General features: G+C 51.9%; 113 protein-coding genes, 1 tRNA gene, 1 other RNA gene and 2 riboswitches (1 of these 117 running past the window's edge). Of the genes, 92 read left to right on the top strand and 23 right to left on the bottom strand.

Annotated elements, in window-relative coordinates; translation table 11 throughout:
• The 4 genes from ftsX to KNP06_RS00560 all read left to right on the top strand — a co-directional run.
• Positions 1-299, top strand: partial view of a permease-like cell division protein FtsX gene (gene ftsX / locus KNP06_RS00575; protein WP_214711550.1) — the 3' portion only. The gene continues 604 nt to the left of window position 1, outside the view; the window shows 299 of its 903 coding nt (coding positions 605-903); its start codon lies beyond the left edge, outside the window; the stop codon is at positions 297-299.
• Positions 300-329: 30 nt separating this feature from the next.
• Positions 330-1,703 (top strand): murein hydrolase activator EnvC family protein, encoded by a 1,374-nt coding sequence (locus tag KNP06_RS00570; protein WP_214711547.1) that lies wholly within the window; start codon positions 330-332, stop codon positions 1,701-1,703.
• Positions 1,704-1,801: 98 nt separating this feature from the next.
• On the top strand, positions 1,802-3,205 hold the full coding sequence (locus KNP06_RS00565; protein WP_214711545.1) for a S41 family peptidase: 1,404 nt from the start codon (positions 1,802-1,804) through the stop codon (positions 3,203-3,205).
• A gap of 40 nt (positions 3,206-3,245) precedes the next feature.
• Positions 3,246-4,382, top strand: coding sequence for a PDZ domain-containing protein (locus tag KNP06_RS00560; protein WP_214711543.1), 1,137 nt, complete (start codon positions 3,246-3,248; stop codon positions 4,380-4,382).
• A gap of 41 nt (positions 4,383-4,423) precedes the next feature.
• On the opposite strand, the gene glpK is transcribed toward KNP06_RS00560, so the two are convergent.
• The 3 genes from glpK to KNP06_RS00545 form a co-directional block, all read right to left on the bottom strand.
• Positions 4,424-5,941: a glycerol kinase GlpK gene (glpK, locus tag KNP06_RS00555; protein WP_214711541.1), complete on the bottom strand. Its 1,518-nt coding sequence runs from the start codon at positions 5,939-5,941 to the stop codon at positions 4,424-4,426.
• Positions 5,942-5,971: 30 nt separating this feature from the next.
• On the bottom strand, positions 5,972-6,679 hold the full coding sequence (locus KNP06_RS00550) for an MIP/aquaporin family protein (RefSeq protein ID WP_034778546.1): 708 nt from the start codon (positions 6,677-6,679) through the stop codon (positions 5,972-5,974).
• A gap of 101 nt (positions 6,680-6,780) precedes the next feature.
• Positions 6,781-7,635: a sulfite exporter TauE/SafE family protein gene (locus tag KNP06_RS00545; protein ID WP_214711539.1), complete on the bottom strand. Its 855-nt coding sequence runs from the start codon at positions 7,633-7,635 to the stop codon at positions 6,781-6,783.
• Positions 7,636-7,779: 144 nt separating this feature from the next.
• On the opposite strand from KNP06_RS00545, the gene uvrB reads away from it, so the two are divergent.
• The 4 genes from uvrB (at position 7,780) to KNP06_RS00525 (ending at position 14,298) form a co-directional block, all read left to right on the top strand.
• Complete coding sequence (uvrB, locus tag KNP06_RS00540; RefSeq protein WP_251129708.1) at positions 7,780-9,756, top strand: excinuclease ABC subunit UvrB; 1,977 nt, start codon at positions 7,780-7,782, stop codon at positions 9,754-9,756.
• On the top strand, positions 9,757-12,630 hold the full coding sequence (uvrA, locus tag KNP06_RS00535; protein WP_214711537.1) for an excinuclease ABC subunit UvrA: 2,874 nt from the start codon (positions 9,757-9,759) through the stop codon (positions 12,628-12,630). It abuts the gene before it with no gap.
• Positions 12,631-12,696: 66 nt separating this feature from the next.
• Complete coding sequence (locus KNP06_RS00530; protein ID WP_029595044.1) at positions 12,697-13,875, top strand: DUF4097 family beta strand repeat-containing protein; 1,179 nt, start codon at positions 12,697-12,699, stop codon at positions 13,873-13,875.
• Between the two features lie 63 nt (positions 13,876-13,938).
• Positions 13,939-14,298 carry a hypothetical protein gene (locus tag KNP06_RS00525; RefSeq protein ID WP_214711535.1) on the top strand — a complete coding sequence of 120 codons (360 nt, stop codon included), beginning with the start codon at positions 13,939-13,941 and terminating at the stop codon, positions 14,296-14,298.
• 49 nt (positions 14,299-14,347) lie between these two features.
• On the opposite strand, the gene KNP06_RS00520 is transcribed toward KNP06_RS00525, so the two are convergent.
• Entirely contained in the window at positions 14,348-14,704 is a 357-nt protein-coding gene (locus tag KNP06_RS00520; RefSeq protein WP_214707263.1) for a hypothetical protein, read from the bottom strand.
• 151 nt (positions 14,705-14,855) lie between these two features.
• Here KNP06_RS00520 and hprK point away from each other — a divergent pair, with 151 nt between their 5' ends.
• From hprK to KNP06_RS00455, 13 genes are all read left to right on the top strand, one after another.
• The gene (hprK, locus tag KNP06_RS00515) at positions 14,856-15,794 is read left to right on the top strand and encodes an HPr(Ser) kinase/phosphatase (protein WP_214707265.1); all 939 of its coding nucleotides are present in this window, start codon (positions 14,856-14,858) and stop codon (positions 15,792-15,794) included.
• The gene (lgt, locus tag KNP06_RS00510; RefSeq protein ID WP_214707267.1) at positions 15,794-16,612 is read left to right on the top strand and encodes a prolipoprotein diacylglyceryl transferase; all 819 of its coding nucleotides are present in this window, start codon (positions 15,794-15,796) and stop codon (positions 16,610-16,612) included. The genes hprK and lgt overlap by 1 nt, the downstream gene beginning before the upstream one ends.
• On the top strand, positions 16,612-17,262 hold the full coding sequence (gene ppaX, locus KNP06_RS00505) for a pyrophosphatase PpaX (RefSeq protein ID WP_034778540.1): 651 nt from the start codon (positions 16,612-16,614) through the stop codon (positions 17,260-17,262). Before lgt ends, ppaX begins: the two co-directional genes overlap by 1 nt.
• A complete protein-coding gene (locus KNP06_RS00500) occupies positions 17,255-17,737 on the top strand; it encodes an acyltransferase (RefSeq protein ID WP_214711533.1) in 483 nt (160 codons plus the stop codon). The genes ppaX and KNP06_RS00500 overlap by 8 nt, the downstream gene beginning before the upstream one ends.
• A gap of 295 nt (positions 17,738-18,032) precedes the next feature.
• Positions 18,033-19,505, top strand: a complete 1,473-nt coding sequence (locus tag KNP06_RS00495; RefSeq protein ID WP_251129707.1) for a tetratricopeptide repeat protein — start codon at positions 18,033-18,035, stop codon at positions 19,503-19,505.
• 68 nt (positions 19,506-19,573) lie between these two features.
• Positions 19,574-20,527 carry a thioredoxin-disulfide reductase gene (trxB, locus tag KNP06_RS00490; protein ID WP_214711531.1) on the top strand — a complete coding sequence of 318 codons (954 nt, stop codon included), beginning with the start codon at positions 19,574-19,576 and terminating at the stop codon, positions 20,525-20,527.
• Positions 20,528-20,652: 125 nt separating this feature from the next.
• Positions 20,653-21,525 (top strand): RNase adapter RapZ, encoded by an 873-nt coding sequence (gene rapZ / locus KNP06_RS00485; protein WP_029595053.1) that lies wholly within the window; start codon positions 20,653-20,655, stop codon positions 21,523-21,525.
• 1 nt (position 21,526) lies between these two features.
• Positions 21,527-22,522: a gluconeogenesis factor YvcK family protein gene (locus KNP06_RS00480; protein WP_034778537.1), complete on the top strand. Its 996-nt coding sequence runs from the start codon at positions 21,527-21,529 to the stop codon at positions 22,520-22,522.
• A 31-nt stretch (positions 22,523-22,553) separates the two neighbouring features.
• Positions 22,554-23,507, top strand: coding sequence for a DNA-binding protein WhiA (whiA, locus tag KNP06_RS00475; protein ID WP_214787663.1), 954 nt, complete (start codon positions 22,554-22,556; stop codon positions 23,505-23,507).
• 86 nt (positions 23,508-23,593) lie between these two features.
• Positions 23,594-23,830, top strand: a complete 237-nt coding sequence (locus KNP06_RS00470; protein WP_021065439.1) for a hypothetical protein — start codon at positions 23,594-23,596, stop codon at positions 23,828-23,830.
• Between the two features lie 95 nt (positions 23,831-23,925).
• Positions 23,926-24,441 carry a DUF2179 domain-containing protein gene (locus KNP06_RS00465; protein ID WP_021065440.1) on the top strand — a complete coding sequence of 172 codons (516 nt, stop codon included), beginning with the start codon at positions 23,926-23,928 and terminating at the stop codon, positions 24,439-24,441.
• Between the two features lie 62 nt (positions 24,442-24,503).
• Positions 24,504-24,944 (top strand): hypothetical protein, encoded by a 441-nt coding sequence (locus KNP06_RS00460; RefSeq protein ID WP_214787660.1) that lies wholly within the window; start codon positions 24,504-24,506, stop codon positions 24,942-24,944.
• 57 nt (positions 24,945-25,001) lie between these two features.
• Positions 25,002-25,697, top strand: a complete 696-nt coding sequence (locus tag KNP06_RS00455; protein WP_214787657.1) for a MerR family transcriptional regulator — start codon at positions 25,002-25,004, stop codon at positions 25,695-25,697.
• Positions 25,698-25,738: 41 nt separating this feature from the next.
• Here KNP06_RS00455 and clpP read toward each other — a convergent pair whose 3' ends face one another.
• Complete coding sequence (gene clpP / locus KNP06_RS00450) at positions 25,739-26,314, bottom strand: ATP-dependent Clp endopeptidase proteolytic subunit ClpP (protein WP_138859072.1); 576 nt, start codon at positions 26,312-26,314, stop codon at positions 25,739-25,741.
• A 151-nt stretch (positions 26,315-26,465) separates the two neighbouring features.
• A tRNA-Arg gene (locus tag KNP06_RS00445) sits at positions 26,466-26,538 on the bottom strand.
• Between the two features lie 123 nt (positions 26,539-26,661).
• Between KNP06_RS00445 and KNP06_RS00440 the strand changes: the two genes are divergently transcribed.
• The 21 genes from KNP06_RS00440 (at position 26,662) to KNP06_RS00340 (ending at position 48,488) form a co-directional block, all read left to right on the top strand.
• A complete protein-coding gene (locus KNP06_RS00440) occupies positions 26,662-27,807 on the top strand; it encodes an RNA polymerase factor sigma-54 (protein ID WP_214787654.1) in 1,146 nt (381 codons plus the stop codon).
• 1 nt (position 27,808) lies between these two features.
• On the top strand, positions 27,809-28,066 hold the full coding sequence (locus tag KNP06_RS00435) for a glutaredoxin family protein (RefSeq protein WP_034778531.1): 258 nt from the start codon (positions 27,809-27,811) through the stop codon (positions 28,064-28,066).
• 112 nt (positions 28,067-28,178) lie between these two features.
• Positions 28,179-29,204, top strand: a complete 1,026-nt coding sequence (locus tag KNP06_RS00430) for a sugar-binding transcriptional regulator (protein WP_034780023.1) — start codon at positions 28,179-28,181, stop codon at positions 29,202-29,204.
• A gap of 59 nt (positions 29,205-29,263) precedes the next feature.
• The gene (gene gap, locus KNP06_RS00425; RefSeq protein ID WP_214711521.1) at positions 29,264-30,271 is read left to right on the top strand and encodes a type I glyceraldehyde-3-phosphate dehydrogenase; all 1,008 of its coding nucleotides are present in this window, start codon (positions 29,264-29,266) and stop codon (positions 30,269-30,271) included.
• 98 nt (positions 30,272-30,369) lie between these two features.
• Entirely contained in the window at positions 30,370-31,554 is a 1,185-nt protein-coding gene (locus KNP06_RS00420) for a phosphoglycerate kinase (RefSeq protein WP_214787651.1), read from the top strand.
• A gap of 18 nt (positions 31,555-31,572) precedes the next feature.
• The gene (tpiA, locus tag KNP06_RS00415; protein ID WP_034778525.1) at positions 31,573-32,325 is read left to right on the top strand and encodes a triose-phosphate isomerase; all 753 of its coding nucleotides are present in this window, start codon (positions 31,573-31,575) and stop codon (positions 32,323-32,325) included.
• Positions 32,326-33,864, top strand: coding sequence for a 2,3-bisphosphoglycerate-independent phosphoglycerate mutase (gene gpmI, locus KNP06_RS00410; protein ID WP_214787648.1), 1,539 nt, complete (start codon positions 32,326-32,328; stop codon positions 33,862-33,864).
• A gap of 37 nt (positions 33,865-33,901) precedes the next feature.
• Positions 33,902-35,194 carry a phosphopyruvate hydratase gene (gene eno / locus KNP06_RS00405; RefSeq protein WP_114166805.1) on the top strand — a complete coding sequence of 431 codons (1,293 nt, stop codon included), beginning with the start codon at positions 33,902-33,904 and terminating at the stop codon, positions 35,192-35,194.
• Between the two features lie 269 nt (positions 35,195-35,463).
• Positions 35,464-36,261 (top strand): phosphotransferase, encoded by a 798-nt coding sequence (locus tag KNP06_RS00400; protein ID WP_214711515.1) that lies wholly within the window; start codon positions 35,464-35,466, stop codon positions 36,259-36,261.
• Between the two features lie 256 nt (positions 36,262-36,517).
• The gene (gene galU / locus KNP06_RS00395; protein WP_214711513.1) at positions 36,518-37,399 is read left to right on the top strand and encodes a UTP--glucose-1-phosphate uridylyltransferase GalU; all 882 of its coding nucleotides are present in this window, start codon (positions 36,518-36,520) and stop codon (positions 37,397-37,399) included.
• 21 nt (positions 37,400-37,420) lie between these two features.
• Entirely contained in the window at positions 37,421-38,629 is a 1,209-nt protein-coding gene (locus tag KNP06_RS00390) for a glycosyltransferase family 4 protein (RefSeq protein WP_251129713.1), read from the top strand.
• Positions 38,626-39,966, top strand: a complete 1,341-nt coding sequence (locus tag KNP06_RS00385) for a glycosyltransferase (RefSeq protein ID WP_214711508.1) — start codon at positions 38,626-38,628, stop codon at positions 39,964-39,966. The genes KNP06_RS00390 and KNP06_RS00385 overlap by 4 nt, the downstream gene beginning before the upstream one ends.
• A gap of 55 nt (positions 39,967-40,021) precedes the next feature.
• Positions 40,022-40,909, top strand: a complete 888-nt coding sequence (locus KNP06_RS00380) for a YitT family protein (protein WP_251129706.1) — start codon at positions 40,022-40,024, stop codon at positions 40,907-40,909.
• A gap of 73 nt (positions 40,910-40,982) precedes the next feature.
• Positions 40,983-41,207, top strand: a complete 225-nt coding sequence (secG, locus tag KNP06_RS00375; RefSeq protein ID WP_012726902.1) for a preprotein translocase subunit SecG — start codon at positions 40,983-40,985, stop codon at positions 41,205-41,207.
• 102 nt (positions 41,208-41,309) lie between these two features.
• On the top strand, positions 41,310-42,050 hold the full coding sequence (locus KNP06_RS00370) for an alpha/beta hydrolase (protein WP_214711503.1): 741 nt from the start codon (positions 41,310-41,312) through the stop codon (positions 42,048-42,050).
• Positions 42,051-42,065: 15 nt separating this feature from the next.
• Positions 42,066-44,468: a ribonuclease R gene (gene rnr / locus KNP06_RS00365; RefSeq protein WP_214787645.1), complete on the top strand. Its 2,403-nt coding sequence runs from the start codon at positions 42,066-42,068 to the stop codon at positions 44,466-44,468.
• 49 nt (positions 44,469-44,517) lie between these two features.
• Positions 44,518-44,988 (top strand): SsrA-binding protein SmpB, encoded by a 471-nt coding sequence (gene smpB / locus KNP06_RS00360; protein WP_029595066.1) that lies wholly within the window; start codon positions 44,518-44,520, stop codon positions 44,986-44,988.
• 49 nt (positions 44,989-45,037) lie between these two features.
• Positions 45,038-45,393: a transfer-messenger RNA gene (gene ssrA, locus KNP06_RS00355) on the top strand.
• Positions 45,394-45,485: 92 nt separating this feature from the next.
• Positions 45,486-46,583: an AAA family ATPase gene (locus KNP06_RS00350; protein WP_214711498.1), complete on the top strand. Its 1,098-nt coding sequence runs from the start codon at positions 45,486-45,488 to the stop codon at positions 46,581-46,583.
• A complete protein-coding gene (locus KNP06_RS00345; protein ID WP_214711495.1) occupies positions 46,580-47,239 on the top strand; it encodes a DUF4276 family protein in 660 nt (219 codons plus the stop codon). The genes KNP06_RS00350 and KNP06_RS00345 overlap by 4 nt, the downstream gene beginning before the upstream one ends.
• Before the next feature lie 661 nt (positions 47,240-47,900).
• On the top strand, positions 47,901-48,488 hold the full coding sequence (locus KNP06_RS00340) for a hypothetical protein (RefSeq protein ID WP_214711493.1): 588 nt from the start codon (positions 47,901-47,903) through the stop codon (positions 48,486-48,488).
• 48 nt (positions 48,489-48,536) lie between these two features.
• Here KNP06_RS00340 and KNP06_RS00335 read toward each other — a convergent pair whose 3' ends face one another.
• Positions 48,537-48,683, bottom strand: a complete 147-nt coding sequence (locus tag KNP06_RS00335) for a hypothetical protein (RefSeq protein ID WP_214711491.1) — start codon at positions 48,681-48,683, stop codon at positions 48,537-48,539.
• 336 nt (positions 48,684-49,019) lie between these two features.
• Between KNP06_RS00335 and KNP06_RS00330 the strand changes: the two genes are divergently transcribed.
• The 7 genes from KNP06_RS00330 (at position 49,020) to KNP06_RS00300 (ending at position 56,065) form a co-directional block, all read left to right on the top strand.
• Positions 49,020-49,208 carry a hypothetical protein gene (locus tag KNP06_RS00330; protein WP_214711489.1) on the top strand — a complete coding sequence of 63 codons (189 nt, stop codon included), beginning with the start codon at positions 49,020-49,022 and terminating at the stop codon, positions 49,206-49,208.
• A gap of 76 nt (positions 49,209-49,284) precedes the next feature.
• A complete protein-coding gene (locus KNP06_RS00325; RefSeq protein WP_214711486.1) occupies positions 49,285-49,713 on the top strand; it encodes a JAB domain-containing protein in 429 nt (142 codons plus the stop codon).
• A gap of 22 nt (positions 49,714-49,735) precedes the next feature.
• Positions 49,736-50,830, top strand: coding sequence for a HesA/MoeB/ThiF family protein (locus tag KNP06_RS00320; protein WP_214711484.1), 1,095 nt, complete (start codon positions 49,736-49,738; stop codon positions 50,828-50,830).
• A complete protein-coding gene (locus KNP06_RS00315) occupies positions 50,827-51,903 on the top strand; it encodes a HesA/MoeB/ThiF family protein (RefSeq protein WP_214711482.1) in 1,077 nt (358 codons plus the stop codon). The genes KNP06_RS00320 and KNP06_RS00315 overlap by 4 nt, the downstream gene beginning before the upstream one ends.
• Positions 51,904-54,225 carry an ATP-binding cassette domain-containing protein gene (locus tag KNP06_RS00310; protein WP_214711480.1) on the top strand — a complete coding sequence of 774 codons (2,322 nt, stop codon included), beginning with the start codon at positions 51,904-51,906 and terminating at the stop codon, positions 54,223-54,225. It abuts the gene before it with no gap.
• A gap of 344 nt (positions 54,226-54,569) precedes the next feature.
• The gene (locus tag KNP06_RS00305; protein WP_214711478.1) at positions 54,570-55,559 is read left to right on the top strand and encodes an ISL3 family transposase; all 990 of its coding nucleotides are present in this window, start codon (positions 54,570-54,572) and stop codon (positions 55,557-55,559) included.
• A 224-nt stretch (positions 55,560-55,783) separates the two neighbouring features.
• On the top strand, positions 55,784-56,065 hold the full coding sequence (locus KNP06_RS00300; RefSeq protein WP_214711688.1) for a transposase: 282 nt from the start codon (positions 55,784-55,786) through the stop codon (positions 56,063-56,065).
• Between the two features lie 229 nt (positions 56,066-56,294).
• On the opposite strand, the gene KNP06_RS00295 is transcribed toward KNP06_RS00300, so the two are convergent.
• The gene (locus KNP06_RS00295) at positions 56,295-56,555 is read right to left on the bottom strand and encodes a hypothetical protein (RefSeq protein WP_214711476.1); all 261 of its coding nucleotides are present in this window, start codon (positions 56,553-56,555) and stop codon (positions 56,295-56,297) included.
• Positions 56,556-56,977: 422 nt separating this feature from the next.
• Entirely contained in the window at positions 56,978-57,169 is a 192-nt protein-coding gene (locus KNP06_RS00290) for a hypothetical protein (RefSeq protein ID WP_214712810.1), read from the bottom strand.
• A gap of 139 nt (positions 57,170-57,308) precedes the next feature.
• On the opposite strand from KNP06_RS00290, the gene KNP06_RS00285 reads away from it, so the two are divergent.
• On the top strand, positions 57,309-58,721 hold the full coding sequence (locus KNP06_RS00285) for an NAD-dependent epimerase/dehydratase family protein (RefSeq protein WP_214712811.1): 1,413 nt from the start codon (positions 57,309-57,311) through the stop codon (positions 58,719-58,721).
• 132 nt (positions 58,722-58,853) lie between these two features.
• Positions 58,854-60,410 carry a SulP family inorganic anion transporter gene (locus KNP06_RS00280; protein ID WP_214712812.1) on the top strand — a complete coding sequence of 519 codons (1,557 nt, stop codon included), beginning with the start codon at positions 58,854-58,856 and terminating at the stop codon, positions 60,408-60,410.
• On the opposite strand, the gene KNP06_RS00275 is transcribed toward KNP06_RS00280, so the two are convergent.
• Together KNP06_RS00275 and KNP06_RS00270 are read right to left on the bottom strand one after the other, a co-directional pair.
• Positions 60,407-60,736: a YolD-like family protein gene (locus KNP06_RS00275; RefSeq protein ID WP_131437869.1), complete on the bottom strand. Its 330-nt coding sequence runs from the start codon at positions 60,734-60,736 to the stop codon at positions 60,407-60,409. The two genes, KNP06_RS00280 and KNP06_RS00275, sit on opposite strands and share 4 nt — an antisense overlap.
• Positions 60,733-62,028 (bottom strand): Y-family DNA polymerase, encoded by a 1,296-nt coding sequence (locus KNP06_RS00270; RefSeq protein ID WP_214712814.1) that lies wholly within the window; start codon positions 62,026-62,028, stop codon positions 60,733-60,735. The genes KNP06_RS00275 and KNP06_RS00270 overlap by 4 nt, the downstream gene beginning before the upstream one ends.
• 194 nt (positions 62,029-62,222) lie before the next feature.
• On the opposite strand from KNP06_RS00270, the gene KNP06_RS00265 reads away from it, so the two are divergent.
• The 4 genes from KNP06_RS00265 to KNP06_RS00250 all read left to right on the top strand — a co-directional run bounded on the left by KNP06_RS00265 (position 62,223) and on the right by KNP06_RS00250 (position 67,973).
• A complete protein-coding gene (locus KNP06_RS00265; RefSeq protein WP_214712816.1) occupies positions 62,223-64,496 on the top strand; it encodes a bifunctional 2',3'-cyclic-nucleotide 2'-phosphodiesterase/3'-nucleotidase in 2,274 nt (757 codons plus the stop codon).
• A gap of 191 nt (positions 64,497-64,687) precedes the next feature.
• Positions 64,688-66,130 carry a carbon starvation CstA family protein gene (locus tag KNP06_RS00260; protein ID WP_214712818.1) on the top strand — a complete coding sequence of 481 codons (1,443 nt, stop codon included), beginning with the start codon at positions 64,688-64,690 and terminating at the stop codon, positions 66,128-66,130.
• A 95-nt stretch (positions 66,131-66,225) separates the two neighbouring features.
• Positions 66,226-66,897, top strand: coding sequence for a PAQR family membrane homeostasis protein TrhA (gene trhA / locus KNP06_RS00255; RefSeq protein ID WP_214712820.1), 672 nt, complete (start codon positions 66,226-66,228; stop codon positions 66,895-66,897).
• A gap of 158 nt (positions 66,898-67,055) precedes the next feature.
• Complete coding sequence (locus KNP06_RS00250; RefSeq protein WP_138859096.1) at positions 67,056-67,973, top strand: proline dehydrogenase family protein; 918 nt, start codon at positions 67,056-67,058, stop codon at positions 67,971-67,973.
• Positions 67,974-68,096: 123 nt separating this feature from the next.
• On the opposite strand, the gene KNP06_RS00245 is transcribed toward KNP06_RS00250, so the two are convergent.
• Both KNP06_RS00245 and KNP06_RS00240 read right to left on the bottom strand, forming a co-directional pair.
• Positions 68,097-68,426 carry a hypothetical protein gene (locus KNP06_RS00245; RefSeq protein WP_251129777.1) on the bottom strand — a complete coding sequence of 110 codons (330 nt, stop codon included), beginning with the start codon at positions 68,424-68,426 and terminating at the stop codon, positions 68,097-68,099.
• A 242-nt stretch (positions 68,427-68,668) separates the two neighbouring features.
• Complete coding sequence (locus KNP06_RS00240; RefSeq protein WP_251129778.1) at positions 68,669-69,571, bottom strand: SDR family oxidoreductase; 903 nt, start codon at positions 69,569-69,571, stop codon at positions 68,669-68,671.
• A gap of 214 nt (positions 69,572-69,785) precedes the next feature.
• Here KNP06_RS00240 and KNP06_RS00235 point away from each other — a divergent pair, with 214 nt between their 5' ends.
• The 6 genes from KNP06_RS00235 (at position 69,786) to gcvH (ending at position 76,836) form a co-directional block, all read left to right on the top strand.
• Positions 69,786-72,197 carry a 3-hydroxyacyl-CoA dehydrogenase/enoyl-CoA hydratase family protein gene (locus KNP06_RS00235; RefSeq protein ID WP_214712822.1) on the top strand — a complete coding sequence of 804 codons (2,412 nt, stop codon included), beginning with the start codon at positions 69,786-69,788 and terminating at the stop codon, positions 72,195-72,197.
• A gap of 19 nt (positions 72,198-72,216) precedes the next feature.
• Complete coding sequence (locus KNP06_RS00230) at positions 72,217-73,389, top strand: acetyl-CoA C-acetyltransferase (RefSeq protein WP_214712823.1); 1,173 nt, start codon at positions 72,217-72,219, stop codon at positions 73,387-73,389.
• 14 nt (positions 73,390-73,403) lie between these two features.
• On the top strand, positions 73,404-75,188 hold the full coding sequence (locus KNP06_RS00225) for an acyl-CoA dehydrogenase family protein (RefSeq protein ID WP_214712824.1): 1,785 nt from the start codon (positions 73,404-73,406) through the stop codon (positions 75,186-75,188).
• A gap of 88 nt (positions 75,189-75,276) precedes the next feature.
• Positions 75,277-76,005, top strand: coding sequence for a hypothetical protein (locus tag KNP06_RS00220; protein WP_251129779.1), 729 nt, complete (start codon positions 75,277-75,279; stop codon positions 76,003-76,005).
• 45 nt (positions 76,006-76,050) lie between these two features.
• Positions 76,051-76,413 carry an arsenate reductase family protein gene (locus tag KNP06_RS00215; RefSeq protein WP_214712825.1) on the top strand — a complete coding sequence of 121 codons (363 nt, stop codon included), beginning with the start codon at positions 76,051-76,053 and terminating at the stop codon, positions 76,411-76,413.
• A gap of 39 nt (positions 76,414-76,452) precedes the next feature.
• Complete coding sequence (gcvH, locus tag KNP06_RS00210) at positions 76,453-76,836, top strand: glycine cleavage system protein GcvH (RefSeq protein ID WP_021065488.1); 384 nt, start codon at positions 76,453-76,455, stop codon at positions 76,834-76,836.
• Positions 76,837-76,878: 42 nt separating this feature from the next.
• Here the strand turns inward: gcvH and KNP06_RS00205 are convergent, their stop codons facing one another.
• On the bottom strand, positions 76,879-77,931 hold the full coding sequence (locus tag KNP06_RS00205) for a PTS sugar transporter subunit IIC (RefSeq protein WP_214712826.1): 1,053 nt from the start codon (positions 77,929-77,931) through the stop codon (positions 76,879-76,881).
• A gap of 187 nt (positions 77,932-78,118) precedes the next feature.
• On the opposite strand from KNP06_RS00205, the gene KNP06_RS00200 reads away from it, so the two are divergent.
• From KNP06_RS00200 to KNP06_RS00150, 11 genes are all read left to right on the top strand, one after another.
• Positions 78,119-78,376 carry a thioredoxin family protein gene (locus tag KNP06_RS00200; protein WP_214712827.1) on the top strand — a complete coding sequence of 86 codons (258 nt, stop codon included), beginning with the start codon at positions 78,119-78,121 and terminating at the stop codon, positions 78,374-78,376.
• 453 nt (positions 78,377-78,829) lie between these two features.
• A riboswitch (SAM riboswitch) is annotated at positions 78,830-78,935 on the top strand.
• Between the two features lie 76 nt (positions 78,936-79,011).
• Complete coding sequence (locus tag KNP06_RS00195) at positions 79,012-80,040, top strand: methionine ABC transporter ATP-binding protein (RefSeq protein WP_214712829.1); 1,029 nt, start codon at positions 79,012-79,014, stop codon at positions 80,038-80,040.
• A complete protein-coding gene (locus tag KNP06_RS00190; protein WP_021065492.1) occupies positions 80,030-80,692 on the top strand; it encodes a methionine ABC transporter permease in 663 nt (220 codons plus the stop codon). Before KNP06_RS00195 ends, KNP06_RS00190 begins: the two co-directional genes overlap by 11 nt.
• Before the next feature lie 29 nt (positions 80,693-80,721).
• The gene (locus tag KNP06_RS00185; protein ID WP_214712831.1) at positions 80,722-81,555 is read left to right on the top strand and encodes a MetQ/NlpA family ABC transporter substrate-binding protein; all 834 of its coding nucleotides are present in this window, start codon (positions 80,722-80,724) and stop codon (positions 81,553-81,555) included.
• Positions 81,556-81,656: 101 nt separating this feature from the next.
• On the top strand, positions 81,657-82,871 hold the full coding sequence (locus KNP06_RS00180) for an MDR family MFS transporter (protein WP_214787642.1): 1,215 nt from the start codon (positions 81,657-81,659) through the stop codon (positions 82,869-82,871).
• 172 nt (positions 82,872-83,043) lie between these two features.
• On the top strand, positions 83,044-83,805 hold the full coding sequence (gene sufC / locus KNP06_RS00175; RefSeq protein WP_114166887.1) for a Fe-S cluster assembly ATPase SufC: 762 nt from the start codon (positions 83,044-83,046) through the stop codon (positions 83,803-83,805).
• 12 nt (positions 83,806-83,817) lie between these two features.
• Complete coding sequence (gene sufD / locus KNP06_RS00170) at positions 83,818-85,086, top strand: Fe-S cluster assembly protein SufD (protein ID WP_214712835.1); 1,269 nt, start codon at positions 83,818-83,820, stop codon at positions 85,084-85,086.
• A gap of 1 nt (position 85,087) precedes the next feature.
• Positions 85,088-86,308 carry a cysteine desulfurase gene (locus tag KNP06_RS00165; RefSeq protein ID WP_214712845.1) on the top strand — a complete coding sequence of 407 codons (1,221 nt, stop codon included), beginning with the start codon at positions 85,088-85,090 and terminating at the stop codon, positions 86,306-86,308.
• Complete coding sequence (gene sufU, locus KNP06_RS00160; RefSeq protein WP_029595098.1) at positions 86,298-86,732, top strand: Fe-S cluster assembly sulfur transfer protein SufU; 435 nt, start codon at positions 86,298-86,300, stop codon at positions 86,730-86,732. Before KNP06_RS00165 ends, sufU begins: the two co-directional genes overlap by 11 nt.
• Before the next feature lie 19 nt (positions 86,733-86,751).
• Positions 86,752-88,149, top strand: a complete 1,398-nt coding sequence (gene sufB, locus KNP06_RS00155) for a Fe-S cluster assembly protein SufB (protein WP_214712837.1) — start codon at positions 86,752-86,754, stop codon at positions 88,147-88,149.
• A gap of 106 nt (positions 88,150-88,255) precedes the next feature.
• Positions 88,256-89,221, top strand: a complete 966-nt coding sequence (locus KNP06_RS00150) for an L-lactate dehydrogenase (RefSeq protein WP_214712890.1) — start codon at positions 88,256-88,258, stop codon at positions 89,219-89,221.
• A 36-nt stretch (positions 89,222-89,257) separates the two neighbouring features.
• Here KNP06_RS00150 and KNP06_RS00145 read toward each other — a convergent pair whose 3' ends face one another.
• On the bottom strand, positions 89,258-90,658 hold the full coding sequence (locus tag KNP06_RS00145) for an alanine/glycine:cation symporter family protein (protein WP_251126417.1): 1,401 nt from the start codon (positions 90,656-90,658) through the stop codon (positions 89,258-89,260).
• Between the two features lie 75 nt (positions 90,659-90,733).
• Between KNP06_RS00145 and KNP06_RS00140 the strand changes: the two genes are divergently transcribed.
• From KNP06_RS00140 to KNP06_RS00105, 8 genes are all read left to right on the top strand, one after another.
• Positions 90,734-91,006: an acylphosphatase gene (locus tag KNP06_RS00140; protein ID WP_034778432.1), complete on the top strand. Its 273-nt coding sequence runs from the start codon at positions 90,734-90,736 to the stop codon at positions 91,004-91,006.
• Positions 91,007-91,247: 241 nt separating this feature from the next.
• Positions 91,248-92,567, top strand: coding sequence for a branched-chain amino acid transport system II carrier protein (brnQ, locus tag KNP06_RS00135; protein ID WP_138859115.1), 1,320 nt, complete (start codon positions 91,248-91,250; stop codon positions 92,565-92,567).
• 114 nt (positions 92,568-92,681) lie between these two features.
• A complete protein-coding gene (locus KNP06_RS00130; protein ID WP_214712895.1) occupies positions 92,682-93,863 on the top strand; it encodes an MFS transporter in 1,182 nt (393 codons plus the stop codon).
• Between the two features lie 17 nt (positions 93,864-93,880).
• Entirely contained in the window at positions 93,881-94,726 is an 846-nt protein-coding gene (locus KNP06_RS00125; RefSeq protein ID WP_138859117.1) for a DUF72 domain-containing protein, read from the top strand.
• Between the two features lie 14 nt (positions 94,727-94,740).
• A complete protein-coding gene (locus tag KNP06_RS00120) occupies positions 94,741-96,081 on the top strand; it encodes a bifunctional metallophosphatase/5'-nucleotidase (protein WP_251131531.1) in 1,341 nt (446 codons plus the stop codon).
• Positions 96,082-96,129: 48 nt separating this feature from the next.
• Positions 96,130-96,510: a YutD family protein gene (locus KNP06_RS00115; RefSeq protein ID WP_214706624.1), complete on the top strand. Its 381-nt coding sequence runs from the start codon at positions 96,130-96,132 to the stop codon at positions 96,508-96,510.
• Positions 96,511-96,665: 155 nt separating this feature from the next.
• Complete coding sequence (locus KNP06_RS00110; protein WP_138859119.1) at positions 96,666-96,971, top strand: hypothetical protein; 306 nt, start codon at positions 96,666-96,668, stop codon at positions 96,969-96,971.
• A 104-nt stretch (positions 96,972-97,075) separates the two neighbouring features.
• Positions 97,076-97,750 (top strand): DUF975 family protein, encoded by a 675-nt coding sequence (locus tag KNP06_RS00105; RefSeq protein WP_034778418.1) that lies wholly within the window; start codon positions 97,076-97,078, stop codon positions 97,748-97,750.
• Positions 97,751-97,786: 36 nt separating this feature from the next.
• On the opposite strand, the gene glpX is transcribed toward KNP06_RS00105, so the two are convergent.
• Entirely contained in the window at positions 97,787-98,767 is a 981-nt protein-coding gene (glpX, locus tag KNP06_RS00100) for a class II fructose-bisphosphatase (protein ID WP_214787639.1), read from the bottom strand.
• A gap of 158 nt (positions 98,768-98,925) precedes the next feature.
• Between glpX and KNP06_RS00095 the strand changes: the two genes are divergently transcribed.
• On the top strand, positions 98,926-99,369 hold the full coding sequence (locus tag KNP06_RS00095; RefSeq protein WP_214787636.1) for a DUF86 domain-containing protein: 444 nt from the start codon (positions 98,926-98,928) through the stop codon (positions 99,367-99,369).
• A 4-nt stretch (positions 99,370-99,373) separates the two neighbouring features.
• Entirely contained in the window at positions 99,374-100,144 is a 771-nt protein-coding gene (locus KNP06_RS00090) for a TIGR01457 family HAD-type hydrolase (protein ID WP_214706604.1), read from the top strand.
• A gap of 32 nt (positions 100,145-100,176) precedes the next feature.
• Here the strand turns inward: KNP06_RS00090 and KNP06_RS00085 are convergent, their stop codons facing one another.
• Positions 100,177-100,434 carry a NifU family protein gene (locus KNP06_RS00085; RefSeq protein WP_232819607.1) on the bottom strand — a complete coding sequence of 86 codons (258 nt, stop codon included), beginning with the start codon at positions 100,432-100,434 and terminating at the stop codon, positions 100,177-100,179.
• Between the two features lie 96 nt (positions 100,435-100,530).
• On the opposite strand from KNP06_RS00085, the gene KNP06_RS00080 reads away from it, so the two are divergent.
• Complete coding sequence (locus tag KNP06_RS00080; protein WP_138859124.1) at positions 100,531-100,824, top strand: DUF1462 family protein; 294 nt, start codon at positions 100,531-100,533, stop codon at positions 100,822-100,824.
• A 38-nt stretch (positions 100,825-100,862) separates the two neighbouring features.
• On the opposite strand, the gene KNP06_RS00075 is transcribed toward KNP06_RS00080, so the two are convergent.
• Both KNP06_RS00075 and KNP06_RS00070 read right to left on the bottom strand, forming a co-directional pair.
• Positions 100,863-102,293, bottom strand: a complete 1,431-nt coding sequence (locus KNP06_RS00075) for a S8 family serine peptidase (RefSeq protein ID WP_214787633.1) — start codon at positions 102,291-102,293, stop codon at positions 100,863-100,865.
• Positions 102,294-102,532: 239 nt separating this feature from the next.
• A complete protein-coding gene (locus tag KNP06_RS00070; protein WP_034778394.1) occupies positions 102,533-103,588 on the bottom strand; it encodes an NAD(P)/FAD-dependent oxidoreductase in 1,056 nt (351 codons plus the stop codon).
• A gap of 97 nt (positions 103,589-103,685) precedes the next feature.
• On the opposite strand from KNP06_RS00070, the gene KNP06_RS00065 reads away from it, so the two are divergent.
• The 3 genes from KNP06_RS00065 (at position 103,686) to KNP06_RS00055 (ending at position 105,954) form a co-directional block, all read left to right on the top strand.
• Entirely contained in the window at positions 103,686-103,922 is a 237-nt protein-coding gene (locus KNP06_RS00065) for a YuzB family protein (protein ID WP_021065517.1), read from the top strand.
• Positions 103,923-104,133: 211 nt separating this feature from the next.
• Positions 104,134-105,345, top strand: coding sequence for a NupC/NupG family nucleoside CNT transporter (locus KNP06_RS00060; RefSeq protein WP_138859126.1), 1,212 nt, complete (start codon positions 104,134-104,136; stop codon positions 105,343-105,345).
• A gap of 63 nt (positions 105,346-105,408) precedes the next feature.
• A complete protein-coding gene (locus KNP06_RS00055) occupies positions 105,409-105,954 on the top strand; it encodes a 2'-5' RNA ligase family protein (protein ID WP_138859127.1) in 546 nt (181 codons plus the stop codon).
• A 91-nt stretch (positions 105,955-106,045) separates the two neighbouring features.
• Here KNP06_RS00055 and KNP06_RS00050 read toward each other — a convergent pair whose 3' ends face one another.
• Both KNP06_RS00050 and KNP06_RS00045 read right to left on the bottom strand, forming a co-directional pair.
• The gene (locus KNP06_RS00050) at positions 106,046-106,573 is read right to left on the bottom strand and encodes a nucleotidyltransferase family protein (RefSeq protein WP_138860280.1); all 528 of its coding nucleotides are present in this window, start codon (positions 106,571-106,573) and stop codon (positions 106,046-106,048) included.
• A 129-nt stretch (positions 106,574-106,702) separates the two neighbouring features.
• Complete coding sequence (locus KNP06_RS00045; protein ID WP_029595118.1) at positions 106,703-107,290, bottom strand: ECF transporter S component; 588 nt, start codon at positions 107,288-107,290, stop codon at positions 106,703-106,705.
• A 159-nt stretch (positions 107,291-107,449) separates the two neighbouring features.
• Positions 107,450-107,591, bottom strand: a riboswitch (FMN riboswitch).
• A gap of 97 nt (positions 107,592-107,688) precedes the next feature.
• On the opposite strand from KNP06_RS00045, the gene KNP06_RS00040 reads away from it, so the two are divergent.
• A complete protein-coding gene (locus KNP06_RS00040; protein WP_138859128.1) occupies positions 107,689-108,045 on the top strand; it encodes a HesB/IscA family protein in 357 nt (118 codons plus the stop codon).
• A 41-nt stretch (positions 108,046-108,086) separates the two neighbouring features.
• Here KNP06_RS00040 and KNP06_RS00035 read toward each other — a convergent pair whose 3' ends face one another.
• Entirely contained in the window at positions 108,087-108,329 is a 243-nt protein-coding gene (locus KNP06_RS00035) for a hypothetical protein (RefSeq protein ID WP_029595120.1), read from the bottom strand.
• Positions 108,330-108,456: 127 nt separating this feature from the next.
• Between KNP06_RS00035 and KNP06_RS00030 the strand changes: the two genes are divergently transcribed.
• A complete protein-coding gene (locus KNP06_RS00030; protein WP_214787631.1) occupies positions 108,457-109,311 on the top strand; it encodes a Rossmann-fold NAD(P)-binding domain-containing protein in 855 nt (284 codons plus the stop codon).
• A 36-nt stretch (positions 109,312-109,347) separates the two neighbouring features.
• Here KNP06_RS00030 and KNP06_RS00025 read toward each other — a convergent pair whose 3' ends face one another.
• The gene (locus KNP06_RS00025; RefSeq protein ID WP_029595122.1) at positions 109,348-110,325 is read right to left on the bottom strand and encodes an NAD(P)/FAD-dependent oxidoreductase; all 978 of its coding nucleotides are present in this window, start codon (positions 110,323-110,325) and stop codon (positions 109,348-109,350) included.
• Positions 110,326-110,591: 266 nt separating this feature from the next.
• Between KNP06_RS00025 and KNP06_RS00020 the strand changes: the two genes are divergently transcribed.
• From KNP06_RS00020 to ptsG, 4 genes are all read left to right on the top strand, one after another.
• Positions 110,592-111,803 (top strand): NAD(P)/FAD-dependent oxidoreductase, encoded by a 1,212-nt coding sequence (locus tag KNP06_RS00020; protein ID WP_214712921.1) that lies wholly within the window; start codon positions 110,592-110,594, stop codon positions 111,801-111,803.
• Between the two features lie 124 nt (positions 111,804-111,927).
• Entirely contained in the window at positions 111,928-112,245 is a 318-nt protein-coding gene (locus KNP06_RS00015) for a YuiB family protein (RefSeq protein WP_214712922.1), read from the top strand.
• Positions 112,246-112,350: 105 nt separating this feature from the next.
• Positions 112,351-113,196, top strand: a complete 846-nt coding sequence (gene glcT / locus KNP06_RS00010) for a glucose PTS transporter transcription antiterminator GlcT (protein ID WP_214706654.1) — start codon at positions 112,351-112,353, stop codon at positions 113,194-113,196.
• Positions 113,197-113,413: 217 nt separating this feature from the next.
• The gene (gene ptsG, locus KNP06_RS00005) at positions 113,414-114,940 is read left to right on the top strand and encodes a glucose-specific PTS transporter subunit IIBC (RefSeq protein WP_214712924.1); all 1,527 of its coding nucleotides are present in this window, start codon (positions 113,414-113,416) and stop codon (positions 114,938-114,940) included.
• Positions 114,941-115,343: the final 403 nt, after the last annotated feature.

Genomic DNA, 115,343 nt, shown 5'->3' with positions numbered 1-115,343 from the left:
AAATCGAAATCATGCGTCTCGTCGGAGCGAAAAACAGCTTTATCCGCTGGCCGTTCTTCATCGAAGGGCTTCTCCTTGGAGTATTCGGTGCGCTCATCCCAATCGCCGTCATCTACTTCGGTTATGACGTCGCATATAGTGCTTTACAACCATCGCTAGATCAACTGAATAGTGATATATTTAAATTGATTGATCCATCGATTTTGACGACGCAAGTGTCACTCGTCCTCTTAGCGCTCGGTGCCTTCATCGGGATCTGGGGTTCGACGACATCGCTCGGTCGATTCTTGAAAGTCTAATCTAATTTAAATATGAGGAGGAGTTGGCGGATGAAACGTTCGCTTGCGCTTGGATTAAGTTTGACGCTACTTGCCTCGCCTGTATGGGCGACGGAGAAAGACACGCTGAAAGCACGACAAGATCGGTTATCCAATCAATTGGAGGAATCCAAGAAAGCGCAAGACGAGACGGACGCCGAGCTCGAAGTCACCGAGGCGGAACGCGACGCGGTATCGACAGAAATCCGTGCCGTCAATGAACGTCTCGAAGGCTTAAGTGAACAGATCGCCGTCCAGCAGGAAGAAGCGGACGCGGCGCGCACCGAGCTCGAGGTCACCCGTGATCAACTCACTGCTCAAGGGCAGTACCTCGAAAGCCAGAAGTCGCTCCTTAGTGAGCGCCTTCGTGTGCTTCAAATACACGAGGACCGGTCCTATCTCCAAGTCGTCTTTGAGTCCCGTTCATTCGGAGACTTCGTGACGCGGCTATTGACCGCGCAGACGATCGCCGATCAGGACCGGGACCTCATACATAGCTATATGAGTGAAGTCGAGCGGCTCGAAGCGCTCGAGGCACGGCAGCGGACCCAGCTCTCGTTCCTTAAACAGAAAGAGCGAGAACTCGTCGTGACGAAACAAGCGCTCGACGTCGCCGCCGAACAAAAGCGCGATTTGTTGTCGGAACTGAACGAACAAGTCGAACTGCTCGAGCTCGAGAAGATGAGCCGTGAAGAAGAACAGGAGCTCATGAGTGAGCAGAGCCGCATCATCGCCGGTCAACTCGAAGCGATCGCGCAAGCGGAGCGGGAAGCCGCCGCCCGCGCCGAGGCCGAAGCGAAGGCGAAGGCCCAAGCGGAAGCGCAGGCAAAAGCCGAGGCAGAGGCGAGAGCACGGGCCGATGCCAAAGCGGAAGCGGACAAGCGGGCGGACGCCAAAGCGCCGACCGCCCCGGCGCCAGCCCCGACACCACCACCGCCTGCAGAGGCGCCGACGAACGTGACGGGACCGGCGACCTCGTTCGTGCGTCCGGTATCCGGCTACGTGTCGAGCCCGTTCGGCCCTCGTCAAAACCCGCTCACGGGCGTGGCCGAGTCGCATCGCGGCATCGACCTCGTCAATGCGACCGGGACACCGATCGTCGCAGCGGCACCTGGCATCGTCATCAAGGCGGCCCCGGCGACCGGTTACGGCAACGTCGTCTTCGTGTCCCATATCGTCGGCGGGGAAGTGTGGACGACCGTCTATGCGCACCTCAATGCGATCACGGTCACGTCCGGTCAGACGGTCGGCGCCGGTCAGACCGTCGGCACGCTCGGCAACACGGGCTGGTCGACCGGCCCGCATCTCCACTTCGAATTGCATCGCGGACAATGGGCGCCAGGGCAACCGAACGCGGTCGACCCGGGTCCATACATCGGTTACTGATGATACGGACGTGTTCCAAATTTCTGGAACACGTCCGTTTTTCTGAACTTTTTGCTATACTGGATGAAAGACTGACAAAGAGAAATGAGGGACTACCCGTGAAAAATACAACCGCAGGATTATTAGCTGGCGCCACGTTCGTCGCCGGAGCCGGTGCTGGGCTCGCGACGATGGCGTTCACCGATGCGCCGTTACCGCTTCAACCGAAAGCAGAAGGCTGGGACAAGGTGGAACAAGTCCGCCAATTGATTGAGACGCATTCGTTGAAGGATATCTCAGAAGAGGACTTGTTGACCGGTGCCCTCGACGGGATGACGGCAGCGCTCGACGACCCGTACTCGGACTTCCTCGACGCCGAAGAGACGTCGCAGTTCACCGACTCGATTGAGTCGAGCTTTGAAGGAATCGGCGCGACTTTGGAGAAGAAAGGAGAAGACATCTTAATCGTCGCTCCAATCAAAGGCGCACCAGCCGAGGCGGCGGGCCTCCGGGCCGGAGACGTCATCACGGCGGTCGACGGGGAGTCGATTGAAGGGATGGCCGTCGAAGAGGCGGTCCAACTCATCCGAGGCGAGAAAGGGACCGTCGTCACGCTCACGATCCGTCGCGGTGGCCAAGAGGCCGACTATGAGATCACACGTGACACGATTCCGATCGAGACCGTCTACTCGGAAGTGAAAGAACAGAACGGGAAAAAGGTTGGTTATATCGAGGTGACCCAATTCTCCGAGCCGACGGCGGACGAATTTTTAGAGCAGCTCGAGACGCTCGAATCGGAAGGGATCGAGAGCCTGATCATCGACGTACGAGGCAACCCGGGTGGATTGCTTCCTGCCGTCATCGAGATGACCGAAGGATTCGTCCCGACGAACAAACCGGTCGTCCAAATCGAGAATGCGGATGGGGACCGCGAGTCGCAGAGCGGCCGTGCCCGGGAAGCGAAGCCGTACGACTTGTTCGTCTTGACGGACGAAGGGTCGGCATCGGCGTCTGAAATTTTGGCCGGAGCCCTCAAAGAAGGTGCCGGGGCCACGATCATCGGCAACAAGACGTTCGGGAAAGGCGTCGTGCAGACGGCGTTCGATTTAGAGGACGGCAGCAACTTGAAGCTGACGACGAGCAAATGGCTCACACCGGACGGAAACTGGATCAACGAGAAAGGCATCGAACCGGACGTCGAGGTCGATCAACCAGACTACTTCAATGTCACCCGCATCCTCGCCGACGCGGATACGCTCAAAGTCGGGGACTACGGGGAAGCGGTCTCGAACTTGCATACCGTGTTGACGGGCATCGGCTATGAACCGGGCGGACAGCCGGGCTATTTCGGTGATACGATGGGCCGTGCCGTCAGTGCCTTCCAAGCCGACAACAACTTGCCGGAAGACGGGATCGTCAATGAAGCGACGGCGTCGGCGCTCGAGTCACGCTTGCTCGAGGAGATTCAAGACGAGGCGAACGATGCCCAATTGAATCGCGCGCTCGAAGAAGCTGCAAAATAAGGATTAGGGAAAGGATTGGACAAGTGTGGACGTTCTACGAATGAGTTTTACTGCTTTGTTGACCTTGATCGGTAGTCCGCTACTCTGGGCGACGCTCGTCGCCCTCGCTTACATATCCACGACGCGTATCAAACGGGAGCGGGGCATGTTTCGCTCGCGTCGGCGTTCGCCGAAATCGGACTGGCGCCATTTTCTATGGCCGAGCCTGCTCCTTGCGGTCATCGGTTCGGCGGCGCTGATTCTGCTCGAGACGACCGTCAACTGGGAATGGGTCGTGACGTTCAGCGTGCTGTACGCGCTTATCGTCTTGACGATGCACCCGCGTTTCAGCAGCCCAGCGTTCCCGTTTTTGATCATGCTGACGGCAGTCGCGCTTCGTGACGTCATCGAGTATGGGGGACTGACAGGGTGGATGGATCGATTGGCCGAGGTCGACTGGCCGGTGTATGCGCTCGTGTTCGGTGTCGTGACGCTCGCGGAGGCGATCCTCTTACGGTGGAACGGTCCGGTCGAGACGTCACCGACGCTCATCTTGTCCAAACGGGGCCAGTTCATCGGCGGCCACGTCGTCAAACGGCTCTGGTTCTTCCCGCTTGTCGTCTTCTTACCCCCGTCCTTCGGTCTCGACGTCCCAGTGCCGATCATCTTGCCGATCCCGATCGGGGTCAGCCTGCTGTCGACGGGAGCACTCCCAGGGACGCTCCTCGGCCGCTTGAGCCTGTATCGAGGCCTGCTCGCGCTCATCGCCATCGGTTTGTTTGGGGCTTCCTACGCCATCGACGTCCCGTACGCGGCCTACATCTTGCTCGGTCTGTTCGTGTTGTATGAGTTGGCGCTACAACTCATCAAGCGAGAGAATCGAGGGACGACGCCGGTGTTCATCAACGGCAACCGAGGAGCGGTCATCATCGACACGCTCCCGGGCTCACCGGGCGAGGCGATGCAGCTCATCCCGGGTGAATCGATCTACAAAGTGAACGGGACCGTCATCACGGGCGGGAGCAGCTTCTATGAGGCGCTCCAGTTGCATAAACCGTACATCAAGCTCGAGGTGCTCAACTTGAACGGGGACATCCGTTTCGTGCAACGGGCGATGTACGAGACCGACCCGCACGAGCTCGGCATCTTGTTCGTCGCTGAACCAGCGAGCCCGCGTCTGCGGTTACGGAAACTATAAAAGGGAGCATCCTTGGCAGATGCTCCCTTTCGTGCGTTCAATTAAAGTTCAAGTTTTGATGGTTTGAAGCCCATTGTCGCTTCGACTGCGTGTTGCCAGCCTTTATACAGATTTTCGCGGTGTGCTTCGTCCATCTTCGGTTCGAACTGATGGTCGAGTTTCCACTGTTGTTTGATCTCTGCTTGGTCTTTCCAGAACCCGACGGCGAGACCGGCGAGATAGGCGGCACCAAGAGCCGTCGTCTCGCTCACTTCAGGCCGTTCGACCGGGACGTCCAAGATGTCCGCTTGGAACTGCATGAGGAAGTTGTTGTTGACCGCACCGCCGTCGACGCGGAGCGTCTTCAACTCGATGCCAGAATCTTGTTCCATCGCCGTCAAGACATCGCGTGTCTGATAGGCGAGTGACTCGAGCGTCGCCCGGACGAAATGTTCTTTCTCCGTCCCGCGCGTGAGGCCGAAGATGGAACCACGGACGTCCGAGTTCCAATACGGGGCACCAAGTCCGACGAAGGCTGGGACGACGTAGACGCCGTCTGTCGTCTCGACGCGGTTGGCGTACTGTTCCGTGTCTTTCGCCGACTTGAGCATACGGAGTCCGTCACGGAGCCATTGGATGGCCGAACCGGCGACGAAGATTGAACCTTCGAGCGCATATTCGACTTTACCGTTGTATCCCCATGCAATCGTCGTGAGCAGACCATGGTCCGACTTGACGGCTTCTTCGCCCGTGTTCATGAGCATAAAGCAACCTGTACCGTACGTGTTTTTACCTTCTCCTGACTCGAAGCAGGCTTGACCGAAGAGGGCTGCCTGTTGGTCACCGGCCGCGCCGGCGAGCGGAACTTCGAAGCCGAAGAAGTGGTACGGGATCGTGTTGGCGTACACTTCACTCGACGGTTTGACTTCCGGGAGCATCGACTTCGGTACCGTCAAGATCTCGAGCAACTCATCGTCCCACTTCTGCTCATAGATGTTGTACATGAGCGTCCGTGACGCGTTCGAGTAGTCCGTGACGTGGGCGTGGCCGCCTGACAGTTTCCAGATGAGCCAAGTGTCGATCGTTCCGAAGAGGAGGTCACCGGCTTCGGCTTTCTCACGGGCGCCTTCGACGTTGTCGAGGATCCATTTGACTTTCGTGCCTGAGAAGTAGGCGTCAATCAAGAGGCCTGTCTTATCGCGGAACAAGTCGGCATGACCGGCTTCCTTCAACTCATCACAAATACCGGCTGTTTGACGCGATTGCCAGACGACGGCGTTATAAACCGGACGTCCTGTCGACTTCTCCCAGACGACGGCTGTTTCCCGTTGGTTCGTGATCCCGATAGCTGCGATCTCTTTTGGATCGATGTCGGCCGAACCGAACGCCTCGGCCATGACGGCGAGGACAGAACCCCAAATCTCATTGGCGTTATGCTCGACCCAGCCTGGCTTAGGGAAGTATTGTTTGAACTCACGCTGAGCGGTCGTGACGATTTTTCCGTCGTGGTCGAAGATGATCGCCCGTGAGCTTGTCGTTCCTTGGTCAAGTGCTAAGATGTAGCGTTTTTCTTTCTCCATATGAGAGAGCCTCCTTAGAAATTAGAAAGATTATGGTACGAGAATACCGTACAGCAATGCGGCGATGACCGCCCCGATGATTGGTCCGACGACCGGGATCCATGAGTAGCCCCAGTCCGACGTGCCTTTGCCTTTGATAGGAAGGATCGCATGTGCAATCCGCGGTCCGAGGTCACGCGCCGGGTTGATGGCATATCCCGTTGTACCACCAAGCGAGAGACCGATCGAGACGACGAGGAAACCGACGATAAGCGGATTCAAACCGTCCGTGAACGTGTTGGCCCCGAAAGATAAAATTCCGAAGACGAGGACGAACGTACCGATGATTTCTCCGATCACGTTGAACGGCGTGCTACGAATCCCAGGTGCGGTCGAGAACGTCGCCAATTTGGCGCCCGGGTCGTCGGTCGCATCATAGTGCGGCTTGTAATGGACATACACGAGGACGGCCCCGATGAACGCCCCGATAAATTGTGCCAAAATATACGCTGGCACATCAGCCCAAGGGAATGAGCCTGCTGTCGCGAGACCGACCGTCACGGCAGGGTTCAAGTGAGCCCCTCCATAGATTCCGGCTGCGTATACCCCGATCATAACGGCGAAGCCCCAACCGAACGTGATGACGACCCAACCTGCGTTCTCCGCTTTCGAATGACGGAGGACGACGCCGGCGACGACACCGTTACCGAGCAAGATGAGTAGCATTGTACCAATAATTTCGCTGACGAATGCTGACATGTGATACTCCCTTCCTTCCATATTAAATTTGGCTTACCACTTCATTATATGCCCAAAATGAAAGCGTTTCAAAACCGAATATGCAAAAAAAGCCACTTTTCTTATGAAAAGTGGTTTTGATTGGTAATCCGACGTCTGAAGTCGAGGGTGATCCCGACGAGAAAGACGAGCAGGACCATCAAACTCACGTACGCGAGCGGGGGAAAGCTCGTGGCTCCGAGGTCGAGGAGGATCGAAGCGATGACGGCGAGGTAGAGCCAAGCGAGGCGTCGCGAAATCCCTTTATCGTCGTAACGGTCCGTGAGGGATGCCCCGATCGGCGCGCCGATGAACGCCCCGAGGACGAGGGCAAGCGGCGTCACATAATCGAGCGATAGCGACGGCAGATAGCCGACGAGTCCGCCGAGCGAGATGAACAGGACGGCAGCAAGGCTCGTCCCGACCCCGCGATGCGTCGTGAAGCCGAGCCAACTGACGAGGAGCGGGACGATGATGAACCCGCCGCCGATGCCGAGGAGGGCGGACAACAGTCCGGCCATCGCTCCGATCATCATCCCCGCGAGAACGGTCGATTTTTTCGGCTTCTGCGGTTTCGATGTTTTCTTTAATAGCGTAATGGCAAAATAAGATAGGATAGCCAGATAAAATAAGTTCAGTAACCAATCATACGTCCCCGAGATCGAGAGGACGAGGCGGCTCGACAGCTGTGCCGTGACGGCGCCGGTCAGTCCGACCGTGATGCCGGTCGACCAAGACACGTTGCCGAGCGACGTATGTTTCTTCGCGCCGGACAGGCTCGTCCCGACGACGAACAAGAGCGACGTGGCGACGGCCTCTGCTGCCGAATAACCACTAAAGAGCAGCACCGGGACGATGATGACCCCGCCGCCGATGCCGAAGAATCCGGACAAGGCACCGACGATGGCACCGAGCGGGATGAAGAGAAGTGACCACATGACGACCAACTCGTTTCTGTTTAGATTCACTCTCCATGATAACGAAAAGCGGAACGATTTGGGAAGTGTGTCAGAAGCGAATATTTGTTCGTGTATGTGCTATAATCAAGTCAATATGCAAGGAACAGAAAGCGAGGAATATATATGGATAAGATTAGCGTTCCGTTCGACTTACAATCAGAATATAAGCCGGCCGGCGACCAACCGGAGGCGATTCGACAGCTCGTCGAGGGCGTCAATCGCGGCGACCGGTACCAGACGTTGCTCGGGGCGACCGGCACCGGGAAGACGTTCACCGTATCGAACGTCATCCAAGAAGTGAAGAAGCCGACGCTCGTCTTGGCCCACAACAAGACGCTCGCCGGACAGCTCTACTCGGAGTTCAAGGAATTCTTCCCGAACAACGCCGTCGAATATTTCGTCAGTTATTACGACTACTATCAGCCAGAGGCGTACGTTCCCTCGACGGACACGTTCATCGAGAAAGACGCCTCGATCAACGATGAGATCGATAAACTTCGTCACTCGGCGACGTCGGCCTTGTTCGAGCGCGATGACGTCATCATCGTCGCCTCCGTGTCGTGCATCTACGGTCTCGGTAACCCGGAAGAATATAACAGCCTCGTCTTAAGTCTCCGCGTCGGGAAAGAGTTGGGCCGTGATCAGATGCTCCGCAAGTTGATCGACATCCAATATGAACGGAACGATATCGATTTCCAGCGCGGGCGGTTCCGTGTTCGAGGTGACGTCGTCGAGATCTTCCCGGCGTCACGCGACGAGCAGTGTTTGCGCGTCGAGTTCTTCGGAGACGAGATCGACCGGATCCGCGAGATGGACCCGCTCACCGGCGAGATCATCGCCGACCGCGAGCATGTCTCGATCTTCCCGGCATCCCACTTCGTCACCCGCGACGAGAAGCTGCAAAAAGCGATCGTCAACATCGAGGCCGAGCTCGAACAACAGCTCAAGAAGTTCCGCGAGGAAGGGAAGCTGCTCGAGGCGCAACGGCTTGAACAGCGGACGAACTATGACCTCGAGATGATGCGTGAGATGGGCTACTGTTCAGGCATCGAAAACTATTCGCGTCATTTGAACTTGACCGAGGCAGGGGCGACGCCTTACACGCTCATCGACTACTTCCCGAAAGACTTCCTACTCGTCGCCGATGAGTCGCACGTGACGCTCCCGCAAGTACGCGGCATGTATAACGGTGACCAGGCCCGGAAGCAAGTGCTCGTCGACCACGGGTTCCGCCTGCCTTCAGCTAAAGATAACCGTCCGCTCAAGTTCGACGAGTTCGAGAAGAAGTTGTCGCAAGCGATCTTTATCTCGGCGACACCAGGTCCGTTCGAGCTCGAGCATACCCCGCACATGATCGAACAGATCATCCGGCCGACAGGACTGCTCGACCCGACGATCGAGATTCATCCGATCAAAGGACAAATCGACTACTTGATGGACCAAATTCGCGACCGCATCAAACAGGACGAACGCGTCCTCGTGACGACGCTCACGAAAAAGATGGCCGAGGATTTATCGGACTATCTGCGTGAAGCGGGCATCAAGGTCAACTATATGCACTCTGAAATCAAGACGCTCGAGCGGATTGAGATCATCCGTGACCTGCGTCTCGGAAAATACGACGTCCTCGTCGGAATCAACTTACTGCGGGAAGGACTAGACATCCCGGAAGTGAGTCTCGTCACGATTCTAGACGCCGACAAGGAAGGGTTCCTCCGTTCGGACCGATCGCTCATTCAGACGATTGGGCGGGCGGCGCGGAACTCGAACGGGCACGTCATCTTGTTCGCTGATAAGATGACCGACTCGATGACGCGCGCGATTGAAGAGACCGATCGTCGTCGCTCGATTCAAGAAGCTTATAATGAAGAACACGGCATCACGCCGCAGACGATTCGTAAAGAAGTACGCGGCGTCATCCGCGCGACGGTCGACGCCGAGGAGGATGTGCTCGAATCACTCAGCTCGATGAAGCCGGCTGAACGTGAGGAAGCCATCGCCAAGCTAGAAGAAGAAATGAAACAAGCGGCCCGCGACCTCCAGTTCGAACGGGCGGCCGAATTGCGTGACTTAATCTTGGAGTTGAAGGTAGGGAATTAAATGGCTGAAAAGAAAAATGCGATCGTCATCAAAGGGGCGCGCGTCAACAACTTGAAAAACATTGATATCGATATTCCACGGGACCAGCTCGTCGTCTTGACGGGCTTGTCCGGTTCCGGGAAGTCGTCACTCGCGTTCGACACCATCTACGCCGAGGGGCAGCGCCGTTACGTCGAGAGTCTATCGGCCTACGCCCGTCAATTCCTCGGACAGATGGACAAACCGGACGTCGATACGATTGAAGGGCTGAGCCCGGCCATCTCGATCGACCAGAAGACGACGAGCCGTAACCCGCGCTCGACCGTCGGAACGGTGACGGAAATCTATGACTACTTACGTCTTTTGTTCGCTCGCATCGGGAAACCGGTCTGTCCGCGTCACGGTATCGAAATCTCGAGCCAGACCATCTCACAGATGGTCGACCAAGTGATGGAACTGCCGGAGAAGACGCGCCTGCAAATCCTGGCGCCAATCGTCTCGGGCCGCAAAGGGACGCACGTCAAAGTGTTCGACTCGCTCAAAAAGGAAGGGTTCGTCCGCGTTCGTGTCAATGGCGAGACGATCGAACTGACCGATGAGATCGAGCTTGATAAGAATAAGAAACATTCGATTGAAGTCGTCGTCGATCGCCTCGTCGTCCGCGCTGACGTCGAAGGTCGTCTTGCCGACTCGCTCGAGACGGCGCTTCGCCTTGCCGACGGCCGAGCCATCATCGACAAGATGGACGGCACCGAGCTCCTGTTCAGCGAACATCACGCTTGTCCGATTTGTGGCTTCTCCATTGGCGAACTCGAGCCGCGTATGTTCTCGTTCAACTCGCCGTTCGGTGCCTGTCCGACGTGTGACGGGCTCGGTACGAAGCTTGATGTCGACCCGGAACTCGTTATCCCGGACCCGTCGAAGACGCTGAAGGAAGGCGCCGTCGTCGCCTGGCAGCCGACAAGCTCGCAATATTATCCGCAACTGCTCGCCTCGATGTGCAAACACTTTGACATCGACATGGACGTGCCGTTCGAACGTCTGTCGAAGCGTGACCAAGACCTCGTCTTGCACGGGACGGACGAAGAGTCGTTCTTGTTCCGTTACGAGAACGATTTCGGACAAGTCCGGACGAACACGATCTTCTTCGAAGGGGTGCTCCGCAACATCGAGCGCCGCTATAAAGAGACGACGTCCGATTATATCCGTGAACAGATGGAGACGTACATGGCGACACACGCTTGTCCGACATGTAGCGGTTATCGGTTGAAAGAAGAGACGCTCGCCGTCAAAATCACGGGCCACCATATCGGGCAAGTGACCTCACTGTCCGTCGTCAACGCCATCAAGTTGTTCGACTCAATCATGACAGAGTTGAGCGAGAAAGATATCGCCATCGCCCGTCTCATCTTGCAAGAGATTTGTGAGCGGCTCAGCTTCTTGAACAACGTCGGTCTCGACTATTTGACGTTGTCACGCGCCGCCGGGACGCTCTCGGGTGGAGAAGCGCAGCGGATTCGTCTCGCGACGCAAATCGGCTCACGGCTCACGGGCGTCCTATACGTCCTCGATGAACCGTCGATTGGATTGCATCAGCGTGACAACGACCGCTTGATCGCGACGCTCAAACAGATGCGTGACATCGGTAACACGCTCATCGTCGTCGAGCACGACGAGGACACGATGATGGCAGCCGATTATTTGATTGACATCGGACCGGGTGCCGGCGAACACGGCGGAGAAGTCATCGCCGCCGGGACGCCGAAACAGCTCATGAAGAACAGAAAATCGCTAACAGGCCAATACTTGTCTGGTAAGAAGTTCATCCCGCTCCCGGCCGAACGGAAAGTGCCGGACGAGCGTTTCTTGAAGATTTTGAAGGCGGAAGAGAACAACTTGAAAGGGGTCGACGTCTCGATTCCGCTCGGTATGTTCATCGCCGTCACCGGCGTCTCCGGTTCCGGGAAATCGACGCTCATCAACGAGATTCTGTATAAATCGCTCGCTCATCACATCAACCGGGCCAAGGCGAAACCAGGGAAGCATAAGAAGATTGAAGGACTCGACCATATCGACAAAGTCATCGATATCGACCAGTCACCGATCGGACGGACGCCGCGGTCGAACCCGGCGACATATACCGGTGTATTCGATGATATCCGTGACGTGTTCGCGTCGACGAACGAGGCGAAGATGCGCGGCTATAAGAAAGGGCGCTTCAGTTTCAACGTCAAGGGCGGACGCTGTGAGGCGTGCCGCGGGGACGGGATCATCAAGATCGAGATGCACTTCTTGCCGGACGTCTACGTCCCGTGTGAAGTGTGTCACGGGAAACGCTATAACCGTGAGACGCTCGAAGTGAAGTACAAAGGTAAGACGATCGCCGACGTGCTCGATATGACGATTGAGGAAGGGCTCGACTTCTTTGACAAGATTCCGAAAATCAAGCGCAAGATTCAGACGATTTATGACGTCGGTCTCGGTTATATGAAACTCGGACAACCGGCGACGGAACTGTCCGGCGGGGAAGCGCAGCGCGTCAAGCTCGCCTCCGAGCTCCATAAACGTTCGACCGGGAAGACGATTTACATCTTGGACGAGCCGACGACGGGTCTTCACGTCGACGACATCGCTCGTCTGTTGAAAGTGCTGCAACGCCTCGTCGAGAACGGGGACACGGTGCTCGTCATCGAGCATAACCTCGACGTCATCAAATCGGCCGACTACTTGATCGACCTTGGACCGGAAGGCGGGGACGGCGGCGGTACGATCGTCGCGACCGGGACGCCGGAAGAAGTCGCCGAAGTCGCCGCGTCGTACACCGGAAAGTATTTGAAACCGGTGTTAGAACGGGATGCGGCCCGAGCGAAACCGAAAGCAGGAAAACGGAAGTAAGGTATAGAAATGATGAGAAACGGGAACATGATTGACGTGTGACCAAATCGAAGGGGGAAACGAACAGTGAAACAAGAAATGCGTGAACTGATTCTCCAGCAAGTGAAAGACGGGAAGTTGACGATTGAAGAAGGCATGACCCAGCTCGAACGGCTCGAGAAGTTGGAGCCGGAGCGCGTCCAAGCGCTCGAGGAACGTCAAGAGACGGAGAAAGTCGATGCCTACTCGGTCGAGTCGCTCACGACGAAACTGACGTCGGCGGTCGAAGGGCTCGTGACGAAACTTCGTGACAGCGACTTCACGTTCAGCTCGAACTTCGGGCCGGAAGTGACGTATTCGAAATCGTTCCCGTTCACCGGGAAAGACATCTCGCTCGACTTGTTCAACGCCTCGGCGACGATCGTCTCGTCGGACAACGACGAGTGTGAACTGATTGTCACCGGACGTCCGCTCCGTCAGCAGGACGCGGACAAGGCACTCGAACAGCTCCAGTCAGCGGTCAAGCATTCGGTCATCGGTGACCGTCTCGTCGTGTCACTCCGCGACAAGCTCGTCCGGGCGCACGTCGAACTGTACGTCCCGCATCATCATTTCGATCACCTACACGTACAGACGCTAAACGGTGAGGTCCGTGCCGACGGCCTCGACGTCGAGAGCGTTCGTATCCAGACGGCGAACGGCCGGGTCGTACTTCATGAAGTACATGCCTCGGAGCTGCTCCTCAACACGGGGAACGGAACGGTCGAAGTCGAAGCGGTCGAATCTGAACTCGTCCACGTCCGGACCGGCAACGGAGCCGTCATCGTGAACGGCAAATACGACAAGGCGTCGCTCAAGACCGGCAACGGGAACATCCGCGCCGAACTCGCGACGGCACGTCCGGCCAAGTTCGAGCTCGCCTCGCTCGCCGGAAACGTCCGTCTCGTCTTGCCGCACGGCGTCGAGGTCGAAGGAGAACTCGAGACGAACTTCGGTGGTCTCCACTGTAATTTAGACGAGCTCGAGATCATCCGCGACCGGAAAGACGTCGCCCAACGCCGACTCGAATTCTTGTCGGGCCGTGGCCAAACACCGCGCATCGAAGTCGAGGCCGGGACGCGTACCGGCACGATCGACCTCGAACACGGTTCGCTCCACACACCGTCGACGTTCCTCGAAGAGGACAAACACGAGCCGGTGGAACCAATCGATCCAGTCGACCCGGTCAATCCGGCCGACTTGAACAACCCGTTCCATCAGCAATGACCGACAACCCGAAGGCCTCTCGCCTTCGGGTTTCTTTTAACTTGAGAGACGAGGAGGGACGGGATGAAGCGATTTGTGTCAGCGTACGGATGGATGATGATTGCGGTGCTGGTGCTTGGCGGATGTGCCGACGAACAGCGTATCGTCAATGAGAACGAGCCGGCTGGCGACGAAGCGATTGCTGTCGCCTGGGCGTATGTGACCGCGCGGAACTGGCAGGAGCCCGCAATCGATGCGGGAGCAAGTGCCGAGGTACATCGTGTCACGGTCGATGACGGTTATGAACTGTTGGACGATGCGTATGCCGGGACCGAGGCGCTCGCCGTCTCGTTCGAAGCGGACCCGAACAGTAGCGTCGACGTACCGACGATCTCGGTCGCACCGGAGTCGAACACCGTGGTCGGCTATGTACCGGGCGAATGAGACATCCATGACAAAACCCGAAGGCGGTTGCCTCCGGGTTTTTGTCATGTCATAGATTCATTTGATACTCCATTTGTTCCCAATCCATCATTTGACCGTCATACAGCGTGAATGAGCCGATGATGAACAGGATGAAGAGGACCGGTCCGGCGATGAGTAAGAAAATCCCGAGGTTCCGCATCGTCTTCGACCGGTTCCAATAGAAGATGATGGCGACGATCATCGATAACAGCGACCCGGACAAGAACAGGCCGACGATGTTCAAGATGAACAATAAGAGCACCGTTTCGTTTTTTGTCGCCGCATACTCGCGCCACATATCAAACAGTGATTTGACCAAGTAGACGAGTGCCGCGATCCCGACGATAAAAATAAAGACAATGGCAATCCAAAATAGTGAATTCATGTGATTTCACCTCCCTAATCCTCTATACCCGTTCTACGGAATCGCCACGAATTAGTTTCATCTCTTTTTTTGACACATTTCGGCTCACTTTCGTTGACGCTTCTCCAGAAGAGCTATGATACAATAATGAGCGTGAAAGGGGCAGATACTCATGCAAAATATCGTACGCACGGCTCAACTCGTTGAGCGCTTCAAACTTCAAGTCATCGCCGGGGAAGAGGGACTCCATCGTCCCGTCGCCACACCGGACCTCAGTCGACCGGGACTCGTCCTTGCCGGCTACTACACGCACTATGCGAAAAATCGGCTGCAAGTGCTCGGGAAGACCGAGCTCACGTTCTACGCGAGCTTGTCGGAAGAGAGCCGCCGCGAGCGGGCGAAGATTTTATGCACGGAATTGACACCGGGCATCCTCATCACGCGCGGCTTCGACATCCCGAAAGAGATCGAACAAGAAGCCGAGGCGGCGAACGTCCCGCTCATGCGCACGAACGCGATGACGACGTCAATCGAGTCACAAATCACGAACTTCCTCGAGATGGAACTCGCGCCGATGACGGCGATGCACGGCGTACTCGTCGACATCTATGGCGTCGGCGTGCTCATCAAAGGGCAGAGCGGCGTCGGGAAATCCGAGACCGCCCTCGAACTCGTCAAACGGGGCCATCGCCTCGTCGCCGATGACTCGGTCGAGATTCGTCAGACCGGGGACCAGCTGCTCGTCGGTTCGGCACCGAAACTGATTCGTCACTTGCTCGAGATTCGCGGAATCGGCATCATCGACGTCATGACGTTGTTCGGCGCTGGCGCCGTCCGCTCGCACAAGAAAATCAGCTTAATCATCAACCTCGAGAACTGGGATGCGGGCAAAGTATACGACCGCGTCGGGCTCGATCACAACACGATGAAAATCATCGACAGCGAAGTGCCGTTGCTCACGATCCCGGTCCGTCCGGGACGTAACTTGGCCGTCATCGTCGAAGTCGCGGCGATGAACTACCGCCTCCAGAACATGGGCATCAACACGGCCGAAGAGTTCGCGGAACGTCTCGCGAACGCCATCAATGACAACGAAGGGGACATGGAATAATGGTAGAGCCAACGTTTGACCGCGTCGCGTTTGAAATCGGGTCGCTCCCGATCTATTGGTACGGCATGATCATCGCCTTCGGTGCGATGCTCGGCCTCGTTCTCGCCTTGTTCGAGGCGAAACGTCTCAATTATGATTCAGAACGGGTCGTCGATGTCATCATCTGGTCGATTCCGATCAGTATCGTCTTCGCCCGGATTTACTACGTCATCTTCCAATGGGACTACTACAGTGAGAACCTTGGACAGATCATCGACATCCGACAAGGCGGGATCGCAATCCACGGCGCCATCTTCGGAGCGTTGCTCGTCGTCATCATCTATTGCATGCGCAAGTCGATGTCGTTCTGGAAGATCACCGATATCCTCGCTCCGTCGCTTCTCCTCGGGCAAGCGGTCGGACGTTGGGGGAACTTCATGAACCAAGAGGCGCACGGTGCCGAGACGACGAGCCGTTTCTTGAAAGAGACGCTCTTCCTCCCGGATTGGATCGTCAATCAGATGTATATCGATGGCGCTTATTACTTGCCGACATTCTTGTTCGAGAGCGTCTGGAACATCATCGGCGTCATCTTGCTCGTCGTCTGGCGTATGGTCGGTAACCCGCCGCGCGGCTACATCTTCTTGTCGTATCTCGTCTGGTATTCGATCGGACGCTTCTATATCGAAGGGCTCCGCACGGATAGCCTCATGGCCGGCGATTTCCGGACGGCACAACTCGTTTCGATCGCGATGATTGTATTCGGTGTCGTCATGATGATCGTCCGCCGCAAAGCGAAACGATACGATGACCCTTCAGAGAAAGGACTGTTTGATTGATGGATACACTTCTATTCGATTTGGATGGCACGTTGCTCGATACGAACCCGCTCATCATCGCGAGTTTCCGTCACACGCTCGGGTACTACTTCCCGGACGAGACGTATCGCGATGAGGACATCTTCCCGTTCATCGGACCGACGCTCGAGAAGTCGTTCAAGGCGCTCAATGAGCCGGAATGGAAAGAGATGCAGGCGTTCTATCGCAGCTTCAATATCGCGATGCACGACCAGCTCGTCGCCGAATATCCGGGTGTGATCGAGGGGCTGTATCGCCTCCACGCCAAAGGATACAAGATGGGCGTCGTCACCTCGAAAGGCCGTCCCGTCGTCGAGCAAGGCTTGCGTCTGTTCAAGATCGACCATCTGTTCGATGTGGTCGTTACGGCCGACGATGTGGAATATGAGAAACCGCACGCCGAACCGGTCGAACGGGCGCTCCGTGCGCTCGGATCGACGGCGGACCGCGCTGTCATGGTCGGGGACAACGACACGGACATCTTCAGCGGCAAGAACGCCGGGACGAAGACGGTCGCTGTCGGCTGGGCCATCAAAGGCCGTGCGTTCCTCGAAGCGCTCGAACCGGACGTCATCATCGACTCGATGGAACATTTCGAGGCGTGGCTCGACGAGGTCACGGTCCATGCGTAAGACGGAACGGTTTCGTCTCGACGGACCGAATCCGCTCTGGCAGATGTATCGGACGATTCGTTTCCTGCGTGTCTTTAAAAACACGACCGTCGTCTTGATCGGCCGGTACTTCCCGTCCGTCAAGGCGAAGCGCTGGCTATACCGGACGTTCCTCGGTATGGAAATCGGGGAGTATAGCGCGCTCGCCCTCATGGTGATGCCGGACGTCATGTTCCCGGAGCGGATTTCGATTGGCCGCAACACGGTCATCGGGTTCAACTCGACGATCCTCTGTCACGAGTATCTCGTCGACGAGTATCGGATTGGCGACGTCCACATCGGGGACGAGGTGTTGATCGGGGCGAACGTGACGATTTTACCTGGCGTGACGATTGGCGACCGGGCCGTCATCGGTGCCGGGGCCGTCGTCCATCGTGACGTCGCGCCCGGAGAGCGCGTCGTTGGGGCAAAGCTCCATACCATCGACACAAAATAGACACAATTTAGTGCGAAATCATTTTGAGGTCAAGACATGTAGGGCCTCATAAAATTACTAGGGCGGTATCACTTTTTTTAAAGGCGATACCGTTTTTTTGTGTCTATGGGCGCTGACATGAAACCTCTATATTTTTGTCGAAAAGCATTTGAACGACCTAGCAAAATATATTCATTATAGAAGGAATATAGTCCCGATTTTTTTTAAGTTTTTCAGTTGCCCTCGTTGTTTGAGTGCGGTATTCTTAACCCTGCAACTAAAAATAGATTTAGAGATGATGTGGAGGATTTAGAATATGGAAGCGAACTATGAAGCAGTAATGACGCTACCCGAACCAGAATCTCCGCTCGCCGCGGAGCTCCACTACTATAGAGGTCGTCGTGCGTTACGTGAAGGTCGCCTAGATGAAGCGACTTTTTTCATGGCTGAAGCCACTGCCGCTGCAGCGCACCGCGTCGACTATCACAAACAGTACGCTGAACTGTTATTTGAAGTAGGGGAGATCTATCACGCCAATGACGTGTGGAAACGGGTGCTAGAACTCGATGAGACGTCAACCGAGGCCTTGTATCACCTTGCGAGCAATTGCGCTTATATCTCTTTATATGAAGAAGCAGCGATGTATGCGACACGTTACCTCGAAGTCGAGGCACACGGGCGCTATGCGGACTCGGTCCAATCGCTTTTAGAACTGATCGAACTCGAGCAAGAACTCGAGGACGAAGATGAAGACGAGTTGATCACGTGGCACACCGAGGCCCAGCAGCATATCGACAAAGGCCGCTTGTTCGCCGCCAAGTCGACGCTCGAGCGGTTAATCGACCGCTACCCGCGCTTTTGGCCGGCATTCAACAACTTGGCCATCGTCAATTTTTATCTCGGCAACGATGAAGCGGCGTTCGAGACGCTCGAGTATGTGCTCGATGAAAACCCGGGCAACTTGCATGCGATTTTGAACACGATTTTGTTGTTGCATGAGGCCGGACAATCAGAAGCGGCGCTCCAACTGTCGGTCCCGCTGACACGGGTCCGCCCGCTCCAGTTCGACTTGCGCTACAAACTCGCCACGACACTCGCGCTCGTCGGTCAATACGACCGCGCGTACGAAGAACTCCGCCTCTTGAAAGACCGCGGATTCCGTGGGGATTCACTGTTCGGGCATTGGCTCAGCGTGTCCGCCTACAAGACCGGGCGTCTTGAAGAAGCGGCCACCTATTTGAACAGTGACGAGTTGAAACAATTTGAAGAAGCGAGCCCGTATGACATCCGCGACAACCTCGAGTTCCGTTCGGCACTCGTCCAAGGGTTGCGCCAAGAAGAAGACGCGGCTCGCATCGAAATCATCCGAATCATCTCGAAACTTGCCGACGACGAGGCGTTTGAAGCACTCGCGTTGACGAACGGGATCACCGACAACGAGACGGTGCTCGCCTTCGCCGAGAAATGTCGTGCTGAGATTTGCGGGGCCCCGTTCACCGGTGACGCCCGGATCGCTCGGGCGTATGAGGCCCTCGTGCTCGCCGAGACGGAAGTGACGGAAGCGGAACAGATGAGCCTCGACGGCGACTTCTATGAACGGTTCTCACTCCTGCTCCTTGCCGGGGCATCGTTCGAGGACGTCACGGCATCGGCCGCGGCCCTCGTCTGGATGTTCTATGCGAAACGGGATGCCCTCATCCTCGACGACTGCGCCGACACGTTCGGAATCGACGTCGCGACGCTCACGGGCACGATCCGTTCGTTCAAACAGACACTCGAACAAGCATAAAGATAGACGATACCTCCCTAGGTTTCTTATACTGAAGTCAATCAATTTCATGCAGAGGTGGAATCATTATGACAGAAGAAAAAATCTATGACGTCATTATCATCGGGGCCGGCCCAGCCGGAATGACGGCGGCACTTTACGCGTCGCGTGCCAACTTATCGACACTTATGATCGAACGCGGTATCCCAGGTGGACAGATGGCGAACACGGAAGATATCGAAAACTATCCGGGCTATGACAGCATCCTCGGCCCAGACTTGTCTCAAAAAATGTTCGACCACTCGAAAGCATTCGGGGCGAAGTACGCTTATGGCGACGTCCAAAGCATCTCGGACGAGACGGAATATAAAGTCGTCCACGCGCACAACCGTGACTATAAAGCACGGGCGATCATCCTCGCTTCTGGCGCACAATACAAGAAAATCGGTGTCCCGGGCGAAGAAGAGCTCGGCGGCCGCGGTGTATCGTATTGTGCGGTCTGTGACGGGGCGTTCTTCAAAGGGAAGAACTTGTTCGTCATCGGCGGCGGCGACTCAGCTGTCGAGGAAGGCGTGTTCTTGACACGTTTTGCTGACAAGGTGACAATCGTTCACCGTCGCGACGAGCTTCGCGCTCAGAAGATTCTTCAAAAACGGGCGTTCGACAACCCGAAAATCGACTTCATCTGGAACCACACGCTCAAAGAGATCGTGGAAGCGGATGGTAAAGTCGGTGGGGCACGTCTCGTCAGCACGGTCGATGGGACCGAGTCGGACCACGAAATCGACGGTGTGTTCATCTATATTGGTATGAACCCGATCACTGGTTTCGTCAAAGACCTCGGCATCACGAACGAGCAAGGCTATATCGTCACGAACGAAGCGATGGAGACGAAGATCCCAGGGATTTTCGCAGCCGGCGACGTACGCGACAAGACGCTCCGTCAAGTCGTCACCGCGACGAACGACGGATCGATTGCCGCTCAAAACGCGCAACACTATATCGAGGGGCTCCTCGAGGCGTTGCACGAACAAAACGCGTGACATGAGGCAGAAGGGATTGCGGGCGACCGCAATCCCTTCTCTTTTTTTCGGACGTTCGTTATACTAAGGACAGAAGAGAGCTGCACACACGGCTCGGTTGTCAATTTTAAGGGGGCGTCAGTGACATGGAAGACTTTAAAGGATTAGAAGAATTGATCATCATCAGCGGGATGAGCGGGGCCGGGAAATCGGTCGCAATGAATAGCTTTGAGGATCTCGGCTATTTTTGCGTCGATAACTTGCCGCCGGTGCTCTTGCCGCAATTGATCGATGTCATCAGCTCGGTCCGGCCGAAGATCGCCGTCGCGATCGACACACGGACGCGCGACTTCATCGACAGCCTGTTCATCGTCATCGACGACTTGGAACAGAAGAACGTACACCCGCACTTGTTGTATCTCGACACACGGGACGAAGTGCTCGTGCGCCGCTACAAGGAGACGCGCCGGTCGCATCCGCTCGCCCCGGAAGACGCGCCGCTCGTCGGCATCGGGATGGAGCGCTCGTTGCTCGAAGGGTTCCGTGACCGGGCCCATACGCTCTACGATACGAGCGACTTGAAGCCGCAGATGCTCAAAGACCGCATCTTGCTCCAGTTCAACGAGGAACGGATTCCGTTCACGGTCAACTTCATGTCGTTCGGGTTCAAACACGGCGTCCCGCTCGACATCGACCTGTTGTTCGACGTCCGCTTCATCACGAACCCGTTCTATATCCCGGAACTCCGTCCGCTCACCGGGCAGACGGAAGAAGTCCAGAACTACGTCATGTCGCACCCCGAGGCGCGGGCGTTCTATAAAAAACTGATCGACATGCTCGAATTCCTGTTGCCGCAGTACAAGCGCGAAGGGAAGACGCAAGTCGTCGTCGCCTTCGGCTGTACGGGCGGGAAGCACCGCTCGATCACGTTCGCCGAGAAAGTATCGGCCCATTTCGCCGAGCGCTATAACGTCAAGACCGTCCATCGCGATCTCGCGCATGCGACGAAGGAGAAATAAGATGAGACGCGATAGAAAAGTGGTGGCCATCGGTGGAGGGACGGGCCTCTCGACGCTCGTCCGGGGCTTGAAGCATTATCCGCTCGACATCACGGCCATCGTCACGGTCGGGGACGACGGGGGCAGCTCGGGGCGCCTCCGTGACGAGTTCCATATGTTGCCGCCGGGCGACATCCGGAACGTCATCCTCGCCTTGTCCGAGGTCGAGCCACTCATGGACAAGATTTTGCAGTATCGGTTCGACAGCGGTTACGGGCTCGAAGGGCACTCGCTCGGCAACCTTATGTTGACGGCGGCGACGCACATTTGTGAAGGCTCGTTCGTCAAGGCGGTTGACGTCTTGTCGCAGCTGTTGAACGCCCAAGGCAAGGTGCTCCCGGTGACGGAGACACTCATGACGCTCGCCGCCGAGTTCGAGGACGGGACGATCGTCAAAGGTGAATCAAAAATCCCGCTCGTCGAGAAACAAATCAAGCGCCTGTTCTTGCTCGAGGAAGGCATCAAGCCGGCGGCTGGTGTCGTCGAGGCAATCGAGGACGCCGATTTAATCGTGCTCGGTCCAGGGAGCCTCTATACGAGCATCATCCCGAACCTCTTGATTCCAGAAGTGCGTGACGCCATCGTCCGCTCCAAGAAACCGGTCGTCTACATCTGCAACGTCATGACGCAGCCCGGCGAGACGAAAGGGTACGACGCGATGAAACATTTGAAATCGATCGAGGCATATCTCGGCAAGTCGACGGTCGACACGATCGTCGTCAACAACGAGCCGATCGAGGACATCTATTTAGAGCGTTACCTCGAGGACGGTTCGGAAGAAGTCCGCTTCGATCGGAAGAAGCTTCGAAATTACGGTACGAACGTGCTCGCGGGGGACATCGTCGACTATAACCGTGACTATATCCGCCATGACTCGGACGCCATCGCCGGACTCGTCATGCAACGCGTCCTGCGCATCAAGAAACCACGCTCGTTCCAAGAACTTGAGCTGAAATAAGTTGTGATTGAACAGAAAGGAGGGGACCGGCATGAGCTTTGCCTCTGACGTCAAAAAAGAATTGACGCAACTCGTCGTGACCGATGCCGAGGCGAAAGCGGAACTATCCGCACTCGTCCGGATGAACGGGGTCATCTCGCTAGCTTTAGGGCGAGGGATGACGCTCGACGTCTCGACTGAGAACGCCGCCATCGCACGTCGAATCTATTCCCTCATGAAACGGCTGTACGACCATCATCTTGATTTGTTCGTACGGAAGAAAATGCGGTTGAAGAAGAACAACGTCTATATCGTCCGGGTCGCCCAGCGTGCCGAGACGATGCTTCGCGACCTTGAGATTCTCGGGGAGAACTACGAGATGATTCGCACGCTCAACTCGGACATGACACGTGACGAGAACCTCGCCCGTGCCTATTTACGCGGGTCGTTCCTTGCCGGCGGGTCGATCAACCATCCGAAGACGTCGTCATATCACCTCGAGGTGTACAGCCTGTACGAGAACCATAACCAGGCGCTCCGTGACCTCGCCAACCGCTTCGGCTTGAACGCGAAGACGCTCGAGCGGAAGAAAGGGCATATCCTCTATATCAAAGAGAGTGAAAAGATCTCGGACTTCCTGAAACTCATCGGGGCGACGCGCGGCATGCTCGAATTCGAGGACGCGCGTATCATCAAAGACATGCGCAACTCAGTCAACCGGCTTGTCAACTGTGAGACGGCGAACTTGAACAAGACTGTCGGGGCGGCGCTCCGCCAAGTCGAGAACATCAAGTTCCTCGAGCGCACGGTCGGGCTTGAAATCTTACCGGTCAAACTCCGGGAAATCGCCGAGCTCCGGGTCACCCATCAAGACGTCTCGCTCCAAGAACTCGGCGAGATGCTCGAGACGGGACCGATCTCGAAATCGGGGATCAACCATCGGCTCCGCAAGATCGACCAGATCGCGGACAAGGTGCGAAACGGTGAAGAAATCAGCTCATCGTGACCCCGGTTGCACCAAAACCATTCTTCCTATATAATTAGCAATTGTGTATAGGACTTAGAAATGTAACTTAAAGGAGCTTCATGATTATGTCGAATGCAAAGAAAAGAATCTCGCTCACGATCGACGCTGATTTAGACCAGGTCATCACGGAGCGTGCGAAACAAATCGGGATCCCGAAAAGCGCCCTCGTCACGTTCGCGACAAGCCTCTTCCTCAACCAATTGCGCGCGGAAGAAGTATTGTCAGGTGACACGAACGCCATCTATCAGGTCATCCGCAAAGATTATGAACTGCTCACGAGCGTGGATAACTTAGACAAATAATTGCGAAAGGCTGACTGCGGTCAGCCTTTTTTGGTTGCATCCGGCCTTAAAATTTGGAATAGTGGTTATATTGAATTCGAATGGAGGTCGATCCTATGGGGCAAATCTTGCTCATCCTAGTATTACAACTCGTCTACGTACCGGTGCTGACGCTTCGGACAATCATGCTCGTCAAAGGAAAAACGATGATTGCGGGGCTGTTCGGGACGCTTGAGACGCTAATCTATATCTTCGCGCTCGGGATCGTGTTCCAAGATTTGACGACGCTCGGCATGATCGTCTATGCGGTCGGATTCGGGCTCGGGATTCTCGTCGGCGGTTACGTCGAGCGTAAGCTTGCTATCGGCTACAACATGATCCAAGTCCACACGCAAGAGTTCCCGGCCGAGCTCATCCAAAAGATGCGCGACAGCGGTTATGGTGTGACGCACTACCAAGGTCAGGGGCGTGACGGCATCCGATATCGTCTCGACGTCTTGGCGGCACGGACACGGATGAAAGATTTGCGGCAAATGGTCGAGGAGTATGAGCCGAAGGCGTTCCTCGTCGCATTCGATCCGATTGACTTTAAAGGCGGCTATATGATGAAAGGGCTCCGACGCCCGAAATGAACGGGACGACTCACGGAAGTGGGTCGTTTTTTCGTGGAACGGGGAATACAAGAACAAAGGAGATGAGCGAGTTGAGACGAAAAGGGTTATGGATCGTCGTGGTTGGGTTGATTCTCGTCGGCGGCGCGTTGTTGGCCACCTCGTTTTGGAAGTCGGAGTCCTCGATCAAACCGCCGCTCCCGACGGTCCGGGTCGGGTCGGTGACGGCCGAAGTGAAGCAGTCGACGTTCTGCTGGTCCAATGGGGGCGAGGCGGTATGTGAAGACCACGGGTTGCCGGAAGCGGACGACTTGCAGCTCGTGCCCGTCGAACCGGGTGCCGAGATTGATGTCGAGTTCCATGCCGAGCCGTCGAACGTCTCATTCCATCAAATCATCGACGGTGAGCTCGTACGGTCTGACCCCGTCGTCCCAGACGAACCGGGCGTCTATTTGTTTGAGACGGGCGGGGAATGGCCGCAAGGCGATAGCCGCTATGTGTTCGGGGTCGAGGTCGAGGAATAAAAGAGTTGACCTGTCCGCTACGGGCGGCTTTATGATCAACGAGAAGGGGGGACGCCAATGATTCAAATCGGAAAAGTGGTCCATCTAACGGGGTTGTCCACTAAAGCAATCAAATGGTATGAAGCGAAAGGACTCGTCCGACCGACTCGTTTAGATAATCAGTATCGGTTATACGGGATGGAAGAAATAAGACGCCTGAACGAAATCAAGTTACTACGCCAAATGGGTATCTCGCTCGAACAAATTCAAACGGCAAAAAGTGTGAGCGAGTTACTCGACAGCAGACTTGATGAGGTCCAACGCGAAATCGAGGCGTTGCGACAAGTCGAGCAACAAATCAAATGGATGCAAACAGGGGGAGATTCAATGAAAGTACGTTATGAGATGTGGGACCGACCGAAAATCGTGAACGGCTATGTATCCGAACTCACCACAATCCCGTTTGTTTGGGAAAAATTGCAACCAGAGCTGACGACAGACGAATCATATGGCGTCTGTTTAGCGAAAGAAGAAGCTTATCTAGCAGGGATGACTGATCCTGTCATAGGAGAAGAGGGAAGACAGGTTGAACTGTCGGCAGGACGTTACCTTGTCGCCACGGTCGAAGGCGGAATCCCGGCCATCCCCACGACGTATAATCAACTTCTAGCGTTGCCGGATGTAACGTTGCGGGATGCACTCGATTTTGAGCGCTACATTCATGGGCAAGACGGAGCTGACGACTTGATTGAAATTTGGTTACCTGTCCAATAAAAAGAAGCGCCTTTCCCGGAGTTGGGAAAGGCGCTTTTGGATTAACGCGTCATGACCTTGTCGATGAGACCGTAGTCTTTCGCTTGTTCAGCTGACATGAAGTAGTCGCGCTCTGTGTCGCGCTCGATGACTTCAAGCGGCTGGCCTGTGTTGTCGGCCATGATTTGGTTCAATTTCTCGCGCATCTTGATGATGCGTTCAGCATGGATCTTGATGTCCGATGCTTGACCTTGCGTACCGCCGAGCGGTTGGTGAATCATGATCTCCGCGTTTGGAAGCGCGAAGCGTTTGCCTTTTTCACCGGCTTGGAGCAAGAAGGCACCCATCGATGCGGCCATTCCGATACAAATCGTCGACACGTTCGGTTTGATGAAGTTCATCGTGTCATAAATCGCCATTCCGGAAGTGATCGAACCACCCGGACTGTTGATGTAAAGTGAGATGTCCTTATCTGGGTCCTCGGCTGCAAGGAAGAGGAGCTGGGCAACGATCGAGTTGGCGACGTTGTCGTCGATCGCACTTCCGAGCAAGATGATGCGGTCCTTGAGCAAGCGTGAGTAAATATCGTACGCGCGTTCCCCGCGACCTGTTTGTTCGATAACTGTTGGAATTAACATTGAATCTGCCTCCTTTATGTAGGTTGTAAATATATCATACCGCTATAGTCAATGTTGGTCAAACGATAGTCATCGTTTTTGACCTATTCCACGGTTTGACGATTCTAAAACGACAAAAGAGGCCAGGCATCTGCCTGACCTCTTTCTTTGATACACCCGGAGAGATTCGAACTCCCGACACCTGGCACCGGAAACCAGTGCTCTATCCCCTGAGCTACGGGTGCATGTTCTCTGATACGATTTATTATACATTTGTTTTTTTAAAAAAGCAATCCTGTTCGTCTCACTTTTTTTTGAGCGCGTTTTCCCGCCTTTCGCTACAATAGGAAACGAGAGGGGTGTGACCGATGCAACGCCAAGAACAACAGCAACTTCAAAAGCAACAGCTGACCCAGGACATGGTCAGGCGTCTGCCGGTTCTCGAAGCAGACCGGACCGCGATCGCTTTTCAGCTCGGCCGCTTGTCAAAGCGGAACCCGAACATCGCCATCGGCAGCGGTGCGGTCGAATGGGTGGAGGACACGGCGAGCGGGTTCGAGTCGCGTCTGTTCGAACAAATCGAGGAAGGAAGTGGGAACGAGGTCCAACGTATGCTTCAAAAGCGACTCGTCCTCGCGCTAGACCACCGCGGCCTCTTACCTGATAGTGACTTCGTGCTCGCCTATCGGTTCGAGGTCGATGTGGCGGACATTGAGGCGGCACGCCAGGCGCTCTTGTTTCTAGAACCGACGGGGATCGGGGCGAAGAATGAGCGGGACTGTCAGTACCGGCATGCAATTGAACATGACGACCCGCTCGTCTTGGACGTGTTCGAGGCGCTCGACGCGAACGTTGATGACATCCCGGGACGACTCGACATCTCGGTGGCTGAGTTCGACCGGGTGACCCGTATCGTGGCGACGTTACCGAAAACACCAATAGTATATGAAGGAACCGAGCATATCGTACCGGAACTCGAAGTCGTCCGGCGTGACGATGAGCTTGTGACGACATGGTTCAGCCCGACGCTCGATGCGACTCGGATCGGGGACGACCGCGAGGCGAAGTGGTGGCACGAGACGCTCGAGATGCGGAACGCGACGCTTCATTCAGTATGGACGGTCATCGCGGAACGTCAGGCGGACTGGCTCGACGGCAACCTCGTCTTGCATCCGTTGACGCGGAAAGAAGTCGCCGAACGGATCGGCAAGCACGAGTCGACCGTCGGACGGGCCATCCAAGGAAAGTATGTGGCGACCGAGGGCGGTGTCATGGCGTGGCGCCACTTTTTCGTCAGGTCCACGGATCATGGGCAATCGCCGTTCATGGTGAAAAAGGCGCTCGCCGAACTGATTCAACAAGAGACGTCACCTTTGAGTGACGCCGCACTCATGCGAGAGTTGGCCCGGATCGGCTATACGGTGACACGACGGACCGTGGCGAACTATCGGGAGGCGCTCGGTTTTGGAAACTCGCGGGAGCGGGAACGACAACTATGGAAAGGAGGGGACTGACATGGTGCTGACATTATACCGACGTGCCAACTGTTCGCTCTGCGAGGAGGCACTCGTCATGCTCGAATGGCTCATGGAAGACTATCCGTTCGAACTCGAGCAGGTCGACATCACGGGCAACGAAGAACTCGAGGCGAAGTACTTGTTCGAGATCCCCGTCGTCTTACACGAGGGGCGCGTCATTAGTCAAGGGCGATACGATGACAGTAAAGTTGAAGATTTTGTTAAGTATACGCTTACATCGAAAAAAAACGTTTGAAGGGGTTGCAAGACGGAAATGTCATTGATAAGATGAAGTCGTAGCGGTGGGACGCAAATATAAAAGTGGGACAAAAATTGTCCACGCTTTAAGTCGAGGGGGAATGAGTATGATTCAGCAGCTGATTCAAGTTCAGAAGCAAATCGTTCCCGACATGCTCGATACGCTCCGACATCGTTACGACATCTTACATTACGTCCGGTTGATGCAGCCAATCGGCCGCCGGACACTCGCCACAAGCCTCGGGCTGACGGAACGAATCCTAAGACGAGAAGTCGACTTTTTGAAAGACCAAGGTCTATTGATGGTCGCTACTCAAGGTATTTCCCTTACGGAATCGGGCCGAAACGTTCTCAGAGACTTGCACGAGGTCATGGGAGAGATCCTAGGAATCTCGGAAGTCGCACGAGAACTCGAGCGAAAACTAGGCGTTCGCCAAGTCGTCATCGTACCGGGTGATTCCGACGAGACGTTCTGGGTCCAGCGAGATATCGGTCGGGCCGCCGTCACGCAGCTGAAAGCGCGACTGGCACCTGACGACAATATCATCGCGGTCACAGGCGGGACGACGATGGCATCGGTTGCGGCCATGATGTCGCCCGATAAAAAAGAACGGCCGATGCATTTCGTGCCGGCACGCGGCGGACTCGGGGAGACGCTTGAGTTACAGGCGAACACCGTCTGTTCTCGAATGGCCGACCGGGCCCATGCCGACTATCATTTACTCCACATTCCGGACGAGGTTTCGCAAGAGACGTTCGAGCGGATGGTGGAGGAACCTAGCATAAAAAATGTCCTGGAAATGATTAGAGCGGCGCGAATTGTGGTACATGGAATTGGTGAGGCGGAAACGATGGCGAAACGCCGTCACGCGTCACCAGAGCATTTGCGGATGATCGAACGGCATGATGCCGTCGCCGAGGCGTTCGGATATTACTTCAACGCCGAAGGTGAAATCGTTCATCGGGTCAAGACGGTCGGGATCCAATTAGAGGAGCTCGACGACATGGACACCGTCATCGCGGTCGCCGGAGGGAAATCGAAGGCACAAGCGATTGCCGCATATGCGAAACACACGCCGAACATCATCCTCGTCACAGACGAAGGTGCGGCGACAGAATTATTAAATCGTTATTAAAGAGTTGACCCCCGTTGGCTCTTCAATAAATAGCTTCTACCCTAAGGAGGAAATTAACTATGGCAGTAAAAGTTGGTATTAACGGATTTGGACGTATTGGTCGTTTGGCATTCCGCGAGATCATCAAAAACGAAGGAATCGAAGTTGTTGCAATCAACGACTTGACTGACACGAAGATGCTCGCTCACCTTCTCAAGTATGACACGACACAAGGTCGTTTCGACGGAGAAGTAGAAGTACACGACGGTCACTTCCTCGTAAACGGCGAGAAAGTCGTTACACTTGCTAACCGCAACCCAGAAGAACTTCCATGGGGCGAGCTCGGTGTTGACATCGTTCTCGAATGTACTGGTTTCTTCACAGCAAAAGAAAAAGCGGAGCTTCACTTGAAAGCTGGCGCGAAAAAAGTTGTGATCTCGGCTCCGGCTACAGGTGACATGAAGACTGTTGTTTACAACACAAACCACGACATCCTTGATGGTACTGAGACAGTAATCTCTGGTGCTTCTTGTACGACAAACTGCTTGGCGCCAATGGCGAAAGTTCTCCAAGACCAGTTCGGAATCGTTGAAGGTCTCATGACAACAATCCACGCTTACACAGGCGACCAAAACACGCTTGACGCTCCACACCCGAAAGGCGACTTCCGTCGTGCACGTGCGGCAGCAGCAAACATCGTACCGAACACAACTGGTGCGGCTAAAGCAATCGGCCTCGTTATCCCAGAACTTCAAGGTAAACTTGACGGTGCGGCACAACGTGTACCAGTTGCTACAGGTTCACTCACAGAGCTCGTAACAGTTCTTGAGAAAACTGTATCTGTTGACGAAATCAACGCAGCAATGAAAAAAGCAGCGAACGAGTCATTCGGTTACACTGAAGACGAAATCGTATCTTCTGACATCGTCGGAATCACTTACGGTTCACTCTTCGATGCGACACAAACTAAAGTAATGACAGTTGGCGACAAGCAACTCGTTAAGACAGTTTCTTGGTACGATAACGAAATGTCTTACACTGCACAATTGGTTCGCACACTCAAGCACTTCGCTGAAATCGCGAAGTAAGTTCGTGAACTAAATAGAATCAAATAGGAGCGGAAACAAGAGATTGTTCTCCGCTCTATTTATGAAATTGACACGCACGACATATGGAGGCGAAGGTTATGAACAAACAGTCTATTCGTGACATCGATGTAAAAGGGAAACGCGTCTTTTGCCGCGTTGACTTCAACGTTCCACTCAAAGATCGCGTCATTCAAGATGAAACGCGGATCCAAGCGGCTCTTCCGACGATCAAACACTTGATCGACGGCGGTGCGAAAGTCATTTTGGCGAGCCACCTCGGCCGTCCAAAAGGCGAGAAGAACCTCGAGTACTCACTCGCACCGGTCGCTAAACGTCTCGCTGAACTTCTCGGCAAAGATGTACCCCTCGTTGAAGAGGCGTACGGTCCAGTCGCAGAAGAAGCCGTTTCAAAACTTGGTGAAGGTGACGTCGTCGTTCTCGAGAACGTCCGTTTCTACCCTGGTGAAACGAAAAACGATCCAGAACTCGCGAAAGGTTTCGCGGCACTCGCTGATATCTTCGTCAACGATGCGTTCGGTGCGGCTCACCGTGCCCACGCTTCAACAGAAGGTATCGCGCAAAACGTGGACCACGCGGTGGCTGGTCTCTTGATGGAGAAAGAACTTGAAGTCCTCGGGAAGGCACTCTCGAACCCGGACCGTCCGTTCACGGCGATTATCGGCGGATCGAAAGTTGCTGACAAGATTGGGGTCATCGACCACCTTCTTGACATCGTTGACACACTCATCATCGGTGGCGGTCTCTCGTACACGTTCTCGAAAGCACTCGGGCACGAAGTCGGAACGTCACTCCTTGAAGAAGACAAGCTCGACCTCGCTCGTCAGTTCATGAAAAAAGCAGAAGACAAAGGCGTGAAGTTCTTGATGCCGGTCGACTGTGTCATTGCGAAAGAATTCGGCGAAGAGACATACGTCGGACCAGTCGATATCGACGCGATCCCTGCGGATCACATGGGTCTTGATATCGGACCGAAGACAGTCGAAATTTACGCGGAAGCGATTCGCGAATCGAAACTTGTCGTTTGGAACGGACCGATGGGCGTATTCGAACTCGATAAGTACGCTAACGGAACGAAAGGTGTCGCTCAAGCACTCGCAGACAGCGACGCATACTCAATCATCGGTGGTGGTGACTCAGCCGCGGCAGCAGCCAAGTTCGGCCTTGCTGACCAAATGAGCCACATCTCGACTGGTGGCGGCGCTTCACTCGAATTCATGGAAGGCAAGAAACTTCCAGGCGTCGAAGCGTTGAACGACAAGTAAAACAGAGGAGGGTTATCGATGCGTAAACCGATTATTGCAGGTAACTGGAAAATGAACAAAACACTCTCGGAAGCCGTCGCTTTCGTAGAGGAAGTTAAAAATAACATCCCGTCAACGGACAAAGTTGACGCGGCGATTGGTGCACCAGCACTTTTCCTCGCACCGATGGTAGAAGCAGCGAAGGGGTCAAACCTTAAGCTCGGTGCTCAAAACATGTACGATAAAGACAGTGGGGCATACACAGGCGAAATCAGCCCGGCCATGGTCGCTGACCTCGGCGTGACGTACGTCATCCTTGGACACTCAGAGCGTCGCGAATACTTCGGCGAATCTGATGCGTTCATCAACAGCAAAACGAAAAAAGCGTTCGAACACGGTCTTACGCCAATCGTTTGTGTCGGTGAAACATTAGAAGAGCGCGAAGGCGACAAGTTCGAAGAAGTCATCAAGACGCAAGTCGAAGGTGGCCTCGCGGACCTCTCAGCTGACCAAGTCAAACAACTCGTCATCGCGTACGAGCCAGTTTGGGCGATCGGCACTGGTAAATCAGCGGACGAAGCAGATGCGCAAAGCTCATGCAAATATGTTCGTGACGTGGTAAAAGGTCTTTACGGTGAAGACGTGGCGGCTGCGGTTCGCATCCAATACGGCGGTTCTGTAAAACCTGAGAACATCAAGGAGTATATGGCGCAAGAAGACATCGACGGCGCGCTCGTCGGCGGTGCTTCACTTGAAGCTGCTTCGTTCCTCAAGTTGTTGGAGGCGATTTAAATGGCAAGACCAGTCGCCCTCATCATCTTGGATGGTTTTGGAATGCGGAACGAGACGTTCGGTAATGCGGTCGCTGCGGCGAACAAACCGAACTTCGACCGCTTCTGGGAGCAGTATCCACATACGCTCTTGAACGCGAAAGGCGAGTACGTCGGTCTTCCGGAAGGTCAGATGGGGAACTCGGAAGTCGGTCACTTGAACATCGGTGCCGGCCGGGTCGTCTATCAGTCACTTTCACGCGTCAACAATTCCATCAAAGACCGTTCACTCTTCGACCGCCAAGCGATGAATCACTTGGCCGGACATGTGAAAAAGTATGATTCGAGCCTCCACATCATGGGCCTCGTCTCAGACGGTGGGATTCACTCTCACATCAACCACATGTACGCTATCGTCGAGTTCGCAAAACTTCATGGCATCGAAAAAGTATACATTCACGCTTTCACGGACGGCCGTGACTGTGATCCTAAATCAGGCGCTGGCTTCCTCGAACAGACGGAAGCGAAGCTCGCTGAACTCGGACTCGGTCAAGTCGCTAGCGTGTCTGGACGCTACTATGCCATGGACCGCGATAACCGTTGGGAACGCGTCGAGAAAGTATACGACGTGCTCGTCAACGCGAAAGGTGAAGTCGGCACGAATGCAGTCGACGTTCTTAAACAGTCGTATGCAGACGGCTTGACGGATGAATTCGTTCTTCCGACGGTCATCGAGAAAGACGGTCAACCGATTGCGACGATTAAAGACAACGACGCAATCATGTTCTTCAACTTCCGTCCGGACCGGGCGATTGAACTTGCGAAAGTGTTCAAAGAGAAAACCGGCTTCAAAGGCTTCGAACTTTCGAACACACATCCAGAGAACATCTTGCTTGTCTCGATGACGAAATTCTCGGATGAGATCGACACGGACATCGTCTTCCCACCAGAAGATTTGAAAAACACGCTCGGTGAGACTCTCGCCGCGCAAGGGTACAAACAGCTCCGCGCTGCGGAAACTGAGAAATACCCGCACGTCACGTTCTTCTTGAACGGACAACAAGAAACACCGTTCGAAGGTGAAGATCGTTTCCTCGTACCGTCACCGAAAGTGGCGACGTACGACTTGAAACCGGAAATGAGCGCATATGAGCTCACGGAAGGACTTCTTCAACGCATCGAATCGGACACGTATGACGCGTACATCATCAACTACGCGAACCCGGACATGGTCGGCCATTCCGGTATGCTCGAACCGACGAAAAAAGCGGTCGAAGTCGTCGACGAATGCCTCGGTAAAGTAGTGGACGCACTCATTGCCAAAGGTGGCGCGGCGATTATCACGGCGGACCACGGGAACGCTGACCTTGTCACGAACCCGGACGGTTCACCGATGACAGCTCACACGACGGAGCCTGTACCATGTATCGTCACGAAAGAAGGGGTAGAACTGAAGCCCGTTCTCGAAGGTGCCTTGTGCGACCTCGCCCCGACACTCCTTCACCTTCTCGGTGGAGAGCAACCGGCCGAAATGACCGGTACATCGATCGTCACGAAGTAACTCAAAAAATTTGCTAAAAAAAAAGGAGCGAATCAATATGTCAATGATTACAGAAATTTACGCACGCGAGATTTTGGATTCACGCGGTAACCCATCAGTAGAAGTAGAAGTTTTCACAGAAGACGGCGGTTTCGGCCGTGCCCTCGTCCCATCAGGCGCATCGACTGGTGAGCACGAAGCAGTCGAACTTCGCGATGGCGACAAGTCACGTTACCTTGGTAAAGGCGTACTCAAAGCCGTTGCCAACGTAAACGACACAATCGCACCTGAACTCATCGGCTACGATGTTTTCGACCAAAATGCAATCGACGCTAAAATGATCGAACTTGATGGCACACCAAACAAAGCGAAGCTCGGCGCAAACGCAATCCTTGGTGTCTCAATGGCAGCAGCTCACGCAGCAGCTGATGAGCTCGGTCTTCCACTTTACACGTATCTCGGTGGATTCAACGCGAAGACACTTCCAACACCAATGATGAACATCATCAACGGTGGCTCGCACGCGGACAACAACGTTGACTTCCAAGAGTTCATGATCATGCCTGTTGGTGCGCCAACGTTCCGTGAAGCGCTCCGTATGGGTGCTGAAGTATTCCACGCCCTCAAATCAGTTCTTTCTGGTATGGGTCTTAACACAGCAGTCGGTGACGAAGGTGGTTTCGCACCAAACCTTAAGTCAAACGAAGAAGCGATCACTGTTATCCTTGAAGCAATCGAAAAAGCTGGTTATAAACCAGGTGAAGACGTCTACCTCGCAATGGACGTTGCATCTTCTGAGTTCTATGACAAGTCGACTGGCAAGTACGAACTCGCTGGCGAAGGCAAATCACTTACAACTGCAGAACTCGTAGACTTCTACGCAGAACTCGTTGACAAGTACCCAATCCTCTCAATCGAAGATGGTTGCGATGAAAACGACTGGGATGGCCACAAATTGCTTACTGAGAAAATCGGTAACAAAGTTCAACTCGTTGGGGATGACCTCTTCGTAACGAACACAGCGAAATTGGCTGAAGGAATCGAAAAAGGTATCGCGAACTCGATCCTCATCAAAGTTAACCAAATCGGTACGCTCACAGAAACATTTGACGCGATCGAAATGGCTAAAAAAGCTGGTTACACAGCAGTTGTCTCACACCGTTCTGGTGAAACAGAAGACGCAACAATCGCGGACATCGCGGTTGCAACAAACGCTGGTCAAATCAAAACTGGTTCACTCTCGCGTACAGACCGTATCGCGAAGTACAACCAACTTCTCCGCATCGAAGACATGCTCGGCGATGTAGCGAAATACGACGGGATCAAGTCGTTCTACAACCTCAAAAAATAATTGATGTTTTTCAGGCTCGCCTCGTGCGGGCCTGTTTTTTTGTGGTTAAACCCGTCTTTACGGCACCGATGCTTTCTGCAGGCAATCCACGGAGCCTCCTCGCGCTTACGCGCTTGCGGGGTCTCCGCGCGATTGCTTTCCTGCAAGAGTCACGGTGCCGCTTCGACGGGATTGTACCTCCGTATCAAACATTGTGTCATGAATCCATCATTGATTCTTCGTCCTGCTGTATACTGAATTTGTTATCGATGAAGAGTAGGGGGAGTTACATGGACCAATCGAATGAACAAGAAAAAAGGTTGAGTGGCGGGAACGTGTCGACCGTCTATAAAAAGGGGAATCACGTCTATCGCACGCAGAAAGATGGCAGTGCGCATATTCAGCGGTTGTTAACGCATTTGGAGGCGAAAGGGATATCGGGCGTGCCGCGATTTGTCGGGGTGGATGATCAGGGCCGAGAAGTGTTGACGTACCTCGAAGGGGAGACGGCCGATTATCCGTTGAAAGCCTACATGTGGTCAGATGAGGCGATTCAAGACGCCGCTCGATTGATGCGCCAGCTGCATGACGCGACCGCCGGTGTCGAGTGGCCGTCTGATTGGCAACCGTTCGACCATACGCCAGCACCGTTTGAAGTGATTTGCCACAACGATTTCGCCGTCTACAATACGATTTTCCATGACGGGAAAGTGGCAGGGGTCATCGACTTTGATTTGGCGGCGCCCGGACCACGAGCCTGGGATATCGTCTATGCCCTTTATACGTTCGTTCCGCTCAGCCGGCGTCATCAAGCCGAGTCGGGTGAAGTCATTTACTATGAGGCGGAACGTGATGATGGGACGTACAAACGACAAGTCGCCCTCTTCTTGGATGCGTATGGCTGGGAAGGTTCGACAACGGAGTTGCTGACGATGTTACTGTTACGAATCGATGCGCTCTGTCGATTGATGAAACGGAAAGCGGCGGAAGGGGATGCAGCCTTCCAACACATGATCGATGAAGGGCATTATGACCATTATCAAGAAGAGTACCGGTTCATCGAGGTGCACGGACGGAAGTGGTTCTGAAATAGAATGTCAGAGGGGTGCTTGTCGACCAGTCATTCCGGGAATAGACTAGTGTAGGTGAAAGGAGGCGTTCATCATGATGGTCAGCGGTTTTCTCCTTCTTCTCATTGTGCTCGGTGTCGGTGGTTGGTTCCTGTACAAGTATATGGACGACCGGAGATGGTCGTGACGTGCGTCATGGCCGTTTTTTTGTGTGCGTGAATACTCGGAAATTGGGTATAATTATCAGATACAGCATAAAAAAGGAGAGACGTCCATGACACGCGTACGGAAAGCCATCATCCCGGCCGCCGGGCTCGGTACCCGCTTCTTGCCGGCGACGAAGGCGATGCCAAAAGAGATGCTCCCGATCGTCAACAAACCGACGATCCAATTCATCGTGGAAGAAGCCGTCGCTTCCGGCATCGAGGACATCATCATCGTGACCGGGAAGAACAAGCGCGCCATCGAGGACCATTTCGACCGGGCCATCGAGCTCGAACAGAACCTCGAGTCAAAAGGCAAGACCGAGCTCCTCGAGTCGGTGCGCCACTCGTCGAACCTCGCCAACATCCACTACATACGGCAACAGGAACCGAAAGGGCTCGGCCACGCGATTTGGTGTGCCCGGAAGTTCATCGGCGACGAACCGTTCGCCGTCCTGCTCGGGGACGATATCATCGAGGCGGACGTGCCGGCGACGAAGCAATTGATCGACCAGTACGAGCAGTATGAGCGCTCGATCATCGGGGTGCAACGCGTCCCGTATGAAATGACGAATCGATATGGTATAATTGACCCGCTTGCCGTCGAAGGAAAGCTCATCCCGGTCCGGACGTTCGTTGAGAAACCGGCCGTCGGTGAAGCCCCATCGAACCTCGCCATCCTCGGCCGTTACATTTTGACGCCGGACGTCTTTGAGGCGTTGTCGGCGCAAAAAGTCGGGACGGGAGGCGAGATCCAATTGACGGACGCCATCGCCCGCTTGAACGAGGTGGAGACCGTCTTCGCCTATGAATTTGACGGGCGTCGCTATGACGTCGGGGAACCGATCGGCTTCATCGAAGCGACGATTGCCCACGCGCTCTGCGACCCAGATTTAAAAGCCAACGTCCACACGCTCTTGAAGCGCTTCGTGGACGAACTCGAACAACAGTAAGGTGTGTTATTTTTGAAAACAATGTTAATGGTCTGTCAAAACTATTATCCGGAGATCGGCAGTGCCGGCAACCGGATGCAAAATATCACGCATCTCATGAAGGAACGCGGATACGAAGTGGAGGTCATCACGGCCGCCCCATCGTATCCGAACTTCAACTTGTATAAAGACGATCGCTTCTGGAACGACAAGGCGCTCAACAACCAGCCGTTCATCAAGCGACTCATCACGAAGAAGCGCAAACACACGTCGAACATGGTGAGCCGGCTCGCTTTGTTTTTGGAACAGATGATCAAAGGCGTCGCCGCCGTCCAAAAGCTCGACTCGAAACCGGATGTCGTCTTTGCGACGACCCCGTCTTTTTTTATGGCGTTCGTCGGTGTGTATGCGAAACGGAAGTATGGCGTCCCGTTCATCTTGGACGTGCGTGACCTTTGGCCGGAGTCGGTGAAAGGCGTCGGCGTGTTTAAACACGACTGGATGCTCGCCCCGGCGTTCTGGTTCGAGAAGCGGCTCTACAAATCGGCCGATGAAATCATCATCAACTCGGAAGGGTTCCGCAGCTATCTTCGCCAGCGCGGCGTCGAGAACGAGATGATCCACTACATGCCGAACTCGATTCGTGAGAGCGAGCGCAACCTCAAGCGGACCGTCCCCGAGGACGACCGGATGGAAATCCTGTACGCCGGGAACATGGGCCTCGCCCAAGACGTGTCGCTCTTGCTTGAACTTGCGGAGCGGTTCCGTGACGAGCCTCGCGTTCACTTCAAATTGATCGGCTACGGGTACCGAAAAAACGAGTTGAAAGAGACGATCAAGGTCCGTGGCTTCAAGAACTTCCTCTTCCTCGAGGCGATGCCTCGGACGGAGGCGTTCCAAGCCATCAAGAACGCGGACGTCGCGTTCGTCAGCCTGATCGAGCAAGAAGTGTTCGATACGGTCATCCCGGGCAAGCTGATCGACTACATGGCGGTCGGTAAACCGATCGTCGCGGCGGTGTCAGGCCATGCGGCTAATGTCATCGAAGCGGCCGAGGTCGGTTACGTGTCACGGAAGCGTGACATCAATGAGATCGAACACATGCTCCGTAAACTGCTCGAACGTCCCGAGTTGCGTGAGAAATACGGCGTGAACGGGATCCGTTATGTGAAAGAGAACCTGTGCTGGGAAAACAATATACACGTCCTCGAAGACGTGATCGAAAAAGTAACGATGGAGGAAACACGATGAAATCAGTATGTATGTTTGTATGGAATCACTTTACGAATGACGCGCGTGTCTTGCGCGAATGCTCGGCACTCGCTGAGGCGGGCTATGAAGTCGATTTAATTGCGCTCCAAGACCCGAAAAACCCGTCGCTCCCGAAAGAAGAGATGCGTCCGGAAGGGTTCCGCGTCATCCGTGTCAAACGTCAACCGCCGATCTTGGTGAATGGTATGAAAATGGCGAGCCAAGTGAAAAAGTGGATTTTCGCGAAAAAAACACGCAAAATCGGCGCGGGACTCGTCGGTGCAGGACTTGTCATCCTCGCACCGCTCACGATGATTGGACTCGGCGCGGCAGCAGGCGCGATCCTTCTCCCGCCGGTACGGAAGCAAATCGTCAATGCGAGCGCGATGCTCGAGATGGTGTTCACTTCGACGAAAAAGTCGTACGATTTCTATCACGCCAACGACTTGAACACGCTCCCGCAGGCGCTCATCGCCGGGAAAATCGTCAACAAAGGCAAAATCGTCTACGACTCACATGAAGTCCAGACGGACCGGACCGGTTACGGCTATATCCAAAGTAACCTTGAAGGCTGGCTCTTGCCGTATGTCGATTCGATGATGGTCGAGAACCACACGCGCGCGGCGCACAACGAAGAGCTCTACGGCTTCTATCCGTACGTGCTCCACAACTATCCGTTCTATCGTCCGCTCGACTTCTCGCTCCGTAAAGACTTGCATGCGCTCCTCGACTTGCCGAAAGATGAGAAGATCCTCTTGTACCAAGGCGGCATTCAAGCCGGCCGCGGACTCGAGCAGCTCATCCTCGCGGTCAAGGACTTCAAAGAAGGCACGCTCGTCATGATCGGGGACGGAAAACTCAAACCGGTCATCAAACGGATGATTGAGGACGAAGGCGTCAGCGACCGCGTCAAGATGATTGACAAAGTACCGGTTGAGGCGTTACCGTACTATACGATGAACGCGTATCTCGGTTTCCAAGTGTTGAACAACGTCTGCTTCAACCACTACTCGGCGTCATCGAACAAGCTGTTCGAATATTTGATGGCCGAAGTACCGGTCGTGTCATGTGACTTCCCGGAAATCGAACGGGTCGTCGCCGGCAACGATGTCGGTGTCGTCGTCGATTCGCACGACCCACAATCAATCGCCGAAGGCGTCAACCGCCTGCTCGACGACCAAGCACTCTACGCCCGTGTCAAAGAAAACACGAAGACGGCGCGTGAGCAATATAACTGGGATTTGGAAAAAGAGGCACTCTTGAACGTCTACACGAACGTCGTGGACCGCAAGTTGCCGATTATGAAAGACGGTGCGCCAAAGCCAGTTCAACAGTAAGACTTAGACTGCGGCTTTGTGCCGCGGTCTTTTTTATATGGAAGGGGGAAAATTGATGAAACGTCAGCAACAACATCTACTGCGTCAACAAGTCTGGAAGAAGCTCCAATCGATCTCCTTGAAGGATATCGCCTGGATCGTCGCCGGCTCATTCATTCTCGCGTTCGGGGTGAACTACTTCACCGTCCCGAACGATTTTTCGGAAGGCGGCCTGCTCGGGGTCACCATCATTCTGTACTACTTGTTCGGCTGGGACCTCGGGGTCACGTCGATTATCGGGAACGGGATTTTATTCATCGTCGGTTATAAGCTGCTCGACCGCCGGACGATGGTCTATTCGGTCGTCGCTGTCATCGCGACGTCGTTCTTCCTCAGCTTGACCCATGACTGGGGCAGCCCGGCCGAGGACAAACTGCTCGCGGCCGTGTACGCTGGGATTATGATCGGGGTCGGCATCGGTATGGTGCTCCGTGTCGGCGGGACGACCGGAGGCGGGGTCATCATCGCCCGTCTCATGGAACGCTATTTGCATATGAGCGTCGCCGTGTCGATGTTCATCATCGATGCGATCGTCGTCGGGGCGTCAGGCTTCATCCTCGGGGAGCAAGTCGTGCTCTATACGTTGATCGCCATCATCATCGGCTCGTGGGTCATCGACCTCGTCGCTGAAGGGCTCAACATCCGCAAGGCCGTCACCATCATCAGTGACAAGCAAGAAGAGCTCGCCGTCGTGTTGACGGAGACGCTCGGTCGCTCGGCGACGATTATCCACGGTCACGGCTACTATACGAAGCAAGATAAGAACATGCTGTATATGATCGTCGACAAGCGTCAAATCGGTCCGCTCAAGCGAATCGTCGAAGTGACCGACCCGCGTGCCTTCGTCGTCATCCACCAAGTGAAAGAGGTTATCGGGGAAGGGTTCAGCTACCCATCCCGATAATTTGAACGCTGGTGTTTTGACGCCAACTTCTATATAATAAGAAGCGTGTAAAAAGAAGGAGGAACTGACTACTATGCAAACGATCGCTACAATCAGCCTACTCGTCGTGGCTGTTTTATTGATTGTCGTCGTACTGCTCATGTCAGGTCGGTCGCAAGGTCTTGGGGCGATTGCAGGTGGCGCGGAGCAGTTGTTCGGCCGCCAGAAAGCGCGCGGCTTCGACGCTGTTTTGAACCGAACTGCAGCTGTACTAGGCACATTGTTTTTCATTTTAGGATTACTAGTCGCATCATTATGATGAAAGGCTGATCGTTCTCGATTTTTACGTGAGGCGGTCGGCTTTTGTTTTTTTCAATTATTTTTTGGGAATAATGGATTGTATGAGGAGATGACGTTCGCAATGAAGATTACAGCACCGAAACCGTTCTTCTTTGAAGGCGGACCACGTGCCGTGTTGATGTTACATGGCTTTACCGGATCGAGCGCGGATGTCCGCATGCTCGGTCGTTTCCTGCAAAAAGAAGGCTATACGTGTATGGGTCCCCAGTACCGGGGTCATGCCGTCCCGCCGGAAGAATTGCTTCAGTACGGATCGGCGGACTGGTGGGAAGACGTCATGAACGCCTACCAGTCGTTGAAAGAGAAAGGCTATGAGGAGATTGCCGTCTGTGGCCTCTCGCTCGGCGGCGTCATGTCGCTACGCCTCGCTTCACAGGAGAACGTCAAAGGCGTCATCCCGATGTGCGCCCCGACCGGAATCGATGCCGAGGATCGGTTATACAAAGGAGTCAAAGCCTATGCTCGAGAATATAAATCTCGAGAAGAAAAATCGCCTGAACAGATCGAACAGGAGATGGCGGACTTCAAACCGATGCCGACGCTCAAGGACCTCCGTGCCTTCGTCCGTGACACGACGACAAAACTCGAAGATATTTTCGTCCCGGCGCTCGTCGTCCAAGGGGCGAAAGATCAAATGGTCGATCCTGAATCTGCACACGAAATTTACGAGGCGATCAACGCGTTCCAAAAAGAACTGCTCATGTATGAGGAGTCGGGACACGTGATCACACTCGATAAAGAAAAAGAGAAACTGCACCAGGACGTGCTCGATTTTCTCGAAACGTTAGACTGGTCAGTCTAAAAAGGAGGTGTCACGTTGAATTTACGTGACCAACTACTAGAAATCATCCAAGCCAGTGATAAAGCACTGACTGTGGATCAATTGACCGAGCGTCTAGCGCTCGAGTCGACGGATGCCTTTAAAGAGCTCATCCGCACCTTGAACACCCTCGAAGAAGAGGGCTTAATCGGCCGCACACGGACGAACCGTTACGGGACGCTCGCCGTGCTCGGCCAAGCAGCGGGAATCATCTCGATTCACCAACGCGGCTTCGGCTTCTTATCGGTCGAAGGCGAGACGGAGGACGTGTTCCTTCCGCCCGACCAATTGAAAGACGTCTACCACGGCGACACGATCCTCGTCAAAAAACGCGAGGACAACCGCGGCAAGACCGAGGGCGTGCTCCTCAAAGTCTTGAAGCGTGGCTTGTCGGAGTTCGTCGGGACGTATACGCTCCCGAGCGGACGCCTCGACCAGTTCGCCTTCATCGAGCCGGACGACAAGCGCATCAACTTCTGGCCGGTCGTCAACCCGGACAAATCGCTCGGTGCCGTCGATGGCCATAAAGTCGTCGTCCGCATCACGAAATATCCGGACGGACGTTTCGCCGGAGCGTGTGACGTCGTCCGCATCATCGGACACAAGAACGACCCAGGCGTCGACATCTTGTCGATCGTCTATAAGCACGGCATCCCGACGGAGTTCCCGGAAGATGTCATCGACCAGGCGAACGCCGTACCGGACGAGGCCGACGAGAAAGACTTCATGGGCCGCGTCGATCTTCGTAACGAGACGATCTTCACGATTGACGGCGAAGACGCGAAAGACTTGGACGATGCTGTCCACGTTAAGAAACTCGATAACGGTAACTATGAGCTCGGCGTCCATATCGCCGACGTGTCACACTACGTGACGGAAGGGTCACCGCTCGACGTCGAGGCGTTCGAACGGGGGACGAGTGTGTATCTCGTCGACCGCGTCATCCCGATGTTGCCGCACCGTCTCTCGAACGGGATTTGTTCACTCAACCCGCACGTCACCCGGTTGACGCTCAGCTGCGTCATGGAGATCTCCCCGCAAAACGGGAAGGTCGTCCACCATGAGCTGTTCCCGAGTGTCATCAAGACGACGGAGCGGATGACGTATACGAACGTCCGCGAGATCATCGAACGTGATGACGAAGCGACGCTCGAACGCTACGAGCCGTATATCCCGTTGTTCGACTTGATGGCTGAGCTCGCGGAAGTGCTGCGCAAGCGCCGTAACTCGCGCGGTGCCATCAACTTCGATTTCGCCGAGGCGAAAGTCGTCGTCGACGAGGAAGGCAAACCGGCCGACATCGTCTTGCGTCCGCGCTCGGTCGCCGAAAAATTGATCGAAGAGTTCATGCTCGCGGCCAACGAGACGGTCGCCGAACACTTCCACAAGATGGACGTGCCGTTCATCTATCGTGTGCACGATAACCCGAAATCGGACAAGCTCGATTTCTTCTTCGACTTCGTCGCGAACTTCGGCGTGCATATCGAGCGGTTCAAAGGCCAGAAGGTCGAACCGAAGACGCTTCAGAAGATTTTGAAGGCGATCTCGGGTGAACCGGAAGAGCCGGTCATCAGCACGATCATGCTCCGTTCGATGCAACAGGCGAAGTACGACGATGTCTCGCTCGGTCACTTCGGCCTGGCGACCGACTTCTATACGCACTTCACGTCACCGATTCGTCGATACCCGGACTTGATCGTCCACCGTCTCATGCGCACGTATGCTTTTAACGGCGACGTGTCAGAGAAGACGATCGCCAAGTACGAGGACCGTCTCGGTTCGATCGCCGAACAGGCGTCGAAACGCGAGCGTCGTTCGGTCGATGCCGAACGTGAGACGCAAGCCTTGAAGAAAGCCGAGTACATGGAATCACGTCTCGGTGAAGAGTTCGACGGCGTCGTCAGCGGTGTCACGAACTTCGGGATGTTCATCGAGCTTCCGAACACGATCGAAGGACTCGTTCGTCTCCAGTCGATGGATGACTACTACCACTTCGACGAGTCGCAGCTCATGTTGCTCGGCGAGCGGACGAAACGTCAGTTCCGCATCGGTGACGCGGTGCGCGTCAAGGTCGACGCCGTCAACTTGGACGAGCGCACGATCGACTTCACCGTCGTCGGCATGCCGAAACGGGAACAGTCGCGCCGTCGCCAACCGACGACGATCAAAGCGACGGAAGGCCGTCCAAAGAAAGACGACAAAAAAGGCCGCGGCCGTGACGACAAACGTCCGAAGCGCGGCAAGCCGGGTAAACCAGGGAAGCCAGGTCAAGCCGGCAAACCGTCCAAACCAGGCGAGAAGCCGAAGACGTCGCAAGGACGTTCGGCACTCGACTTGAAAAAGAAAGACGGTCAAAAACGAACAGGCGACGCCAAACGCGGAGCGAAGAAGCGTCGCTGACGGGAGGGGGCGACCCCTCCTCCATATTGAAGTAAAGGACTGAATGTCTATGGCCAAGAAGAAAGATTCGAACGCGCTCGCGCAAAACCGAAAAGCGTCCTTCGATTATGCGATCGAAGATACGATTGAAGCCGGCATGGTGTTGACGGGGACCGAGATTAAATCGGTGCGCCAGTCAAAGATCAACATTGCCGACGCCTACGTCCGCTTTGATGGTGGCGAGGCGACACTTCACAACTGTCATATCAGCCCGTTCGAGCAAGGGAACCGGTTCAACCATGAGCCGCTTCGTGTCCGAAAGCTATTGTTGCATAAGAAGCAAATCAATCAGCTCATCGGCGCACAAGGGCGTGACGGGTATACGATCATTCCGCTCAAAGTGTATCTCAAGAACGGCTTCGCCAAATGTCTTCTCGGCATCGGGCGCGGGAAGAAGAAGTATGACAAGCGCGACGACTTGAAGAAGAAAGACGCGAAGCGTGACGTCGACCGGGCACTCCGGGACCGGCAAAAATACTGACAGCGAGACCTGATTGTGGTATAGTTGTTGTAGTACCAATTACCACCTCGGGGACGTTATGGATTCGACGGGGGTAGGTCGGTCGTATGTGGCGTGTCGAGGGGTCGGCCTCGTTAAAACGCAAACGCCTATAACTGGCAAAACTAACACACAACTCGCAGCAGCCTAAGTGCCCTGCGGATCCTGACATCCATTGCTTGTGTGGATGACTTTCAGGGTCTCAAACTAAGCAAGCTACGCTTCAACCTCGCCGTCTGAGGGCGCGAAGAAGAGATGAATCAGACTGGATGCGACAACGCCTGTTTATCGGCAGTGTCACATTGAGATTCAATAGATAAACTACACACGTAGAAGCATGCGTTACGATGCCTTCGGACGCGGGTTCGACTCCCGCCGTCTCCATTTATTTCAGAAGTGAGTTCCTTTTTTACGGAATCTCACTTTTTCTTTTCTATATTCCGCTATTTATAATTTTATAAATTTGTGAGGTGCTGTATATGGCTCGCTTGGACAAAATTACACTTCAAGGCTATAAATCGATTAAAGAATTAGAATTAGAATTAAAATCGATTAATGTTTTAATTGGTCCTAATGGTGCAGGTAAATCTAATTTTATATCTTTTTTTAAACTTTTAAACGACGTGGTTAACGAAAGTTTGCAGAATTCAGTTGCAAAAGCAGGTGGAGCAGACTCCTTAATGTATTTTGGAGTTAAAAACACCGATCAAATTTCTTTTAAATTATCGTTTGGACAAAATTCATATTCGGTAAACCTTAAAGCTACAGATGATTCTAAATTATACTTTGATTCCGAATATACTAGTTTTCAAGGAGTAGGATACTCTGATCCCTTAATAAATACATTGGGGAATGGACATTTCGAAACTGAACTTGTGAAAGAGTCAAAACGAGCTCCTCATAAAACAGTTATAGCTGACTACATTATTCGAAGTCTAAAAAAATGGAAAGTTTATCATTTTCATGACACTAGTGATTCTTCAAAAATTAAACAGACTTGTCGTATCGACGATAATGAGTATTTTAAAGAAGACGGTTCAAATTTAGCTTCTTTTTTATATTACTTAAAGTTAAAGCACGAAAATAACTATACGGCAATAGTAAATACTGTTCAATTAGTAGCTCCATTCATTAAAGATTTTGATTTAAATCCTTCCAAACTCAACGAAGAAAAAATTAGATTGAAGTGGAGACATAAGCACTCAAACGATCAGTTTGATGTAAGCCAATTGTCAGATGGAACCTTACGATTTATTTGCATTTCTGTTTTAATGTTGCAACCGAATTTGCCTGATACGGTTATACTTGATGAACCTGAACTTGGGCTTCACCCATTTGCCATTAATTTATTAGCATCATTATTTAAATCTATGGAGGAAAAGACCCAGCTTATAATTTCTACCCAATCTTTAATGCTTATGGATAATTTTGAGCTTAGTGATATAGTGATAGTTGACTATATGGACAATTCATCAGTAATTGGAAGGTTAAATGAAGAAGATTTTGACGAATGGCTAGAAGAATATTCTTTAGGTGAATTATGGGAAAAGAATATTCTCGGAGGTAGACCCAAATGAAGAGAATAATGATATTAGTAGAAGGTCAATCGGAAGAAACCTTTGTAAATAAGGTACTATCCCCATATTTTTATCCGAAAAACATTTTTCTGGAAACTACTATTATTTGTACTAAAAAAGTTAAAGGTCAAAGGTCATTTAGAGGAGGATTAAATGATTACGACCAAGTGAAAAGAGATATAAACCTATTGAAAAAATCTTCACATTTTGATTACATAACGACTTTCTTTGATTACTATGGACTTCCTTCTAATTTTCCTGGACTAAGTAAAGTTGGAGAAATATATGATATTTTTGAAAAAGTCAAATATTTAGAAAAAGAATTTTATGACGATATATCTTCTGAAAAGTTTATTCCATTTATAATGTTACATGAATTCGAAACTATGATTTTCTGTGATCCATTATCTTTAAATGGTTTCTTTCCAGAGAGAAAACTAAGTAGACTCAATCAGATTACTGAAAATCACTTAAGTCCTGAGCACATTAATAATTCCCCCCAAACTGCACCGTCTAAAAGAATTTTAAATGAGTTACAGAGTTATCAAAAACCATTTCATGGTCCAATTGCAATAGAAATAATCGGATTAGAAAAAATAAAAGACATGTGTCAACATTTTGATGAATGGATAGCAATGTTAGAAACGTCATCATAAATGTTTTGAGATTCGGTCAATTACTCTTTATTGTTAACTTATTAAAAAGTAAATATAGTTAGTAACTACTCAATTTCAAGTGATTTTTAAGAAAAGATCGTTTAATGCGAATAAATCGTACTAGATGGTCTTTTTCTAATAAGTCTATTGAGATGATTATGTGTAACTCCCACTTTTTCTTTTCACAATGCAATTATTGAAGGTGCTTCAAGACTTCGTTACAATGAAGCATGACTAGTTCACGGGGTTTGCTTTTTTGCAGAATGATAGCTTCGCTATTTTAGGGACGACCCACTCTAACACAATCTTTCCATCGACCATTTTAGATTACGAGATGGCCATGATTTCCAAATGAAACTTTGTGTTGGCATGCCTGAGTTGCAATACGAGCAAGAACAATCGAATGGTAAAGGTTGATTATCTTTACGCGTTCGTGGAACGAAATCATGAGTTGTGAGTGGCAGAGCAGATGAAGAAGTACAGAGAGACGAAATTGATTCATCTGTATGACTATGCGGTGGAGAATAGGTTTGAAGCCAATCGGGCACCGAGGGCATAGAATCTATGGTACAGGTGATACTCAAAAATTGGCGACGGCAGAAAAGTAGAAACTCATTAACTTTAAAACCATACATTTGAATAAAATAAACACTTCCATAAATTGTCTGATAAATTGTTCATTCAGTCGATGCAGCCCAATCCGGATGAAGAAGCTAAAGCAATCCAACTCGCTGAGCCTTTTGTAGCGGAGCGTTTCGACAATGACGAATTGACGACAGAGGTCACGTTCGACAACATGGGGAATTTCCCGTTCGAATATGCTGCAACCGCAGTTGATTCTGTGACAGGGACCAAGTTTTTCGTCTACGCGGACGAGACGACAGGGGAAGTCGTCGACACGTTTCTCGCATCGAAATGGGAAGATGACGTGACGGATGTCATCGAGGATTCGGTCATAACGGCGTTTGGCCGTGATGTCACGTTCGATGTTTTTTACGACGAAGTAGCCGTGCGACAACTCGACGCCTCGGTGGCGAACCCGCTCGCCTATAAAACGGCCGACGTCGTACCGACAATCTTGTTGACGATTCCTCGGGTGCCGGAGTCAGGGGATGAAGCACTTGTCCGCACCTGGATGGCAGCGTTACAAGAGAGCGACATGTTACGCCATGCGGATGTTCATGTCGACTATGTCGCTAAAAACAGAGAGATCCTTAATGACGGTACTCCGTTAATTCTATCGTTCTAATGAAAAAACACTTTCTGCGCGCAGGAAGTGTTTTTGTTCAATCAATGGTTACCACAAGTTAAATACATCCGCCACAATCGCATCACTGCCATCTTGGAACATGAACAAGCCGAGTGCGATCAACAGACCGCCGATGACGAGTGTGCCGAATCGCATCAGTCCGTTCGTGTTCTTTTTGAATATGCCGCGAATCAAGAGCCATCCACCTGGATAAGACAATGCACACTTATCGGTAGTGTCATATTGAAACTTAATCAATAGACTACGCACTTAGGAGCACGCGTTAACGATGCCTTCAGACGAGTGTTCGACTCCCGCCGCCGCCATTTAAAAGTACCATTTTCCTTAAAATGGAATTTAAGAAAAATGGTACTTTTTCTCGTGAATTTTTACAGTGATAATTGAAACTATTATCGCTTTATTTATAATTACTTTGATAAGTAAAACTTTGTATTAAGACTTTTAAATTTTTATACATAAACCCAAAATATGTTATATAATAATAGTCATAAAAGATAGGTGGTGATATTTATGGAAAACAAACCAATGCTTTTATTTGAAGAGGTTTCTGAAACTGAATTGTTTGCTGAGTATACAGCTAACTGTTCTGGCAGTCGTTCTGATTGTTGTACACGTGTTTGTACTCGTAATAAAGAAATGGCCACTGAAGAAGAATGGGGTAAGTTTTTAGAAATCGAAGGCGGCATTATTCAGTACTAAACAAAAAGTTAAGAATAATATTTGGCCTGATTGCGTATGCTTATCATGGCCTTTTTAATTATATTGGAGGAAGAAAATGATTCCGTCAGTTAGACTAACATTAAAACAAGATTCTATTATACCCATTCATCAGAAAACAATTTATGGTTGTGAAGAGGCTGTACCTATATTTCAAAACAGAATTGGTGATTGTGCTCGAGAGTGTGTCGGTCTGATCTGTCTAGATGCAAATAATAGAATCTTGAATTACAGTGATATAAATTTAGGCATGACTGACAAAGTTCCTGTAGACCTTGCGGTTTTATTTAAAACAATCCTGCTTTCAAATGCTTCTTCTATTGTCATAGGACACAATCATCCTTCAAGTATAATAAAACCATCTGCAAATGATGTGGAAATGACAAAAAAAATAAATGAATTATGTTTAATTTTTGGAATTAAACTTATTGATTCTATTATTGTGGGCCCAACTAAAGAGTTTTATTCTCTTCGTTCAAATATTTAATAGCAAAAGGAAAAGGAAATTTATGAATATAATCTATAAAATAAAAGACTCGGTTGATTTATTTCTAACTGAAGATATTTTAACTGCCTACTTCATGAATACCAGAATTCAAAAACGTTTTAAAGTAAATGGAAATGTAATAAGAATTCTTGAAACAATTGATGGTATTAAATCGCTTCAAGAAATATCAAGTGAGTTGAACATTAGTTTAGAAGAGTTATTGAATGTAACTAGTAACATGGAGAGTAAGAAAATCATTTATAAAGTTCAAAATATTACTGGGTTATTAAGTAAGTATGAAATCAAAAAATTTGATAGACAATTGAATTATTTTGGAGAGTTTTTAGAAACTCGAGAAGAAGCATTAATTGCTCATCAAAAATTAAGAGATACTAAATTCTTATTATTTGGAGCTGGCGCAATTGGTGGAAATATTGCTATTCAACTGGTGATGTCTGGAGCAAATAACATTACGTTAATTGACTATGATAAGGTTTCAGATTCTGATGTTTCAAGACATTCTTTTTACTCTGAAAAAATGCGAGGGAGATTAAAGATTGATGTATTAGGTGAAGAACTAGTTAAAATTAATCCTGATTTGAATTTAAAAAAAGTAAACGAGTATATACACCCCTTAACTCCACTAGAAGGGTATATATTTAATTGTGATTTCGTCATAAATTCGTTAGATGAGCCTTATATTGGTTATACCTCTGCTAAGATTTCTAGACTTTGTGTTCCTAAACATATCCCTCATTTTATTGCGGGGGGATTTGATGCACACCTTGCGAGCACTGGAGAATTAATTATTCCTGGGGTCACGCCATGTGTGGAGTGCTATGCAGTTCATTTTAAAAAAGTTTTAGAAGGCTGGAAACCAGAGCCGCATCCAGTAAAAAATCGGTCTAATGAAATAGGTGGATTACCTTCCATGAGTTTATTTTCTTCCTCTTATGCAGTAACGGAAGTTATTAAGTATATTTCGGGATTAATATCACTTGATGATATTTATAAGACTAGAGGAGAGTTACTTTTTAAAGATTTAAAATTGACGTACATAAATTTGGATAAAGATCCGGACTGTAAAGTATGTGGGAAGATAGGAAAAAAAATATGAATCTAAAATTAAGATCATCAGTTTCAACAATTGAAAGGGAAAAAAATATTATAGAGTTTTTTAAAACTAATACGCGAGAACAAGTTTTAATTAGATCTTTAAGTCCTGTTTTAAAACAATTTATACTGTCTTTAGATGATACGTTTACTCTTGAAGAATATATAAAAAAAGAGAATTTAGAAGAGTATAAAGAAGAGTTGATAAAATTTGTAGAGTACTTATATTCAAAAGGTATATTATCAAATATTGGACTTTTAGATTTAAAGGATTATGAAAATAATAGAAGAATCATACATTTTATAGAAGATTATTCAACTTCTGATTCTCATCTAAAAGAAATGTGGCTTAATCTCAAGCATAGTAAAGTTGTAATTATCGGTCTTGGGGCAGTGGGATCATGGGTTGCACTAAATTTAGTACAATCAGGTGTTCAAAACATCGTTCTAATTGATGATGATGTGATAGATGTTACAAATTTGCATAGGCAATTTGGATACTGTACTAATGACATTGGTGAACTAAAAGGAAAAGTTCTTGCAAAAAAATTGAAAAGTTTTAACTCGGAACTTGAAGTTCAACATATTTCAAAGGTGTTAGATAGTAATTTATTAGAAACCCTACAACTTAGAGATTCGGATTTAATTGTAAATTGCGCTGATACGCCTAATGTAGATACGACGTCCTTATGGGTTGGAGAATATTGTATGAAATATTCTATTCCTCATATTGTAGGAGGTGGATATAACATGCATTTATCATTAATAGGTCAAACTATCATTCCCTTTGAAACTGCATGTGTAAAATGTTTTGAAATACAGTTAAAAGAAATGAATAATATTGATCCGACATCAGTAAAAAAATTGGTCGTTAAAAACAGAAAGATAGGCAGTTTTGGCCCGATGTGTTCAATCATTGCAAGCTTTATTGGGATGGAAGCAATAAAAGTATTAACAAAAGAGATAACTCCTGCCAACGTTAATAGAAGGGGAGAATTTAATATATATACAATGGATGTTACGTACAAAGAATTTTTAAAATTGAGTGATTGTCCATGGTGTGGAGGGATATTTTGAATGAACCCAAAATATATTGAAATTGTTGGAGCGGAAGACAATAATCTAAAGAATATTGATGTTAAAATCCCCTTGAATAAATCTACTGTAGTGGTAGGGGTTTCAGGGAGTGGAAAGTCGACTTTAGTATATGACACGTTGTTTAACGAAAGTAAAAGAGCATTTATGGAGCACTTACTTATCAATCACTCTGGGGGACTAAACAAGGGTCCTTCAAAAGTAAAAACTATAAAAAATTTGCCGGCTGCATTTAGTGTCTCTCAACATTCGTATAATAGTAATCCTCGATCTACAATTGGTACATACACAGATTTGTCCGACTTATTAAGAGGTTTATATGCTTATACAGTCCGCTTTGAATCAAATAAAGTATATAAGCCCAATGATTTTTCTGCTAATAATCCAATGTTTAGTTGCCCGACTTGTCAAGGAATTGGGGAGTCGTACCAACTAAACAAGGATTCAGTAATTCCTGATATAACCAAAACATTGAATCAACATGCAATTAAGTTTTTTCAAGATAACGATAAATCATTAAAGTTTATGACTTTAAAAAAGTATTGTGAGCTAAAGGATATTCCAATGGATATCCCATTTTCTGATCTTCCTGAAAATTGTCAAACCGATTTACTGTACTCTAACGATAACTATGAATATGAGGTAAGGTATAAAACTAATAAAAACAGGTATAAGACGAAAAAAGTAGTATTTAAAGGGGCGTTTGTTTTGCTAGAGGAAAGTTTAAACTCTATAGATACCCCATCCACTTTTAAAAGTATACAAAAATTTTTAAAACTAGGTCAGTGTAGTGACTGTTTAGGGTTAAAGTTAAAAAAAGAGATTTTAGACTTGAAGATTAATAAATTAAGTATTTCCGAAGTAGAAAACTTAAGTTTAGACGAATTAAGTTTATGGATTAATGAGGTTAGAAATTCATTCGGTTCGAAAACACAGAATATTATAAATATAATTAATGATATTGAGTTGAAATTACAACCATATATAAATTTAAAAATAAATTATCTTACATTAAGTCGTTCAATACCAACTTTATCTGGAGGTGAATTGCAGCGAGTGAGAATTGCTTCTCAACTTAGTAATCCTTTAATTGGATTGTTATACATCTTTGATGAACCATGTAGAGGTCTACATCCTAAGGATATAAAGTATATTATTAACGCCATCTTTACCTTTATAAAAAAAGGTAATACTATCGTCTCGATTGAACATAATGACAATTTTATTTCACAAATGGATAACAAAATTTATTTAGGTCCTACAGGTGGTTATAGAGGTGGCTATCTAATCACTGAAGATGAGTATAAAATAGAAATGCAAAAAAGTTCATTGCCTATTAAATGTGACAAGAAATCTACTAAAATAGAGTTTTTAAAATTTGAAGGAATTTCAAAAAATAATTTATTAAATTTAAATTGTGAAATTCCTAGATATGGAATCACTGCAATTATAGGGGCTTCAGGAAGTGGTAAGACTTCTTTAATGAATGTGATTTATGGTAGTTTGAAACATCGCAAGCCAGAAGACTGTAAACAAATTTATAATTATGAACATTGTGAAAATATTTACTTTCTTGATCAAAAACCGATTCATTCGAATAAACGATCTATAGTAGCTACCTATTTAGAAGTTTTTGATGAAATTAGGAATATTTACGCTAGTGCTGAAAAATCAAAGTATAAAAAATTTAGTGCCAGTCATTTCAGTAAAAATCTTGACGGTGGAAGGTGTCAAGATTGTTTTGGACAAGGTGAGATAAAAGTTGAAATGTCTTATTTAGAAGATATGTATTATATTTGCGAATCATGCAATGGAACGGGTTATAAACCAGAAATTTTAGAAATAACGTATTTAGGTAAAAACATCTTTGAATTTTTACATACTGATGTTGATGAATTATTAAAAATAGTCCCTTCTGAAAATGTCATGTATAAAAAGTTAGAAATGTTGTCTGTTCTTGGTATGGGATATATTAGATTAGGGCAAGTTACAGGAAGTTTATCGGGGGGAGAGTCTCAACGCGTTAAGTTGGCAAAAATTTTAGGAAAAAGAGTTAAGAGCAACTCCGTATTTCTTTTGGATGAGCCTACTGCGGGATTAAGTCAAATAGACTCTAATAAATTAAGCCTAATCCTTAATGAAATTAGCCATAAAAATACAGTAATTATTACTGAACACAATGAAGAATTTGTAAGGAGAAATGTGAATTATCTAGTGGATCTAGGTACGAATGTTGGCCAAAAGAATAGTACTATTTTACAAGGTAAACTAGGAAGTGTTATTAGTAAATGTTCTTTTGCATAATATAATTAAGTACTTACAATTTTAATCAGACTGTAGACAAAACATTGTCTGCAGTCTTTTTTATTTGCCCGATGTGAACGCTAGAATAAAATTGACAGTTTTTGCTCGATACGATTTTACACTATTGCCGAAAAATCAGAACAGAACTCCGATAGATTAGTTGAGGCTATTTTATCTGGAGGGAATCGATTTGGAGGAAAAGTTAGTGCTACACATCACAATTCATCAAATGTATCAGCAAAACATGAAAGTGTGTAATCAACGCTGTTAAAATGGTTCTTGCTCACTTTTGATGAAGCACGTCTTCGGGAATTAGTTCACTAAAAGGATTGAAGGGATCAATCATGTTAAACGAGTTTCTTCCAGAACTAGAAGTGGTCGAGGTGAACCGTCGTGATGAAACATATCAGTTCATTTGTCATGGAAAAAAGTCGTGCGCACCCTGTCCCCATTGCACTAAAAGCTCACATCGTGTCCATAGCCGATACATCAGGACATTGCATGATGAGCGTGTGTTCGGATTTGATGTGCAGCTATGGATTCAGGCAAGACGTTTCTTTTGCGACGAACTAAGCTGCCCCTCAAGCATCTTTACAGAGAGATTTCCTTCCCTGTGTCGACCACACTCCCGCAGAACAATCCGTTTAGAACGTGGGCTACTGAGGCTCTTAAGTGGAATGAGTGCGATCGGGCTGGAACGTATCTTGAACAATATCAGCGATAGTACGCTACTCCGACTGTTGAAACGCTCACAACATCATCGGAAAACGCCTGACCCTCGCGTGGTCGGCATTGATGATTGGGCCTGGAGAAAACGAAAAAAGTACGGGACAATCATCTGTGATCTAGAGACACGACGCCCGATCGCCTTACTTCCTTCTCGGGATGTCAAAACCGTCTGTGCTTGGATTCGTTCGCATCCCACCATCCAGGTGGTGGCACGTGACGGGTCCATGGAGTTTCGGGAGGCCATCCGTTTGGCCGATGAGACGATTCAACAGGTGAGTGACCGATGGCACTTGTTTCATAACTTAGGGAAGAAAATTGAAGACATCTTGAAGCGACGTCTTCCATATAGCGAAAAAATCCTTCTCGAACCGGACGGCCTTAACGCCGAACGTGAACTGACAGACGCTGAAAGAAGAAAATGGACGCTTATTCTCGCAATACAACAGGATGCGAGACAGGGTGTTCCGATTTCCGAGTTGATCAGACGTCACCATATCGACCCAAAGACGTGCCGTAGATACCTACAGATGACAGAGCCACCAAGAATCAGTCGGTCACATCGACGACACAGCGCAGACATCTACAAGGGAGACATCGTCAGATAGATCCGCCAAGGCAGGACGACCGAATGGATGTACCTGACGTTGAAACGGAAAGGATATCTCCGTGAAATCAGTACGTTTCGACCTTATGTGGCAAGATTGAAAAAAGCAGTCCCACACGAGATTAACATCAATCGACGAATCATCCAGAAAGTCCTCTGGGAGGACGAGCCTTCTAACAAACCACTTCTCATAAAGATACTGGACATCCATCCTTTCTTGAAGGTATTGAACGAGCTCGTCCGTTCAAAAATCTTTTCAGCGAAGCGACGTCTGAACAGGATATCTTATGGTGGTGTGAACAGGCACAAAGGGCGAACGAAGCCCCACTAGCCTCTTTCGCGACCTATATACGAGGGGACATCGACGCTATCCGGCTCGGGATGACGCTGCCTTGGTCGAACGGCATGGTCGAGGGACAGGTCAACCGACTGAAGACGATCAAACGCCAAATGTATGGTCGGGCGGGATTGGAGCTGTTGCGCATCAAAATATTGAATGTCACTTGAGGCTCGTTGTTCTACTGAAATATGAATCGATGTCTACATAACCATAGGGATGAAGCGTTTCACCAAAAGTGAGCAAGAACCAATTTTAACAGCGTTGATTACATAAAGTCACGTTTCAGGCGAACTGAAACGTGACTTTGTCTACAATCTGTTTTGATAACTAACATTTTTTGATTTTAAAATACTCGATAATTATTTTACAAATTTATCTTTTTAACTATTTTTAGTGTTACTTTAAAGATTTATTTGTACTTATATACTTTCCATTTTCATCTTGAGTCAAATAACCTCTATTCACTAATTCTTTAGCACAAACTTGTTTTTCTTCACGAGATACAGTGTTTTTAAATTTATTTACAATATCTCTATCAGTCTTATTTGATATGTTGGATTGTATTTTGTTGAGTCGTTTCTCTTTTTTTTCTCCTTCAGTAATAACGTTATTTGCAATTAATGAAAACAGTTCAGTTGCATTTTTCCAAAAACTCATTTCAAGCATCCTCCTTTAAATATATTCCTTTAATTTTATCATTTTTAACTTTTATATCTATGTATTTCTAATAATGGTAAAAATAAAATTTATATATTTATAATTAATTAGTTCATGGTTTCTTTTTAATTTTTTGGTTATGTTACTAATACTCATGAATGGTTTTTATGTTTATATTGAGCTAAAGTTGATTAATATCCACGGTAGCGAGCAACGAAGGTATAGTCGCCAATTGTTAACTATCTAAATGCCAATCTTATTGACTCATTCTACTCCTCCGTTCGGCTATCGCCTGAACAGTGATTTGTAGACAATAGATATAAGACAAAGCGAGCCTATCCATTTTTAAGAATTGACTCGCTTTTACTATAAAAAAGCAAAGAAAAGAAAAATTCTCTATGGCTACTAACTTTGTCTGATGTTTACCACAAGTTAAACAAATCCGCCACAATCGCATCACTTCCGTCTTGGAACATGAACAAGCCGAGTGCGATTAACAGACCTCCGATGACGAGGCTTCCGAAGCGTATCAGTCCGCTCGTGTTCTTTTTGAATAGGCCGCGAATCACGAGCCCTCCACCGATCAATAGCATCAAGAAATACCAAAACCCCATAGCCATTCCTCCTCTGCTTGTAGTTGAGTCTAGTTTACATATATTTTCCAGTACATACTGTAGGGCGTGAGACTGATTTAATCTCAGTCCAAGACGGGTACAGTACCTTTATGTGTAAATAAAGGGGAGAGTGACCACTATGCGAAAAACCATCGTCATCGCGGGCGCGAGCGGCTATATCGGCTCGAACGTGATGGACTATTTAAAAGAAGAGTATGACGTCATCGCCTTGTCCCGCTCGACAAAAAACAAGGAAAACGAGGACCACATCACGTGGCGGTCGTGCGATTTATTCTCGTATGAACAGACACGTGAGGCGTGCGAGGGAGCGGACTACGCCATGTTCCTCGTCCACTCGATGATTCCGGACGGCGGGTTGACGCAGGCGACGTTCGAAGACATGGACGCGCTCATCGCCGACAACTTCGCCCGGGCGACAAAAGCGAACGACATCGAACAAATCGTCTACTTGAGCGGCATCATTCCGAAAGAGTCGAAGACGTTGTCACGTCACTTGAAGAGCCGGCTCGAGGTCGAACGGATTCTTGGCGGCCAAGGTGTACCGGTGACGACGATTCGGGCCGGACTCATCATCGGTCCAGAAGGCTCGTCGTTCCCGATTCTCGCGAAGCTCGTCAAACGGTTGCCGGTCATGATTCTCCCGAACTGGACGAAGACGGAGACGCATCCGATCGATTTGCGCGAAGCGGTGCAGGCGCTCATCTCGGTCGTTGGGGCCGAGGCGCTGTACGACCATCATATCGATATTGGTGGACCGGAAGTGATGACGTATCGGAAGATGATTGAAGACACGGCTGACGTCATGGGCAAACGCCGCGTCATGATCGACTTCCCGTTCCCGACGATCAAATTGTCCCGCCTTTGGGTCATGGCCGTGACGGGTGAACCGAAAGACACGGTCTATCCGCTCGTCGAGAGCATGGGCCACGCCATGGTCGCGAAAGACACGACCGGCGTCAAACAAGGAGAAATCCCGTTCAAGGAAGCGGTCGAGCACGCACTTGAGGAAGAAGAGAAACAGAAGTCAGGCGGCGGCAAGAAGAAAAAAGCACCGCAACAGTACACCGTCCGCTCGATTCAACGGTTCGGCCTGCCCGAGAACAAGTCGGCGCTATGGATGGCCGACACGTATTTCGAGTGGCTCGGCCGGCTCGCGTATCCGCTCATCCAGACGACGAAAGAGGACGATGATTGGGAGATTGCGCTCCTGCGACCGTCACTCGTCGCGCTTCATCTGTCGCTCGAAGACGAGGCGACGGACGATATGGCCTCTTATGAAATCGATGGCGGCTTGTTCGCGAAGTTGAGTGAGGATGACAAGACAGGCCGGCTCGAGTTCAGACGGCTCCCGGAGTCGGAAGAAGGGCTCGTCGCCATCCATGAGTTCGTACCGGCGCTGCCGTGGTGGTTCTATACGAAGACGCAGGCGAAAGCCCACCTCGTCGTCATGTGGCTGTTCGGCCGTCACGTCCGTCTGCTTGGGGAAGATGCGGACGAGGGCGACCAAGTCGTCGAAGCACCGACGAATTAACGAAGACGCATCCATCGCGATGCGTCTTTGTTTTGTCGATTATGTTAACGTTTTGCCGGAGTCGTTTACAAAGGGCAGGGACAGGCGTACACTGAACTCGTTTTCGACATAATGGAAAGAAGGAATGCAAGAATGGACAACCTCATGACATCACGCCAAGGATGGCAGAAAGACATCTCGGCCGGGATCACCGTCGGGGTCGTCGCCGTGCCGCTCGCGATGGCGTTTGCGATCGCCTCAGGTGTCGGACCGGTGTACGGCCTGTACACGGCCATCATCGCTGGGATCCTCGTCAGCCTGTTCGGGGGCTCGACGTTCCAAATCGCCGGACCGACCGGCGCCTTCATCCCGATCGTCTCGGGCGTCATGCTCGTGCACGGCTACGAAGGGTTGCTCGTGACGACGTTCCTCGCCGGCTTGCTCTTGTTCCTCATGAGCGTACTCCGCGTCGGACGACTCATCCGCTTCATGCCGCGCGCCGTCACGATCGGGTTCACGGCCGGAATCGCCGTCGTCATCTTCGTCGACCAGCTCGACGAACTGTTCGGCATCTCGTTTCAGAAGGCGCCGCACTTCCACGAGAATTTACTGAAGCTCGTGACGTCGTTACATGAAGCGAGCTTATGGCCTGTCTTCATTGCCGCCATCGGTTTCATGACGCTCTGGCTCGTACCGAAACTGCCTGTAAAATTGCCGCTTCTCTTGATGGCGATGCTCGTGCCGACGTTCGTCAGTCTCGTCGTCCCAGGAGAAGTCGCGACGATTGGCAGTGCCTATGGCGGCATCCCGAGCGGACTGCCTGAGTTCAACTGGCTCGCCATCGACCTCGATTTGATTGTGACGCTCATGCCATCGGCGTTCGCCATCGCCTTCCTCGGGGCGCTCGAGTCGCTATTGTCGGGTGCGGTCGCGGACGGCATGGCCGGCACGAAGATGAACCCGGACAAGGAACTGTTCGGGCAAGGGCTCGCCAACGTCGTCGTCCCGTTCTTCGGCGGGATCCCGGCGACCGGCGCCATCGCCCGGACGGCGACGAACATTCAAGCCGGGGCCGTCAGTCGCCGTTCCGGCGTCATCCACGGGTTGACGGTGCTCCTCGCCGTGCTCGTGTTGGCACCGCTCGCGAGCTACGTCCCGCTGGCCGCACTCGCCCCGATTCTAATGCGCGTCGCTTGGAATATGTCGGAGCGGCACCACGTCTTCGAGATGCTCAAGCATCGGTCGGCTGAGTCGCTCGTCCTGCTGATCACGCTCGGTCTGACCGTGTTCGTCGATCTCGTCGTCGCCGTCGAGGTCGGGGTCATCTGTGCGCTCGCCTTGTTCGCGAAACGGATGGCCGATACGATCGACGTCCGCGAACAGACGGAACGGTACGTGACGCGCGACGGCCAGGTCGTCTTCAGCGTCGAAGGACCGCTCTTCTTCGGGGCGATCGAGATGTTCGAGCATGTGTTGCATCATATCCATGACGAGCCTGACGTGTTCATCTTCAACTTCCACCGCTGTCCGGTCATCGACGTGACGGCCGTCGAAGAGATTCGCCGCGTCGTCCGAGAGTTGAAAGCGGCCGACCGTCGTGTCGTCTTCGCGCACTTGTCGGCACCCGTGCGCCAGACGCTCACGCATTATGGCGTGCTCGACCACGTCGACACGTTCGAAACGACGCAGGAAGCGATTGACGCGTCTTAACGGACGGACAGAATCTGACCGAACGGGATGCGACGCACGTCCGTGTCGAACAGCTCGACTTCACGCTCGGCATAATAGATGGCGTGGACGTAGCCGCGCACCGTATGGGTCATGCCGTTGTCGAACAGCGTCAGCTCGACGGCGTCGCCTTCACGGATGGCGCGTTCGAGCTCGGTCTGCCACAAGTAGAGCAACTGCTCATCCAAATCGGGCAGCTCGATCTTTTGGACGTGGGCGTAATATTTCTTCAGGAGCGCCACGTGCTCGGGCATGAGGAACGGAATCCATTTCAATTCACCGCGGTCTTTGTAGCGGGTCTGGCTCATGACGATTCACCTCCTTGTTTATGTCCGCCGATGAGGCGTTGCCGCGTCCGAAGCGGACTGTCTTTCAGTAAACTCGATGCCGGGCGGATCGTGCCGCGCCCGAAGCGGACGTTCAAGCTATCGACGAGGTCGAGAAAGTCGAACCGGCGCGCCCGGGCCCACTCGTCCTCGAAGAACGACAGCTGAACGTGGTCGCTCCGGGGCTCGAGTTTGCCGAGGGCGACCGACACGTAACGCACGGCCTCCGTCTCGTCCCATGCGTCGAGGAAGAGCGTCAACAACACCGGCAAGAACTCGCGCTCGTCCGCTGTGAAGCGGGCGAGTTTTTTTTGTTTGCTGAACCCGTGCCGCTCGCTCGTCCGGGTGTAACGGACACCAAGATGGACGCTCCCGCCGACGAGACCGGCCTGCCGCGTCCGCATGCCGACCTCGACGGCAATCGCCTGCAAGACGAGCCGGATGGCCGCGTACGTCGCATAGTCCTTCATGAGCGTGATGCCGTGGCCAATCGTCCGGGGCCGTTGCCGTTTCGCCCCGAACAGGGAGCTCGGCGGGAGGATCGTCGGCGATTCGTCGATGCCCCAGGCGTGATGCCACAGCTCGGCGCCGATGACGCCGAACTTCTCATGGAGCGTCTCGAGCGGATAGCGGGCGAGGTCACCGATCGTCTCGATGCCGAGCCGCCGGAGATGGACTTCCATCTTCGCCCCGACGCCCCACATCTTGCCGATCGGGGCCGGGTGGATCAACTTCTCGACGTCGTGGAGGAAACAGCTGGCGACACCTGTCTTCTTCCCATGCAGGTCGAGGACGAGCTTGGCGAGGACGTTGTTCGGTCCGATGCCGATTGTGACCGGGATGCCGGTGTAGCGGAACACGGTCGAGCGGATGAGGCGGGCGACGTGCGCATCGTTCCCGAACAGCCGCTCCGTCCCGGTCAAGTCGACGAGCGTCTCGTCGACCGAGTAGACACGGATCGCCTCGGGGGGTGCGAACTGATGCAAGATGTGGACGATTTGGACGGACACGTTCAAATAGTGGCTCATCCGGGCCTCGGCGTAGATGACGTGCCGTCGTTCGTGCCACGGCAACCGGTCGATGTGGAACCGTCTAGAGCCGGTCTTGATGCCGAGCTGCTTCATCGGCGGCGTCGCGGCGAGGACGAGGGCGCCGTGGTCCTGTAAGTTCGATAAGACGACGAGCTTTGTCTTGTACGGGTTCAACTTGCGGGCGGCGCACTCGCAACTGGCGTAGAACGAGACGCTGTCGATACAAAAAATCCGGCGTCGCATAGCCACCTCTCCTTTTACGAACAAGTGTTCTGTTTTTCTCATCGTATCACGGTCTCACGCCGTCTCAAATAGAAATTGAAAAAAATATTGGATAGAACATTTGAGAATTAATTTACAAAAAGTAATGGTTGCGTTTACAAGCTGATGATATAGTAAAAGATGTTGGGACATTTTTGGAAAAAGGGGAAATGGATATGAGAACAGCTTTAAAATGGACGATTACGACAGCGCTCGTATTACCGGCGACGTTACCGCTCCACGCACCGAACGTGCTCGCGTCAGAAGACGTTGTAAAGCTCCGCTTCTTGGAGACGACGGACTTACATACGAATATCACGAACTACGATTACTTCCAGGACAAAATCGATAACACGATCGGGTTGACGAAAGTCGCGACGTTGATTCAGCAACATCGCACGGACGCCGGAAAGCCGAACACGTTCCTATTCGATAACGGGGATACGCTTCAAGGGACGCCGTTCGGGGACTACGTGCGTGAAGTGCATCAAGGAAATCCGGGCACGTTCGAGCATCCGATGTACAAGGCGATGGCGGCGCTCGAGTTCGATGCGGTCACACTCGGGAACCACGAGTTTAACTTTGGGCTCCAGTTCTTGTATGACGCGATGCAAGGGTCGAAAGGAAAGCTTCGCTTCGTCAACTCGAACGTGAAGGACTTGTCAGGCGAGCCGATCGTCTCGAAATACAATGAAGACGGACAAGAAGTCCAAATCATTGAACGTCAAGTCGTCGACGGGGACGGCGAGACACATACAATCAAAGTCGGTGTCTTCGGTGTCGTGCCGCCAAAAATCATGTCGTGGGATTCAGGGAATCTCCAAGGCAAGGTGACGGCAGATGATATGGTACCGGCAGCAAAAGCGGCCGTCGCCAAATTGAAAGAGCAAGGTGCGGACGTCGTCGTCGCACTCGCGCACTCAGGGATCGGGGAAAGTGCGGCACTTGCGGAAGAACAGTCAGATGGGGAAGAGAACGTCGGCTACGCGCTCACGAAAATCGAAGGGCTCGACATGATCATGACCGGTCACCAGCACGGCCGTTTCCCAGACGCGAATGGCATGTTCACTTCATTCCCGAATGTGGATATGAACAAAGGGACAATCAACGGCAAGCCGGTCGTCATGGCGAACAACCAAGGGAAAGACCTCGGTGTCATCGACCTCGACCTCGAGCTCGTCGACGGCAAGTGGAACGTGCTCGACGCGCACGCGAAACTCGATACAGTCAAGGCGGACACACCGGTCGACCCGACGATCGCCTCGCTCATCGACGCGGACCATAAGGCGACGATCGAATACATCAACCGCCCGGTCGGTGAGATTCAAGACGACATCCAAAGCTACTTCGCGCTCGTCCGTGACGACGCGTCGGTCCAGTTCGTGACGAACGCGCAGAAATGGTACGTCGAGAAAGAACTCGCGACGAACCCGGAGCTTGCGGCGTATAAAGAGCTCCCTATCCTTTCAGCCGGGGCACCATTCAAAGCGGGTAACCGTCAGTTGACGGACGCCAGCTATTACACGAACATCCCGAAAGGCTCGATCGCATTGAAAAACGTAGCCGACCTATACGTCTTCCCGAACACGCTCGAAGTTGTCAAAGTGACAGGCGCGGACGTGATGGACTGGCTCGAGATGTCAGCTGGGGCTTACAAACAAGTCTCGGATACGAACGATGAATTGCTCAACTTGGAGTTCCGCAGCTACAACTTCGATATCCTTGACGGCCTCACGTATGAGATTGACGTGACGGGTCCAGCCAAGTTCGATGCGGGTGGGAAATTGATTCCGGAAAACAAAGATGCGAACCGCATCAAGAACGTGAAGTATAACGGCAAGCCGATCACACTCGACCAAGAGTTCCTCGTCGCGACGAACAACTATCGCGCTGGCTCGACATCGTTCCCGGGACTCGGTGGCGGGAAGAACATCGTTTACCGTTCGGCGTATGAGACACGGAACGTCATCTCGGACTATATCGTCTCAGGCAAGCTCGAATACAAAGCGGATGACAACTGGAAGATCGTCGCTGATGCGAAACGGACAGCGAAGTTCGAGACGGCCGATGCCGGCAAACAGTACGTCGACCTGTATGAAGGCATCGAAGCGACCGAGACGACACGTCCGGATGCGGCGAATCGCTTGTTCCGCACATACACGATCGAACTCGATCAAGCGGCAGTCGAACTCGCCCTCACGGTGAACACGATCAAACCAGGTGCGAAAGCGGTGACAGGGACGACGACACCGAACGCCAACGTCACGTTGAAAGATGGCGACAAAGTGCTCGCGACAGCGAAAGCGGACAAAGACGGTGCGTATACGCTCGTGACGAAACCGCTCAAGCTTCGCCAAACGGTGACGATCGTCAGTAAACTCTTTGGTCAAATGAAAGAAGAGACGAAAGTGGTTGGAGCCGGTCATGTCGGTGTCCCGGCCCTTCGTTAATCAATGAACGAGCCCTCAGTTTTGAGGGCTTTATTTTGTGTCAAAAAAGTGAACGAAACCTCTTACGAAAAAAGGGGAACTGCTGTATAATCAATCACGTAAGCGTTTACATTATATGTGTAAAACAACGGAATTCATTTTTTCGGGGCCGGTGGGGACCGGCTACATACGTTCAAAAGGGGACAGCACACATGATTACATTCTTTATCGCCTTGGCGATTCTATTCGTCGGGTACAAAGTGTACGGCAGCTACGTCGAGAAGACGTTCGGCATCAAGGAAGAGCGGACGACACCTGCCTACGCGTCACAGGACGGCATCGACTACGTGCCGATGGGGAAAAAACGGAACTCGATGATTCAACTGTTGAACATCGCCGGAGTCGGCCCGATTTTTGGTCCAATCATGGGGGCGCTCTACGGACCGGTCGCGTTCCTGTGGATCGTCTTCGGATCGATTTTCGCTGGAGCGGTACACGACTATTTGACGGGCATGATCTCACTTCGGAACAACGGGGCGCACTTGCCGCAACTCGCCGAGAAGTTCCTCGGCCGCTCGCTCCGCCACGTCGTCAACGGGTTCGCCCTGCTTCTCTTGCTTTTGGTCGGGACGGTGTTCGTCACGTCGCCGAGTAACATGATCAACAACTTGTTCGACGGCAACGCGACGACGCTCACGATCGTCATCTTCGCCGTGTTCGCCTACTACATCTTGGCGACATTGCTCCCGGTCGATAAGATCATCGGGCGCATCTACCCGTTCTTCGGGGCGCTCCTCATGATCAGCGCCATCGGGATCGCCGTCAGCCTGTTCGCGCAAGGCTACCAGATCCCTGAGATGACACTCACGAACATGCATCCGGACGGCTTGCCGATTTGGCCGCTCCTCTTCTTCACGATCTCGTGTGGGGCGCTCTCAGGCTTCCACGCCACGCAGTCGCCGATCATCTCGCGGACGACGATGAAAGAGAGCAACGGCCGTGAAATCTTCTACGGCATGATGATTGTCGAAGCGGTCATCGCCATGATTTGGGCCGGGGCCGCCATGGCCATCTTCGAGCCAGGCGAATTGCTCGGATTGATTCAAACCGGTACGCCGGCACTTGTCGTCCAAGAAGTGGCGACGCTCATGCTCGGCAGCATCGGCGGCACGCTCGCCATCCTCGGTGTCATCGTCTTGCCGATCACATCGGGCGACACGGCGTTCCGTAGCGCTCGGATGATCATCGCCGACTATATGAAAGTCGCGCAGAAGAAGTTCTCGTCACGCCTGTGGATCGCGCTCCCGCTCTTCGCGATCTCATACGTGCTCACGAACATGGACTTCCAGATGCTCTGGCAATACTTCAACTGGGCCAACCAGACGACGGCGGTCATCGCCTTATTCGTCGGAGCGATGTACCTCTACATCAAAGGGCGTAATCACTATATCGCGCTCATTCCGGGAACGTTCATGTTGTATGCGGTCTGGTTCTATATCTTGACGGCACCGATTGGCTTCAAGATGGATGGGGTCATCCCGTACGTCATCGCCACGATTGGGACAATCACGCTGCTCGTCTTGTTCCACATACGTGCTAAAGCGATGCGGGCACAAAATATGGAATGTGACGTCCCGGTGAAGGATGTCGCATAATCCACAGACATGGGTCGCTTCGACCCATGTTTTTGTTTGCGTTGAAATCGGGAAATGACCATACTAGAGGAATAGATTTGAAAGGTGGGACCTGAATGGATCAAGAGAAGCTAAAAGACATGCTCCATGCCGATACGCTCGGTGAAGAGATTGCGAGCGCCATCACTCACGGGCTTGGCGTCATCTTCAGCATCGTCGCATTCGTTCTGCTTATCATGACGGCAACGGAGACGGGAAGCACAGGTAATGTCATCGCGGTGAGCGTGTTCGGGGCATCGATGATTTTACTGTACCTGTTCTCGACACTCATGCATGCGATTCCGCATCCCCGGGCGAAACGCGTGCTCCAAGTGTTCGACCATGCGGGGATTTACTTACTCATTGCGGGAAGTTATACGCCGTTCGCGCTCGTGTCGCTCAAAGGGACGCTCGGTTGGACGCTGTTCGGAATCGTCTGGGGCGTCGCCGTGCTTGGTGTCGTCTGGAAACTGTTCTCGACCGGGAAGTACATGTGGGTATCGAACGTGACGTATCTCGGCCTCGGCTGGATTTGTCTCATCGCCATCCGTCCGCTGTACGAGTCGCTCGGTCATAACGGGTTCATGTTGCTCCTCGCTGGGGGGATCGCCTATTCGGTCGGGATCGTCTTTTACATGTGGCAGAAACTGCCGTTCAACCACGCGATCTGGCATATGTTCGTCCTCGCTGGAAGTGTGCTCGTTTTCCTCAGTATTTTGCTCTATGTGGCACCAAATACAAGCCTGTAAAATAGACGTCCTCCGGGGCGTCTGTTTTTTTCTAAATCTAAGGAAATGAATCGGTGAAAACGATTACAAAATTACAGACGAATGGACGTTTGTATGTCATAATAATTTCAGACATCGTCATAGAGATAGATGGGTGTAAACGTAAGGGGGAAAATCAGATGGAAAAAGTGTTGCGCGATGGATTTATCTACATGTCTCAAAACAAAACACTCAACAGTTTGGCTAAAAAATACGGGCTTCGGTTCGGGGCTTCGCGCTTTGTGGCGGGGGAAGATTTCAAGACGTCGGTGCCGACGATTCGTGAGTTAAACGCGAAAGGATTATCGGTCACGGTCGACCACTTAGGGGAATTCATCACGACGGTCGCAGAAGCGAACGAAAACCGGGATGAAATCATTCGTGCCATCGAAATCATGGCGGAAGAGAAGCTTGACGCGTACATGTCGCTCAAGCTGACGTCGCTCGGATTCGATATCTCGGACGAGTTGATCGAAGACAACATGCGTCAAATCTTGACGACGGCGAAAGAAGTCGGTGTGTTCGTCGCCATCGATATGGAAGACGAGGCACGTTGCGAGAAGACGCTCGACTTGTTCAAGAAATTGAAAGCGGACTTTGAGGGCCTGGGGACGGTCATCCAGTCATACTTGTACCGCTCGGAAGATGACATCAATCATCTCGCGCCGCTCAAGCCGAACCTTCGTATCGTCAAAGGGGCTTATAAGGAACCGGCGACGGTCGCTTTCCCGGAGAAAGAAGACGTCGACCACAACTACTTGAAGCTCGTCAAACTCCATCTGGCGAACGGGAACTACGCCTCTATCGCAACACATGACGACCATATGATTGATGCGGTCATCGAACATGTGAAACTGAACAACATCCCACTCGACCAGTTCGAGTTCCAAATGCTGTACGGCATCCGGGTCGAGCGTCAACTCGAGCTCGTCCGTCAAGGCTACAAAGTCCGCGTCTACGTGCCATACGGCCGTGACTGGTACGGCTACTTCATGCGCCGCCTCGCAGAACGTCCGGCGAACGTCGCGTTCGTTTTAAAAGGGATGGTCAAGAAATGAGAATAGCACGAACGTCCATCGAGGGCGTTCGTGCTTTTTTGATGTGTTCGATATTATTTGATGACATCGATTCGCGTGTTTTAGGCGCATTTGTTTAAAGAAACTATGCCACGATTCAGATTTTTACTCTTCTTCATCTTTTTCAACCCAAAAATCCGGACCGATTTGATCAGACGTCCAAAAGAAAAGCTCTTGCTCGTATTCTGGGTTCACATCTTGCAAGGCGTCTGATGTAAACAGGTACTGTTTATTTTGAATGAACGCATCTCGGATAAAGTATTTCATATGATACGGACCATATCCATAGGAAGTATTCACGTCTGGCGAAGGGTTCTCTCCCATGCGAACGTACAGATGTGCTTGCGCTAAAAATGTAAACATTCGCGCAAGGGCGAGATAGCCTTCGACGTTGCCGACGAAATTGACGCCTTGTTCGTTCAATTTGATTTCCATCTTGGCATCATGGTTAAAGTGAGGGTCGAACTCTAAAATGTCTTCGTCGTACTCGTCTTCATCGTCAGGGTAATGCGTCCACCGGCGCCCTGACTCATGCAGGAAAGCAGTCCGACGAAAACCCCCGCAGTGCCGGGAACGGCGCGAGGAGGCTTCGGGACTGCCTGCTGAAAGCATGGGCGCCGAAAGGACGCATTATATGTAAAAGAAAGACCCAGCTGTAAACTGGGCCTGCGACAAGATTATCCGTTTACGACCGTCCCACCGTTGACGTGGATGACTTGCCCGCTGACGTATGTCGAATCGTCACTTGCGAGATACACATAAGCCGGTGCGAGTTCCGCCGGCTGACCCGGACGTTTCATCTCGGCCGAGTCACCGAACGAGGCGACTTTATCTGCCGGGAACGTCGCTGGGATGAGCGGTGTCCAGATTGGACCTGGTGCGACACCGTTGACGCGAATCTTCTTCTCGGCCAAGTTCTTGGCGAGCGAACGTGTGAACGCTGTGATCGCACCTTTCGTCGATGCGTAGTCGATCAATTGATCATTACCTTCGTACGCTGTGATCGACGTCGTGTTGATGATGCTTGCGCCTTCGTTCAAGTACGGGAGGGCGGCTTTCGTCAAATAGAACATGCTGAAGATGTTCGTGCGGAACGTCTGCTCGAGCTGGTCGTCCGAGATGTCGAGGAGTGACTCCTGCGGATGTTGTTCGGCAGCGTTGTTGACGAGGATGTCCAAATGGCCGAACGTCTCGAGCGTCTGTTTGACGACGTCTTGACAGAAAGCCGAGTCGCCGAGGTCACCTTGCAGCAATAGACAAGCTTGACCGAGTTCTTCGATGCGTTCTTTCGTCGCCTCGGCGTCCTCGAGCTCGTTTTGATCTTTATAGACGATGACCGTGTTCGCACCTTCATGGGCGAAGAAGATGGCGACCGATTTCCCGATCCCCGAGTCGCCGCCTGTGATGATGGCGACTTTATCTTTTAGTTTATCGCTTCCTTTATAGCCTTCACGCTCATAGATTGGGAACGGCTCCATCTTCGAGTCGATCCCCGGTTGATGGGCCTGCTCTTGGCCGTCCTTTTTGAACGACTCAAAATCATGTCGGTTCCCCATTGTGTTTAAGCGATTATCACTCATGAATACATTCCCCTTTCTAAAATTGACTCTTTGTGTCTATACCACAGTCACCGAAAAATGAATCGTCCTCGGTGAAATTGGAACGAATTTGAAAAATGAACGCTTGCGAATGAATTGTCATTCATTTATGATAAAAGAGTAAACACGATGGTGATTGCGATTTTTTTTACGCTTGAAATGAATCACTATTCATTCTCATTGAGGGGGGAACAATATGACGAGTCACATCGAACAATCAGCCGACCTCCGTTTGACGAGCAACATTCGTTTTGCGGTCGTCATCGGTTCAGGAGTAATGGGGGCGGGGATTGCGGCTCACTTGGCGAACGCGGGGATTCGTTCGCTCATGCTCGACATCGTACCACGTGAATTGACGGCGAAAGAAGAAGCGAAAGGGCTCACGCTCGAGTCACCACAAGTGCGGAACCGCATCGCTTCCGAGAACCGTCAGAAGCTATTGAAACAGAACCCGGCACCGCTCGCGACAGCGGAGCACTTGAACTTCATCGACGTGGGGAACTTAGAAGATGATCTCGAGCGCTTGAAAGAAGCGGACTGGGTCATCGAAGTCGTCGTCGAACGGCTCGACGTGAAACAGCAACTGTTCGAAAAGATTGCTCCTTACATCCGTGAAGACGCGATTCTCAGCTCGAACACGTCTGGGATCTCGATTGAGGCGATGGCGAGCGTGTTGCCGGAAGACTTGAAGACACGTTTCCTCGGGACACACTTCTTCAACCCGCCGCGTTATTTGAAATTGCTCGAACTCATCCCGACGGAGCAGACGGCACGTCCAGTCGTTGACTTCATGGCTCGCTTCGCGGAAGACCGTCTTGGGAAAGGTGTCGTCGAAGCGAAAGACACACCGAACTTCATCGGCAACCGCATTGGCACGTACGGACTCCTCGTCACGTTCGAAGAGATGCTCAAACACAACGCCTCGATCGGCGAGATGGACTCGATCACCGGACCGCTCATCGGCCGGCCGAAATCGGCAACATTCCGCACGCTCGACGTCGTCGGCATCGACACGTTCGTCCACGTCGCTGGAAACGTCTATGAGACACTCGACGCAGGCGAAGAGAAGGACACGTTCGACGTCCCGGCTGAAATGAAGACGCTCGTCGAGAAGGGCTGGATCGGTCAAAAGGCCGGACAAGGCTTCTATAAGAAAGACGGCAAGGTCATCCAAGAGTTGAACTTGAACACGTTCGAGTACGAACAATTGAAAGCGATTACAGGTCCGGAACTTGATCAAATCAAGTCGCTCCCGGGCTCAAAAGCGAAGTTGAAAGGTGCCATCTTGAACAAGGGCCGCATCGGACAACTGCTCTGGCCGGTCACGGCGAAGACGCTCGTCTACTCGGCTCGTCTCACAGGCGAGATCAGTGATTCGATCGTCGCCATCGATGACGCGATGAAGTGGGGCTTCGGCTGGAAGTTCGGACCGTTCGAGACGTGGGACGCACTCGGCGTCGAGAAATCGGTCGCCCGCATGAAAGCGGAAGGTTATGACGTCCCGGCGTGGATCGACGAGATGCTCGCTGCCGGACACACGACATTCTATAAGGGAGACCAGTATTATGACCAAGCGTCACAGACGTACGTTGAGAAGACCGTCAACCCGAAAGAAGTGAAACTCGCACCGCTCGCCAAGTCGAACGGAATCGTGCTCGAGAACGGTGGGGCCCGCCTGATCGATATCGGTGACGACGTCGTCGCCCTCGAGTTCACGTCACCGAACAATGCGATCGGTGTCGACATCATGCAGATGATTGAACAGTCGATCGACCTCGTCGAGACCGACTTCAAAGGACTTGTCCTCGCCAACGACGGCAAGAACTTCTGTGTCGGCGCTAACCTCGCGATGATGCTCATGGAAGCGGAAGACGAGAACTGGTACGAGCTCGATTGGATCATCAACAAGTTTCAACAAGTCGTCCAGAAGATTCGCTATGCGGGTCGCCCGGTCGTCGTCGCGCCTTACGGCATGACGCTCGGCGGCGGAACCGAGATCAGCTTGCCGGCCGCACGTATGCAGACGGCGCTTGAGACGTATATGGGTCTCGTCGAAGTCGGTGTCGGTCTGATCCCAGGTGGGGGCGGGAACGTCAACACGTACCGTCGACTCCTCGAGCAGACGCCGAAGTCGATGCAAAACATCGAGAAGGCGGCGCAACAGACGTTCGAGAACATCGCCATGGCGAAAGTATCGAAGTCGGCCTATGACGCGAAAGCGCTCGGCTATCACCGTCCGGTTGACGGTATATCGATGAACCGTGACCACTTGACGTTCGATGCGAAACAGACGGTGCTCGGACTCGCTGACGGTTATACGGCACCGGTTCGTGAGAAGTTGCCGGTCGTCGGTCAAACGGGGAAAGCGACGCTCGAACTCGCGGCGTACGAGATGTTCTACGGTGGCTATATCTCTGAACACGATTTGAAGATTGCGAAAAAACTTGCCCACGTCATCAGCGGCGGCGATTTGGCATACGGCACGATGGTCGACGAGCAATATTTCCTCGACATCGAGCGCGAGGCGTTCCTAAGCCTCATCGGGGAGCCGAAATCGCAGCAACGGATGCAACATATGCTCGTCAAAGGCAAGCCACTTCGGAACTGACAAAAGGGGGACTTAACAGATGAGAGAAGCAGTCATCGTGGCCGGCGCACGGACGCCGGTCGGAAAAGCAAAACGCGGATCGTTCCGAAACGTTCGCTCGGACGAACTCGCGGGTCACGCGATTAAGGCGACGCTCGAGCGATCGGGCTATACGGGACCGATTGACGACGTCATCATGGGATGCGCCATGCCGGAAGCGGAGCAAGGGATGAACATCGCCCGTTACGCTGCCGTCCGGGGCGGCTTGTCGCACGAAGTACCGGCCATCACGATCAACCGTTATTGTTCGTCAGGCCTGCAAGCGATCGCCGACGCGGCAGCGAAAATCATGATCGGCCAAGCGACGGCGGTCATCGCCGGCGGTATGGAATCGATGAGTCTCGTCCCAATGGGCGGACACGTCATCCGTCCGAACCCGACGATCATGGAGACGGCGCCGGAATACTATATGAGCATGGGCCACACGGCAGAACGCGTCGCGGCTGAATATAACATCTCGCGCGAAGACCAAGACTTGTTCGCCATCGACAGCCACCAGAAGGCGGCGGCAGCGATCGCCGGCGGCAAGTTCGAAGAAGAGATCGTCCCGGTCACGGTCGTCGAGCACGTGCTCGGTGAGGACGGGAAAGTCGCGGAACGTGAATTCGTCGTCAAGCACGATGAAGGCGTTCGTGCCGACTCGACGCTCGAGGCGCTCGGCAAACTGCGCCCGGCCTTTAAAATCAAGGGTTCGGTGACAGCAGGGAACGCGTCACAAGTATCAGACGGCGCGGCAGCCGTGCTCGTCATGGAGCGCGAAGAAGCGGAACGTCAAGGCTTGAAGCCGATGGCGAAATTCCTCTCGTTCGCGGTCGGCGGTGTCCGTCCAGAAGTGATGGGTATCGGACCAGTCGTCGCCATTCCGAAAGCGCTCGAGATGGCCGGTGTGAAGTTGGAAGAAGTCGGATTGTTCGAATTGAACGAGGCGTTCGCGAGCCAATCGCTCGGCGTCATCCGTGAACTCGGGATTGACCCGTCAAAAGTGAACGTCAACGGCGGCGCGATCGCCCTTGGGCATCCGCTTGGTTGCACGGGCGCGAAACTCGCGGTCTCAATCTTGCATGAGATGAAACGACGCAATGAAAAGTATGGGGTTGTGACGATGTGCATCGGTGGCGGTATGGGCGCTGCTGGCGTCTTCGAATTACTATAAAGGGGGAATTAGACATGGAACGTACAGAACACGAATTGATTAAAGGCGGTAGCTTTGTCATCGACGCACTCGACGCGGATCGTTTGTTCACACCGGAAGACTTCTCGGACGAGCACAAAATGATTGGCGACACGACGGCGAGCTTCGTCGACGACCGTGTCATGCCGGTCCTTGGCCGCATCGAGAAACACGAATTCGATCTCTCGGTCGAACTGTTGAAAGAAGCGGGCGAGCTCGGCCTCCTCGGCGCGGATGTGCCAGAAGAGTACGGCGGTTATCAGCTCGATAAAATCTCGTCATCGATCATCACGGAGCGGTTCGCCAAAGCGCGTTCATTCGCCCTCAGCTACGGCGCCCACGTCGGCATCGGGACGCTCCCGATCGTCTTCTTCGGGACAGAAGAGCAAAAGCATAAGTACTTGCCGAAGCTCGCGACTGGCGAATGGATCGCCGCCTACGCGCTCACAGAGCCAGGCTCAGGGTCGGACGCGCTCGGTGCGAAAGCGACGGCCGTCTTGAACGAAGCTGGCACACATTATGTGTTGAACGGAGAGAAACAATGGATCACGAACGCCGGTTTCGCGAACGTGTTCGTCGTCTACGCAAAAATCGACGGTGACAAGTTCAGCGCCTTCATCGTCGAGCGTGACTTCAAAGGTGTCTCGACAGGCGCCGAAGAACAGAAGATGGGCATTAAAGGCTCATCGACACGGACGCTCATCTTAGAAGACGTCGAAGTCCCAGTCGACAACCTCCTCGGAGAAATCGGTAAAGGCCACGTCATCGCTTTCAACATCTTGAACGTCGGTCGTTACAAACTTGCGGTCGGTGCGGTCGGTTCGTCGAAACGTGCCTTCGATCTCTCGGTCCAATACGCGAACGAGCGCAAACAGTTCAAGACGCCGATCAGTCAGTTCCCGCTCATCCAAGAGAAACTCGCGACGATGGCTGCGAACATCTATGCGATGGAGAGCTCGGTCTACCGGACGGGCGGTCTGTTCCAAGACAGCCTCGACGCCCTCGGCGACGACAACATGCGTGACGGGTCGAAAGTCGCCCAAGCCATCGCTGAATACGCGATTGAATGTTCATTGAACAAAGTGTTCGCCTCGGAGACGTTCGACTACGTCGTCGACGAAGCGGTCCAAATCCACGGCGGTTATGGCTTCATGACGGAATATGAAGTCGAGAACTTGTACCGTGACTCACGCATCAACCGGATCTTCGAAGGAACGAACGAGATCAACCGGTTGATCGTCCCAGGTACGCTTCTCAAGAAGGCGATGAAAGGCGACTTGCCGCTCCTCGCGGAAGCACAGAAACTCCAAAAAGAGCTCATGAGCTACATGCCGCAAGAGCTTGACGGGTCACCGCTCGCACGCGAGAAGATGCTTCTATCGAACATGAAGAAAATCAACTTGATGATTGCCGGAACGGCCGTCCAGAAATATCAGCAAAACCTCCAGAACGAGCAAGAGATTCTCGCGAAGATCGCCGACATCATCAGCGCCATCTATGCACTCGAGGCGGCCATCGCGCGGACGGAGAAAGCCATCGCCCGCACAGGCGTAGAGAAGAACCAACAGAAAATCCGCTACACGGAAATCTTCGCCGAGCAAGTGTTCAAGCAAGTCGAACTCATGGCGAAAGAAGTGTTGTATGCGGCCGCATCAGGTGACGAGCAGCGCATGCTCTTGTCAGCGATGAAGAAGTTCAGCCGCTACCAGCCGATCAACGTCATCGGTACGAAGCGCGAAGTCGCTGCGAGCCTCATCAAAGCGAACAAGTTCATCGTATAAGCAAGCGAGAGAAAGGGTGGACCGGACGCGGTCGGCCCTTTCTTTTTGCTGTCTGCAGACCGTACAATGGATGCAGGAGGGGATATGGATGAGACGAGATGATTTGTTAGAGCGGATGGATGCAATCGGCCGCTCGGTCGCCGAACATGAGGGGACACTCATGCTGCTCGCGCTCGGGTCGATCGGACTTGAGACGGACCGGCTCGACGACTATTCGGACCTCGATTTCTTTTTAATCGTCGAGGACGGGCATAAGGCCCGCTTCATCGACAACTTGGATTGGCTCGCGGTCGAGCCGTTGGTGTATCAATTCCAAAACACGAGAGACGGGCATAAGGTCATGTATGCGGACGGCATCTATGCCGAGTTCGCCGTGTTCGAGATTGTAGAGATGCCTGGCATCGCCTATACGCCGGGACGTGTCGTCTGGCAGCGTGACGAGGCGCTCGACACGTTCGCGACGCCAAAGGTTGTCACACGCCCTGCAGACGCTGCACACCGCTACGAGGAGGCGCTGACGAACCTATACGTCGGACTGCTTCGGGAACGTCGCGGCGAACAACTCGCCGGCTTCGAACTGATTCAAGTCGCAGCCGTCAACAACGTGTTGATTGCTTATGGAGAAACGAGCGACCCGTTCAACCCGACACGGCGGGTCGAGGTGACGCATCCCGAGCTCGTCGCACGTCTCCCGGAGTGGGTTCCCGGTTACGGCAAATCGGTCGAGGCGGCCGCGGCCATCCTTCGCCACATCGAGGCGAAGCACCCGGTCAATCCGACGCTCAAGCGAGAGATTGTGCGCTTGCTTCAGGCGTGAAGGGTTGAAGCGGAATATGCTACAGTTATGAAAGAGGTGATGAATATGGTGACACTATACGGTTATCCGCCGTGCAGTACGTGTAAAAAAGCAGAGAAGTGGTTGAAAGAGAACGGCGTCGACTATACATACGTCCATATCGTCGAGGCGACACCGTCGAAAGACGAGTTGGCCGAACTGTGGAAACAGTCGGGTCTGCCGCTCAAAAAGTTCTTCAATACGAGCGGGCAAGTGTATCGGAACGAAGGCATCAAGGATAAGCTACCAAATCTATCAGAAGACGAACAACTCGAGCTTCTTGCGAGCAATGGTATGCTTTTGAAGCGCCCAATCGTGACAGATGGTCAAAAATCAACTGTCGGATTTTCAGAAAAGTCGTTTACAGACGTTTGGGGCGAAGTGCTATAATACTCGTGTGAGTCTAATTCATTTGAGGGGGAAGTTAAGATGAGCAAAGTACCTGCCAATCTACGTTATTCAAAAGAGCACGAATGGGTTGAAGTGAACGGAAGCGTCGCCCGCATCGGAATCACGGATTTCGCACAAAGCGAACTAGGGGATATCGTCTTTGTCGAACTTCCTGAAGTCGGTGGCACGATCTTACTCGACGAGCCGTTCGGTTCGGTCGAATCGGTCAAAACCGTATCGGAGCTTTACGCACCGATCTCTGGGAAAATCACAGCGGTGAACGAATCACTCGCCGATTCACCAGAACTCGTCAACGAAGCACCTTTCGAAGGCGCTTGGATGATTGAAGTCGAGTTGAACGACGCGTCGGACGTCGACAAGCTCATGTCAGCCGAAGAATACGAAGCGATGATTCAAGGCTAAACAAAACCCGGTTTCTCTTTACGAGAAGCCGGGTCTTTTTGATTAATCGAAGTCGAGGCGGTAATGATCAGGCTCGATGAGCGACGTCCGGTTGAACAGACGATAGAACAGCACGCCGAGTGCGATCGGGATGAGACCGAACAACACGACGACGAGCATGACGTTCCAGAGTGCGAAGCCACCCGGCATCAAATGCAAGGCGTTGACCGGACCGATGAGACCGGAGACGCCGAAACCGGCACTAATCGGTGTGCCTTCGATCCGAAGGATGCCTGCGAGTGCTCCGAGGATGGCCGCATTGGCGAGTACCGGCAACATCATGATCGGACGACGGACGAAGTTCGCCATTTGAATCTTTGGTGACCCGAGGAAGTGGGCGATCGACGTTCCGGTCGCGTTCATCTGCCAGCCGGCGATGGCGAGACCGAAGCCGGCGGCGACGACGCCGAGGTTGGCGGCACCTGCCGCTACACCAGACAAGCTGATGGCCGTGGCGATCCCGACCGTCGAGATTGGCGAGACGATGATGAGCGAGAACGCCATCGCGATCAACATGCCCATGACGATCGGCTGTAGTTCCGTCATCGTCATGATGATTGTTCCGACGTACGTCGTGATCTGTGAGATATACGTGAGCAGGAACGCGCCGATCCCTCCGGCGACGACGATGACCGTCATCGGCAAGACGAGCACCGTGTATGTCTTCAAGCGTGGTGACAACTGCATGACGAGGAACGTCGCAAGCGCTGCCGTCACACCGGCCGTGATGACGTCACCGATGCCGGCCATGAGGAACGCGCCTTCCTCGATGCGGATGGCGCCGCTCCCGACCTGGGTCGCGATGCCGATCGTCCCGGCCTCGAGCGCCGAGCGTCCGAATTGCATGGCGACGGCAACACCGATGATGACCGGTAACAGGCGCATCGCGATCGTCGTCGCATCTAAGATGAATTGCAAGGACGGAACATACGGCAAGATGGCTTTCGTTAATTCACCGAGCAATGCGCTCGGGATGAGGGCGATGAGGATGGCAAGACTGAGGCCGTTCAAGACGTTCATTAAAAATTGTTTTCCGGTAAGCTTCTCTTCCGTCATTGGGGATTCACCTGTCCTTTTCTACTGGTTTGCTGTTATGTACAAAAGCGATAAAGTTATTGACCATACTATGCCTCTTTCAGCTAAGCGTCAACAGGAAATATTGAAATGTTCAGAATTTTCCAATTGAGCACAACTTTTGAACCGAGCGGTCCGCATTCATATACTTATAAAAGAGGTGAGAACAATGATGACTGACGGATTGTTATATATATACGCCCCGATGTGTGGTACATGCGCCGTGGCCGAGCGAATGCTCTCGGTCGTCGAGGCGGTCGACCCAGAATTGAAGATCGAAAAGCGTGATGCCAACTTCATCCCGAACGAGCTCGAGGCGTATCAAGTGATGAGCGTCCCGGCGCTCTTAAAGCTGGAGAATGGCCAAGTTCGCGATCGGTTATACGCATTCCAAAACGTCCAGCACGTCCTATCTTTCGTTAAGTGAGATAGGATGATGAGAATAATCTGAAAATTTTAAATAATCAGTTGACACAGAAAGTTCACGAATGATATATTCATTACAACATCTTACTTGAACACAACATAGGACGAGATTTTCCCGTCATCAAGACGTTTTCGAACAACCGTTGCATGAGCTTACGCGATTTCAGGTGGACCTTCCCTTCGATTGTCCCCCAAAAAAATCAAGCGTCGGGGCACCGGTCGCGTAATTGCATGGTCCGTTCGAAGACCGAGTGATGGTCGGGTCAAAATCCCCCATATAAGGATGAATGCTCTGATCGGGCAAAAGGGGTTCATCTATGGGTTGTCCTTCAGTGACTCAAGGTGCTACGTTCTGTGCCATCCTCGGATGGCACCTTTTTTTATTTTTTCGCATAAAATAGTTTGACATAAAAATAATATGTCGCTATGATAAGGCTAATCGAATACGCAACCACTCTTATCAAGAGAGGCTGAGGGACTGGCCCTATGACGCCCAGCAACCGCGGAGCAATCCGAAATGGTGCTAATTCCAGCAAGGTATTTACCTTGGAAGATGAGAGCAATCGTTGTCCGTACGATAAAGTACGCACGTTTGCTCAAACGTGCGTACTTTTTTGTTGTCAGGAGGGAAATGGATTGATTCAATTACGCAATGTAGCCAAATGGTTCGACACGAAGAACGGTCGGGTCCAGGCGGTCGATGATGTGTCGCTTACAATCGATCGCGGCGAAATTTTTGGGATAATCGGATATTCGGGGGCAGGGAAGTCGACGCTCATCCGTCTGCTCAATCGACTCGAGTCACCGTCAACCGGTGAAATCGTTGTCGCTGGCAGCGAGCTGACAAAACTCACACCGAAGGAACTACGCGGGGTACGTAAAAACGTCTCGATGGTGTTCCAACACTTCAACTTGTTATGGTCGCGCACAGTTGCTGAGAATATCAGCTTCCCGCTCGAGCTCATCGGGGTACCGGCGAGCGAGCGCAAACGCCGCGTCCAAGAACTCGTCGAACTCGTCGGCCTCGCCGGACGAGAAGACAGCTATCCGTCACAACTATCGGGCGGCCAAAAGCAGCGAGTTGGGATTGCCCGTGCGCTCGCTACGAATCCAGAAGTGCTCCTCTGCGATGAAGCGACGAGCGCCCTCGACCCGAAGACGACGGATTCGATTCTCGAACTGCTCGTCAGCATCAACAAGAAGCTCGGATTGACGATCGTCCTCATCACGCATGAGATGCACGTCATCCAAAAGATTTGTCACCGCGTCGCCGTCATGGAGGCCGGGAAGGTTGTCGAGACCGGACAAGTCGCCGACGTGTTCCAACATCCGGAACAGCCGATCACGAAAGAATTCGTCAAACAGATCGGCGCGGTCGATGACATGTCGCTCACGTTCGAGCACTTGAAAGCCCGTTATCCGAGCGGTCAAATCGTCAAGCTCAAATTCTTGAACGAGACGGCCGAACAACCGATTCTGTCGGAAGTGTTGAAGCAACATGACATCGGCTTCAACATCATCGGCGGCAACGTGACGCAGTCACAAGTCGGTGCCCTCGGGACATTATTCATCCAATTGATCGGAGAGCCGGCTGAAGTCGAGCGGGCCATCGCCTCAATCCGATCGCAGGCAGTGGAAGTGGAGGTAGAAAGCGATGTTTCCTAATGTAGATTGGCAAGTCATGTTAGAACAGACGTGGGAGACGCTCTATATGACGCTCGTCGCCGGAGCCGCAACGTTCGTCATCGGTCTCGCCCTCGGGATGCTCTTATACGTCACGAACGAGCCGCTCATGATGAAGAATCGTCCGATTTACACGGTCATCAGCGCGGTCGTCAACATCTTCCGGTCGATCCCGTTCATCATTTTGATTATCTTGCTCATCCCGTTCACGTTACTCGTCGTCGGGACGATGCTAGGGTCGACGGCAGCACTGCCGGCACTCATCATCGGTGCGGCCCCGTTCTATGCGCGGATGGTCGAGCTCGCGCTTCGCGAAGTCGACCGCGGTGTCATCGAGGCGGCTGAATCGATGGGCGCGACAAAATGGCAGATCGTCTATAAAGTATTGTTCCCTGAAGCGTTGCCGGCCATCGTGTCAGGCATCACGGTCACGATCGTCGCAATCGTCGGTTACACGGCGATGGCAGGGGTCGTCGGCGGCGGGGGACTCGGGAACTTGGCGTTCCTCGAAGGGTTCCAACGTTCACAAAGTGACGTCACGTTCGTCGCGACCGTCTTAATCTTGGTCATCGTCTTCGTCATCCAGTTCATCGGCGATCGACTCGTATCTGTAATCGATAAGCGTTCCGCTTAATCAAATAGAAAATTTGGAGGGGTTTTATAATGAAATCATGGAAAACAGTACTCGGTTTAACGGCAGCTTCAGCACTCACGATTCTCGCGGCTTGCGGCGGCGGGGATTCAGAATCAGGTTCGGGCGATGACAAGACGCTCGTCGTCGGCGCGTCAAACGTCCCGCACGCTGAGATTTTAGAGCATGTCCAAGACGAATACGAAGAGAAGGGCTATACGCTCGAAATCAAGAAGTTCCAAGACTACGTCCTCCCGAACAAGACGCTCGCAGACGGAGAGTTGGACGCGAACTACTTCCAACATCAACCGTACCTCGAGTCGCAAATGGCTGAAAACAAAGACTACAAATTCGCTTCAGCCGGCGGCGTCCACATCGAGCCAATCGGTGTGTACTCGCAAGACTACGCATCACTCGATGAGCTTCCAGACGGCGCGGAAATCATCATGAGCTCGTCGGTCGCTGACCACGGACGAATCCTCACGATGCTCCAATCAGAAGGCTTGCTCACGCTCGCGGAAGGCAAAACAGTAGACGCGACGGTGTCAGACATCGTCGACAACCCGAAAAACTTGAAATTCAAGACAGACGTCGAAGCGGCACTTCTCCCGCAAGCGTTCAACAACGGTGAAGGGGACGCGGTCCTCATCAACACGAACTACGCGATCGATGCCGGCCTCAACCCGCTCGAAGACGCGATCGCTCTCGAAGGCGAAGATTCACCTTACGTCAACTTGATCGTCACACGTGAAGGCGACGAAGATGACGAGCGCGTCAAGGCACTCCTCGAAGTCCTCACGTCAGAAGAGACACAACAGTGGATCTTGGATGAGTACAAAGGTGCAGTCGTACCGGTCAAACAATAATCTCGTCCAGGCCCGGGTGATCCCGGGCCTTTTTTGTTTGCAGTGGTTTTGGTTCACCAATAGAAGTACACTACATATATGTAGAAAAAGGGGGGATTCGGATGAACATACGACAGATTCATCCGCTGACGCTGGGCGTCTTGTTCGGTACGTTTTTTGCCCGGCTGTCGACATTTTTTGTTATGCCATTTTTTGCGATATATTTGGCGACGCTCGGTTTCTCGGCGAGCGTGATCGGGACGGTGTTCGCCATCTCGGCGCTATCGGGGTTGTTCATGAGCTTTTTCGGGGGGACGCTGTCTGACCGTTACGGGCGCAAACAGTTGATGCTAATCGGTATCGTCTTGAACGCCTTGACATTCACGGGCTTCGCACTCGTGACGGAATTGTTTTGGTTTTATATGTTCTCGGTACTCATGGGTGTGTCGCGGTCGTTCCTCGAGCCGGCGTCCCGCGCGCTCATCAGCGACACGACGCAGCCGGATCAGCGCGTCATCGTCTATAACGTCCGCTATTTTTTAATCAATATTGCGGCGGCGATTGGTCCTTTACTCGCGGTCGTCTTATCGCTCACCGGTGCGAAGAGCGCTTTCTTCGTCGTGACGGGCGTGTATGTACTATATGGACTCGTCATTTCGACGCTATTCCGGAAGTATCCGTTCGAAGAAGGCGATGGCGTCAAAGTCCGACCACGCTTGACGGAGACGTTCCGTGTGTTACAACAAGATAAGACGTTCCGCTTTGTCATCATCGGGATGATCTTTGCCATCATCGGCTATAGTCAGTTCAATGCGACGTTGCCGCAGTTCATCGCGTTCCATGACGGATTCGATAACAGCTCCCGCCTGTTCGCGTATCTATTGACGGTTAACGCGATCACCGTGCTCGTCGTCCAGTATCCGATTATGCGGTTTGGGATTCGTGTCTCGCCAATCAAGTCGCTCTTCTTCGGTGTCGGTACGTTGTCGACAGGGCTCCTCCTCATCGGCTTGGCGACCGAGACGTGGATCTTATTCGTCGCGATGGTCATCTTCACGGTCGGCGAGGTCCTCATGTTCACGATGACGGACGTGTTGACCGATGAGCTCGCACCGGCCCATCTGCGTGGGACGTATTTTGGGGCGATGGGGTTGACGGCGCTCGGTCAGACGATTGGTCCCGTCATCGGGGGAGTATTGCTTGATGGATTCGACAATGCGGCGCTACCAGTGTTTGGAAGCTTGGCCGTATTGACGGCATGCGGCGCCTTCTTCTTCGCCGGCGCCTTGAAAGAACGGAAAATCGTTTTGGCGTTAGCTGAGGAAAAAGTTGGATAATGTCTTGATTTCCCGATATTCTCATTCTCAACATTTAAGTTTTATTGAGAATGAATAATAAGGTGAGTCGCTTGAAATAAAAAATTGCCTAGATTAAGATTAGAATATATCTAATCTACGCCAACAATGGCGAGAAAACGGAAGGGGTATCCGAATGTCTAACGTACCACACATGAAAATTGATGACCTCCGCGTCTCAATCGAAGGAAAAGAGATCGTCAAAGGTCTGAATCTTGAAATTAAAGGTGGCGAAATTCACGCCATCATGGGTCCTAACGGGACGGGTAAATCTACACTCGCATCGGCACTTATGGGTCATCCATTGTATGAAGTCACAGGTGGAAGCGTTGATTTGAACGGCGAAGACGTACTCGACATGGAAGTCGACGAGCGCGCGCAAGCCGGAATGTTCCTCGCGATGCAGTATCCTGCTGAAATCAGTGGTGTCACGAATGCCGATTTCTTGCGTTCAGCAATCAACTCGCGCCGTGAAGAAGGCCAAGAAATCTCGCTCATGAAGTTCATCCGTGAACTTGATGCGAAGATGGATGTCCTCGAAATTCCTTCAGAAATGGCACACCGCTATTTAAACGAAGGCTTCTCAGGCGGAGAGAAAAAACGTAACGAGATTCTTCAAATGATGATGATCAAACCGAACATCGCGATCCTCGATGAGATCGACTCAGGTCTTGACATCGATGCGCTCAAAGTCGTCGCCAAAGGCGTCAACGAAATGCGTTCAGAAGAGTTCGGCTGCTTGATCATCACGCACTATCAGCGTCTCCTCAACTATATCGAGCCAGACTTTGTTCACATCATGATGGACGGGAAAATCGTCATGTCAGGTGGCAAAGAGCTTGCACAACGACTCGAAGCAGAAGGTTACGACTGGGTGAAGCAAGATCTTGGAATGACAGTAGACACAGAAGCGTAAGGAGGCTGTACGATGACCGTACAATTTGAATTGGATGCACAAGCAGTAGCGGCACGTGCAGAGGCGCTCGGTGGACCTTCATGGATGGTCAACCGTCGCAAAGAAGCAGCAGAACTTGCGCCGACACTCGCCTTGCCAAAAGTTGAAAAGATCAAGATTGATAAATGGGACTTCGTCTCTGGAGACGTCGAGCTTACGAAGCACGACGGCTTGACGCCTGAAATCGAAGCACTTCTTGGAGACCATCGTACAAACGTGCTCGTTGAACGCAACGGTCATGTCGTCTACAACGAACTTGCGACGCCAGAAGGTGTCCTCTTCATGGGCATCAACGAAGCGATGGAGCAACATCCGGACCTCGTCGAGAAATACTTCATGACAGAAGGTGTCCGCGTGGACGAAGAACGTTTGTCTGCGTTGAACGCTGCCCTCATGAACGGCGGTGCGTTCTTATACGTACCGAAGAACGTCCAGTTGAAAGATCCGCTTCAAGCCATCTTCACGATGGAACAAGCGAACGGCGCGCTCTATCATCACACGATCATCGTCGCAGACGAAGGCAGTGAATTGACGTATATCGAGAGCTTCCTCTCGAACACGAACGAGCCGCATACGGTCAACGCCGTGACGGAAGTATTCGCTGGTGCGAACGCGAAAGTCGTCTTCGGTGGTGTCGATCAGCTCGCTGAATCGGCCCTCTCGTTCATGAACCGCCGCGGTGTCGTCTATGAGAACGCACGCCTCGAATGGGCGCTCGGTCACATGAACGATGGCAACTCGGTCGTCGAGACGAAGACGCACCTCGTCGGAGACAACACGTTCTCAGACACGAAAGCCGTCACGATCGGTCGTGGCGCACAGAAACAAAACTTCAACATCCGGACGGACCATTTCGGGAAGTCTTCAGAAGGGTTCATCTTGATTCACGGTGTCCAAAAAGATTCGGCCACGGCCATCTTCAGCGGAACATCGATGATTCACCATGGCGCTTCGAAATCGAACGGCGTTCAAACGGAACGTGTCCTCATGTTGTCTGAAAAGGCACGTGGCGACGCCAACCCGATTCTCCTCATCGATGAGGACGACGTCATGGCAGGTCACGCCGCTTCGGTCGGACGCGTCGACGACGTGCAGCTCTACTACTTGATGAGCCGCGGTCTGTCACGCAAAGAAGCTGAGCGCTTGATCATTCACGGATTCTTGAACCCGGTCGTCGAGCAACTCGCGATCGAGTCGGTCAAAGACCGTCTCCGTGAAGTCATCGAAGGGAAAGTACGTTAAGATGATCGATGCCTCGATTCGTAAACAGTTCCCGATTTTAGATCAGGAAATCAACGGCCATCCGCTCGTCTATCTCGACAGCGCGGCGAGCTCCCAAAAGCCGCTTGCTGTCATCGAGGCGATCGAGGATTACTATCGCCGCATCCACTCGAACGTGCACCGGGGCGTCCATACGCTCGGAACGCACGCGACGGATGCGTATGAAGGGGCGCGGGAGCGCGTCCGTTCATTCATCAACGCCGCCGTCCCAGAAGAGATTATCTTCACACGCGGGACGACGACGGCGATTAACCTCGTCGCATCAAGCTACGGGGATGCAAACGTCGGAGCAGGGGACGAGATCGTCCTCACGCCGATGGAGCACCACGCGAACTTGATTCCGTGGCAACAGCTCGCCAAGCGTAAAGGGGCTACGCTCCGTTACGTCGAATTGACGCCGGACGGTCGGGTCACGCTCGACGCGGTCCGTGCCGTCTTGTCGGACCGGACGAAAATCGTCGCCATGAGTCACGTCTCGAACGTGCTCGGCACGATTAACCCGATCGCCGACGTGGCGAAGCTCGCCCACGAAAAAGGCGCGGTCATGGTCGTCGATGCGGCGCAAAGCGCACCGCACCGGAAACTTGACGTGCAAGCACTCGATTGCGACTTCCTCGCCTTCTCAGGCCATAAGATGCTCGGTCCGACCGGAATCGGCGTCTTATACGGGAAGAAGCAGTTGCTCAAACACATGGAACCGGTCGAATTCGGTGGCGAGATGATCGATTACGTCGACTTGTATGAGTCGACATGGAAAGACATCCCGTACCGGTTCGAAGCGGGGACGCCGATTATCGCCGGCGCCGTCGGTTTGGCAGCGGCCATCGACTTTTTAGAAGACCTCGGTCTCGAGAACGTCGAAGCCCACGAACGGGCGCTCGCGACGTACGCCATCGAACAGATGCGGACGATTAAAGGCATTGAGATTTACGGGCCAGAGGAACGTGTCGGACTCGTCACGTTCAACTTAGGTGACGTGCACGCCCACGACCTTGCGACCGTATTGGATATGCAAGGCATCGCAGTCCGGGCCGGCCACCATTGTGCCCAGCCGCTCATGCGTCTCCTGAAGCAATCATCGACAGCCCGAGCGAGCTTCTACTTGTACAATACGAAAGAAGAAGTCGACCGCTTCATCGAAGGGCTACGTCAAACGAAGGAGTATTTCAATTATGAGTTTTAACAATCTCGACATGTTGTACCGACAGGTCATCATGGATCACTATAAAAACCCAAGAAACCGTGGCGTCATCGAAGATGGCGTGACGGTCGACTTGAACAACCCGACGTGCGGGGATTCACTCCGACTCCAACTCCAAGTCGAGGACGGAATCGTGAAAGATGCCAAGTTCGAAGGGGAAGGCTGCTCAATCAGTCTCGCCTCGGCATCGATGATGACTCAAATCGTGAAGGGCAAGTCTGTAGACGAGGCACTCCAATTGGCGAACATCTTCTCGGAGATGGTCCAAGGGAAAGACTACGATACAGACACGTTCGACCTAGGCGACATCGAAGCGTTGTCTGGCGTCTCAAAGTTCCCGGCTCGCATCAAGTGCGCCACGCTCGCGTGGAAAGCTCTTGAAAAGGGAGTCGACGAGGAAGCGTAAGCAGAAGGAGGAGACCGATATGGCGAAAAACATGCCTGACATTGGCGATTATAAATATGGCTTCCATGACCGAGACATCTCGATTTTCCGTTCAGGCCGCGGCTTGACGAACGAAATCGTAGAGACGATCTCGCACATGAAAGAAGAACCGGCATGGATGCTCGAGTTCCGTTTGAAATCACTTGAGCAGTTCCGCAAAATGCCGATGCCGACATGGGGCGGCGATCTCACGGCACTTGATTTCGATGAGATCACATACTATGTCAAACCGTCTGAGAAGACAGAGAACTCGTGGGACGAGGTTCCAGAAGAAATCAAACGTACGTTTGACAAACTCGGAATCCCAGAAGCGGAGCAAAAATACTTGGCAGGCGTTTCGGCTCAGTACGAGTCAGAAGTCGTTTACCACAGTATGCAGGAAGATTTCGAATCAAAAGGTGTCATCTTCAAAGATACAGACACGGCGCTCAAAGAAGATGAAGCCATCTTCCGTGAGTATTTCGGGAAATTGATTCCGCCGACGGACAACAAGTTCGCGGCACTCAACTCGGCTGTATGGTCAGGTGGCTCATTCATCTACGTACCAAAAGGCGTGAAGCTCGAGCAACCGCTCCAAGCTTACTTCCGGATCAACTCGGAGAACATGGGTCAGTTCGAGCGGACGCTCATCATCGTCGACGAGGGCGCATCTGTCCATTACGTCGAAGGATGTACAGCACCGGTCTACACGACGAACTCACTCCACTCGGCGGTCGTTGAGATTTTCGTCAACAAAGACGCATACTGCCGTTACACGACGATCCAGAACTGGGCGAACAACGTCTACAATTTGGTCACGAAGCGTGCCATCTGTGAAGCGGGTGGATCGATGGAGTGGATCGATGGTAACATCGGTTCGAAACTCACGATGAAATACCCGGCCGTCATCTTGAAAGGTGAAGGCTCACGCGGAATGACGCTCTCGATCGCTCTCGGCGGTAAAGGGCAGCACCAAGACGCGGGCGCGAAAATGATTCACCTCGCACCGAACACGTCGTCGTCAATCGTCTCGAAGTCGATTTCGAAACAAGGCGGAAAAGTCTCGTATCGCGGTATCGTCCACTTCGGCCGTAAAGCGAAAGGCGCACGTTCGAATATCGAATGTGACACGCTCATCATGGACAACGAGTCGACGTCGGACACGATCCCGTACAACGAGATCTTGAACGACCAAGTCTCACTCGAGCACGAAGCGAAAGTCTCTAAAGTGTCAGAAGAGCAACTCTTCTACCTCATGAGCCGCGGAATCTCGGAAGAAGAAGCGACGGAAATGATCGTCATGGGCTTCATCGAGCCGTTCACGAAAGAATTGCCAATGGAATATGCCGTCGAAATGAACCGTCTCATCAAGTTCGAGATGGAAGGATCGATCGGATAATCTTTAATTAGCGAACTCACCGCAAGGGAGTTCGCTTTTTTTGTCGTGAAACGAATGCGAGTCGGGTATGCTAAGAGAGAGACTGCTTTTAGGGAGGAATGATTGAATGGAAACGATTGATCCAAAAGACATCACCCGCATCGCCGTCGTCGGCGCCGGCTGGGTCGGTATCAGTTTCGCCTATCAACTGTCGATGGCGGCGCTCTGTGAAGAGCTCGTCTTGATCGACTCGAACCACGCCAAGGCCGAAGGGGAGGCAATGGACCTCAACCACGGCATCTCGTTCGCGCCGAGCCCGGTCCGCATTTGGGCAGGGGACTACTCGGACTGCCGTGACGCCGATATCGTCGTCATCACGGCCGGTGCCGCTCAAAAGCTCGGTCAGACCCAGATGGACCTGGCCGAACAAAACGCGGTCGTCGTCCGTGACGTCACGAAACAAATCATGGCGAGCGGGTTCGATGGCATCATCGTCGTCGCCACGAACCCGGTCAACGTCATGGCGCACGTCGCCTTTGAGGCGTCAGGTTTGCCAAAGCACCGCGTCATCGGTTCAGGTACGGTGCTTGACACGGCCCGTCTTCGTTATAAAGTCGGTGAGTACTTCGACTTGTCATCACGGAACTGCCACGTCTATTACATGGGCGAGCATGGCGCCGGGGGATTCGTCGCCTGGGACAATGCCCGCATTTACGGGAAGTCGATAAAACAGTTACTTGAGGAGAATGAATCGTACCGCCAAGAAGATTTGGACGCCATCTATCAAGGGGTCCGCGATGCGGCGAATCAAATTATCGAATATAAGAGCGCGGCGTACTACGCGATTGGGCTCGGGCTCCTCCGAATCGTCCGCGCTATCGTCCGGAATGAGAACTCCGTCGTGACGATCGGTGCTCATCTCGACGGAGAATACGGTGCCTCTGGCCTCCATATCGGCGTACCGGCCTTGATCGATCGGACCGGTATCCGCCAAATCGTCGGAATCGAACTGACGGACGAGGAACAACAACAGTTCGACGCCTCGGTCGGACGGATTCGTCAAGCAATCGACAAGATTGAATCGAGTTCATAAAAAAAGGCCCGGCTGCGATTGCAGCCGGGTTTGTCGTTACGACGCCTTCTTCTCGGCGACGTCTTTCTTATAATATTTCTCGGACGTGAAGAACTCGGTCGTCAAGCGCTTCACTTCACCGCTCAACATCAAGACGGCAATCATGTTCGGGATGAGGATCATCGCGAGCATGAAGTCGAGGAAGTTCCAAATCATTTGGGCGCCGCCGATCGCACCGATGACGATTGAGGCGATATAGACGACTTTCATCAAGAATCCGGCCTTCAACCCGAACAAGTACTCGGCTTGGCGCGACCCGTAGAAGATGATGACGATAATCGTCGACAAGACGAAGAAGATGAGCGAGATTGTGACGAGCAGGCTACCCGTGTAACCGAAGTACTGTTGGAACGCGATTGTTGTCAGGGCGGCTGGATCGTTCATCGCATCGGCCCGTGTCCATACACCGGACGACAAGACAACGAACGCCGTCGTGCTACAGATGATGAGCGTATCGATGACGATCCCGATCACGGCCCAAAAACCTTGCCGGACCGGATGATCCGTTTGGGCGGCCGCGTGGGCGATCGGTGCCGTCCCGAGTCCAGCCTCGTTCGAATACAGACCGCGGGCGAAGCCCCAACGAATCGTCTCGGCAATCGCGGCACCGGCGAAACCGCCAAGGGCAGCCATCGGTTGGAATGCGTACGAGAAGATGAGCCCGAGTACTTCCGGGATTTGCGAGAAGTTCATCAAGACAATGATGAACCCGGCACCGACATAGACGAGCGCCATCGCCGGGACGATGACCTCCGTCACTTTGGCGATCCGCTTCACGCCGCCGAAGACGACGAGCGCGACGAGGCCCGCGACGATGAGTCCGGTCACGAGCGTATTGCCGTCGAACGTCTCGCGGACGGCCGAACTGACGGCGTTCCCTTGGACCATGATACTCGGGATGAGTTCAATCATGAGGGCGAAGGCGAACCAAGAAGCGAGCCATTTCAACTTCAAGCCTTTGGCCATATAGTAGACGGGACCGCCGACAAATTCCCCGGCCTCGTTTTTCTCGCGGTAACGGACAGCGAGGACGCTCTCCGAGAACTTGATGGCCATCCCGACGACGGCGATGACCCACATCCAGAAGATGGCACCGGGACCACCGAACATGATGGCAGCCGGTACCCCGATGATATTGGCAGCACCGATCGTCGACGACAAGGCCGACGTGAGTGCTTGGCGAGGACTGATGTCGCCTTCGCCTTTTGGTTTTTTAAAGACACTGCCTAACGTTTGTTGCAATATGTATAGCGGGTATCGGAATTGGAAGAACCCTAAACGAATCGTCAAATAAAGTCCAGACAAGACAAGTAATGAGATGATTGGCACTCCCCATAGCCAATCCGAAAACGTCGTCACCATATTCACAAGTTGTTCCACATCACCACTCCTATCCATTATTTTACTTAAATATTATTTCCTAACTATAGCGTCATTAAACCTGTTATTTCACATACAAGGAGGAATACATGCATGAAACAAGCACAACATCTCATCGTATCGGGTCGTGTCCAAGGGGTCGGTTTCCGCTACTTCGCTCAAGCGACAGCGCTTGAATACGGCATCACGGGTTGGGTTCGGAACTTGAATGACGGGACGGTCGAACTTCAAATCGAAGGAGACGCGGAGAGACTCGAATCTTATAAACGTGCTTTATATGACGGCAATCGTTTTGTCGGGGTCGAACGCATCGAAGCCGAAGAGGCGACGATCGAATCCTTCCGGAAATTCGATATCCGTTATTGACCATTTCTCTCATAAAGAGCAATCCTTCCTCATTTACTCGCCGATAATTTGTAAAATGAGGGAACAGTTCCATATGAAAAATCCACATTTCAAAAAAATAAACTTCATTTTTAAGGATAGGGTGGTCAAAAAAATGAAAGTGTGTATAATGAAATAGACCAAGCGCTTTATTGTCAGAAAATTTAGTCATTTGATTCATTGGGTAACACGGAAGGTATTACATGTATGTGGAGGTAGTTGTATGAAAAAATCGACATTATTCCCGTTAGCGTTCACGATTTTCGCATTATTCTTCGGGGCCGGGAACTTGCTGTTCCCACCGATGTTAGGTGCGATGGCAGGACAGAACCTCGTCCCAGCCCTAGTCGGTTTCGTCATTACCGGCGTCGGGCTACCATTACTCGCGCTCTTCGCAGTCGCGCGGGTCGGCGGTGGGTCTGACCAAATCGCTCGGTATATTCCGAAGCGTCTTGCTCTCGTCTTGACGGGATTAATGTACGTGGCAATCGGGCCGTTCTTCGGGATTCCTCGGACGGCAGCCGTCACGTATGAGATGGGAGTCGTACCGTTCCTCGGTGCGCCATCTACGCTCACGCTCGCAATCAGTTCAACTGTCTTCTTCGGATTAACGTTCTTCTTGACGTTACGCGCTCAAAAATTGATTGAAATCATCGGACGCATCATCACACCAATCCTCTTGCTCTTGCTTGCGGCAATCGGAATCACGAACCTCGTGGCTCCACTCGGGAAGCCGGTCGCACCAGCAGAAGGATATGAGACATGGATGGGTGCGCTCGGGGAAGGTTTCAAACAAGGTTACTTGACGATGGACGTCTTCGGCGCACTCGTCTTCGGGGCCATCGTGCTCGTTACGCTCAAAGCGAACGGTATGACAGACCAAAAAGAAGCGTCTTCGCTTCTCCGCTCGTCAGGCTTACTTGCCGTCACATGTTTGATGCTCGTCTATATCTCGCTCGGATCGATCGGAGCGAATATGACGGGTCAAACGGGGACGACAGATGGCGCAAGCTTGCTTCAAGCGTTCGCCGGTTCTTCATTCGGACAAGTCGGAATGCTCGCACTTGGGGCAGCAGTCTTCCTCGCTTGTTTGACGACAGCGGTCGGGCTCATCACTGAGTTCTCACGCTTCATCAGCAACACGTTCGAATCACTCAAGTATTATCAGGTCGTTATCGCGACGACGTTGTTCGGCTATCTCATCTCACTCGTCGGAATCGGTACGTTGATTCAAATCGCGGTACCGCTTCTCACGCTCTTGTATCCGGTCATGATCGCACTCGTTCTCGTGTCGATCACGGAACGGATTCAACGCAACCCTCACGTCGCCATGAAGGCGACAGTGTATACGGCCCTCGTGCTCTCGCTCTTTGAGACGACACACGGTTTGGCGCCGTCTGCTGCAACCGAATGGATCACGAACTTGCCGATGGCCGAGATCGGGCTCGCCTGGGCGGTTCCAACGTTGATCGTGTATGTGATTACGCTTTTCTTACCGAAACAACGTTCCAATCAATTACTCGCTCAATCACGCATCTCATAAGCAAGTGAACGAACACCCATCCTCTGGTCAAGGATGGGTGTTTTGCCGTCTTATCGTTTGCTCATTCCATTCATCAACAAGTAAAATGAAAGGATGAAAAGGAAGTGACATATATTGACGACTAAACAAAAGAAACAATTGGCGATTCTCATGTTGAACATGTTCATCGCTGTAGCAGGATTCGGGATCATCATTCCGATCATTCCTGATTATTTGAAGATGATCGGAGAAGGCGGCACTGCTGCCGGTCTCATGATCTCAGTCTTCGCAGGGGCCCAGTTGCTCATGTCGCCGATTGCCGGGAAATGGGCGGATGTTTACGGGCGCCGTCTGATGATTATTTTAGGTCTGATCGGTTTTACCGTCTCGATGGGCGTCTTTTACTTATCTGACAACCTGAGCGTCCTCTTGATTTCACGGGCGATCGGCGGCGTCGGGGCCGCGCTATTGATTCCGGCGATTTTCGCCTACGTGGCCGACATCACCACGCTCAAGCAACGGGCGAAAGGGAACAGCTATATTTCCGCGGCAATGTCGCTCGGGATCGTTATTGGACCGGGGATCGGTGGCTTCTTCGCTGAGTTCGGTTTGAAGGCGCCGCTTCTCTTGTCAGCGATTGTCTCGTTCGTCGCCGTCATCTCGTCGATCATTCTATTGAAGGAACCGGATCGAGAACCATACGTTCAAACGAGCGAGAGCGAGTCGTTGCCGCGCCAACTCGTGTCGTCGACACGGAAGCCGTATTTCTTCGTGCTCGTCATCAATTTGGTCATGGCGTTCGGTTTGATGGCGTATGAATCTGTCCTCGGCTTGTTCGTCAGTGAGACGTTCAGCGCGACACCGCAACAAATCGCGGTCATGATCACCGGGACAGGCATCGTCAGTGTTATCGTGCAGCTGTTCGCCGTCGACCGTCTCGTTTCATTGCTCGGTGAGATCAAAGTCGTGCTTATCTTCATCATGCTCGCCGCGCTCGGCTTCTTGTTCTCGCTGTTCGCCGGGTCTTACACGATTTTCTTCGCCGTCACGTTGATTATCTTCTTGTCGACGTCGATTTTACGACCGGTGTTGAATACGCTCGTGTCGAAAATGGCCGATAAGGAACAAGGGTTTGCGATGGGGATGAACAACGCCTATATGAGCATCGGCAATATCGTCGGGCCGACGCTCGCCGGGATTGCGTTTGATATCGATATGCGCTATCCGTTCGTGATGGGACTCGTCCTGTTGCTCGTGACGTTCGCCGGAACGTTGAACTGGTCGAAGCGGAAAGCGACGGCCACGTTCGAACAATGATGTAAGGAGGGAACATGATGATTTATGTCGGTGTGACGGGATGGGGCGACCACGATTTGCTCTATACGAACCCGGAAGAACGTAAACATAAACTGTCGACCTACGCGGGGCATTTTCCGACTGTCGAGATCGATTCCTCGTTTTATGCGATTCAACCTGTGAAGAACTATGAGAAGTGGAACCAGGAGACACCGGAAACGTTCCAGTTCGTCGTCAAAGTTTCCAGGGAAATGAGCGGACATGACCGCGAACCGAAATTACCGCTCGCCGAACTGTTCGAACGGTACCGGACCTCGGTCGAACCGTTGAAGCAGGCCGGAAAACTCCGGGCCGTGCTCGTCCAGCTGCCGCCGTGGTTTGACGTCTCAAAGCCGCATCTCGATTATTTGCGGACGATTCGCGACGAGTTGAAGGACTATGACATCGCGATCGAGTTCCGAAACCCGACTTGGTTCTCCGAGGCGTTCCGGGAGCGGACGCTCGCTTTCTTGACGGAACTTCGGTTCATCAACACGATCTGTGATGAGCCGCAGACGAAAGAGAGCAGCATCCCGTTCGTGCCGGTCGTGACCAATCCGGAAGTGGCCGTCGTTCGCTTACACGGGCGCAACACGGCTGGCTGGCTTAGAAAACCAGGAATGACGAGCCAAGAGTGGCGTCATGTGCGTTGTCTGTATCGCTACAGTGAAGACGAACTGCAAGAGCTCGCGGCGGCGCTCAAACAAGTCGACGCAACGGCGAAGTCGGTATACGTCTACTTTAACAACAACTCGGCCGGAGACGCGGTACCGAACGCCAAACGGTTGATCGAGATCCTCGGTGCCGAATATGAGCTCGCCCCGAGCCAAATCAGCCTGTTCTAGGAAGGGGAATCGTCTTGAGAACGATCACGATGTATCATTACAATGACTTACATTCGAAATTTCATAACTGGCCGCGTCTCGTCTCGTTTTTGAACGAGCACCGGACAGAAGAGACGCTCGTCTTCGATCTCGGCGACCATGCCGATCGGACCCATCCGGCGACGGAAGTGACGCGAGGACAAGTGAACGTCCGCCTGCTCAATCGCGTCCAACCGACGGCGGTCACGATTGGGAACAACGAAGGCATCACGTTCCCGCATGACTGGCTCGCCCATCTATACGAAGAAGCGGAGTTCCCGGTGTTGCTCGCGAACGTCTATCAGGCGGATGGCACGAGACCCGATTGGGCGACGGAGACGCTCGTCGTCGAACGAGACGGACTCCGCATCGGGCTGTTCGGCGTGACGGCACCGTATGAAGAACTTTATCCGGAACTCGGTTGGGCCATCGAAGCCCCGCACGCGGCGACGAAACGTGCGCTTGAAACACTCCGAGACTGTGATATCGTCATCGCCCTCAGCCACCTCGGTTTTTACGCCGATGAGCGGCTCGCCGAAGCATTTCCGGAAATCGATGTCATCCTCGGGGCCCATACCCATCACGTGCTCGATGACGGGGTCGTCACGAACGGCGTCCTGATCGCCCAGGCCGGCAAATACGGGCGATACGTCGGGGAAGTGGAACTCACCCTCGATGGGAACCGAATCATCGAGAAGCGGGCCAGTTTGCATGACTTGACGGAACGAGAGACAGATGAAGCGACGGTTTCGACCTTACAAGAAGAATACAGCCAAGCCGAGCGGCTGCTCGACGTGACCATCGCTGACACGCCGGGTTATCCGAGCGACTGGTTCGGCCCATCTGCCCTCGGTGAACTGTTGGCAGGCGGGCTGGCGGACTGGTGTGACGCTGAAGTGAGCGTGATCCCGGCAGGCGTCCTATTGGAAGGGTTATTGCCGGGGCACGTCACGCTCAATATGCTTCACCGCATCTGTCCGCATCCGATCAATCCTTGTCTGCTCTCGCTGGACGGAGCCACGCTGATTCGTTTTTTAAACGATGTCCAAGAAGAAGCGTTCACGACGATGCATGTCCGTGGCCTCGGATTTCGCGGAACGGTGCTTGGTGCCCCGATTGTCCACGGTCTCGAGTTGAGGCATGGTCGCTATTACGTCCACGGTCAGGAAGTCGAGCTCGATGAGATGTATCGCGTCGCCACGGTCGACATGTTCACGTTCGGTCCGCTCCTTCCTTACTTGGCCGACCAGACGAAGCGTTACTTCATGCCAGAACTGCTCCGTGATGTGTTGCGGGAAACGATTGTGACACGCCATAATGTCATCCGAAAAGGATAGGGGCGGGGCCGGTCGGCATGATATGATAGGAGAGTGGAGGTGTGAAACATGATTAGAGTGAATCGCCACGGCTATACCGTCATCGAAGAAAAACGGGACGGTTTTGACGAGGAGGCATTCATCGCACGCTATAGCGACGTGCTCGATAAGTATGATTATATCGTCGGGGACTGGGGTCACGGACAACTTCGGTTGAAAGGATTTTATGAGACAAAATCCAAATTCGCGACATATGATAACCGGATCGACCATGTGATGGATTACGTGTATGAATACTGTAACTTTGGGTGCCCGTTCTTCGTGCTCAAGAAAGAGACGGAAATCGATGAGGCGGAAGACGGTCCGGTCTTCGGCGGCACGAAACAACCGCTCAAACTGAAACGCAAATTCAATAAGTCGGAAGAAGCTGAACCTTCGACCGGCATATGACGCGCTGATGACATCAGCGCTTTTTTGTTACATTTATTTTCCAAATATTTCTTTTAGGTGAAAAGACGGTGTGACAGGTTTAGGGGTGGGAAAATTGTGATAACTTATATTTATAGCAATTGTTTCTGTTCGGGTTTTGGAAGTGAGGTAGAAGTATGCAACACGTACAAACGGCGACCGTCGGTGACCGCGATGACGTCCACAACCGAATTCACAATCTCGGTCTGGGCTTACTTGCGATGCTGTTCTTCGGGTTAGGGAGTATCATGACGTTTTACTTCACGGCCGCAGTCCTTCTCTATGAGGTTGTCCACGTATTGCTGATCCGCCGCTTTGAATATCGTCAGGCGTTTCTGAGAAGCCGTCTATTTAAAATCATTTCGTTGGTGGCAGTGGCCACAGGTGTGCTCTTATTTATTTTATCGATGTCACAGTTTTTCATGGGCAATGTGATGTATTGAGGGGGAGGGAAAAAAACCTTTTCCCTTTTTTCGTGGTTTTTTGAAACTTTTCTGGACGCGATGACGTACACTTTTGAAAGACCTCACAAAAAGGATGATGAAAAATGACTGCACAGTTAAAACAACATGCCCAAAAAATGTTAACCGGAAAGCGTTGGCTGATGGCCGGGCTATTAATTTTATTCGTCGTCTTGAACGGGATTCCACAATCGTTCGCGCCGCCTGTCCCTGTAGACCCAGAGGCGATACCGACAGCGGCTGACACGGGACTTACGTTCTTGTCGCTTCTTCTCACTTTGTTGATTGCACCGCTCACGATCGGCTGGGCGTGGCTCGTCCTTTCCGTTTCACGTGGCGAGCGGCCAGGCGTCTCAAAGTTGTTCGAGCCATTTAAAACGGGCTACGTCAAGCACGTGCTCGCCCCGTTTTTCATGGGATTGTTCATTTTCTTATGGACGTTGCTCCTCGTGATCCCGGGAATCATCAAAGGGTTCTCGTACTCACTGACGTACTACATTTTACGGGACCAACCGGAACTATCGGCCCTTGAGGCGATCACGGAATCACGCCGCATGATGGATGGGCATAAGATGGACGCGTTCAAACTCGTCCTCTCGTTCATCGGTTGGTTCTTCGTCGGGGTGTTCACGCTCGGAATCGGATTCTTGTACGTCTACCCGTACTTCACGACGACGTACGCGACGTTCTACGACTCGATTCGTCAAGCGGAACGACCACAGACAAACCATGCCGGCACGGATTTCGAACAAGGATTCTAAACGAAAACCTCCGCTCAATCGAGAGCGGAGGTTTTATTATGCGTTGATTTCTTGTTTTTGGAGGTATGGCTTGAGTGACAACGTGTGCTCGGCGACGACTTTACGAATCGTCTTCGTTTTCGAGCGCATGACGAGCGACGTCGTTTCGACGATATCATCCGTCAAGAATTTGACGCCGTCGAGCAATTCGCCTGACGTGACGCCTGTCGCCGCAAAGATGCAGTCATCGCTCTTGACGAGGTCGTCGATTGTGAGCAATTGGAGCGGGTCTTCGATGCCCATCGAGATGACGCGCGCCGTCTCTTCTTCGTTCATCGGGTGAAGGCGTGCCTGCATGTCGCCACCGAGCGCTTTGACGGCCGCTGCCGTGATGACGCCTTCCGGGGCGCCGCCCGTGCTGATGAAAATATCAATCGGATTTGATTTGATGGCAGCTGCGATTCCCGCTGACACGTCACCGTCTTCGAACAGCTTGACGCGAGCGCCCATGTTCATCGCCGCTTGACGCAAGTGCTCATGGCGATCACGGTCTTGCATGATGACCGTGACTTCTTCGATACGCTTGCCGTTATAGAGGGCTGCCTTCTCGATGATCGATTCGAGCGGTTCGTCGAGCGAGACTTTCCCTTTCAAATTCGGTCCGACGACGAGTTTATCCATATACATATCCGGTGCGTGGAGGAGGGCGCCCTTATCGGCGACCGCGATGACGACCATGGCATCGCCGAGCCCTTTGGCGACGATGGACGTCCCTTCGAGCGGGTCGACCGCGATGTCGACTTCGGGCCCAAACGTCGTGCCGAGACGTTCACCGATATAGAGCATTGGTGCCTCATCGAGCTCGCCTTCACCAATCACGACGGTGGCGTCCATATTGACCGTCCCGAGGACTTCACGCATTGCTGACGTGGCTGCGTCGTCTGCTTCGTTCTTTTGACCACGACCGATCCATTTTGACGAAGCAAGTGCTGCTGCCTCAGTTGCTCGTACGATCTCTAGCGCTAATTCTCGTTCCATAGTGTTGTACCCTCCACGTGATGTCTATTTAATGTGTCATACTATTCATTGTGTCAATCCGTGGATTAGTGTATCACAATCAGATAAATGATGTAAATAGGTGAGATTCTTTTCTCGAACGAGAAAAAGGATTACTATAGGAGGCAGGGGGGATTCCGATGTATTTTGTGAACAGAGAAAAGATTAGCGAGACGTTGGCCCATATGGAGACGATGATCGGTCGACTTGATCAACTAGAGGGGGACGCCTTCACGGTCGAACTGGCGAAACAGCGGTTGGCCGTCCATTTGATGGAAGGCGTGATTGATGTCGGCAATTCGATGATTGATGGCTTCATCATGCGCGATCCGGGCAGTTATGAGGACATCGTCGATATTTTGCTCGATGAACGCGTGCTCGATGCCGAGACGGCAGTAGCCGCAAAAGCGCTCGTGGCGCTACGGGCTCATTACGTCCGGGAGTTCGTCACGGCAGACTCGGACCGATTCGACGCTTGGGTCGAGCGCTATAGAGCGACGTTCGAGGCATTCCCAGAGCAGGTCCGGCATTATATCGAAGTGGAACTTGGACCTGTATCAGCATTTCTACCAGAAAGCGAGTGATTGGATGGATTCGATTAAAGGATACTTATTTGACTTAGACGGCACGATTTATGCGGGGACAGCCCCGATTCAAGCAGCGGTCGATTTCGTGAATCGACTCGAAGCAACGGGCTTCCCGTACTTGTTCGTCACGAACAACGCGTCGATGACGCCGAAACAAGTGGCAGATAAGCTCGTCTCGATGGGTGTACATGTCACACCAGAGCACGTATTGACGAGCGCGATGGCGACGGCCCGTTACATCGAGAAGATGACGCCGGGCGCGACGGTTTACATGATTGGGGAAGACGGCTTGCGTTTAGCGCTTGAAGAACGCGGCTTCCACGTGACGGAAGAGGCGAAGGCGGACTATGTCGTCATCGGGCTCGACCGCCATATCACTTACGAGAAGTTGGCGAAAGGCGCACTCGCGATTCGTTCCGGTGCCCGCTTCATCTCGACGAACGGCGATATCGCCATCCCGACCGAACGTGGCTTTTTGCCTGGGAACGGGGCGCTCACATCCGTCTTGGCTGTGACGACGGAAAAAGACCCATTCTTCATCGGAAAACCGGAACCGGTCATGGTCGATATCGCCCTCGAGATGATCGGTCTCACAAAAGAAGAGGTCGTCATGGTCGGGGATAACTATCATACCGACATCTTGTTCGGGATCAACGGTGGACTTCGGACGCTTCATGTCAATTCGGGCGTACACGGTCCGGCCTTTATCCAAGAACAAGAAAAGCTCCCGACCTATATGGTCGAAAGCTTAGATGAATGGACGCATGCATGAAAAAAAGGGATGACTCACGTCTCCCTTTTTGTTTAGAATACTTGTTCGACTTCAACGATGCCAGGTACTTCTTCGATGAGCGCACGCTCAATCCCGGCTTTCAAAGTGATAGTTGAAGATGGGCAGCTGCCGCATGCACCCATCAAACGAAGTTTGACGATGCCTTCTTCCACGTCTACGAGTTCGACGTCACCGCCGTCGCGAAGCAAGAACGGGCGTAATTTATCGAGTACTTCTTGGACTTGATCAAACATTTCCATGGTATCTACCCCTTTCTGGTTCCCTTTCATTCTAGCAAGTTTGAGATTGTTTCTCAATCATTAACGCTGAGCGTTTTGTGACGATACGACTTATTGAATTTTGTATAATAGGAGAGAACAGGGGGAATGGACATGAAAATCACGGTATATGGGGCTGAGGTGCAGTGTGCGAGCTGCGTCGGGGCACCTAGCTCGATCGAGACATATGAATGGTTGCAAAGTGCGCTTGCCCGGAAATATCCGGATCAGGCGTTCGAGTTCGAGTACATCGATTTCGAGACGGCTGACGACGACATCGCTGAGGCGATCAAGCAAGACGAGTGGTTTTATCCGCTTGTCCTCTTGAATGGGGAAGTCGTGGATGAAGGGGTCGTCCAGTTACGAAAAGTCTACTCGGCCATCGAGCAGACGACAGCATGAAAAGAGTCGAGCGACGATTGTCGTTCGACTCTTGTTCGTTACAGAAGGCGGAACGATGACGTCGCCGAACCTGCCGTGTAGCCAGTGAGCGTCGCATCAGCCTTCACTTGGTACGTGCCGCTCTGTGACGAAGAACTTGTCGATAGCGTGAACGTGATGGCGCCGGTCGAACTTGTCTTGCCTGTCCCTGTGAGCGTCGTGCCGTAAGGTTGTGTGACCGTCATACGGACGTCGGCGTTTGCGACCGGTTGGCCGTTCGCGTCCCGCACCGTCGATGAGATCGATACTTGCTCACCCGCGTAATAAGTCGACTTCGATGTCGATACTGTCGTCGCGAGTGTTTGAACAGGTTGTGACGTCCCACCAGACGTTGGAGCTTGGACGAGTCCGTTTCCGAACCAGGCGTCGCGTCCAACCGCGCCAAGGTCGATCGAGTCTTGTGACAGTTTTGAGCGGAGTTGTGCGCTCGACAACGTCGGGAACGCTTGCTTCATGAGAGCGAGGTTACCAGCGACGTACGGAGTCGCCATCGATGTCCCGCTCATTTGGCCGTATCCGCCAGTTGCGAGTGTCGAGTTAATGCTCACGCCTGGTGCCGCGACTTCGACCGTGCTGCCTGTAGCCGAGAATGAGGCGCGATTGTTGTTGATGTCCGTCGCTGCGACAGCGATGGCCGAGCTGTATCGGGCCGGGTAGTTGACGAGGTCGCCCGATCCGTCGGTGCGTCCGTTGTTACCGGCTGCCGCGACGACGAGGATGCCAGCATTATTGGCACGGTCGACGACTTGTTGGAGCGTTGAGGATGGACTCGTCGTCCCGAGACTCAAGTTGATGACGTCCATATCGTTCGTGATTGACCAATCGATCCCGGCGATAATACTCGATAGGCTACCGCTACCGTTCGCCTCGAGTGCCTTGACGGCATAGATACTCGCTTCATGGGCGATTCCGACCGTGCCGATGCTGTTGTTGCGGGCGCCGATAATCCCGGCGACGTGCGTACCGTGACCGTTGTCATCCGCGTATGAGCTCGTGACCGTACTGAACGATGCACCACCAGCAATCGTCAAATCAGGGTGTGGCGAGATTCCCGTATCGACGACCGATACTTTCACGCCTTTCCCGGTGTAACCACTCTGCCAAGCGGATGGAGCCTTTAACTTCGGAATGCCCCAGTCTTGCGTCTGGTTTTCGATTTGCACTGTTTGATCGACTTCCACGTGGGCAACGTTCGGATTGTTCTTCAAGCCCTTCAAGGCAGCCTTCGGTACTTCGAGGGCAGCGGCCGGAAGATTTTTGTACTGTTGGCGAACTTCCATGCCTTCAATCGAGAGCGGGATGTTCTTCGCCGACTCTTTGAAGACGACGATGACGCGTTCTTTCTCTTTGTTCGGGGCGGCATCTGCGCCTCCCGGAACGGTTGACAAGACGAGCAGTGAGGCGAGGACGGTGCTGCAAACTTTTTTCAACTTGTTTCCTCCTTTGGGGTATGTAGGCGAGGTGACACGAAGTCGTTCGGCCGTGACCCTAGAGTAACAAGTTTTCCCACCGGGTAGAATATGTCAATGGAATTAAAAATCTGAATATTTAGATAAGATTTCAGGGGATTCAGACACAAGACTTTTGACTCAAGGAGACGGTGCCAGAACAACAAATCGAGCACGTCCCACGAAAAAAACGGGCCGCCGTAATAGGCGACCCGTGCATGTTATTTAATGACTTTATGTTTCCAAAGAATTCCGGACTTGAGCAATCGCGCGACTTTTCCGGTGAGCGACTGCTTGCCCATGAAGACGCCGAATCCGGCCTTCTTCCCAAGCGATCCTAACGTGCCTCGGAGTTTGATATCCGGCAAATCCGGATACCCGACACCTTTCCATTTACAGAGTAGCACTTGGACGATCTGTTCGGCCTGCGCTTCCGCGAGCTGACCCGAAGGTGCATACGGCAGGCTGGCGTTGTCCCCGACGACGAAGATATCGGGCTGTTCCGGGACGTAGTGGTGCGGTGTCAATTTGACACGTCCACCCCCATCGAGTTCCCAACCTTGGTTGCGGACGACGGCGACCGGTTGAATCCCGGCGGTCCATACCGTCAAATCGGAAGCGAAGTGCTGTTCATGGTTCCATAACCCATCGGCGTCGACCCGGACGATGTTCGAGTTGTTGATGACTTCGACACCATGTTCCTCGAACCAAGACTGGACATACATCGAGACGCGGTTTGATAGGAACGATAGGACGGACGGACCGCGGTCGAACAAGCGGACCGTCAAGTCGGGACGACTCTCGCGCAGCTCGCTGGCGAGCTCGACACCGGACAGGCCGGCACCGACGATCGAGACGACCGATCCCGGAGATAGGCCGTTGATTGCTTGCTGGGTCTTGCGTGATTCTTCTAACGTTTGGATGCTGTACGTGAACTCGGCGGCACCGGGCACGTTGTGATACTTGTCCTCGCAACCGAGGCCGATGACGAGGTCGTCGTACGGCACTTTTTCCCCGCTCGCGAGCAGGACCATTTTGTCCCCCGTATCGATATCGGTGACTTGGCCGTATATGTAGTCGACCTCTTCTGGAAAATCGATGCGGATGTCACGATCCGACACGGTCCCCGCCGCAAGTGCATAATACTCTGTTTTTAATCCATGGTAAGGTAGACGGTCGATGAGTGTGATCGATACGTCCTTCAGCTGATGGCCGAGGACACGTTCGATTACACGCATACCCCCGTAACCGCCTCCCAAGACGACTAATTTGCGCATAAAAATCCCCCTTTGTTACACTTCAACTGTATCATGTTATAATACGCCGTAGAAGAACCATTTTCCTGCTTTGAAGGAAAGGGGAAGGGTGAATGACATGATGAATCCGATCATTGAGTTCTGTGCCTCCAATTTAGCGATGGGTTCACAAATCGCCCGCGCCAAATTAGAGTCCGATCCAGACTTAGACGTCGTCGAATATGGCTGTACGGGCTACTGCGGCGTCTGTTCGCTTGACTTGTTTTGTCTCGTCGATGGTGAGGTCGTGACCGGGGATACACCGGAACAACTCGTGACGAATGTATATGAAAAAATTGAAGAAATGGCATGGTAAAAAAAGTTTGAAGGACCTTCAAACTTTTTTTATTTTGACCGTTTTGACCCGTTGCATTTTTAAAAAGGGTCTGTTATATTCAAAGAGGTTCGAATGTAGGTTGTCTGACGTTTAACAACAGAAAAAGAAAGCGTTTCAAACGGTAGGACACATCTCGATTCGGGTATATCACATTATCAGGTTTCCCCAATATGAAAGGAGCACAACACCAATGAATATCATGAGCGTGGTTGGTATTTTGGCACTAATTGGAATCGCTTACATCTTCTCGACCAACCGTAAAGCCATCAAATGGCGCACCGTGCTTGCCGCTTTCGCGGTACAGTTTACGTTCGCCTTCCTCGTCCTCTTCACTACAGTAGGACGTAACGCGTTAGAATGGATCTCAGGAGGCGTCCAGAACGTCTTGAACACGGCGAACGCCGGGATTAGTTTCGTCTTCGGTACAGCTGTCGGCGGAGACAACTTCGTCTTCGCGTTCCAAGTGTTGACGATTATCGTCTTCATGTCGTCACTCATCGCACTTCTCTACTATGTAGGTGTCATGCAGTGGGTGATCCGTATCCTCGGTACGGCTCTCGCCAAAGCACTTGGCACATCACGTAAAGAATCGCTCTCAGCGACAGCGAACATCTTCGTCGGTCAGACGGAAGCACCGCTCGTCATCAAACCTTACCTTCCAACGATGACGCAATCGGAACTCTTCGCTGTCATGGTCGGTGGTCTCGCCTCGGTTGCCGGTTCAGTTCTTGCTGGATACGCTGCTCTTGGTGTACCGCTCGAGTACTTGCTCGCAGCGAGCTTCATGGCTGCTCCTGCTGGTCTCATGTTCGCGAAAATCATCGTCCCGGAAACAGACGTACCGGATGACGATGTCGAAATCGCTGAAGATGAAGAGAACAAGGCAGCGAACTTCGTCGATGCAGCCGCTCGCGGTGCCTCTGACGGTCTCTTCCTTGCATTGAACGTCGGTGCGATGCTTCTCGCCTTCGTTTCATTGATCGCGCTCGTTAACTTGATTCTCGGTGGAATCGGTGGCTTGTTCGGTTTCGACGGTCTCACGCTTCAATTGATTCTTGGTTATGTGTTCGCACCGCTCGCATTCGTGATCGGTGTGCCATGGGCAGATGCTGTTCAATTCGGTAGCTTCCTCGGACAAAAACTCGTGTTGAACGAATTCGTCGCTTTCTCTGAATTCGCACCAATCATCGGTTCTGGTGACCTCTCGGCACGTACGGAAGCTATGATCGCGTTCGCACTCTGTGGATTCGCCAACATCTCATCACTCGCCATCCTTCTCGGTGGTCTTGGTGGAATGGCGCCGAACCGTCGGAACGACATCGCGCGCATGGGTGTCCTCGCGATTCTCGCAGGTACGCTTGCCAACTTGATGTCAGCGACACTCGCTGGTCTTCTTCTCTAATCAAACACGGTATACTCAGAGTGATCACTTCGGTGGTCACTCTTTTTTGGGGAGGAATGACATATGTATGGAATGATAGCGCTTTTTGATGAACAAACGGAGAAACGAATTCAAGAGGTATGGGAAGGCTTGAAACAAGAAGGAATTACTTCTTATGCATATGAAGTCTCGAATCGACAACCTCATATAACATTAGCTAGTTACAGTAGTTTGAATGTTGAGGCGTATATCGAACTGATGGACAGCTACTATCAATCGAAGGAGATTGTAAATCTAACATTTAGTACGTTGGGTACGTTCATTCAATCAAGTGCACTTTTTCTTTCACCTACAATCTCATCCGGATTGAGGAGCCTCCACTTAGAGCATCATCGTATATTTGGGGAGTTTAATGATAACGCTGAGTCCTTATATTTACCGGACTCATGGATTCCGCACTGTACACTGGCAAACAGATTGTCTAAAGAAAAGATGAAAGATGCTTTTGAATATTGTACTGATATTGTAAAACCTATAGCTGGAAAAATTGTAGAGGTGGCATTAATTGAATTAGTAACACCGGTTCACGTTCGAGTATTACATAGAGTGAAATTATCCGCACAAAAGTAACAAAGCTAAGTTACTTTTGTGCATTCTTCTGTCAGGTTTGTCATATGTGACTAGGACCGATAGAAGGAATTGACCAGGAAACGGTGGGGGTTTATCGTTCCTGACGAGGTATATCCACTTCATGGAGTCTCGGCCAAGTGGCTTGCCAATTCTTTTTATTGATCCGGGCTCGATAAATATGATGGTGTGAAGAGTCGTTCGCAAAGGCCGGGGTCGGTCGTAACTGTAGTTTGACTATGTCGTCGATACCGTAAGGGGCGGCCAGCTTCAAGCGTCCGCTCGCATCAAGGCTGACACCGATGGCCGTGACCGTCTCAGGGAAATGGGCCAAGGCGTCGACCGCAGATTGATACTGTGGCAATTGATTGACCAGATGCATGCGGGCCTGGTTTTTGACCGACCAAGGGACGTTCGGTAACAGGTCGTGCAGTTGTGCCTCATACTGTTTTTCAATCGCCTCGTCGATGTGAGATCGGTCAAAGTAGATGACATCGACGTCCTCGGTCGGCGTCGGTACTTCGTAGCCGTGCGCGTCATCCCATATTTTTGCCCGCACGTATCCGGCACAAATCCACCAATCGGGTAAACAGAGCGAAGCGACGATTGTCAACAGACGCATCAGTTCCACATCAGTCTCTAAAAAATGGGTCACATCTTCAGTCGTGTTCAATCCATCTCCTCCTATTCTCTCATTAGCATAGCGTACCCATACAAAAAGCACCTAGACCGGGGTCTAGGTGCTTGTCAGTTACGCTTGAAGTTGCATGCGCTGACGTTCGATCCACGGCTTCAATTTGAGGAAGAGTGGGACGAACAAGGCGCTGATCAGCAAGGCCTTAATGAAGTTGAACGGCAAGATACCGTATAGGACGAGGTCCGTTTTGACAGCCGGTTGTGCCATCTCGGTCATGCCGAAGAAGAACGCGTAGGCTGGTAAGATGAGCAAATAGTTCAAGATCGCCAAGCTGAGTGCCATCGTGATCGTACCGGCCACGAGGCCTGAAGCGAGCGCTTTATTCGTTTTACGTTTATGGTAGAACCATGCGACCGGATACATGAAGGCGACACCTGCAAAGAAGTTCGCGACTTCACCGACCGGAACGCCGCCACCATTGAAGACATAGTAGAGGACGTTTTTTAGAGCGACGACCACGACGCCTGCGAGTGGGGAGAACACGATCCCGGCGACGAGCGCGGGAATGTCACTGAAATCCACTTTTAGGAACGGTGGTAGGAAAGGCAGCGGGAAGTTAAAGAGCATGAGGACAAAAGAAATGGCCCCGAGCATCGATAGTGTCACCAGTGTTGTCAATCGTTTGTTGCGCGTTGTTTTCATCAAAATCTCTCCTTTTGTCGCTCCTTGATGAATGGCACCCGTCGCATAGAAAAACCCGATTGTATCAAACAATCGGGAGAGTTTACGCGCATACGAAATAGATGTTCTCATCGGTGTTTAGACCACGCCGAAGAAAACATCCGGATATCGGTCGGATGCCGCCATCTTCTCCCATCCAGACTTTACTGTCGGCTTTCGAATCTCACGAAATCAGCAAGCAACGCCTTGCTCGCTCACGGGCTGAGAAGAACTTGTCTTCAATACCGCCGGTCGGGAATTTCACCCTGCCCCGAAGATGGAACGATTTAATTTTTTTTGTTACAGTTTAGTTATACAAGATATTTCACAAAATCTCAAGTCAGTTGACTTGAAGTTAAGATAACGAAGGAGGAGTTCAGATGATTCATTTGACAGAATCAGCCGCATTACAAGTCATCGATATGATGAAACAGACCGAACGCCCCGACGACCAGTACTTGCGGATCAAAGTGCAAGGGGGCGGGTGTACCGGCCTGTCTTACGGGATGGGATTTGATGAGGATAAGACAGACAAGGACGTTCAGTTTGACCACCACGGCGTCCGCGTCATCGTCGCCGAAGCCGATCACGGGGTCGTCGACGGTCTCGAGATTGACTATAAGCAGTCGATGCTAGGAGGCGGCTTCACGATTAAAAATCCGAACGCCATCGCCACGTGCGGTTGTGGCTCGAGTTTCCGGACGGCATCGAACGCCGGGACACCTGGGGATTGCTAAACGAAAGGCCAATCATGCCACATGATTGGCCTTTTTTGTATTCAGTCTGTCTCTTCAATCAGAATTAATCGAATGAGTTTCGAAGCCGCGTCTAACTCGATTTGATGTTGCCAAGGACGAAACGCTGTGATTTTACACGTGTCGTTCGTGATGCGGAATGAACAGACGCTCTCTTCCTCTTGGTCAAGGACCGAGTAACGGCTGAAGTCCGATAAGCTTTGGTAAATGGCATATTGTGTCGGTAATTCACACGACCATCCTTTTTCTAATGTGATCTGATGCATGCGTCTCGCCTCTTTCTTCTCTATATATATAAGAATAACAAAAATATTCAAGGATGTAGAAGATTAGTCGAGAGGATGCAAGGGAAAATGAAAAGAGATGTCATTTCATGTAGGAGGAGCAGGGACGATGAGAAACGTATTGATTTTCGGTGGCTCACGCTATTTTGGAAAGCGGTTGGCGCTTCGGTTGGCGGAGGCCGGTGACGATGTGACGATTGTGACGCGTGGACAACTGCAAGTACCTGAGGCGGAGGGCATCCGGTCGATCAAAGGGGACCGACAGTCGGTGGCGACGATGAAAGATTTGTCACGAGACCATTACGACCTCGTCTATGACAATATTTGCTTTAACCCGTACCAGGCAAAGATCGCCTCGGACGCTTTCATGGACCAAGTCGGTAAATATGTGCTCACGTCGACGATGTCGGTTTATGCGCCAGGCGCCGAGTTGAAAGAAAGTGATTTCAATCCGCTCCATCATGACTATCATCTCGAATCCGAACATGATTATGGGCAAGGGAAGCGAGAGGCTGAATCTTATTTCTTCCATCGCGCCTCGTTCCCGGTCGCGACGGTCCGCTTGCCAATCGTGCTCGGACCCGACGACTATACAGACCGTCTCAAGTTTTATATCGACGCCGTCCGACGGGAAGAGCCGATCGTACTGCATCACCCGGAAGCGAAAATGGGGTTCATCTCAAGCTTTGAGGCGGCCGCCTTTCTAGAATGGGTCGGTCGGGCGAACGTGACCGGACCGTTCAAAGCGGCGAGTGAAGGGGTCATCTCGCTCGGGGTACTCATGGAACGGATCGGCCATCACTTAAATAAACCGGTCCAGATCATAAAAGATGGCGAGTCGTCGCCGTACGATACGGACGTCGACTATTATATGTCGATTGCCGAGGCGAAAAAGGCCGGGTTCGTCTTCACCCAACTCGACGACTGGCTCGACCGGGTCATTGTAAAAACAATCCGCAAATGAAAAATGGCCCTCATCATCGCGATGAGGGCCACATCGTTATTTCCCGGCAAATACCGAAGTCGAATGTTGTGGGTGACGCGCTGTCGGGTCGACGAGCTGCTTCACTTGGTTGATGGCGATCGGGGCTTCACCGAAGCCTGTCGCAATCAATTTCACTTTTCCTTCATAAGTCGCGATGTCACCACAGGCGAAGATGCCGGCGACCGTCGTCTCCATGCGTGAGTCGACGCGGATCGTGTTCTTCTCGAACTCCATGCCCCAGTTTTTGATTGGGCCGAGCGATGAGACGAAACCGTAGTTACAGATGAGGTCGTCGATTTCGACGAATTTCGATTCGCCGTCTTTGTCCGTCAATTCGACCGACTCGATGTGTGTCTCACCTGAAAGTGACTCAATGTTATATGGTGTCCACACGTTGATCGTCGAAGCCTTCATTTGCTCGACCGTATGCTCGTGGGCACGGAAACGGTCACGGCGGTGAACGATATGGACTTCCTTGGCGATGCCTTCAAGCATGAGCGCCCAGTCGACGGCAGAGTCGCCGCCGCCAGCGATCATGACGCGGCGGTCGCGGAACTTCTCCATGTTGTCGACGAAGTAATGAAGGTTGGCATAGTCTTCACAACCATCGATGCCGAGCGGTCGTGCGGCGAATGCCCCGTTCCCGGCCGTGATGATGATGGCTTTCGTATGGTACTCATCCTTGTTCGTCGTGATCTGGAACGTGCCGTCTTCAAGACGTTCGACCGTCTCGACCGTCTCCCCGAGGCGATAGTCCTGCTCGAACTGATCGGCTTGGGCTTTTAATTGGTCAATCAAATCTTGGGCTTTCACTTTCGGGAAGCCGGCGATGTCGTAAATATATTTTTCTGGATACAGTGTCGATAATTGTCCGCCGAGCTGCGGCAAACTTTCAATCAACGCCGTATCGAGTTGGCGCATACCTGCATAAAATGCGGTGAACAGTCCGACCGGGCCGCCACCGATGATGATCACATCTTTCGTCGATTTCATCGAATTCCTCCTCAAAACGTATACATCCATTATAGTGACAATCGTGAATTAAATCCATTCTGTACAAACATCCTATACATTCAAAAAAAATTCAAGAAGATAAGCTTTTCCATTGAGAAAACGAAATAAACAGCGTACAATGAACGAGAAGCAATTGTGAACATTGGTTGAACAAGGTTTAGGCTTTATTGTGAACATTCATGTGAAAAAACACACAACATGATTGTTCAAGAAAACAAAACTATCAAAACAAGGTGGAAATGAACATGAAACGACCTAACATTGTTATTCTTGGCGCAGGTTTCGGTGGACTCATCACAGCGGTGAACCTCCAGAAGACGCTCTCAGCTGGCGACGCGAACATCACGCTCATCAACAAGCATGATTACCATTACCAGACGACATGGCTCCATGAACCAGCGGCCGGAACGATGAAACCGGAGCAAGCTCGTATCTACATCAACGACGTTGTGAACCCGTCACGCGTGAAATTTGTCAAAGGGATCGTCGATCGCGTCGATACTACGGCTAAACAAGTACTACTCGCAGACGGCTCGACTGTTGAATATGATTATGTCGTGTTCGCACTCGGCGGCATTCCGGAAACATTCGGAATCCCAGGCCTCAAAGAGAACGCGATGACAATCAGTTCATTGAACAGCGTCCGTAAAATCAAAGAACATATCGAATACTCATTCGCACAATACAAGACGAACGGGTCGGCTGATCGCTCGTACGTGACAATCGTCGTCGGCGGTGCAGGTTTCACAGGTATCGAGTTCCTCGGTGAGCTCGTCAACCGTGTCCCTGAGCTTTGCAAGCAGTATGACGTGCCACGTGAAGCGGTTCGTATCGTGAACATCGAGGCGGCTCCGACCGTCCTTCCTGGTTTCGACCCAGAACTTACGACGTATGCACAGAAATGGCTCGAGCGTAACGGTGTCGAGATGAAACTCGGCAACGGCATCAAAGGCGTTGAGCCTGGCGTCGTCAAGTTCGGTCCGCTTCAAGGCGACACGACGGAGACGATCGCAGCGAACACGATCCTTTGGACAGGTGGCGTGAGCGGTAGCCCGATCATCGAGAAATCTGGTTTTGAAGCGGTCCGTAACCGTGTCATGGTCGAGGCGGACAACCGTGCCCCTGGTCACGACAACGTCTTCATCATCGGTGACTGCTCGGCTGTCATGGATCCGGTCTCAAACCGTCCATATCCGCCGACTGCTCAAATCGCGACGCAACAAGCGCACAACGTAGCGAAAAACATCGCGGCGCTCATCAACGGAAAATCGACTTCGAAATTCACGTATGAGAGCAAAGGGACAGTCGCTTCACTTGGCCATAACGACGGCATCGGCATCGTCATGGGCAAAAAGATCTTCGGTCGCAACGCTTCATTCATGAAGAAAGTGATCGACAACAAACACTTCATCGAATTGAAGAAGTACGGTCTCGTCCTCAAAAAAGGTAAATTCTAAGCAATATGACCAAGTAGCCCGCTCATCCGAACGGGCTACTTTTTTTGATGACGCCTCATGGTTCACCTTTGACCTAAGAGAGGGCGATTCGGTATAATAGACAACGGGAAAAGGGGGCAATCGCATGCATATCATCCAGGCTGTCATTGGGGCGATTCTTTATTTGGTCATCTTCTTCAGCATCGGCTTCATTTTGAACATGCTACTTAAAAAAACATGGACGCTCGTGTTCATCTATCCGATTTTCGTCATTATGATGATTGATAACGTCAAGCTCTCGAGTTACATCACGGAGACATCGACCGCGTTCGCCAACGTTTACGAACGGGTGCTCGGACTTCAGTTTTTGGATGTGTTCATGCTTGGTTTCGGACTGCTCGGTGCGATTTTGGCCGGCGTCACGATCCGCTACTTGCGTAAGAGTGGTTACTCAATGTTTTAAAGACGGCAGAGATGTTCGTCTTTTTTGTTTTCTGCCTACTTTTTTAGAAGGCGAACCGATATACTAGATAAGATAACGATTTAATTAGTAAGGGATGCGATGAGAATGACATTACCGATGTATACGATCAAGAAAGTGTTGAATAATAGCGTTGTCATTTGCCAACATGATCCGGAACCGGAAGTCATTCTACTCGGGAAAGGGATTGGCTTCGGCAAGAAAGCGGGCGATCTCGTCGACCCGGCCAGTGTCCCGGAGAAAGTGTATCAACTGACAGACAAAGAAGAACAATCTCAATACCGTGAGCTCGTCAAACACGTCGATGAAGACTTTATTGCCTTCATGCAAGAAATCGTCGGGTTTATCGAGAACAACACAGGTAAAAAAGTCGATCAACATATTCATATCGGTTTGACTGACCACTTGTTCTTCACGATGAAGCGAATCGAACAAGGGATGGAAGTGACAAATCCGTTCTTGCTCGAGACCGAATCGCTCTATCCGAACGAGTACGCGCTCGCCGAACGTATCGTCGATATGATTCACGAGCGGCTTGACGTGCTGTTGCCGGACGCGGAGATCGGATTTATCGCGCTCCATATCCATTCGGCGACGACGTTTAAAAACGTCCTCGATGTCAACCGGCACAACCAAATCATCGGGCAAATCGTTCAGACGATTGAGAGTCGTTTGAACGTCAAAATGGACCGGAGTTCACTCGATTATAAGCGCTTACTTCGGCACTTAAGGTACGCCGTTGAGCGGGTTGCGACGGGTGAGATGGTGGAGGCCCCACAAAAAATTGAAAAGGTATTGCGCGAAGAATATCCGCTATGCTATAGTACTGCTTGGGAGCTGATGGGCATCATGGAACGCGAATTAAAGCGTCCTGTCCCGCGAGGTGAAGCGACATATTTGACGATGCATCTCCAGCGCCTAACAAGTAGATAACTGATACCACGTATCTTACGTGTTACTGATTCGATCAGGCATGAGTAAGGAGTGGAACGCAATGATGTCTCCATTAGGAGAGGTCTACGTTCTATACCTTATTCATGCCTGTTTCTGTTTTTATAAACGTTTATTATGAAAACGTTTAGATACGTCGGTTGTCTGACATCTACTGTCGTCTTTCCGCACGAAACAATCACAAAAAGGAGGATTTATCATGTTTAAGCAGATCTTTGGTGTTCTTCAAAAAGTCGGTAAAGCACTTATGCTTCCTGTAGCGATCTTGCCGGCAGCCGGTCTTCTTCTTGCATTCGGTAACGCGATGCAAAACCCGGCCCTCACATCACGCGCTGGTTGGTTAACGAACGCAGGCATTGTGAAATTCGCTCAGCTCATGGAGCAAGCGGGTGGCATTATCTTCTCGAACTTAGCACTCTTATTCGCAGTCGGTGTCGCGATCGGTTTAGCAGGGGACGGCGTTGCCGGACTCGCAGCCATCGTCGGATTCCTCATCATGAACAAAGTTATGGGTGTTTGGCTCGAACTCACACCTGAAATCATCGCACAAGGTGACCCGGCTTACGCATCAGTACTCGGGATTCCAACGCTCCAAACTGGGGTATTCGGGGGAATCATCGTCGGTCTGATAGCTGCATGGGCATATAATAAGTACTTCAACATCGAATTGCCGCAATTCCTTGGCTTCTTCGCTGGTAAGCGTTTCGTCCCAATCGTTACTGCAGTATTAGCAGTTGTCGCTGGTTTCGTCATGCTTCTCATCTGGCCACCAGTTCAGCACGGCTTGAACACGTTCTCAAACTTCATGTTGACTGAAAACCGCACGTTCGCGGCATTCATCTTCGGTTTGATCGAACGTTCATTGATTCCATTCGGTCTTCACCACATCTTCTACTCACCATTCTGGTTCGAGTTCGGCTCGTACACGGATGCAGCGGGTAACATCGTTCGTGGTGACCAAGCGATCTTCTTCGCACAAATTCGTGATGGCGCTGAACTCACAGCCGGTACGTTCATGACTGGTAAGTACCCGTTCATGATGTTCGGTCTTCCAGCAGCAGCACTCGCAATGTACCACGAAGCACGTCCTGAACGTAAAGCAGTCGTCGGTGGTCTCTTGGCTTCGGCAGCACTTACATCGTTCTTGACTGGTATCACTGAGCCGATCGAGTTCTCATTCTTGTTCGTTGCTCCACTCTTGTTCGCAGTACACGCAGTCTTCGCTGGCCTTTCGTTCATGGTCATGCACATCTTGAACGTCAAAATCGGGATGACGTTCTCGGGCGGTTTGATCGACTACCTTCTCTTCGGTGTACTTCCTAACCGTACAGACTGGTGGCTCGTCATTCCAGTCGGTCTCGTGTTCGCAGTCGTTTACTACTTCGGATTCCGCTTCGTTATCCGTAAGTTCAACCTTAAAACACCGGGCCGTGAAGATGAAGTCGTTGAGCAATCAACTGCTACAGGTTCGGAACTTGCACAAGATATCCTCGTTGGTTTCGGTGGTTCACAAAACATCAAACACCTTGACGCATGTATCACACGTCTCCGCGTCGAAGTAAAAGATAAGAGCCAAGTCAACAAAGAAGAGTTGAAACGCCTCGGGGCAGCTGGTGTCCTTGAAGTCGGTAACAACGTTCAAGCCATCTTCGGACCACGTTCGGATGCATTGAAATCAGAAATGCAAGCGGTCATCGCTTCAGGTAACGAAAAGAAAGCAAACTGAATGAAGCTATAAGCCAATCCATTATGGATTGGCTTTTATTGTATGGGTGAAACGGTTTCAGCCTAATGGCAGATGGGGAAAAGTAAGTATTCTGACAAAAGGAGGGAACCATGATGTGGAAGAAAGTGTTTGGTGTTTTGCAACGAATCGGGAAGGCACTTATGCTTCCGGTTGCGATTCTACCGGCAGCCGGTCTATTACTCGCATTTGGTACCGCGTTCCAAAACCCTGATCTCGTTTTGATATGCTCCCCAATAGGTAGACAGATGAAATAACAAATCTGTTTATCTGATTGGGGAGTGTTTTTTTATGGCGAGAAGTCGGCATTCGATCGAACAAAAACTGGCTGCGCTGCGCATGATGGAAGAAGAAACCTATACGTGGAAGGAAATCATGGAAGCGC

It is taken from the genome of Exiguobacterium sp. s21 (assembly GCF_018617975.1).
In the GTDB taxonomy this organism is placed as follows: Bacteria; Bacillota; Bacilli; order Exiguobacteriales; family Exiguobacteriaceae; genus Exiguobacterium; species Exiguobacterium mexicanum_A.
Note: the sequence above shows the minus strand (reverse complement) of the source record. Positions and strands in the feature narration are given on the sequence as shown.

Coding starts and splice junctions, on each gene's coding strand:
- trxB (WP_214711531.1), top strand. CDS start 19,574: ATGACAGAAGAAAAAATCTATGACGTCATTATCATCGGGGCCGGCCCA.
- galU (WP_214711513.1), top strand. CDS start 36,518: ATGACACGCGTACGGAAAGCCATCATCCCGGCCGCCGGGCTCGGTACC.
- KNP06_RS00200 (WP_214712827.1), top strand. CDS start 78,119: ATGATGACTGACGGATTGTTATATATATACGCCCCGATGTGTGGTACA.
- sufU (WP_029595098.1), top strand. CDS start 86,298: ATGAGTTTTAACAATCTCGACATGTTGTACCGACAGGTCATCATGGAT.
- KNP06_RS00095 (WP_214787636.1), top strand. CDS start 98,926: ATGTATTTTGTGAACAGAGAAAAGATTAGCGAGACGTTGGCCCATATG.
- uvrA (WP_214711537.1), top strand. CDS start 9,757: ATGGCTGAAAAGAAAAATGCGATCGTCATCAAAGGGGCGCGCGTCAAC.
- tpiA (WP_034778525.1), top strand. CDS start 31,573: ATGCGTAAACCGATTATTGCAGGTAACTGGAAAATGAACAAAACACTC.
- KNP06_RS00465 (WP_021065440.1), top strand. CDS start 23,926: ATGGGGCAAATCTTGCTCATCCTAGTATTACAACTCGTCTACGTACCG.
- secG (WP_012726902.1), top strand. CDS start 40,983: ATGCAAACGATCGCTACAATCAGCCTACTCGTCGTGGCTGTTTTATTG.
- KNP06_RS00275 (WP_131437869.1), bottom strand. CDS start 60,736: ATGAGCCAGACCCGCTACAAAGACCGCGGTGAATTGAAATGGATTCCG.
- KNP06_RS00440 (WP_214787654.1), top strand. CDS start 26,662: ATGCAACGCCAAGAACAACAGCAACTTCAAAAGCAACAGCTGACCCAG.
- brnQ (WP_138859115.1), top strand. CDS start 91,248: ATGAAAAAATCGACATTATTCCCGTTAGCGTTCACGATTTTCGCATTA.
- glpX (WP_214787639.1), bottom strand. CDS start 98,767: ATGGAACGAGAATTAGCGCTAGAGATCGTACGAGCAACTGAGGCAGCA.
- sufB (WP_214712837.1), top strand. CDS start 86,752: ATGGCGAAAAACATGCCTGACATTGGCGATTATAAATATGGCTTCCAT.
- KNP06_RS00370 (WP_214711503.1), top strand. CDS start 41,310: ATGAAGATTACAGCACCGAAACCGTTCTTCTTTGAAGGCGGACCACGT.
- KNP06_RS00030 (WP_214787631.1), top strand. CDS start 108,457: ATGAGAAACGTATTGATTTTCGGTGGCTCACGCTATTTTGGAAAGCGG.
- KNP06_RS00385 (WP_214711508.1), top strand. CDS start 38,626: ATGAAATCAGTATGTATGTTTGTATGGAATCACTTTACGAATGACGCG.
- KNP06_RS00180 (WP_214787642.1), top strand. CDS start 81,657: ATGAACATACGACAGATTCATCCGCTGACGCTGGGCGTCTTGTTCGGT.
- glpK (WP_214711541.1), bottom strand. CDS start 5,941: ATGGAGAAAGAAAAACGCTACATCTTAGCACTTGACCAAGGAACGACA.
- KNP06_RS00525 (WP_214711535.1), top strand. CDS start 13,939: ATGAAGCGATTTGTGTCAGCGTACGGATGGATGATGATTGCGGTGCTG.
- gcvH (WP_021065488.1), top strand. CDS start 76,453: ATGAGCAAAGTACCTGCCAATCTACGTTATTCAAAAGAGCACGAATGG.
- smpB (WP_029595066.1), top strand. CDS start 44,518: ATGGCCAAGAAGAAAGATTCGAACGCGCTCGCGCAAAACCGAAAAGCG.
- KNP06_RS00560 (WP_214711543.1), top strand. CDS start 3,246: ATGAGTTTTACTGCTTTGTTGACCTTGATCGGTAGTCCGCTACTCTGG.
- KNP06_RS00245 (WP_251129777.1), bottom strand. CDS start 68,426: ATGGAAATCAAATTGAACGAACAAGGCGTCAATTTCGTCGGCAACGTC.
- KNP06_RS00495 (WP_251129707.1), top strand. CDS start 18,033: ATGGAAGCGAACTATGAAGCAGTAATGACGCTACCCGAACCAGAATCT.
- KNP06_RS00260 (WP_214712818.1), top strand. CDS start 64,688: ATGATTACATTCTTTATCGCCTTGGCGATTCTATTCGTCGGGTACAAA.
- uvrB (WP_251129708.1), top strand. CDS start 7,780: ATGGATAAGATTAGCGTTCCGTTCGACTTACAATCAGAATATAAGCCG.
- KNP06_RS00315 (WP_214711482.1), top strand. CDS start 50,827: ATGAATCTAAAATTAAGATCATCAGTTTCAACAATTGAAAGGGAAAAA.
- KNP06_RS00345 (WP_214711495.1), top strand. CDS start 46,580: ATGAAGAGAATAATGATATTAGTAGAAGGTCAATCGGAAGAAACCTTT.
- KNP06_RS00550 (WP_034778546.1), bottom strand. CDS start 6,679: ATGTCAGCATTCGTCAGCGAAATTATTGGTACAATGCTACTCATCTTG.
- KNP06_RS00455 (WP_214787657.1), top strand. CDS start 25,002: ATGATTCAAATCGGAAAAGTGGTCCATCTAACGGGGTTGTCCACTAAA.
- KNP06_RS00270 (WP_214712814.1), bottom strand. CDS start 62,028: ATGCGACGCCGGATTTTTTGTATCGACAGCGTCTCGTTCTACGCCAGT.
- KNP06_RS00390 (WP_251129713.1), top strand. CDS start 37,421: ATGTTAATGGTCTGTCAAAACTATTATCCGGAGATCGGCAGTGCCGGC.
- KNP06_RS00065 (WP_021065517.1), top strand. CDS start 103,686: ATGATGAATCCGATCATTGAGTTCTGTGCCTCCAATTTAGCGATGGGT.
- KNP06_RS00280 (WP_214712812.1), top strand. CDS start 58,854: ATGGACAACCTCATGACATCACGCCAAGGATGGCAGAAAGACATCTCG.
- KNP06_RS00500 (WP_214711533.1), top strand. CDS start 17,255: ATGCGTAAGACGGAACGGTTTCGTCTCGACGGACCGAATCCGCTCTGG.
- KNP06_RS00295 (WP_214711476.1), bottom strand. CDS start 56,555: ATGAGTTTTTGGAAAAATGCAACTGAACTGTTTTCATTAATTGCAAAT.
- eno (WP_114166805.1), top strand. CDS start 33,902: ATGTCAATGATTACAGAAATTTACGCACGCGAGATTTTGGATTCACGC.
- KNP06_RS00320 (WP_214711484.1), top strand. CDS start 49,736: ATGAATATAATCTATAAAATAAAAGACTCGGTTGATTTATTTCTAACT.
- KNP06_RS00070 (WP_034778394.1), bottom strand. CDS start 103,588: ATGCGCAAATTAGTCGTCTTGGGAGGCGGTTACGGGGGTATGCGTGTA.
- KNP06_RS00380 (WP_251129706.1), top strand. CDS start 40,022: ATGAAACGTCAGCAACAACATCTACTGCGTCAACAAGTCTGGAAGAAG.
- KNP06_RS00420 (WP_214787651.1), top strand. CDS start 30,370: ATGAACAAACAGTCTATTCGTGACATCGATGTAAAAGGGAAACGCGTC.
- KNP06_RS00230 (WP_214712823.1), top strand. CDS start 72,217: ATGAGAGAAGCAGTCATCGTGGCCGGCGCACGGACGCCGGTCGGAAAA.
- KNP06_RS00545 (WP_214711539.1), bottom strand. CDS start 7,635: ATGTGGTCACTTCTCTTCATCCCGCTCGGTGCCATCGTCGGTGCCTTG.
- KNP06_RS00310 (WP_214711480.1), top strand. CDS start 51,904: ATGAACCCAAAATATATTGAAATTGTTGGAGCGGAAGACAATAATCTA.
- KNP06_RS00240 (WP_251129778.1), bottom strand. CDS start 69,571: ATGAGTGATAATCGCTTAAACACAATGGGGAACCGACATGATTTTGAG.
- KNP06_RS00185 (WP_214712831.1), top strand. CDS start 80,722: ATGAAATCATGGAAAACAGTACTCGGTTTAACGGCAGCTTCAGCACTC.
- KNP06_RS00205 (WP_214712826.1), bottom strand. CDS start 77,931: ATGACGGAAGAGAAGCTTACCGGAAAACAATTTTTAATGAACGTCTTG.
- KNP06_RS00400 (WP_214711515.1), top strand. CDS start 35,464: ATGGACCAATCGAATGAACAAGAAAAAAGGTTGAGTGGCGGGAACGTG.
- KNP06_RS00225 (WP_214712824.1), top strand. CDS start 73,404: ATGGAACGTACAGAACACGAATTGATTAAAGGCGGTAGCTTTGTCATC.
- KNP06_RS00235 (WP_214712822.1), top strand. CDS start 69,786: ATGACGAGTCACATCGAACAATCAGCCGACCTCCGTTTGACGAGCAAC.
- KNP06_RS00045 (WP_029595118.1), bottom strand. CDS start 107,290: ATGAAAACAACGCGCAACAAACGATTGACAACACTGGTGACACTATCG.
- KNP06_RS00060 (WP_138859126.1), top strand. CDS start 104,134: ATGAATATCATGAGCGTGGTTGGTATTTTGGCACTAATTGGAATCGCT.
- KNP06_RS00325 (WP_214711486.1), top strand. CDS start 49,285: ATGATTCCGTCAGTTAGACTAACATTAAAACAAGATTCTATTATACCC.
- sufC (WP_114166887.1), top strand. CDS start 83,044: ATGAAAATTGATGACCTCCGCGTCTCAATCGAAGGAAAAGAGATCGTC.
- ppaX (WP_034778540.1), top strand. CDS start 16,612: ATGGATACACTTCTATTCGATTTGGATGGCACGTTGCTCGATACGAAC.
- KNP06_RS00110 (WP_138859119.1), top strand. CDS start 96,666: ATGCAACACGTACAAACGGCGACCGTCGGTGACCGCGATGACGTCCAC.
- glcT (WP_214706654.1), top strand. CDS start 112,351: ATGACATTACCGATGTATACGATCAAGAAAGTGTTGAATAATAGCGTT.
- rapZ (WP_029595053.1), top strand. CDS start 20,653: ATGGAAGACTTTAAAGGATTAGAAGAATTGATCATCATCAGCGGGATG.
- gpmI (WP_214787648.1), top strand. CDS start 32,326: ATGGCAAGACCAGTCGCCCTCATCATCTTGGATGGTTTTGGAATGCGG.
- KNP06_RS00050 (WP_138860280.1), bottom strand. CDS start 106,573: ATGCGTCTGTTGACAATCGTCGCTTCGCTCTGTTTACCCGATTGGTGG.
- KNP06_RS00090 (WP_214706604.1), top strand. CDS start 99,374: ATGGATTCGATTAAAGGATACTTATTTGACTTAGACGGCACGATTTAT.
- KNP06_RS00020 (WP_214712921.1), top strand. CDS start 110,592: ATGAAACGACCTAACATTGTTATTCTTGGCGCAGGTTTCGGTGGACTC.
- KNP06_RS00145 (WP_251126417.1), bottom strand. CDS start 90,658: ATGGATAGGAGTGGTGATGTGGAACAACTTGTGAATATGGTGACGACG.
- KNP06_RS00015 (WP_214712922.1), top strand. CDS start 111,928: ATGCATATCATCCAGGCTGTCATTGGGGCGATTCTTTATTTGGTCATC.
- KNP06_RS00520 (WP_214707263.1), bottom strand. CDS start 14,704: ATGAATTCACTATTTTGGATTGCCATTGTCTTTATTTTTATCGTCGGG.
- KNP06_RS00080 (WP_138859124.1), top strand. CDS start 100,531: ATGGACATGAAAATCACGGTATATGGGGCTGAGGTGCAGTGTGCGAGC.
- ptsG (WP_214712924.1), top strand. CDS start 113,414: ATGTTTAAGCAGATCTTTGGTGTTCTTCAAAAAGTCGGTAAAGCACTT.
- KNP06_RS00290 (WP_214712810.1), bottom strand. CDS start 57,169: ATGGGGTTTTGGTATTTCTTGATGCTATTGATCGGTGGAGGGCTCGTG.
- sufD (WP_214712835.1), top strand. CDS start 83,818: ATGACCGTACAATTTGAATTGGATGCACAAGCAGTAGCGGCACGTGCA.
- KNP06_RS00470 (WP_021065439.1), top strand. CDS start 23,594: ATGTCGAATGCAAAGAAAAGAATCTCGCTCACGATCGACGCTGATTTA.
- KNP06_RS00350 (WP_214711498.1), top strand. CDS start 45,486: ATGGCTCGCTTGGACAAAATTACACTTCAAGGCTATAAATCGATTAAA.
- whiA (WP_214787663.1), top strand. CDS start 22,554: ATGAGCTTTGCCTCTGACGTCAAAAAAGAATTGACGCAACTCGTCGTG.
- KNP06_RS00140 (WP_034778432.1), top strand. CDS start 90,734: ATGAAACAAGCACAACATCTCATCGTATCGGGTCGTGTCCAAGGGGTC.
- KNP06_RS00480 (WP_034778537.1), top strand. CDS start 21,527: ATGAGACGCGATAGAAAAGTGGTGGCCATCGGTGGAGGGACGGGCCTC.
- KNP06_RS00165 (WP_214712845.1), top strand. CDS start 85,088: ATGATCGATGCCTCGATTCGTAAACAGTTCCCGATTTTAGATCAGGAA.
- hprK (WP_214707265.1), top strand. CDS start 14,856: ATGCAAAATATCGTACGCACGGCTCAACTCGTTGAGCGCTTCAAACTT.
- KNP06_RS00105 (WP_034778418.1), top strand. CDS start 97,076: ATGACTGCACAGTTAAAACAACATGCCCAAAAAATGTTAACCGGAAAG.
- KNP06_RS00250 (WP_138859096.1), top strand. CDS start 67,056: ATGGAAAAAGTGTTGCGCGATGGATTTATCTACATGTCTCAAAACAAA.
- KNP06_RS00460 (WP_214787660.1), top strand. CDS start 24,504: ATGAGCGAGTTGAGACGAAAAGGGTTATGGATCGTCGTGGTTGGGTTG.
- trhA (WP_214712820.1), top strand. CDS start 66,226: ATGGATCAAGAGAAGCTAAAAGACATGCTCCATGCCGATACGCTCGGT.
- KNP06_RS00285 (WP_214712811.1), top strand. CDS start 57,309: ATGCGAAAAACCATCGTCATCGCGGGCGCGAGCGGCTATATCGGCTCG.
- KNP06_RS00035 (WP_029595120.1), bottom strand. CDS start 108,329: ATGCATCAGATCACATTAGAAAAAGGATGGTCGTGTGAATTACCGACA.
- KNP06_RS00215 (WP_214712825.1), top strand. CDS start 76,051: ATGGTGACACTATACGGTTATCCGCCGTGCAGTACGTGTAAAAAAGCA.
- KNP06_RS00085 (WP_232819607.1), bottom strand. CDS start 100,434: ATGAAAGGGAACCAGAAAGGGGTAGATACCATGGAAATGTTTGATCAA.
- KNP06_RS00265 (WP_214712816.1), top strand. CDS start 62,223: ATGAGAACAGCTTTAAAATGGACGATTACGACAGCGCTCGTATTACCG.
- KNP06_RS00330 (WP_214711489.1), top strand. CDS start 49,020: ATGGAAAACAAACCAATGCTTTTATTTGAAGAGGTTTCTGAAACTGAA.
- KNP06_RS00150 (WP_214712890.1), top strand. CDS start 88,256: ATGGAAACGATTGATCCAAAAGACATCACCCGCATCGCCGTCGTCGGC.
- KNP06_RS00570 (WP_214711547.1), top strand. CDS start 330: ATGAAACGTTCGCTTGCGCTTGGATTAAGTTTGACGCTACTTGCCTCG.
- lgt (WP_214707267.1), top strand. CDS start 15,794: ATGGTAGAGCCAACGTTTGACCGCGTCGCGTTTGAAATCGGGTCGCTC.
- gap (WP_214711521.1), top strand. CDS start 29,264: ATGGCAGTAAAAGTTGGTATTAACGGATTTGGACGTATTGGTCGTTTG.
- KNP06_RS00040 (WP_138859128.1), top strand. CDS start 107,689: ATGATTCATTTGACAGAATCAGCCGCATTACAAGTCATCGATATGATG.
- KNP06_RS00190 (WP_021065492.1), top strand. CDS start 80,030: ATGTTTCCTAATGTAGATTGGCAAGTCATGTTAGAACAGACGTGGGAG.
- KNP06_RS00025 (WP_029595122.1), bottom strand. CDS start 110,325: ATGAAATCGACGAAAGATGTGATCATCATCGGTGGCGGCCCGGTCGGA.
- KNP06_RS00220 (WP_251129779.1), top strand. CDS start 75,277: ATGAGACGAGATGATTTGTTAGAGCGGATGGATGCAATCGGCCGCTCG.
- KNP06_RS00125 (WP_138859117.1), top strand. CDS start 93,881: ATGATTTATGTCGGTGTGACGGGATGGGGCGACCACGATTTGCTCTAT.
- KNP06_RS00115 (WP_214706624.1), top strand. CDS start 96,130: ATGATTAGAGTGAATCGCCACGGCTATACCGTCATCGAAGAAAAACGG.
- KNP06_RS00435 (WP_034778531.1), top strand. CDS start 27,809: ATGGTGCTGACATTATACCGACGTGCCAACTGTTCGCTCTGCGAGGAG.
- KNP06_RS00305 (WP_214711478.1), top strand. CDS start 54,570: ATGTTAAACGAGTTTCTTCCAGAACTAGAAGTGGTCGAGGTGAACCGT.
- KNP06_RS00055 (WP_138859127.1), top strand. CDS start 105,409: ATGTATGGAATGATAGCGCTTTTTGATGAACAAACGGAGAAACGAATT.
- clpP (WP_138859072.1), bottom strand. CDS start 26,314: ATGTTAATTCCAACAGTTATCGAACAAACAGGTCGCGGGGAACGCGCG.